Here is an 80,847-nt window from a genome sequence, read left to right as displayed (position 1 = left end):
TCCCACATTTGAAATAGATTCCAGTGTGGGAGCGAGCTTGCTCGCGAAGGTGGTTTTGAAAGGCTTACAGGTCTTTCAGAATGTCGGCCATGTCATCGGCGTGCTCTTCTTCCTGCGCGAGGATGTCTTCGAAGATGCGCCGAGTCGTCGGGTCTTTTTCGCCGATGTACTGAATGATCTCGCGGTAGCTGTCGATGGCGATCCGCTCGGCCACCAGGTCCTCATAGACCATTTCCTTCAAGGTGTTCCCGGCCACGTATTGGGCGTGGGACATTTTCGACAGCAGGTCCGGGTTGAACTCCGGCTCGCCGCCCAGTTGCACGATGCGCTCGGCCAGACGGTCGGCGTGTTGTGCTTCCTGGGTGGCGTGTTCGAGAAATTCGTCAGCGGCCACATTGGCTTTCAGACCGTTGGCCATGAAGTAGTGGCGCTTGTAGCGCAGCACGCAGACCAGTTCGGTGGCCAGCGATTCGTTGAGCAGGCGCAGCACCTCTTCACGGTTGGCACTGTAGCTTTCGGTTACCGCGCCGTTCTCGACGTGTTGCCGCGCACGTTCGCGCAGGGTTTTGACATCCGACAAGTGCAGGTCATCGCTCATTTCGATCTCCAGGAGGCTAATCCAATGGGCGCCACGCTCTACAGGCGTGATCGCTTACCCTGGTTGTGAGTCCTGCGCGATGCAAAAAGTTTTACGAGATTTGCGCCGTCCCCCCTTTAGGCGCTGCCGAAGGCTGCGATCTTGGCGTCAGTCCGGACAACACGGCCTCCTCCTGCAACCAGGCAAAAAACGCCCGCACCGGCGGATGGCGCTCCCGTCCCGGCACACACAGTGCGCTGTACCCGGCACCCTCAACCTGCACCTGCCCCTTGTACGGCACCAGCAACCCACTGGCGACGCTCTGCGAGACCAGAATATTGCTCGCAAGGACCAAGCCTTGCCCGGCAATTGCCGCTTGCAAGGCGTAGTGCTCTTCGTCGTATTCGCGCATTGCGGGATGCTGGTTCAGCCAGTTCTCACCTGCGCGGGCGCACCACGCTTCCCAGCCGTGGGCATACAGCTTCGAGTTGTGCCAGCGCACGCTGATCAGCGCCGGCGTGCGCCGGGCGGCCAGCGCCACCTGCTCCGGTGAGCCGTACACGCCGAACGACTCATCGAACAGGCACAAGCCGTAAAGATTGGGGTAGTCGTCAAGGCTGTAGCGCAGCACCAGATCGACGCTGGCGTCCTGATGCAAGTCGATGACTTCGCAGTGGGTATCGAGGCGCACGTTGATGTTCGGGTGCTGCGCATAAAAGCGCCCGAGGCGCGGTACCAGCCATAGCGCGGCGAAGGCGGCCGTGGTCGACAGCGTCAGGCTGCTGCCACTGCGTTGCGGGCGCAGGGTATCGACGCTTTGCGCCACTTCCAGCAGCGCGCCGTGCAGGCTGCGAAACAGCCGCTCGCCACCTTCGGTCAGGCGTACCTGACGCGGCAAACGTTCGAACAGTGCCACGCCGAGCCAGTCTTCCAGCGTACGGATCTGATGAGAGATTGCCGTGGGCGTGACCGACAGCTCTTCGGCGGCGGCCTTGAAACTCAGCAGGCGCGAAGCGGATTCGAAGGCGCGCAGGGCGGTCAGCGGTAACGAGGCGAACATTGAAAACTCCATGGATGAAATGAATTCATCCCGACTGATTTTTGCTCATTTGAATGAACGCGGTCACGCGCTTCAAGCTGCAAGCCACAAGCCGTTTGATTCTAGTCCGGAGCAAATACAGATGAGCAAAATTCTTGCAATACATGCCAGCCCACGGGGTGACCGTTCGCATTCACGGCGCCTCGCAGAAAGCTTTCTCAGCGCCTGGCAATTGCGCCATCCGCAGGCGCAGGTTACCCGCCGTGAAGTCGGGCGCACGCTGATCCCGCCAGTCAACGAAGCGTTTGTCGCTGCCGCGTTTCATCCTGAGCCCGAGGCGCGCCCACTGTCGATGCAGGCCGATCTGGCGCTCAGCGATCAATTGGTCGGCGAGTTGTTCGATCACGACCTGCTGCTGATTTCCACGCCGATGTACAACTTCAGCGTGCCCAGCGGCCTCAAGGCCTGGGTCGATCAGATCGTGCGCCTGGGCCTGACGTTCGACCACAGCCTCGACAACGGCGTGGCCCAGTACACCCCGCTGCTGCAGGGCAAGAAAGCGTTGATTGTCACCAGTCGCGGCGGGTTTGGTTTCGGCCCCGGCGGTGAACTGGAAGCACTGAACCACGCCGATCCGTGGTTGCGCACCGCGCTGGGCTTTATCGGCATCAACGACGTCACGGTGGTCGCGGCCGAGGGTGAAGAGTCGGCCGAGCGCACCTTCGCCGTGTCAGTGGCCGAGGCCGAGCAGCGTTTGCTCGACCTCGCCCGGGGGTTCTAGATGGCCTGGCTGTTCCTGCTGATCGCCGCCGGCTTCGAGGTGACTTTCGCCATGGGCATGAAGTACGCCGAAGGCTTCACCCGCCTGTGGCCGTCGCTGATCACGGTGCTCGCGGCGATTGGCGGGATTTACTTCCTGACCCTGGCCCTGCGCGAGTTGCCGGTGAGCATTGCCTACCCGATCTGGACGTCGATCGGCTCGCTGGGCACGGTGTTTCTCGGTTTTGCCCTGCTCGGCGAGAGCCTGACCCTGGTCAAACTGCTGTCAGTGGGGCTGATTGTGGCGGGGGTGGTGGGCCTGAAGTAGGCTGAGGGTCCAGTTGTCATCATCATGGAATCATGGAGGAGGCTTGGCGGGTGTCTTGCACGTCAGGCCTCCACTCACGACCACAAGGATGTTTGCCCATGTCACAAGGTACGGCGACACGTTATCCACTGGTGCTGGTGCCGGGCATGCTCGGGTTTATCCGGCTGCTGCTGTATCCGTACTGGTACGGGATCATCAAGGCGTTGCGCCGTGGCGGGGCCACAGTGATTGCGGTACAGGTGTCGCCGCTCAACTCCACCGAGGTGCGCGGCGAGCAACTGCTGGCGCGGATCGACGAGATTCTGCGCGAGACCGGCGCCGCCAGGGTCAATCTGTTCGGCCACAGCCAGGGCTCGTTGACCGCCCGTTATGCCGCCGCCAAACGGCCGGATCTGGTCGCTTCGGTCACGTCGGTGGCCGGGCCCAATCACGGTTCGGAACTGGCCGACTATCTGCAGCAACACTACCCGGCGAACACTGCCAAGGGTCGTCTGCTCGAAGCGCTGCTGCGTGTTGTCGGCTGGCTGATGGCATTGCTGGAAACCGGTTACCACGGGCCGAAACTGCCGGTGGACATTCACGCTTCGCATCAGTCGCTGACCAGCGAGGGCGTGGCGCTGTTCAATCAGCGTTATCCACAGGGCTTGCCCGAAACCTGGGGCGGGCACGGGCCGGAAGAGGTCAACGGCGTGCGTTATTACTCGTGGTCGGGCACATTGCAGCCGGGCAAGACTGACCGCGGTGGCAACCTGTTCGACGGCACCAACCGCAGCTGCCGGTTGTTCGCGAAAACCTTCGTGCGTGAGCCGGGGCAGTGTGACGGGATGGTCGGGCGCTACAGCTCGCACCTGGGCACGGTGATTGGCGACGACTATCCGCTGGATCACTTCGATATCGTCAACCAGTCGCTGGGGCTGGTGGGCAAGGGCGCGGATCCGGTGCGGTTGTTTGTCGAGCATGCGGCGCGGCTGAAGGCAGCCGGGCTTTAACCTGCTTTTGTGGCGAGGGAGCTTGCTCCCGCTGGACTGCGCAGCAGGCCCCGGCTTTTAAAAAAGGGGCCGCTTCGCGCCCCAGCGGGAGCAAGCTCCCTCGCCACAGGAATTTGTCAGGCAACGCTGATCCGGCGGCCCAACACGGTGGTCCAGCGTTCGGAAAGAATCACCCCACCCAACGTCAACACCCCACCCACCAGGTGATACATCGCCAGCTCTTCCTTCAACACCACCGCTGCAATCAGCGCGGTAATCAGCGGCAGCAGGTTAAAGAACAACGTGGTCCGGCTCGGCCCCAGACGCTGCACCGCCTGCATCCACGCCAGCGGCGCAAGCATTGACGCCAGCAGGCACGCATACAGCACCAGCGGAATGTTTTGCGCGGTGAAACCGGTTTTCGGTGAAGCGGCGTACAGCGGAAACAGCACCACAATCGCCACCAGCACCTGCAGGTACAGCAACACCAGCGGCGGCAAACGTAGCTGCCATTTTTTCAGCAGGGTGCTGTAGATCGCGTAGGCGAGGGTGGCGATCAGCATCATCGCGTCACCCAGATTTACCCCGTGCTGCAGCAAGGCGCCGAGGCTGCCGGACGACACCACCACCAGCACGCCGGCGAACGACAGCACCGCGCCGAACAGTGCGCCGGCGGTCAGGCGCTGACCGAGGCTGATGATCGCCATGGCCAGCGACATCAGCGGCATCAGCGACAGGATGATGCCCATGTTGGTCGCGCTGGTCAGGGTCGCGGCGAAGTAGGCCAGGCTTTGATAGACCGCCATGCCCAGCACACCGAGAACGAAGATCTTGCCCAGATTCGGGCGGATTTGCGGCCAGTGGACGATCACCGCTTTGAGCATGAACGGGGTGAACAGCAGGCCGGCGAGCAGCCAGCGGTAGAAACCGATCTCGGCGGGGAAGATCGCCCCGACCGCCAGTTTGTTGATCACGGTATTGCCGGCCCAGATTAAAATCGCCAGCAGGGGAAACGCGTATTGCATGAGTTAAAACCAGAACGTTGATGAACCGTGATTATCCCCTGTCTGGATGCAGCCCTATACTGCGAACCGGACAACCTGCCTCTGCAACCGGACAGCATGAACAGTAAACACATCGATCTGCTGGATTTCAGCGAATTGCCGTCAGCGGTGTACTTCCGCTACGCCGACTTCAACACCCATGAATACGCCGCGCCGCACCGCCATCCGTGGGGCACGCTGGAGTACGCGGCCCATGGCGTGCTGCACATGGACGTCGACGGCAGCCGCTTCATGTCGCCGCCGCAGTACGCGGTGTGGGTGCCGCCGCAGATCGAGCACAGTTTCTACAGCCATCAACCGGTCAACTACCGCGCGGTATGCCTCGATCCGAAGGTCTGCGCCAATTTGCCGGAGCGCGCCTGCACGCTGGCGATCAGCGACATCCTCAAGGCGATTCTCAAGGACTTCGCCGCCCGCGACGTGAAGATCCCCGAACTCGACGCCGACCAACGTCTGGCCCAGGTGCTGGTCGATCAACTGCAACAGGCGCCGGTCCATGAATGTTATCTGCCGTACGCGAGCCATCCCGGGTTGCTGGCGATTCTCGATGCATTGCAGGCCGATCCCGGCAATAACCAGCCGCTGGCGCACTGGGCGGCGCAGGTACACGTCAGCGAGCGCACGCTGGCCCGGCAGTTCGTGCGCGAGTTGGGCATGAGTTTCGGCGAATGGCGTCAGCGCCTGCGTTACCTGGCTGCCATCGAGGCACTGGAAAGCACGAAGAGCGTGCAGGAGATCGCCTTCGATCTCGGCTACAGCAGTGGCTCGGCCTTCATCGCCATGTTTGCCCGTCAGGCCGGTTGTACCCCGGAACAGTATCGGCGCAGCCACCTGGAAGGCAGGAAGGTGTAACAAGATTTGGCTACACTTCAGCGGAGGCCGCATCCATCGATGCGGCGACAAGGAGAAAACTCCATGAAGATGTTGCGTGTGCCTTTGTTGATGATCGGTCTGCTCCTGTGTTCCCAGGGTTTCGCCGCCACGGCGCAACAGAACAAAATGACCACCTGCAATGCCGACGCTACCGCCAAGAACCTCAAGGGCGATGAGCGCAAGACTTTCATGAGCACTTGCCTCAAGGCCGCTCCGGCCGCCAATGACGCCAAAGTGCTGACCCCGCAGCAGGAAAAAATGAAGACCTGCAACGCCGACGCGAAAACCAAGGCCCTGACCGGTGATGCGCGCAAGACCTTCATGAGTGATTGTCTGAAGAAAAAGTAAGCACTTGAGTCTTGTGGTGAGCGGGCTGGCCTCTTCGCGAGCAAGCTCGCTCCCACAGGAGTGCGCATTCCAATGTGGGAGCGAGCTTGCTCGCGAAGGGGCTATTGAGCGCGACAATAGCCCCTGCATATCCCTAGTGCTCTCCCCGGATCGCTGGCAGACTGCCAATCCTTTTACGCCGTTCGTTTTGAGGCTGTATGCCAACGTTTTCTGAGCGTCATGTTGTGTTTTGGGTCAGTTGCATCATTATTTTTGGCGGCTTGCTGCTGGCATTGCCGCTGCGCTTGTTGCCCAGCCTGCTGGCCGGTCTGCTGGTGTTCGAGCTGGTCAACATGCTCACCCCGCAACTGCAACGATTGATCGAAGGCCGGCGTGCGCGCTGGCTGGCGGTGGCGCTGCTGGGCACCTTGGTGGTCAGTGTGCTGGCGCTGATCTTTGCCGGTGCTATCAGTTTCCTGCTGCACGAAGCGGAAAACCCGGGCGCCTCGCTCGACAAATTCATGGGCGTGGTCGATCGCGCGCGCGGGCAACTGCCGCCGTTTCTCGATGCCTACCTGCCGGCCAGCGCTGCGGAGTTTCGCGTGGCCATCGGCGAATGGGCGAGCAAGCACCTGTCCGAGCTGCAACTGGTGGGCAAGGACGCGGCGCACATGTTTGTCACCCTGCTGATCGGCATGGTCCTCGGTGCAATCATTGCCCTGCAGCGGATACCGGATGTGACCAAGCGCAAGCCGCTGGCCGCCGCCCTGTTTGATCGCCTGCACCTGCTGGTGCAAGCCTTCCGCAACATTGTCTTCGCGCAGATCAAGATTTCCCTGCTGAACACCTTCTTCACCGCGATCTTCCTCGCGGTGATCCTGCCGCTGTTCGGCATCAAGCTGCCACTGACCAAGACCCTGATCGTCCTGACCTTCCTGCTCGGCCTGCTGCCGGTGATCGGCAACCTGATGTCGAACACGCTGATCACCATCGTCGGCCTGTCGCTGTCGATCTGGGTGGCGGTGGCGGCGCTGGGTTACCTGATTTTTATCCACAAGCTCGAATACTTCCTCAACGCGCGCATTGTCGGCGGGCAGATCAGTGCCAAGTCGTGGGAGTTGCTGCTGGCGATGCTGGTGTTCGAAGCCGCGTTCGGCCTGCCGGGGGTGGTGGCGGGGCCGATTTATTACGCGTACCTGAAGAGTGAGTTGAAGCTGGGCGGGATGGTTTGATTTGATAACTGTGTTGCCTTAGCTGACGCCATCGCTGGCGAGCCAGCTCCCACAGGATTGATACCGCTTTCGAAAGCGGCGCAGAACCTGTGGGAGCTGGCTTGCCAGCGATGGGCGCAACGCGGTCTTGGATCAGTTCATGGCGCCGTAACGCTTCATCGCCTCGATCGCCAGACCGCTGCCAATGCTGCCAAAGATATTCCCTTCCACATGTCGCGCATTCGGCAGCATCGCCGAGACGCTGTTGCGCAGCGCCGGAATGCCGCTGGAGCCGCCAGTGAAGAACACCGTATCGACCTGACCCACCGAGACGTTGGCATCGTTCAACAGCTGCGTGACGCTGCCGCGCACGCGCTCAAGCAGCGCGTCGATCGACGATTCGAACAGGGCGCGGCTCAGTTCCACGCTCAGGCCCGGCTCAATGCGGTCCAGGGGTACGTGGCGGCTGTCGGTGTGGGTCAGCTGAATCTTGGTTTCTTCCACTTCCATCGCCAGCCAGTGCCCGGCGCGCTGTTCGATCAGCTTGAACAGGCGATCAATGCCGCCAGTGTCTTCAATGTCGTAGCGCATGCTGCCCAGCGCCAGGGTGGATTTCTGCGAGTACACCGAGTTGATGGTGTGCCAGGTCGCCAGGTTCATGTGGTGACTGGTGGGCATGTAGGCGCCGCTCTTCATCCGGCTGCCGTAGCCGAACAACGGCATCAGGCCTTGCAGGCTCAGCTGTTTGTCGAAGTCGGTCCCGCCGATGTGCACGCCGCCGGTGGCGAGGATGTCATCGTGGCGGTTGTCCATGCCGCGACGCTCGGGCGACAGACGTACCAGCGAGAAGTCCGAGGTACCACCGCCGATGTCGACGATCAGCACCAGCTCTTCTTTTTCGATGGTCGACTCGTAGTCGAATGCTGCAGCGATCGGTTCGTACTGGAACGACACGTCCTTGAAACCAAGCTTGCGTGCCACTTCGACCAGGGTGTCTTCGGCTTCCTGGTCAGCCAGCGGGTCGTCATCGACGAAAAACACCGGGCGCCCCAGCACCACTTGTTCGAACTCGCGACCGGCGGCCGTTTCGGCGCGGCTCTTGAGCTGGCCGATGAACAGCCCCAACAGATCCTTGAACGGCATCGCCGTGCCGAGCACGCTGGTGTCGTGCTTGATCAGCTTGGAACCCAGCAGGCTCTTGAGCGAGCGCATCAGCCGGCCTTCGTAGCCTTCCAGGTACTCGTGCAGCGCCAGGCGACCGTACACCGGGCGGCGTTCTTCGATGTTGAAGAAGACCACCGACGGCAGGGTGATCTTGTCGTCTTCCAGCGCGATCATCGTTTCCATGCCGGGGCGCAGCCAGCCGACGGTGGAGTTGGAGGTGCCGAAGTCGATACCGCAGGCACGGGCTGGAGAGGCGTTGTTCATGTCTTTCGGGTTCCGGTCAAAAAACGGCCGCGCAGTGTATGTCAGTGCGCGGCAGATTCGAAGGCCGGTCATCTGCTATTTCACGACTAAGCTTCTTGAAAGTCGCAGCTTCGCCCCAAACTTGCTGGCATGGGCCGGCAGACATACCGGCGGTCGCAAGAACCGTCGTCCACTGCCGATAAACTTCTGCTGCGCCACCCGGTCACAAAGTTGAGATCGGTCAACCCGGCACGTGCGAATGAGCGCATGCTGGTCTCGGCGCGAAATCGATAACGGATGGTGATTCCTTCGATGGACTTCAAAGACTATTACAAGATACTCGGCGTGGAGCCGACAGCGGACGACAAGGCGATCAAGGCTGCCTATCGCAAGCTGGCGCGCAAATACCACCCCGATGTCAGCAAGGAAAAAGACGCCGAGGCCAAGTTCAAGGACGCCTCGGAAGCCTATGAAGCGCTGAAAAGCGCCGACAAGCGCGCCGAGTACGACGACCTGCGCCGTTATGGCCAGCATGGTCAGCCGTTCCAGGGCCCGCCGGGCTGGCAGAGCCGTGGTGGCTTTGGCGGCGGCGGTGGCGACACCGGCGACTTCTCGGACTTCTTCAGTTCGATCTTCGGCAATCGCGGCGCCGGTTTCGGTGGCGGCGAAGGTCGGCAACAACGCAGTGCAGGACGGCGGGGACAAGACGTGGAAATGGAACTGCCGATTTTCCTGGAAGAGACGCTGTCGAACGAGTCGAAGAAGGTCAGCTTTCAGGTCCCGCAGTACAACGCCAACGGTCAGCACGTCAGCAACACCAGCAAAAGCCTGAACGTGAAGATCCCCGCGGGTGTGACCGACGGCGAGCGCATCCGCCTCAAGGGGCAGGGCGCGCCGGGCATCGGTGGCGGCGCCAATGGCGATCTGTACCTGACCATTCGCTTTGCGCCGCACCCGAAATTCGATGTCGAAGGCGACAATTTGATCATCACCTTGCCATTGGCACCGTGGGAGCTGGCGCTGGGCACCGAGGTGGCCGTGCCGACCCTGACCGGCAAGATCAACCTCAAGGTTCCGGCCGGCAGCCAGAACGGCCAGCGCATGCGCGCCAAGGGCCATGGTCTGAAAAACAAGGCCGGTGAGCGCGGTTACCTGTTCGTGCAGCTCAAGGCTGTGATGCCGAAAACCTCGGACGACGAGGTCAAGGCGCTGTGGCAGGAACTGGCGAAGAAAGCCGCGTTCAACCCACGCGAGAACTTCTGAACCCGACGACGGAGTAGCCCATCATGAGCAGCCCCCTGATCGTTCAACTGGACATGGCAGAATTCTGTGAGGCGGCCGATCTGTCGGACGTCTACGTGATCGAAATCGTCGAACACGGCATCCTCGAACCTCAGGGCGCGCAGCCCCGGGAATGGCGGTTCACCGACTACGAGCTGAGCCTGGCCAAACGCGCCGCGAAGTTGCGGCGCGAGCTGGAGCTGGAGTGGGATGGGGTCGCGCTGGCCCTGAATCTGCTGGAGGAGGTGCACGAGTTGCGGGCGGAGAACCGGATGCTCAGGCAGCGATTGGGGCGGCTGGTGGTCGAATAGGTTTTCCGTGGTATTGGCCGGCCTCATCGCTGGCAAGCCAGCTCCCACAAGGAACTATGTCGTACACAAAGTTTGTATTCGACGCCGAACCTGTGGGAGCTGGCTTGCCAGCGATGAATTTACCGCAGATTTTCTTGCTTAAACCTTTCTCGGCAACACCACACTGAACAGCGTCCCGTCAGCCTCGCTCGAGCTGACGTCGATCGTCCCGCCATGGGCGCTCACCACTTCCTTGACGATGAACAAGCCCAACCCGAGGCTGGTCGACGGCTGCCCGAGTTCTTCGTCGGCGCTGCGCACCAGCGGGTCGAAAATCGTGCCGATTGCCTCTTCGGAAATCGGTGTGCCGTAGTTGTGCACCGACAGGTACACGTTGTCGCCCTCGCCACGCAGATCAAGGGTCACGTCGCGTTGGCTGGTGCCGTGCTGCAAGGCGTTGCCGATCAGGTTTTGCAGGAGCTGGTCGATTCGCCCGGCGTCCCACACCCCACGGGTGTCGCCGTGCACCGTGAGCTTCGGATCGGATAGCGGATTACCGGCGCAGGCTTCGGCAATCGCCGCTCGCGCCGCAACGGCCAGGTCCATCGCTGCCGGCTCGATCGGCAGGCTACGGCCGAGGCGACTGCGCACCAGCTCCAGCAGGTCGCTGACCATCGCCGCCATGTGCCGCGCACCGCGCTTGATGTGCAAGGCACAGGCCAGCGCATCGCCCTCGAGGCTGGATTTGCGCAGCAGCAGTTCGGTGGACATGCTCACCGCCTGTAGCGGCGCGCGCAGGTCATGGCCGAGAATGGCGAGGAAAATGTCCCGCGAGCGATTGACCTGCTCGGCGTAGGCCGCGGTGGATTCGGCGAGGGCTTCGTCGATGGCTTCGTTGAAGCGGATCATGTCCTGGAAATAGGTCATGTCCGGCGATTCAAGGCTGTTGACCCACAAGCGGATCACGCAGGCACGCAAATGGCGGAATTCACTGGTCATCTGCACCAGGTCAAAACCGACGGTGTGGCGCAGTTCGCCATGGCTGGCGCCGGCCTCGTCCAGGCTCGGGGTCTTTTCCGGGCCCTCGCCCTTGGCTTTGGCAGCCTGTTCGGCGGGGCTCTGTGGCTTGCTCATGTCACGGGCGGCGGCCCGCAGAATCTCGCTGGCGTGATCGCGCAGCGCAGTGGAATCCAGATGGTCGGCCGCCGGCGTGATGGTCGCGGCGAACTGCTCCCATTCATCGACGATAGGCTCGATGTTGGCCAAGATGAACTCGGAAAGACGCATGGGCAGTTCCTGAAAAAAGGCGGAGCGAATCGAATATTAGCCCCTTTGGCGGGAAATACACGACCGTTTGCACATAGGTTTTCCTGCCCCATGAAAAAGGCCCCCGGCCGGTGCGCAAGATGCGGGTCGGGGGCCTTTTGCCGTGTGTCAGAACAGGAAGTAACGCTGAGCCATCGGCAAGGTTTCCGCCGGTTCACACCACAGCAGCACACCGTCGGCCTTGACCTGATAGGTCTGCGGATCGACGTCGATGTTCGGCAGGTAATCGTTGTGGATCAGGTCGGTTTTCTGCACATCGCGGCAGCCTTTGACCACGGCGATTTTCTTCTTCAGGCCCAATGCCTCGGGCAGCCCGGCCTCCTGTGCGGCCTGGCTGATGAAGGTCAGGCTGGTGGCGTGCAGCGAGCCGCCGTAGCTGGCGAACATCGGGCGGTAGTGCACCGGTTGCGGGGTTGGGATCGACGCGTTGGCGTCGCCCATCAGGCTCGCAGCGATGGCGCCGCCCTTGAGGATCAGCGTCGGTTTCACGCCGAAAAACGCCGGACGCCAGAGCACCAGATCGGCCCACTTGCCGACCTCCACCGAGCCCACCTCATGGCTGATGCCGTGGGTGATCGCCGGGTTGATCGTGTATTTGGCGATGTAGCGCTTGGCGCGGAAGTTGTCGTTGCCTGCGCCGTCCTGGGGCAGCGGGCCGCGCTGCTTTTTCATCTTGTCGGCGGTCTGCCAGGTGCGCGTGATGACTTCGCCGACACGGCCCATGGCCTGGCTGTCGGAGCTGATCATCGAGAACGCACCGAGGTCGTGGAGGATGTCTTCGGCGGCAATCGTCTCGCGGCGGATACGGCTTTCGGCGAACGCCACGTCCTCGGCAATGCTTGGGTCGAGGTGGTGGCAGACCATCAGCATGTCGAGGTGTTCGTCGATGGTGTTGCGGGTGAACGGCCGGGTCGGGTTGGTCGAGCTCGGCAGCACGTTAGGGAAACCGCAGGCCTTGATGATGTCCGGCGCGTGGCCGCCACCGGCACCTTCGGTGTGATAGGTGTGGATGGTGCGGCCCTTGAACGCGCCCAAGGTGGTTTCGACGAAGCCGGATTCGTTGAGGGTGTCGGTGTGGATCGCCACTTGTACGTCGTACTGGTCGGCGACGCTCAAGCAATTGTCGATGCTCGCCGGGGTGGTGCCCCAGTCTTCGTGCAGTTTGAGGCCGATGGCCCCGGCCTTGACTTGCTCGATCAACGGCTCCGGCAGGCTGGCGTTGCCCTTGCCGGTGAGGCCGATGTTCATCGGGAACGCGTCGGCGGCCTGCAGCATCCGCGCCAGGTGCCACGGCCCGGAGGTGCAGGTGGTGGCGTTGGTGCCGGTCGCCGGCCCGGTGCCGCCGCCGATCATGGTGGTGACGCCGCTCATCAGCGCTTCTTCGATCTGCTGCGGGCAGATGAAGTGGATGTGCGTGTCGATGCCGCCGGCGGTGAGGATCATGCCTTCGCCGGCGATCACTTCGGTGCTGGCGCCGATGGCGATGGTCACGTTCGGTTGCACGTCCGGGTTACCGGCCTTGCCGATAGCAGCGATGCGCCCGTCCTTGAGACCGACGTCGGCTTTGACGATGCCCCAGTGGTCGATGATCAACGCATTGGTGATCAGCGTGTCGACCACTTCGGCAGCGAGCAACTGGCTCTGGCCCTGGCCGTCACGGATGACTTTGCCGCCGCCGAACTTCACTTCTTCGCCGTAGGTGGTGAAGTCTTTTTCGACTTCGATCCACAACTCGGTGTCCGCCAGGCGCACCTTGTCGCCGACGGTGGGACCGAACATGTCGGCGTAGGCTTGCCGGGAAATCTTCATTTCAATTCCTTGCAAAAATTTATTGTGGCGAGGGAGCTTGCTCCCGCTGGGCTGCGCAGCAGCCCCAAAACCTGCCAATGATTTCTTTCACACATACCGCGTTCCCCGGGTTGGCAAGTGCTACGCACTCGAGCGGGAGCAAGCTCCCTCGCCACAGGATTGTGCGCATGTCAGTCGAGATCACCCATCACCCGCCCGGCAAAGCCGAACACCCGCCGATGCCCGGCGTACTCCACCAGCTCGACCTCACGGCTTTGCCCCGGCTCGAAGCGCACGGCGGTGCCTGCGGGGATGTTCAGGCGCATGCCACGGCTGGCGGCGCGGTCAAAGGTCAGCGCATCGTTGGTTTCGAAAAAGTGATAGTGCGAACCGACCTGAATCGGTCGGTCGCCGCTGTTGGCGACTTTCAGGCTGAGGGTGCGGCGGCCGACATTCAGTTCGATGTCGCCGGGCTGGATCTGGTACTGGCCGGGAATCATGGCCGGGCTCCTTGCAGAATCTTGTAGTAGAGGGCAGTCGGGCGATAGGTACCGTGCGGGTCGCAGGCGTAATCGGGAATTTCACCGGCACGGGTGTAACCCAGGGCCTTGTAGAACTCTTCGGCGGGCGAGCCAGCCTCGGTGTCGAGGTAGAGCATGCCGCGCTTGTGTTTGGCCGCTTCGATCTCCAGCGCATTCATCAACTGCTGGCCGAGACCGCGTCGCCGTGCCTGTTCGCGCACCAGCAGCTTCTGCACTTCGGCGCGATTGAGGCCGTTGGCCTTCTGGCACAGGCCCAACTGCACGCTGGCCTGCACCTCTTCATCCTTGACCACCACCCAGAGCAACACGCTGCCCTTGTTCACGTGTTGCTGCACTTCATCGAAATAGGCGCGTGCCTGCGCGGCATCGAGATCGGCCATGAAGCCGACGCTGGCGCCATAACCCACGGCGTCGAGCAGCAGATCAATCAGGCCCTGACGATAGTGCGCAAAACTTTCCGCATTGACGCGTCGCAGTTGGGCGGGGTTCATCGCGTGTCACTCCTTGTTGGCGACCGGCGGCTGGGCGCCAGGATTGAGGGTCAGTTGCATGAAAGTCAGGTCGAGCCAGCGGCCGAACTTGGTGCCGACTTGCGGCATCTGTCCGGTGATGCTGAAACCGGCGCGTTCATGCAGACGAATGGAAGCGGCATTGCCACTTTCGATGGCGGCGACCATCACATGCTTGTCGCAGGCTTTGGCCCGCTCGATCAAAGCCGTCATCAGTTGCGGGCCAAGGCCATTGCCGCGCTGGTCGCTTCGGACGTAGACCGAGTGCTCGACGGTATGGCGGAAACCGTCGAACGGCCGCCAGTCGCCAAAGGAAGCGTAGCCGAGCACCACGTTGTCGGCGTCGACGATCACCAGAATCGGATAGGCCTGGGCCTGACGGGCGCTGAACCACGCCTGGCGGTTGCCGAGGTCGACCGCCGACTCGTTCCAGATCGCCGTGGTGTTGAGCACCGCGTCGTTGTAGATGTCACGGATCGCCGGCAGGTCGGCGTGCAGGGCATCGCGAATGGTGTAGGTCATGGCGAGTCCTCAAACGATCGGTTGGTGGACGGTGACCAGTTTGGTGCCGTCGGGGAACGTCGCTTCGACCTGGATCTCCGGGATCATTTCCGGAATGCCTTCCATCACTTGCTCGCGGCCCAACAGGGTGGTGCCGTAGTGCATCAGCTCGGCCACGGTCTGGCCGTCACGGGCGCCTTCGAGCAGGGCGGCCGAGATATAGGCCATGGCTTCCGGGTAGTTGAGCTTAACGCCACGGGCCAGTCGGCGTTCGGCGACGAGGCCGGCGGTGAAGATCAGCAACTTGTCTTTTTCGCGTGGGGTCAGGTCCATTGCGGGTATCCATCAGGGCAGTTTTGTGAGGTTCTTGCGGGCGTGGGGGCCAGTTAGAGCCATCCCTCACCCTAGCCCTCTCCCGGAGGGAGAGGGGACTGATCTCGGTCGTTTGTCGAGGCCGGTCCAGTCAGTCAATATTTTTCGAGAATGCAAATTTCCTTCCAGACAACCTGGTCAGGCTCCTTCTCCCTCCGGGAGAGGGCGGGGGGTGAGGGTGGCTTTTCAAGTGCTCCAGATTCTCGGTGATACCGCCTCGCGGCCGAGCAGGGCCGGGCGCAGCAGGCGCCACAGGTCGATCAGCCAGGCGCGGGCCAGCAGTGCCTCGCTCGCCAGGCAACGGGCAACCAAAAGCCCCGGCAACTGGGTCAGATCACCGCGCACTGCATGCCCCAGCGAGCGACACCGCTCCAGCAGTTCGGCGTCGATTTCACCGGTCACCAGCAGCGTCGCAAACACCGGATTGCCATCCAGACCGATCGGCGAATCGAGCAAGCCGTCATTGCCGGTGATGCGTTGACGCTCGTGCCAGAGCAATCGCCCGTCGCGGCGGATGTCCAGATGCGCTTGAAAGTGTCCGAGGTCGAAGCGCTCGCCACTGGCCGGTCGGCCCAGCGCCACCACGTCCCAGTAGAACAGCCGCGCATCGCCCTCCAGTTCGATCAAGGTGGTGAGTTCAGCCTGAGCGGCGCTGTAGACGATGGTTTCCTGCGGCAGCCACTCCAGCGTCGCGCCGGCCGCGACTTGCAGATCGAGCTGTTGATACGCCGGCCCTGCCGCGCGATACCACTTGGCGGCGCCGGGGCTGGTGATCTGCGCCCAGGCGTCTGCTTCGACGCGGGCGCTGATGTTCAGCCGGTCACCGCCGGCGATCCCGCCCGGCGGGTGGACGATGATGTGTTGGCAGACCTCGGGGCCTTCGGCGTACAGGTGCTTCTGCACCCGCAGCGGTCCCAGATGCCGGCGCTTGACCGGGCGCGTGCAGTCACCGAAGCGGGCGTAGGCCAGTTCCAGCTCGGCGTGCCAGCTCGGGGTAAACAGGGCAGTGGGAAGCGGTAAGTTCATGGTTTGTGATTATCGTTAGGAAGCTACAGATTAAATTGTTACCAGACCTCGTACACCCTCGGCCTCCATATTTTCACCGCGACCCTGCTGCACGATTTCGCCCCGGGACATCACCAGGTACTGATCGGCCAGCTCCGCAGCGAAATCGTAGAACTGCTCCACCAGCAAAATCGCCATGTCGCCTCGGGCCGCGAGCTTTTTGATCACCGCGCCGATCTCCTTGATCACCGAGGGCTGGATGCCTTCGGTGGGTTCGTCGAGGATCAGCAAACGCGGACGACTGGCCAGGGCGCGACCGATAGCCAGCTGCTGTTGCTGACCGCCGGACAGGTCACCGCCGCGGCGCTGCTTCATTTGTAGCAGCACCGGGAACAATTCGTAGATGAAACTTGGTACTTCTTTCGCTTCGCTGCCGGGAAACCGCGACAAACCCATCAGCAGATTCTCTTCCACCGTGAGCCGGCCGAAGATTTCCCGGCCCTGTGGCACATAGGCGATCCCGGCGTGCACGCGCTGGTGCGGCTTGAGCGTGGTGATCGGTTTGCCCTCCCAATTCACCACGCCTTCCTTGGCCGGCAACAGGCCCATCAGGCATTTGAGCAGGGTGGTCTTGCCCACGCCGTTGCGCCCGAGCAGGCAGGTGACTTCGCCGACTTTTACGTCGAATGAGAGGCCACGAAGGATGTGGCTACCGCCGTAGTACTGATGCAGCTTGTCGACTTGCAGCATGTTCAAATTCCTTCTGTTGCACACAGAACCCTGTGGGAGCTGGCTTGCCAGCGATGGCGGTGTGTCAATCAACTTCAATGTTGGATAGACCGCCTTCATCGCTGGCAAGCCAGCTCCCACAGGTTTTGTATTCGCAATCATCAGCGGCCGAGGTAGACCTCGATCACCCGCTCGTTTTCCTGCACCTGTTCCAGCGACCCTTCCGCCAGCACGCTGCCCTGATGCAGCACCGTCACATGGTCGGCAATCGAGCCGACGAAGCCCATGTCGTGCTCTACCACCATCAGCGAATGCTTGCCGGCCAGCGACTTGAACAGCTCGGCGGTGAATTCGGTTTCGGCATCGGTCATGCCCGCCACCGGTTCGTCGAGCAGCAGCAGTTGCGGGTCTTGCATCAGCAGCATGCCGATCTCCAGAAACTGCTTCTGCCCGTGTGACAGCAGGCCCGCCGGGCGATTGACCGAGGTAGTCAGGCGGATGGTCTCCAGCACTTCGCTGATGCGATCGCGCTGCTCACCGCTCAAGCGTGCGCGCAAACTGGCCCAGACCGACTTGTCGGTTTTCTGCGCCAGTTCCAGGTTCTCGAACACGCTGAGCGCTTCGAACACTGTGGGTTTCTGGAACTTGCGACCGATGCCGGCCTGGGCAATCTGTACTTCGCTCATCTGCGTCAGGTCGAGGGTTTCGCCGAACCAGGCTTTGCCGTGACTGGGGCGGGTCTTGCCGGTGATCACGTCCATCAGCGTGGTCTTGCCCGCGCCGTTGGGGCCGATGATGCAGCGTAGTTCGCCGACGCCGATGTACAGGTTCAGATTGTTCAGCGCGCGAAAGCCGTCGAAGCTGACGCTGATATCTTCCAGGGTCAGGATCGTGCCGTGGCGGGTGTCGAGGCCCGGGCCGACGCGTTGGCCGAGGCCGATCGAGTCGCGGCTGGTGCCTTCGTCCTTGTTCGGTTCTACTGGGAAAAACGCCGGTTCGAGCATGAATTCAGCACTCGCTGTGACTCTCATTGTTCACCTCGTTTCTTCAGCAGGCCGATCACACCTTTGGGCAAATACAACGTCACGACGATGAACAGCGCGCCGAGGAAGAACAGCCAGTATTCGGGGAACGCCACGGTGAACCAGCTCTTCATGCCGTTGACCACACCGGCGCCGAGCAGCGGCCCGATCAAGGTTCCGCGTCCGCCAAGGGCGACCCACACCGCCGCTTCGATCGAATTGGTCGGCGACATTTCGCTGGGGTTGATGATCCCCACCTGCGGCACGTACAACGCCCCGGCCAGACCGCACAGCACCGCGCTCAAGACCCAGACAAACAGCTTGAAACCGCGTGGGTCGTAGCCGCAGAACATCAGGCGGTTTTCCGCATCGCGCAGCGCGGTCAGCACCCGGCCGAACTTGCTCTGCGCCAGACGCCAGCCGATGAACAGACTCGCCACCAGCAACAGCACGGTGGCCAGAAACAGCACCGCGCGGGTGCCCGGTTCAGTGATGCCGAAGCCGAGAATCGTGCGGAAGTTGGTGAAGCCGTTGTTACCGCCGAAGCCGGTCTCGTTGCGGAAAAACAGGAGCATGCCGGCGAAAGTCAGGGCCTGGGTCATGATCGAGAAATACACGCCCTTGATCCGCGAGCGGAAGGCAAAGAAACCGAACACCAGCGCCAGCAGACCTGGCGCCAGCACCACCAGACACATCGACCAGATAAAACTGCTGGTGCCGCTCCAGTACCACGGCAATTCGGTCCACGACAGAAAGGTCATGAACGCCGGCAAGCCGTCACCGGCGGCCTGGCGCATCAGGTACATGCCCATCGCATAACCGCCGAGGGCGAAGAACAGCCCGTGGCCCAGCGACAGCAGCCCGGCGTAACCCCAGACCAGATCCAGCGCCAGCGCAACGATGGCGTAGCAGAGGATTTTGCCAACCAGCGTCAGGGTGTAGGCCGAGACGTGCAGCGCGCTGTCCGCTGGCAACAATGAGAGCAACGGCAGGGCGATCAACAGAGCGAGGATCACCGCGCCGATGGCGAGGGTGAGTTTCGGGCCGGCTTTTTGCGTGGCCGTGACAAGTAGAGGCTGATTCATCAGTCGATCACCCGTCCTTTCAGTGCGAAGAGGCCTTGCGGACGTTTCTGGATGAACAGAATGATCAGCGCGAGGATCAGGATCTTGCCGAGCACCGCACCGATCTGCGGTTCGAGAATCTTGTTGGCGATGCCCAGGCCGAACGCCGCCAGTACGCTGCCGGCGAGTTGGCCGACGCCACCGAGCACCACCACCAGGAACGAGTCGATGATGTAGCTCTGGCCGAGGTCCGGGCCGACGTTGCCGATCTGGCTCAGCGCCACGCCACCGAGGCCGGCGATGCCCGAGCCGAGGCCAAAGGCGAGCATGTCGACGCGCCCGGTGGGCACGCCGCAGCAGGCGGCCATGTTGCGGTTCTGCGTGACCGCTCGCACGTTGAGACCGAGGCGGGTCTTGTTCAGCAGCAGCCAGGTCAGCACCACCACGAACAAGGCGAAGGCGATGATCACGATGCGGTTGTACGGCAGCACCAGATTCGGCAGCACCTGAATGCCGCCGGACAGCCACGCCGGGTTCGCCACTTCAACGTTCTGCGCACCGAACAGCAGGCGCACCAACTGGATCAGCATCAGGCTGATGCCCCAAGTGGCGAGCAGGGTTTCCAGCGGTCGGCCGTAGAGATGACGAATCACCGTGCGCTCTAGCGCCATGCCGATTGCTGCGGTGACGAAGAACGCTACAGGCAACGCAATCAGTGGATAGAACTCGATCGCCTGTGGCGCGTAGCGCTGGAACAGCAACTGCACCACGTAGGTCGAGTAGGCGCCGAGCATCAGCATCTCGCCGTGGGCCATGTTGATCACCCCGAGCAGGCCGAAGGTGATCGCCAGACCGAGGGCCGCGAGCAGCAGAATCGAGCCGAGCGACATGCCGCTGAACGCTTGACCGAGTACTTCGCCGATCAGCAGTTTGCGCTTGACCTGCGCGAGGCTGGTTTCGGCGGCGGTACGTACACCGGCATCGCTTTCGACGCCGGGTTCGAGCAGTCCTTCCAAGCGGGTGCGGGCCAGCGGATCGCCGGTTTCGCCGAGCAGGCGCACGGCGGCCAGACGCACCGCCGGGTCGCTGTCCACCAGTTGCAGGTTGGCCAGCGCAAGGCTCAGGGCGGCGTGGACGCTTTCATCTTTTTCGCCAGCCAGTTGCTGGTCGAGGAATTTCAGCTGCGCGGGTTTCGCGCTTTTCTGCAATTGCTGCGCGGCAGTCAGACGGGTTTTGGCGTCGGCGGCGAGCAATTGGTGGCTGGCCAGAGCGGTGTCGATCAGACCCCGCAGGCGGTTATTCAGGCGCAGGGTTTTGGGCTGGCCGTCGATGATCAATTCGCCTTGTTGCAGGGCGTTGATCAGCTCGACACGCGCCGGCTCGGGCTGCGCGGCCCAGGCTTCCAGCAGTTTGGCCTGTTGCACCGGGTTGGCGGCGACGAAGTCTTCGGCGTCGTTGGCAAAGGCAGTCATCGGCAACAGCAGTGCCAGGGCCAGAAATAAGCGGTATATGGCAGTGGGCATTAGTGGTGTCCTGTTCAACCGCCCCTCACCCTAACCCTCTCCCGGAGGGAGAGGGGACTGACCGAGGTGTCAGGACGATGTGTTGCGACCTGCGAATTCGAGCCGAGCTCACACTTTGAAAAGCACGAAGATCGGCTCCCTTTCCCCCTCTACCCCTAGGGGGAGAGGGCTGGGGTGAGGGGGTAGATCTCAAGCCCGCCTCAAAGATTGAATCCGCCTCAGTTGCTCTTCACCGCATAATCCGGTTTCTTGTCGTTGCCATCGATAAACGGACTCCACGGCTGCGCACGGATCGGGCCTTCGGTCTGCCACACGACGTTGAACTGACCGTCGTTCTGGATCTCGCCGATCATCACTGGCTTGTGCAGGTGGTGATTGGTCTTGTCCATGGTCAGGGTGTAACCGGACGGCGCGGCGAAGGTCTGGCCAGCCAGTGCTTCGCGGACTTTGTCGACGTCGGTGGACTTGGCTTTCTCCGCCGCCTGCGCCCACATGTGGATGCCGACGTAAGTGGCTTCCATCGGGTCGTTGGTCACCGCTTTGTCGGCGCCCGGCAGGTTGTGTTTCTTGGCGTAAGCCTTCCAGTCAGCGACGAACTTTTTGTTCACCGGGTTCTCCACGGACTCGAAGTAGTTCCACGCCGCGAGGTTGCCCACCAGCGGTTTGGTGTCGATGCCGCGCAGTTCTTCTTCACCCACGGAGAACGCCACCACCGGTACGTCGGTCGCCTTCAGCCCCTGGTTGGCCAGCTCTTTATAGAACGGCACGTTGGAGTCGCCGTTGACCGTGGAGATCACAGCGGTCTTGCCGCCGGCGGAGAATTTCTTGATGTTGGCGACGATGGTTTGATAGTCGCTGTGACCGAACGGGGTGTAGACCTCTTCGATGTCCTTGTCGGCCACGCCTTTGGAGTGCAGGAACGAGCGCAGGATCTTGTTGGTGGTGCGCGGGTAGACGTAGTCGGTGCCGAGCAGGAAGAAGCGCTTGGCGCTGCCACCTTCTTCGCTCATCAGGTATTCAACGGCCGGGATGGCTTGCTGGTTCGGCGCGGCGCCGGTGTAAAACACGTTCGGCGACATCTCTTCGCCTTCGTATTGCACCGGATAGAACAGCAGGCCGTTGAGTTCTTCGAACACCGGCAGCACCGATTTGCGCGACACCGAGGTCCAGCAGCCGAACACCACCGCGACCTTGTCCTGAGTCAGCAACTGCCGGCCTTTCTCGGCGAACAGCGGCCAGTTCGACGCCGGGTCGACCACCACCGGTTCGAGCATCTTGCCGTTCACCCCGCCCTTGGCATTGATCTCGTCGATGGTCATCAGCGCCATGTCCTTGAGCGACGTTTCGGAAATCGCCATGGTCCCGGACAACGAATGCAGAATCCCCACCTTGATGGTCTCGGCGGCCTGGACAGTCCAGGTCATGCCCATCGCGGCAATGGATGCCGTGAGTGTGAAAGCCTTGATCAAACTGCGACGCTTCATTGTGCGATCTCCATGAACGTTAAAGTTTTTTATGGTTGGCAGATGCGGACGACTGAAGGGTGTTTTGCAAGGGCTGTGCCCGGTCGGGATCGGGCAGGAAAATGTCGGTTTAGAGCGGTTGCGCGTGGGCGGTGCGCACCATGAAGGGACGCGGAGAGAGCGTTGGTGCAGGCGGCCGCGCCAGATTGGGGCGCCCACAATTCCTGTAGGAGCTGCCGAAGGCTGCGATCTTTTGACTTTGATTTTCAATGATCAAAAGCAAGATCAAGAGATCGCAGCCTGCGGCAGCTCCTACAGTTTTTGATCGGTGTTGTGTCAGCGGCGGCGCATCAGGCCGATGAAGAACAGGCCGCCGATGGCCGCGGTGGCAACGCCGATGGGCAGGTCTTCCGGCGCGATCAGGGTTCGCGCGGCCACATCGACCCACACCAGAAACAGGCTGCCGAGCAGTACGCAGGCCGGCAGCAGACGGCGATGTTCGGCACCCACCAGACGCCGGGCAATGTGCGGCACCATCAGTCCGACAAAGCCGATCGAGCCACTGATCGACACCAGCACTCCGGTCATCAACGAGGCGATCACAAACACCCGCAAACGCACCGCCCGGGCATTCAGGCCGAGGGTCACGGCGGTCTGCTCGCCAGCCATCAGTGCGTTCAACGGGCGGGCCATGCCCAGCAGCAGACCGAGGCCGAGCAGCACGCTCAGCGCGGGTATCGCCAGCAGCTCCCAACGCGCCAGGCCAAGGCCGCCGAGCATCCAGAACATCACCGCCGAGCTGGCGCGATGGTCGCCCATGAACAACAGCAGGTTGGCGATCGCCATCATCACGAACGACACCGCCACGCCGCACAGCAGCAAGCGGTCGCTGTCGAGTCGACCCTGCCGATTGGCGATGCCCAATACCAGAAACATGCTCAGCAATGCACCCATGAAGGCGGCAATCGGCAAGGTCAACAGGCCAACGATTTCACCAATGTGCAGCACCACGATCACTGCGCCGAGGGTCGCACCGGAGGTGACGCCGAGCAGGTGCGGATCGGCCAGTGGATTACGCGTCACTGCTTGCAGCACCGCGCCGATCAACGCCAGCCCGGCACCGACCAACGCCCCGAGCAGCATGCGCGGCACGCGGATCAGCCAGACGATGTGCTCCTGCCCGGCGCTCCAGCTCACCTCGCCGAAACCGAAGGTCTTGTGCAGCAGAATCCGCCACACCACCTCCACTGGCACCCGCGCCGGACCAAAACCGAGCGAGACCACGCACGACACCAGCAACAGGGCACCGAGGGCGGTGAGCAAAAGGGCGTAGCGCCGGTCGATCATTCGCCGTGGAATCCTTTGGCCAGGGTTTCCACCGCCAGCACGTTATCGATGCCCGGTGTGGCCTGCACGTAAGGGATGACGATGAAACGCTGGTTCTTGATCGCGTCCACCGATTGCAGCGCCGGGTTGTTCAGCAGAAATTCGATCTTCTGCTCGGCAGTGATTTCGCTGTAGTCGACGATCACGATCACCTGCGGATTGCGTTCGACCACGGTCTCCCAGTTGACCCGGGTCCAGCTCGCGTCGACGTCATCGAGAATGTTGCGCCCACCCGCCGCGTCGATCAGCGCCTGCGGCATGCCGAGACGCCCGGAAGTCATGGCGCGGTCCTCGCCGCTGTCGTAGAGGAACACGCGCGGCTTGTCGGCGGGCAGGTCTCTGCGGATCTCGGCGACTTGATTCTGCATGTCGGCGATCAGTGCGTTGGCGCGATCCTGTACGTCGAAAATCTTCCCGAGATTGCGCAGGTCGTTGTAGGTGTCATCCAGCGTCGCCGCCGGGCGCTTCATCACGAAGGCGCAGGACTCGGTCAGCTCATACACGTTGATGCCCAGCGGTTGCAGGGTCTGCGGGGTGAGATCACCGCCGACGCGCATGCCGTAATCCCAGCCGGCGAAGAAAAAGTCGACGTTGGCGTTGAGCAGGGTTTCCACCGACGGATATTTCGCGGCCAGCTCCGGCAAGCCGTCGAGCAGCGACTGCATCTGGGGCGTCACCGACTTCCAGCCGCTGACGCCGCTGTAGCCGGCCATGCGCGGTTTGAGGCCGAGGGCGAGCATCATCTGAGTCATGTTGATGTCGTGGCTGACCGCGTGCTTCGGCGCCTCGTTGAAGGTCACTTCGCGGTTGCAGCTATGGACGGTCAGCGGGTATTTGGTGGCTTCGGCCAAGGCCTGGGCACTGCACAATAGAAGAGCGACGCAAAGCAGGGAACGCACAGTCATGGTCGGGTTATCCAGGTGATTCGCGGGTAGCCGTGGAGGGGGTGGGAGTCGATCAACGCCTCGACGCCGAACACGTCGCGCAGCAACTCGGTGGTCAGTACTTCTGGCGGCGTGCCGCTGGCGACGATCCGGCCGTGATTGATCACGTACAGCCGGTCGCAGAACGCGGCGGCCAGGTTCAGGTCGTGGATGCTGGCGAGGGTGCCGATCTGCAGACGTTTGACCAGTTGCAGCAGTTCGAGCTGATAACGCGGGTCGAGGTGGTTGGTCGGCTCGTCGAGGATCAACAGTTGCGGTTGCTGGGTCAGGGCGCGGGCAAGGATCACCCGCTGCTTCTCACCGCCGGACAGGGTGGCGAACGCGTGGTCTTCGAAGCCGTCGAGGCCGACGGATTTGAGCGCTTGCGTCGCCAGATTGCGATCTTCCAGCGTGTCGCCATCGAACAGGCCTTTGTGCGGCGTGCGACCCATGGCGACCACTTCTTCGACGGTCAGGCCAAAGGCATCGGGGAATTCCTGCAGAACCACGGCGATGCGTTGTGCGCACCAGCGCGAGGATTGCTTCCACACGTTGTGGTGATCGAGTCTGACCTCGCCGCTTTCCGGCTGACTGAAGCGATAGGCGCAGCGCAGCAGGCTGGTCTTGCCGCTGCCGTTGGGGCCGATCAGCCCGACAAACTCACCGGCGGCCACCTGCAACGAGGCATCACGCAGCTGGAACTGGTGATGGCAGTGGCCGTGGCCCAGAGGTGTCCAGGCAAGGTTGGCGAGGGTCAGTGAGGTCATGCTTTTACTCTGAAATATCGGGTGTTGCTGATGACGCCTTCGCGAGCAAGCCCGCTCCCACAGTGGATCGCATTTCAATGTGGGAGCGAGCTTGCTCGCGAAGGGGCCGGTGAATCAAAAGGTGTAATCCGCCGTGACGAAAAACGATCTCGGCTCGCCGAGGATCCATTGCTGGCCGTCATTGTATTGGCTTTGTGCGTACCGGCGGTCAAACAGATTGTTCAGCTGCAGGCCCAGCGTGGTGTTGCGCAAGGCTTGCCACGACAGCGTCGCATCGACCACGGTGTAACTGGGCAGCTCGTTGCGGTTGGCCATGTCGGCGTAGCGCGCGTCGACATAACGCACGCCGGCGCCAGCCTTCAGATCATCGCTGAGGTTTTTATTGAGCCACAGATTGGCAGTTTGACGCGGTACATCCACCGGACGATTGCCGTTGTACGACAGCGTCTGTCCGTTGACCACTTCGGAGAAGTCATCGTACTTGGCCTTGACGATGGCGGCGTTGGCCTGCAGTTGCCAGGCGTGCGGCAGTTGCAGGTCGAGGCTGGCTTCAAGACCGTTGGACGATTGCTGACCGACTTGCTGCTTGAGCGTCGGGTTACCCGGATCGTCGGTCAGCAGCTTCTTTTTGACGATGCGATAGGCCGCCAGGGTGAACTCGCCGCGTTGATCCCAGAACAACTGCTTCATGCCGACCTCGGTCTGGCGTGCCGTGGACAGGTCGTATTGCTGCTGACTCGGGCTCAGGGATATCAGGCCACCAATGCCGTCGGTGCTGGTCGCGACCTGAGCGTAAAACGAAGTCTCGGGCGTCAGGGCAAACACCAGTCCAGCCTTCCAGTTATTGCCGGTCAGGGTCTTGTCGCTCTGGCTGTCGTCGACCAGGTTGTTGCGATCCACCTGTACATAGTCACGGCGCACGCCGGTCACCAGCGACCAGCGCTCGCTGAGTTGTGTGCGGTTTTCGCCGAACACTGACATCTGTTTGGTGGTGCTGTCGAACTGGTCGCGGTACGGGTTGGCGCTTTCGAAATAGCCCGGTTGCGGGTGATACAGATCCAAGGGCTGACCGTTGGGCAACACATCGTTGAACGGCGAGTTGCTGTTGAGCTGGAAACGGATGCGGTTGTAATCGACGCCAGTCACGGTCTGGCTGTCGAGGCCGAACAGCGAGTGTTTGAAGGTGAAGGTCTGGCGGTCACCGACCTGTTCCTGTTGGTGGCCGATGCCGAAGTAGCCGCTGCGGCTGAGCTGTTGCGTGGCGGTGTCGAAGTTGTAGTTCTCGGCGTTCTGCCAGCGGCGCCGGGCCTTGAGGTAATACAGCTCGTTGCTGGCACTGACGGCATCGTTGATCTGCCAATCCGTGGTCAGGCGCGTCCACTGATCGTTGTAGTGCTGCTGGTCGTCGCGCACGTTGTAGTTCTTGTTGCGCAGGCTGTCTTTTAATTGGCCGTTGATCAACGGCGTGCCGAAGTCGTTCTGCGGGCGCTGATCGCCGTAATCGTGGGCGAGGGTGAAGGCCAGATCATCGCTTGCCTGCCAGCGCAGCGCAGCGCTGATGAAATCGCTTGATGAATCACCGCGATCAATCCAGCCGTTGCTGCGCAGGCGATTGAGATTGAGCCGATAGCTCAGGGTGTCGCTCAGCGAACCGCCGCTGTCGAATGCCTGCTGCTGACGGTCGTAGGAGCCGTAGCCGAGGCGCAAGTGGTTTTCGATGTCGCCCTCGAACGGTTTCTTCGCAATCACGTTGACCACCGCCCCGGTCGCGCCCTCGCCGTACAGCACCGAGGCCGGGCCGCGCAGCACGTCGACGCGCTGCACCGACCAGGTGTCGACCGGAAAGGTCACGGTGCCCATGCCGGTGTACATCCGGTTGCCGTCATACAACTGCATCACCGAACTCTGCCCGGTAAAACCGCGCGCCTGCAACGACGTGCCGCCATCGCCCGGGGTGCCGGTGCGGCTGATGCCGGTGCTGCGCGACACGGCGTCCTGCACGCTGCTGTCACCACGGGCGCGCACCTGTTCGCCGCTGAGGCTTTCGACGCTGGCCGGGGTTTCCAGGGCCGTCAGGTTCAGGCGCGAACCGGCGGAGGTCGGCGTGGTCAGGCTGACATTTTCTTCGTCAAGCGCAGGCGCGGTGATGGTGCCCGCGGGCAGCGTCAACGGCTGGCTGTCGGCGTTGGCGTTGTTCAGGGCGAACAGGCAGAGGCTGGACAAGAGGTACTTGTTCATCGGGGCGGTGAACCACTTCTTCAAAAGAAAGCCCGCAACTTTTGATCGCGGGCAGAGCGGCATATTTGCGTTATACAGTAACACTAAAATCTGCCGGAGTTTAAACCCCGGCAGTTTAAAGATCTGTCTGAAACGCGCATCTCGCCTGCTTCACGATGAAGTTGAGGCAGATTCAGCTTGGCGGCCCAGACGCGACAACAGCAGGCGATCCAGCAGCCAGACCAGCACCAGCGAAGCGCCCACTAGCGGAAAGATCACGGCCAGCACCAGTATGATCGCCACCCCGGTTTTCCATTTCGGCAGGTCATGGCGCAGCGGCGGCACGCCGAACTTGCCTTGCGGACGACGCTTCCACCAGATCACCACACCGCTGACGGCGCTGAGCAGAATCATCAGGCAGATCAGCAGCACGACGATCTGGTTGAAGGTGCCGAACATCTTGCCCTCATGCAGCATCACACCGATTTCCGTGGCCCGTGCCACCGCGCCGTACTGCTCGAAACGCACATCGGCGAGGACCTTGCCGGTGTACTGATCGACATGCAGGGTCGCATCGTTACGCGGGTCGTCGGCGAACACGGCAATGGTGAACACGCCGGTCGCGGTGGTCGGCAGGGTGATGCTGTAGCCGGGTTCGACCTTGCGCTCAATGGCGATGTTCTGCACGTCTTGCAGGCTGATCGCGGGCGCGGCGGGACCGTGTTGCATGCCGCCGTGGGCCATGTGCTCGGCATGGTCACCGGACATCGGCATCGGCGTGTTTTCCATCGCCCATGGCACGGTTTGGCGCGCGGCGTTATTGAGGCTGCCGGCCTCGACGTCGGAGGTCGGCACGTTGTTCCACATCGCGGCCGGGAACACGTTCCACACCTGCGCATATTGCTTGCCCCAGAAGCCGGTCCAGGTCATGCCGCTGAGCAGCATCACCAGCAACAATGCGGCGCCCCAGAATCCGGTAACCGCGTGCAGATCACGCCACAACACCCGACCGCGACTGTTCAGCCGTGGCCACAGAATCCCGGCGGCCTGCCCGCGCGGCCACCACAGAAAAACCCCCGATACCACCAGCACCACGCCCCAACCGGCGGCGAGTTCGATCAAGCGGTCACCGAGCGTGCCGATCATCAATTCGCCGTGAATGGCGCGGGCGACGGCTTGCAGATTTTTCTTCGCATCCTGCTCGCCGAGGATGTCGCCGTGGTACGGATCGATGAACACATTGAGTTCATGACCCTCATTCTTCACGACAAACTGAGCGCTGCGTTCGGCGTTGGCCGGCGGCAGGTATTGGCTGATCTGACCCTGTGGATAAGCGCTCTTGACCCGTTGCAGCAGGTCATCGGCCGGCACCGTGTGATGCCCGGCCGGGACGTTGAGCAGGCTGCTGTACATCAGTGAATCGAGTTGCGGTTTGAACAGGTAGACGATGCCGGTCAGGGCCAGCATCACCATGAATGGCGCGACGAATAATCCGGCATAGAAATGCCAGCGCCAGGCCAGGTTGTAGAAATTCGGTTTGGGCTTTTGCATCACGTTTGCTCCGCTTGGCTTGGATCTTTTAGTTGTTCTGCAACCCTTGTGGGAGCGAGCTTGCTCGCGAAGGCGTCGTATCAGGCTGCATCTATGCTGAACGTGCCGTCCCCTTCGCGAGCAAGCTCGCTCCCACAGGGTGGGATTTGACTGTCAGAAACTCATATCGACCTTGGTCCAGAGCGTGCGCCCCGGCTCGTTGATCGCTTGCGGGTCGTTGGCCGGGTAGCCGAAACCGGCGTTGCCCGCCAGGTTCAGGTGCTCGGCGTAAGCCTTGCCGAACAGGTTGTCGACGCCGGTGCTGACCTTCCAGTTCTTGTTGATCCGGTAGGCGCCGTTGAGCGAGAACACGCCAAAGCCGCCGCTCTTGTCGTAGTCCTTGCCGACCACGTTGCCTTTGTTCTGGTCGATGCGGTTTTGCGCCGCGACCACGCGCCACAGCGCCCCGGCGCTCCAGTTGTCTTCGCTGTAGGTCAGGCCGAAGCGGGCATCCAGTGGCGGCATTTGCGGCAGGGCCTTGCCATCGCTGCTGTTCTTGCCCCAGGCGTACGCCAGGGTCGCGTCGGCTTTCCAGTTATCGGTGAGTTTGTAGGCGGCGCCGAGTTCGCCACCCATGATCCGTGCGTCGATGTTTTCCGCGCGCGAAGTACTCATGCCCATCATCGTTGGCGTGTAGTCGAACAGGATGTAGTCGCGCACCACACCGACGTAGCCCGAGGCCCAGGCTTCGAGTTCGGCGGTCTTGTAGTTCACGCCAAAGTCGAACTGGGTGGTCTTCTCCGGCTTGATCGAGTCGAACGCATTCAGTGAACCGGCCGGGCCGGACTTCGGTGAAAACAGCTCCCAGTAATCCGGAAAGCGCTGCGCGTGACCGAGGCCGGCGTACAGCGTGGCCGGTGTGTCGGTCAGGTCATGCTCGTAGCGCACGAAACCGCTGGGCAGGGTGTCGGCGCGGGTCTCGTCGGCGGTCGGGTTGGGGCGGCTCATCATCCCCGAGCCAATACTCTGCCGGTAATCCTTGGCCGAGGCACGGTCGATTCGGGCGCCGGTGATCAGTCGGTCACGGTCGGCGGCGTACCAGGTCATTTCGCTGAACACGCCGTAGTTATGGAAATCGGCGTCCTTGGTGTACGGCTGATCCTTGTAGGTGTCGATGCCCATGCCGCTGCGTTGACGGTGTTCATTGGTCTGCGCATCGAGGCCGGTGATCAGCTGGATGTCGGCCCAGCGCCAGGTTGCCTTGATCCGCGCGCCGAGGGTCCGACGGTCGACGTTGGACGCCATGGGCCCGGCCATCATCCCGGTGCCGGACGGTGTGCGCAGGGTGTAGTTGTCCATCACGTGGTCGGCGTAGTTGTAGTAGACCTGTGCTTCGAGTTTCTCCAGCACGTCAGTGATGTTGGATTTTTCGAAGCGCAGGCCGAGGCTTTCGCGCAGGAACTGCGAACCGTCCATGCCGCGTCCGGCGTAGCGCGCTTCGCCATCGCCCTTGCCGGCGGTGAGTTCGATCAGGGTGTCTGCGTCCGGGGTCCAGCCGACGGCGATGTCACCGTTCCACTTGTCGTAGCGCGACGGCACGCTGTCGTTGTTGCCATCGCGGTAGTCGTCGGAGTGCGCGGTGTTGCCGATCACCCGCACGTAGCCCAATGGTCCGCCGGCAGCGGCGTCGACGACCTTGTCGAAGCGTCCGTTGGAGCCGGCCAGCACGCTGGCATTCACCCGCGTGCCGAGTTCGCCGAAGCTTTCCGGCTCACGGTCGAAGAGGATCGTGCCGGCCGATGCGCCCGGGCCCCAGAGTACGGTTTGCGGGCCTTTGATCACCGTGAGTTTGTCGTAGGTTTCCGGTGAGATGTAGGAGGTCGGCGCGTCCATCCGCCCCGGGCAGGCGCCGAGCAGCATGCTGCCGTTGGTGAGAATGTTCAGCCGCGAACCGAACATGCCGCGCAGCACCGGGTCGCCATTAGTGCCGCCGTTGCGCACCAGGGCGAAGCCGGGAATGGTCTTCAGGTAATCGCCGCCGTCGCTGGCCGGCACCGGTTGGCGCGGGTCCTTGGGGTTGGTGACGATGGTCAATGGCGAACTGGGGGCGATCGCGGTGATCACCGTCGGGCTCAGTTCTTCGTTGTGCCCGGCGTGGTCATCGGCCAGCACCAGCGGCGACAGCAGGACGCCGCAAAGGACGGCGGTAGCGTGCGAGAAACGAATCCGCGATTCGTTCAAGGCGAAAGACGCCTGAGCAGTGCTCAAACGTGGAACAACAGAAAACCTGGACATGACAATTTCCATCAAACAGTCGTAAACGACACGGCCGGCAGCCTGAAGCTGTCTTCTCAACCGTGTGCAATCAAAGGTGCGGTGTTTACGCTGTGACGGGCGGGGCGCGGGTGCGGGCGCCAGGGAAGACGGTCTGCCGGGCATGGCCCAGACGCGGGGAGGATGGGACGAAGGTGTTGACGTGGGCGATGCTGAATGTGGCGAACGTGCCGCCACCGGTCAGCGCCGGGCAATTGAACAGCAGGCTGCAATAACCACACTTTTCCCACAGGGCGTGGTGCGATGATTGCGGCGGACAGTGTTCGGCAGCCGGTTGTGCGCCGTGCGCGGCGTGATCCATACCCGGCATGGCCATGTCCATGCTCATCGGCATGGAACTCGAGGCGTGCTGATCCATCGGCATCGACTGAGAAATCAGCGGGCCGATGAAGATCATCAACATGGCGAACAGGGCGATCCAGCTACCGCAGGTCAGAGCCTGGCTCTGGCGATGCTTGCTGGACGCCCCGGCGCGTTGCGGGCGCACGGGCGTGGTCAGCCGGATCGGTTACTGGGCGTGATCGTGTGCCTTGGTTTCCGGTGGTTTCTTCTGCACCGCGACTTCGACGGTAACGTTGCCGGCCTTTTCGAAATGCAGGGTCAGCGGGAAGCGTTTGCCGTCGCTGAGCAGGTTGCGGTCTTTCGGGTTGAGCAGCATCACGTGATAGGCCATCGGCGCGAACGTCACTTTGCCGCCGGCCGGGATCACCACGTTGGGCACTTGCTGCATTTTCATCAGATCGCCCTGCATCACGTGCTCGTGCAACTGAGCCTCGTCAGTGATCGGCGAGTCGACGCTGAGCAGGCGGTCGTCGGTCTTGCCGGGGTTACTGACCACAAAATAAGCGGCGACGGTTGGCGCGTTGGGCGGCAACTCCTGCGACCACGGGTGCGCGATTTCCAGCTCGCCGGCCTTGTATTCGTGGGCATGGGCGAAGCACGCCGGCAGCAACAGCGCAGCGATGACGAAGAGTTTGTTCAACATGGCAGTTCTCCAGAACGATTTGATACGCAGGTCAATTGCGAGAACAAATCAAACCAGAGGCGAGGCGCGCGGATTAAGGCTCGGCCATTGCTGGCGCGGTGTCGGTGTTTGCAACGAGGGCGGCGCCACGCTGCGATTGCTTTCGTAACGGGCAAAATACAGCTGCGGCGCATGCCCCGGCAACGCCACCAGCGGCGCTGAACCCGAGCAGCACCAGCAATGCTGCATGTTGGAATGGCTGTCATTGGACGGGGCTTTCTGCTGCGGGGTGCCGATGTTGATCGCCACCATCTTCGTCCCGCTGCCAGTGCAGAAACTGCTCCACAGCAATTGTTCGGCCGGTGAATTGGCCGCCTGCGCCAGCGCCCCGGTCATCGGCATGGCGAGCATGTTGAACAGCACTGCAAAGCAGGCGATCCAGGCAAATGCTAGCCGGTGTCGGTTCATGGGACAGATCCGTTGGGTGGGCGATCAGGCGCGGGCTATTTAGCCTGATCAGGGCCGATAAGTAAAAAGGCGTCGTGCGGTTTGGTGTCGCAGATCAATGGAAATGAGTGTAGCGGTGGAAATGTGCAACGCCAGATCCGACGCCTTCGCGAGCAAGCCTGCTCCCACTGGGTTTCTGGCATACACAGACTATGCGGTTGCCGCCGACCACTGTGGGAGCGGGCTTGCCCGCGAAGGCGTATTCGGGATCTGCAACTGGCTAAAGCCGGGTGAAGGCGGCAAGGGCAGCGAAGACTTCAGCCGTCGTCACAAACTCCCGATCAACCCCCGGCAACACCGGCCGCTTCAACACCATCACCGGTACTCGCAACTCCCGCGCCACTTCCAGCTTCGGCTCGGTCGCGGTGCTGCCGCTGTTCTTGCTGATCAGGACATCGATCTGCCGGCGTTCGAACAGTGCGCGTTCGTCCTCAAGCAGAAATGGCCCACGGGCGCCGATCACTTCGCAGCGTTCGTTGCCGGGGTAGACGTCGAGGGCGCGCAGGGTCCAGAACTGGCTGGCAGGGATTTCATCGAGGTGTTGCAGCGGTTCGCGGCCGAGGGTAAACAGCGGGCGGCGGAACGGTTTGAGGGCTGCGGTCAGTTCGGCCCAGTCGCTGACTTCGCGCCAGTCATCGCCCGGTTGCGGCTGCCATGCAGGGCGGCGCAAGGCCCAGCAAGGGATGCCGCTCAGTTGCGCGGCGCGGGCAGCATTGTGGCTGATTTGCGCGGCGTAGGGGTGGGTCGCGTCGAGCAGCAGGTCGATGCCTTCGTCGCGAATGAACTGCGTCAGACCTTCGGCCCCGCCGTAGCCGCCGACGCGTACCTGGCAGGTCAGGTCGGTCGGCACCCGGCCCACGCCGGCGAGGCTGTAGATGTGTTCTGGCCCCAACGTACGGGCGATGGCCAGGGCTTCGGTGACGCCGCCCAGTAACAGAATGCGCTTCATGCAAAACCTCCGGCGTGGCCGACAATGCCGCCCTGGCGATCAATCGCAAACACTTCGACCTGAACCTGCGCCGGCACCACGCTGCGGGCGAAATTCAGCGCGTGGCGGCAGACCTCATCGCCGAGGGCAATGCCTGCCGCACTGGCCATCGCCAGGGCCTGCTGACTGGTGTTTGCTTCACGAATACTCTGTTGCAACGCCTGATCGGCGCCAATCACCGCCGCCCATTCGGCCAGTTGCGGCAGGTCGATGCTGGAATGGCGCGAGTGCAGATCCATGTGCCCGGCCGCCAGTTTGCTGATCTTGCCGAAGCCGCCGCACAGGCTGAGTTTATCCACAGGCACTTTGCGCAGATGCTTGAGCACCGCGCCGACAAAGTCGCCCATTTCGATCAAGGCGATTTCGGGCAAGTCGTAGACCCGGCGCATGGTGTCTTCGCTGGCGTTGCCGGTGCACGCAGCGATGTGCAGGTAACCATTGGTTTTGGCGACGTCGATGCCCTGATGGATCGAGGCGATGTACGCCGCACAGGAAAACGGCCGAACGATACCGCTGGTGCCGAGAATCGACAGACCGCCGAGAATGCCCAGCCGTGGATTCATGGTTTTCAGCGCCAGCGCTTCGCCGCCCTCGACATTGACCGTGACCTCGAAGCCGCCGCCATAACCGCGTTCGGCGGCGAGCAGGCTCAAGTGATCGCTGATCATCTTGCGCGGCACCGGGTTGATTGCCGGCTCACCGACGCCGAGCACCAGCCCCGGCCGGGTTACGGTGCCGACACCTGTGCCCGCGATGAAGCGAATCCCCGGCACGGCCAGCAGCCGCACGTGTGAATAGAGCAGCGCACCGTGGGTCACGTCGGGGTCGTCGCCGGCGTCCTTGATCGTTCCGGCCTCGGCGCCGTCGGCGGTCAAGCGGCAAAACTCCAGGCGCATCTGCACCTGCTTGCCCTTGGGCAGGACGATCTGCACCGCGTCCGCCGAGGTACCGTCGAGCAGCAGGCGCGCGGCGGCAAGGCTGGTGGCGGTGGCGCAGCTGCCAGTGGTCAGGCCGCTACGCAGCGGCGCGGGTTGTTCGGCGGTTTCGTCACGCATCGAGGGGTTTGACCAGATCGAGCAAGGTAATCGGCAGCGCCTGACGCCAAGTGTCGAACTCGCCCAGCGGTTGCGCCTGGGCCACGTGAATTCGGGTCAGTTCGCCGCCGTGGCGTTCGCGCCAGTGCATCAGAGTGACTTCGCTTTGCAGGGTCACGGCGTTGGCTACCAGTCGGCCACCGGGCTTGAGTTGTTCCCAGCAGGTTTCAAACACGCCTTCACGGGTCACGCCGCCCCCTATGAAGATCGCGTCGGGTCGCTCCAGCCCGGCGAGTGCCTGTGGTGCGCGGCCCCGCACCAAGTGCAGACCGGGTACGCCCAACGCGTCGCGGTTGTGTTCGATCAAGGCCTGTCGGCCTTCGTCCGCCTCGATGGCGATGGCACGGCAGCTGGGGTGCGCGCGCATCCATTCGATGCCGATCGAGCCGCAACCGCCGCCGACATCCCACAGCAGTTCGCCGGGGATCGGCGCAAGGCGGGCGAGGGTGATGGCGCGGACATCGCGTTTGGTCAGTTGCCCGTCGTGCTGGAATGCCGAGTCGGGCAGTCCGGCCAGACGCGACAGGCGCGGTGCCTGCGCATCGGCCAGGCATTCGATGGCGATCACATTCAGATCGGCAATCGCCGGGTCGTTCCAGTCATTGGCAGTGCTGTCGATGCGCCGCTCGGCGTCGCCGCCCAGGTGCTCCAGAACACTCAGGCGACTGCCGCCAAATCCGCGCTCGCGCAGCAGCGCCGCGACCGCCGCCGGACTTTGCCGGTCATTGCTCAGCAGCAACAGGCGTACGCCGCTGAACAGCTGTGCATTGAGTGCCGCCAAAGGTCGCGCGACCAGCGACAGTGTCACTACATCCTGCAACGGCCAGCCGAGTCGGGCGGCGGCCAGCGAACAGGAGGATGGCGCCGGCAGGATCAGCATCTCGGCACTCGGCACCTGCCGCGCAAGGCTGGCGCCGACGCCGTAGAACATCGGATCACCGCTGGCCAGCACGCACACGGCTTCGCCGCGCTGCTCCAATACCGGCGCGAGGGAAAACGGGCTTGGCCACAACGCGCGTTCACCGCGTATGCATACCGGCAGCAAATCCAGTTGCCGCTGGCCGCCGATGATCCGCGAGGCGCCCATCAGGGCGCGCCGGGCATTTTTGCCCAGGCCCTTGAAGCCGTCTTCACCGATTCCCACAACCGTCAGCCAGGGTGTCATGCCGTTCCTTTAATCCAGGGTAGATCTTCAAGGGCGGCATGATAACGCGGCGGCCGGCATCTGACGCGGGTCTGTCGTCGCGGTGGGCTGAAAGCCGCGCGGAAATGTGTTGTTGAGCAATATTGGATTTTTCAACTGCTGTTTTTGTTAGTTTGCTTCAGTTCAGTTTTTTAATAAGTCTGGCGCAATAGATCGATAAATAATCAATGCCAAGTTGGCAGGAGATGATATGGATATCAGTTCCAATACACGTTTAAGTCAGAATAACGCAGTGGCCGTTAACAATATGTTATTCACCGGCCTGGAAGGTCGGGCCGAGGCCGATAACAACTTTGTGAAGCACTGCATTTATCTCGCGCAGATCAAGGCGGACGGCGTTTATAACAGCAGTACTCAGCCTGCGCAGTGGTTCGATCATTTTGCCGGCATCCTCTGGTCGTTTGGCTGGAGTCTTGAGGAACAGCCAGTGGTGCTGGTCCAGACGGCGTTTTCCGGGAGTGTGCAGGAGGCATGGCGGCGATTGACTGCGCCGTTGCTCGCGCGTTCGCAACTGACCCAGGTTGAAGCGGGACTTGCAGCGCTGGAAAAAGATGCGGCGTTGTTGAAGCAGTTTTCAGCGCTCAGTGGCAAAACTTTCAACTCGCACATTTTGCCGGTCAGTCAGAACACCCATGACGAGCTGGTGGTGGTACTCAGCCATATCCGCTTTATCAAGTTGGTACTCAATACCAACTATCTGTTCTGGCAGGTTCATCAACCCATGTCACAACTGGACATTCGCGCCAGAAAGCTGCTGATCAAGCGCCGGGCCATGGATGCCAACCGGGCAAGTGTGGAGCAAGCCATTCGCGAGAATGCGTCCAGGTTTGAGGAATACCAACTCTGAAGCAGCGCCTGACAGCGGGAATTGCAGCCTGGGTGCAGTTTCCGACCGGCAGGCATTTTCATGCGCTCGGGCAAAGCAGGCATAATGGCGACCTTTCGCCCACCACAGCGCTGCCAGCCAGCCGGTCATCCCTTGAACGAACGCCCTCTGTCCACCGCTCTGCGCCCCTCGGCTTGTCCGGGGTTGCTGCGTATCGTCCAGGCGCTGGACGGCGGCATCTGCCGGATCAAGCTCAATGGCGGTTCGATCACTGCCGATCAGGCCGATGCGGTGGCCAATGCCGCCGAGCGTTTCGCCCGTGGGGAAATCGAGGCGACCAACCGCGCCAATCTGCAGATTCGCGGCATCGGTGAGCAGTCAGCGGTATTGACCGACAGCTTGCTGGCCGCCGGCCTCGGGCCGCAAACCGCAGCGGGTGACGATGTACGCAACCTGATGCTCAGCCCGAGCGCCGGTATCGATCGGCGGTTGCTATTCGATACCCGGCCTCTGGCCGAACAGATTCTGCTGACATTGCAGACGCATCCGCGCTTTCCCGAGTTGAGCGCCAAGTTTGCCGTGCAACTGGACGGTGGTGAGGCGATGGCGATGCTCGAACATCCGCATGATCTGTGGTTGTCGGCGTTTGAGTGTGACGGTGAAGTCTTGCTGGCGTTCGGTCTGGCCGGCTGTCCGACCGATCGGGCGGCCGGTGCCGTGACCGTGGAAAACGGCCATGCGTTGGTGGTCGCGGTGCTGGAGTTGTTCCTCGAGCGGGCTCGGCCGGAGCAGACGCGCATGCGCCATTTGCTTGATGAATGGCCGATGCCGGCCTTCCTCGAACAGTTGCGCGAACGGGTGGCGATCAAAGCCGTCGTTGCCCGACAGCGCACGCCGCTGGCGGAGGCTCTGCACATCGGTGTTCACCCGCAAAACGCTGCCGACCGGGTGTATGTCGGCGCGGTGCCGGCGCTTGGCCGTCTCGACCCGGTCATGCTGCGTGGCGCCGCCCGGCTGGCCCGCGAGTACGGTGATGGCAGCCTGCGTTTCACCCCGTGGCAAAGTCTGTTGCTGCCGAACGTGAAACCCTCTGACGCGGCGCAAGTCTTGCAAACACTGACGCAATTGCACTGGCTGACCGATGCCAGTGAGCCGCTGTCCAGGCTGATTGCCTGCACCGGTTCCAGCGGTTGCGGCAAAGGCCTGGCCGATACCAAACACGACGCCCGATGGCTGGCGACGCTGTTGCCTCAGGCGCAGAACGTGCACCTGTCCGGCTGCCCGCGCTCTTGCGCGGCGGCCCACCGCGCACCCGCCACATTGCTGGCGATCAGCCCCGGTCATTACGACCTCTATTTTCGCGATGCAGCGCTGCCGGGTTTCGGCACGCTGCACGCACGCAACCTTACTATTGAAGCGGCCGCGATCCTGCTCGACGCCCGCTCACGGAGCCCCCTTGATGCTTGATTACATCCGCGACGGTCAGGAGATCTATCGCAACTCCTTCGCGATCATTCGCAGCGAGGCCAATCTGGCACGCATCCCGGCCGATCTGGAAAAACTCGCGGTGCGGGTGATCCACGCCTGCGGAATGGTCGAGGCCATCGACGGTCTGCAATTCTCCGAGGGCGCCGGCAAGGCCGGGCGCGATGCGTTGGCGGCCGGTGCGCCGATCCTGTGCGATGCGCGGATGGTTTCCGAAGGCGTGACCCGTGCGCGTTTGCCGGCGAACAACCCAGTGATCTGCACCCTGCGCGACGACAGCGTGCCGGAGCTGGCCCGTGAGCTGGGCAACACCCGTTCGGCGGCGGCGCTGGAGTTGTGGCGTCCACACCTGGAAGGCAGCGTGGTGGTGATCGGCAACGCGCCGACCGCACTGTTTTATCTGCTGGAAATGCTCGACGCCGGCGCACCGAAACCGGCGCTGATCCTCGGCTTCCCAGTGGGCTTCGTCGGCGCCGCCGAATCGAAAGCGGCGCTGGCGGCTGACAGTCGCGGTGTACCGTTCGTGATCATGCAAGGCCGGCTCGGCGGCAGTGCCATGGCCGCCGCCGCAGTCAATGCCCTCGCCACGGAGGTCGAATGATGCAGGCAACAGGACGTCTGATCGGCCTTGGCGTGGGCCCCGGTGATCCGGAACTGATTACCGTGAAAGCCCTGCGTCTGCTGCGCGAGTCGCCAGTGGTGGCGTACTTCGTCGCCAAGGGTAAAAAAGGCAATGCGTTCGGCATCATCGAAGCGCACCTGCAGGACGCGCAGAACCTGCTGCCGCTGGTGTACCCGGTGACCACCGAAGTGCTGCCGGCGCCGCTGTCCTACGAGCAAGTGATCAGTGATTTTTACGACGCTGCCGCCGAAGAAGTCGCGGCGCATCTGGACGCCGGGCGCGACGTTGCAGTGATCTGCGAAGGCGATCCGTTCTTCTACGGCTCCTACATGTATCTGCATGACCGGTTGTCCACCCGCTATGAAGCCGAAGTGGTGCCGGGCGTGTGCTCGATGCTTGGCGGCGCCTCGGTACTCGGCGCGCCGCTGGTGTATCGCAACCAGAGCCTGTCGGTGCTCTCCGGTGTACTGCCGCACGAGGATCTGAAGCGGCGTCTGGCCGACGCCGATGCGGCGGTGATCATGAAGCTGGGGCGCAACTTTCCCAAAGTCCGAGCGGTACTCGAAGAGCTCGGTCTGGCTGAGCGGGCGCTGTACGTCGAACGCGCGACCATGGCCAATCAGAAGATCGTGCCGCTGGATCAGGTCGAGCCGATGTCCTCGCCGTACTTCTCGCTGATCATCGTACCGGGTGAACGGTGGCAAGGTTGATGACACAGTCCACTCTGGCCATTGTCATCCTCGGACAGAGCGCGCTGGCCACCGCGCGACGTATCCAGCAGGTGTATCCGACGGCGCAGATCCACGGCCTCGCCGGACGCGTCGAAGGCGCCGACCGCCGCTATCAGGAATTCGGTGCAACCCTGCGTGAGCTGTACCAGCAAGACACGCCGATCATTGCCCTGTGCGCGGCCGGCATCGTCATTCGCACCCTGGCGCCGCTGTTGCTGGAAAAAGGTGCTGAACCGGCGGTACTCGCCGTTGCCGAAGACGGCAGCGCCGTGGTGCCGCTGCTCGGTGGCCTCGGCGGGGTGAATGTCATGGCCCGGGAAATCGCTGGCGCATTGCAGGTCGCAGCGGCGATCACCACCAGTGGCGAATTGCGCTTCGGCACTTGCCTGCTCAATCCACCCAGCGGCTATGCGCTGGCGGATCTGGAACTGGGCAAGCGTTTCGTTTCCGACCTGCTGGCCGGGCACAGCGTGCGCATCGAAGGTGCGGCGCCGTGGCTGGATCAGGCGCAGTTGCCGCAAGACCCGCAGGCGCAGCGCTCGATTCATGTCGGCAGTGCCGAACGTATCGCGAACGCCAACGAGTTGCTGATCTATCCGCGCAGCGTCGCGGTGGCGGTGAGTGCGCAGTTGGAGGACCTGCCGAACGCTGTGCGCGCCGCGTTGCAGCAGGCCGGGGTTGCGCAGCAGGCGCTGGCTTGTCTGCTGGCGGCTGACACGGAAATGGCGTCGGCCAAGCTGCGTGAAGCCGCCATCGAGCTGGGTGTGCCGCTGCGCTTTGTCGCGGCGCACAACGACCTCGACGCGTTGGCGCGTCAGGCACTGCCGCAGGCCACGATCAGCCGTGCCAACGGCTTGGCGATTGCGCGCGCCGAACAGCCGCTGGACGTCGCGCAGATCGGTCGTCAGCGTGGACGCCTGGCGGTGATCGGCCTCGGCCCCGGCGCTGCCGAGCTGATGGTGCCAGCGGTCAAGGCGGAACTGGCACGGGCCACCGATGTGCTCGGTTATGAAACCTATGTGCGCATGGCCGGCCCGTTTCGCGCTGATCAGGTGCAGCACTGCACCGACAATCGCGAAGAAATGCAGCGCGCCCGCCACGCCTTCCGGCTGGCGGCCGAGGGGCGTTCGGTCATCGTGGTCTCGTCCGGCGACCCCGGCGTGTTCGCCATGGCCGCAGCGGTGCTTGAAGCATTGCACGAGTCGACCGATCCGGCCTGGCACAGCGTCGAGCTGGAAATCCTGCCGGGAGTGTCCGCCTCGCTCGCCACGGCTGCGCAAGCGGGTGCGCCGCTGGGTCATGATTTCTGCGTGATGTCGCTGTCGGATAACCTCAAACCGTGGTCGATCATCGAGAAGCGTCTGGATCTGGCGGCCGCCGCCGATCTGGCCCTGGCCTTCTACAATCCGATCTCCCGGGCGCGTCCGTGGCAACTGGGCCGTGCACTGGAAATCGTTGCGCAACATCGCACTGCGGCGACGCCGGTGGTGTTGGGGCGCGACATCGGTCGGCCGGGGCAGTCCCTGCGGGTCACCACACTGGGGCAACTGACCCCGGATCAGGTGGACATGCGCACCATGGTGCTGATTGGTTCTTCGACCACGTGCACATTCCCCAAGGCCGAAGGTGGCGAGTGGGTCTACACGCCGCGCTGGTACGGCGAAAAGCCGCAGTCATGAGCGCAGGCGAGGGGGCTTGCTCCCTCGCCGTGCCGGACATGGCGGGTAGATTGTTTCCGGATTTGCCGATGTCATATCTTTCAGCAGGGCGTGTGTGATTTGCTCCATTGCCGCGTGGGCTCTTTCTTGTGACTTACATTTTGTCGGACTTATCCTGAATCTTGATTGGCCGCAGTAAAAGTCGATGCGCAGTTGTGCCGCCGACTTTCGCAGTTTTTTTAATTTATTGATCAGGGTTGTCGCAATAACTTGTTGCGGTTACATGCGTTATCAGTTGTTTTTTAGTCGCCTGTTTTGACATGTATTGAAAGTTTTGAAGTTTGAGTGTGAATTTGCCATTCGTTAACTTCGCTGCCATTCAAGTGCCTGGGTGCACTGATGATGTCGGTCAGAATAACGGAGGAACTTTCATGCGCAATCAACGATTTAAAGATGCCAGTGGTTATGTCAGTTTTATCAATCTGTTCAAACAGGCTGATCTCGAGCAGGCCCTGTTGGTACACCGGGACAGTGACGTTTATCCGTCAGTGTGGCGCTATTACTTTGCATGTATCGGTTTGCTCAATTCTCCGCGACTGATTGAACCCCTGACATTGCTCAAGCATTCCCTGGCGCAGTTGATCGGCGAGCCGCGTGTGCGCCGTGACACTCTTGGCCAGTCTGAGCCGCCGAAAAACTCTTTATCGGGTATTTACAACAATATCCAGGCGTTTGAGACCCGTCTGCGAAACAGCGAGATTTACGCGAAGACCGCCGCCACTCCGGTTGTAAAAAATCTGCATTTTGTCTGGCTGGGCGGTGGTCTTGGCGCGATCCAGCGAGACTACCTCGACCTGTGGAAGCAGGTATTGAGCGGGCAGGGGTACAACCTCCATCTCTGGTATGACAGTGACGCGCTACTGGCCTGGCAAACCAATCAGTTGATCGTCGAGGCCGCCAAGGCTGACGCCATGCAACATGGCGGTACCGAGAGTATTACCGACAGCAGACTGGGGACGCTGTACGAAGAACGGGTCATCGTCCTCAAGCAGCAGATGTTCATGCACATCAACGAAGCGCTGGAACGAGGGGAATCGGCGGATGACGCACGGGTCGATTTGTTGACCCGCGCCTACGGCCAGGACGCGGTACAACTGGAAGCCTTGATCGAGCAGAACCGGCGCAGTCTGCTCGATCTGGCAGGCGATGATTTGCAGTTGCGTGACTTGCGTGACCTCGACGCACCGCTGCGACTGCAAGCCATCTATGAGCGCGAGACCCGGTTGCGCGGTAATCTGGCCGCCGCCTCCGACGTGGTGCGGGCCGAAGCCTTGTACGAGGAGGGCGGTCGCTACGTCGATGTCGATAACCTGCCGCCCCTGGTCAAAACCATGGGCGGGGTCGACATCAGTGCGTTCGGCGGCGACGCGCGCCTTGGCGTTCTGCAACTGCTGCTCGATCACAATCCGCACTGGATGCCGGGACGCCAGGCATTGCGCGACCGATACACCGATTATCTGGGCCGGATTCCCGACGAACACCGCGCTGCGCTGGAGGCTTTTGCCCGGCAGCAACCGGCACTGCACGAGGTGTTCCAGGCGCCGGCCGAGCTGCTTGTGCGCCCGCAGGACCTGCGCGCTGTTGCCGTGCAGAACACGTTGAGCAACTCGTTTCTGATGGCTCATGCGCAATCGCCGATGCTCAACAGCGTGATCGAGCGGTTCCGGTTCAACTATCAGGCCATTGACCAGACGGCTCGCCTCGCCGCCAAGCGAGGCGTCGCATTGAGCGATTTTGACGGCATGACAGAGCTGGCACGAGAAGTACTCGAGCAGGCATTTGGCCCTCTGGCCGAACTGTCGATGACCGAGGACGTGGCGGCCAACTTTCTGATGCTGGCCATCGCGGGCTACTTCAGTGACGGCATTCGCCCGCAGAGCGAGGGGACGATTTATCTGACCGGACCCGCCGCGATGCGCGATGGCATGGCCGATTACGCACGGCGCAATTTCGTCCCGCGCGAGGAGGAAACCTTGCGTGTGGAAGCGGCTATCGAGCCATTGTGGATGGTCAACGACAAGACCGAGGAAGAGCAGGACCACTCCTGGAAAGACAACGCCGTTGATGTCGAGCAGTGGGTGCTCGACGAGCAGCAGCGCTGGCACGAAGGACAGTACAGCGCGCGCTACCGCGGCGATGTAAAAGCATTGTTGACCCAGCAGAGCATAACGTTCGAGGAGGGCTGGCCGGTTATCGAGGGCCGGCCAGTGCTGTTGACGCAGGTGCTGCAACGGATGATCGACAGACTCGGTGAACCGTTCGTGGTCGCGATGCGCGACGGACATAACGGCCCATTATGGTTTCCTGACGGGCCGGGGCTCAGCTTCGATGATCGCCAGGCCATCAAGGCCCAGCCCGTCACTTTGCAGGCTCCGGCGTCGCTCAGCGATGCGCGGATTCAGGGGCTGGCGCTGGATGAGTTGCTAAGCGGCATTGCCGAGGGTTCGCTGCCGTTCTTTCAGATCAGTCCGTTGCAACGGGTGGTGTTGGGACAGATGCTCGGCGCACGCTCACTGGATAACTCAAGTCTCACGCAACTTGCCTCCGAGCTGGATAATCTGGCCAACAGCGTTGCCGAGTTAGGGGCGTCGGTGCGTTATGCGGCCATTGAACGCCATCTGTATCAGCAGCGAGCCCCGCAATTCATGGCTGGTCTCGCCAGTCATGTCGAGCAGCCGATGATGTCGTCAGACAGTGCGTTGACGCTGAAGCGAGCCGCGCTGTCGCAGGCGCACACGCTGTTTCAATGGGGGCGTCATGTTGCCCATATTCAGACCGTCGCCACCCGCGAGCATCGCGAGCAGGTGATCCTGCGGCTGGGTCAGGTGCTGGGGCAAATCGAGGCCAGTGACGTCAAACTGGTGCCGCAGGACCTGTTGCTCGAAGGGCCGGGCGATCCCGGTGGCCGCTGTTACCCGCTGGCGCTGATCATGAGTGCTGCTCTGGAGCAGGGCGTTGTCGCGTCGCGACGATTGCGCGAGCGGTTCTTTCTGGCCACTGCCGAGCCGCAGCAGCACGATTCAATGATGTTTCTGGAGGCGCTCGAAGAGTTGCGCGGCGTGCAATTGCACGACATCGGCAAGCCTTTGGGGCGGGTCGATCTGCAACAGCTCGGCACCACGCTGGAAGCGTTCGCCAGCCCGCGCACGCTGATGCTCAACTCGGACAACCACGCCATGCTGGTGGCGAAAACCTTCAAGGGTGGGCACGCCACCTATCACTTTTATGATCCCAATTTCGGCGTGTTCGAGTTCAGCCAGCCGGATCAGTTTCAGCTGGCACTGACTGACCTTTTCCAGAAACAGGGCATGGCGAAATACTATGCGGCCTATGGCGACAACGCGCGTCCGACCTTTGATCTGATCGAGCTGCAGGGGCAAAGGATATCGGCCCTGAATCTGTCCGGCGGATTTAGCGTCGGGCAATTGCTGGAGTCCGACAATGTGTTGCCGGAGCAGGCACAGCGGCCAATCCGTCGGCGCTTGAACAGTGCTCGCGGCCATTCGTTGGTCAGCAATCCGCACCTGGGGCGCAGCCTGCGCGATCTGGACAGTCATTGGTGGGGACAGCAGATTGCCCAGGCAACTGACGCTTTACAGCACTTGCATGCTTCGGCAAAACCGTTGGTGCCGTTGTTCGAAACCCTGGAGATGATGCCCACCGGCGAGTTCCGGATCAACCTGATCGATCCCGCGCAAACCGAGCATGTGGTACAGGTGGTCAGCAGCGATCATCGCCTGCTGCGCATCAGAAATTATCTGTCGGAGCAGTTTTCGACACTGGGCACCCGAGCCACGCCGCAGATGGTTGAGGCCGGTGCCGTTCACACCCTCAATACCGGCTTCACGATCCAGGCACTGATGAACGTCTTGCGTGGACGAGAGGGGGATGGCCGCACCTTGACCACCGCCGTCAGGTTGCATGCTTACGTCAATTACGCGCAATTGCTGCACGGCAATGTCACCGACGTCGCCGGTCTGCTCAGTCTGATCAAGACCGCACTCAATGAGGAGAAAGTCATTGCCCGTACCTGTGCGCCCGTGGTTGGCGAGGCGCTGGGACACGTCGCCAACGAAGGCGTGGGCGCGGTGCTGGGGCTGGCCAATGTCGGCTTCGACATCTACCAATTGGCGACGGCAGACAACGAGGTCGAGCGCGCGCAGTTCGGCACTCAGTTGGCCTTCGACGCCACCAGTCTGGCGTTGACCGCTGGTGGTCTGGGAGCCGCCACGGCGGGCGCGGCGACTGCAGCCGCTGTGCTCGGCGGCGCCGGGGTGGTGCTGGGCGGCTTGGCTGTGGGTGTGGCGGCACTGGCTCAGGGGTTCGCCAGGATCGCCGGGCAGGCGCAGGAGGTGGGGCTGTTTTTCGATGATCTGGAGCGGGCCTGTCGCGGTGTCGGTTATCGTTATGACGACGGGCTTGGGGCGTGGGTCGCTCACCCCTCGCTGGTGGTTCAGAGCCTGGACTTCAATCGCGCGATGATGATACTCGACAGCCCGAAGGTGTATCGGCTGCGCGACCATTTCGGGGTGCCGGGTATCAACCCGGATGATCAACAAGCGCTCGATCTGCGGCGTGAGCTGGGGCTGCCAGGCTACATCCGCTTCGATCCGCCGAGCACGCAACTGGTCGTCCTGCCGTGTACACCGACCACTTACTACGGTTACGAATACAAGGCGCTGCCGTTCTCGACGCTGCGTCATGACACCGGTTTCGATACGGCCCGCAAGCTGGAGAAAAAGGATGCGGCAGGCCAGTGGCAGTTCCTGTTTTCGTTCTACTCTTTTCCCACGCACTACATCATCAACCGTCTGATACCGTCGTATCGCTCAACCGTGATCGAGGTGCGGCTGGATGCCCGCGAACGTGCGCTGGCAGTCCCCATGACGCCGCCGGTCTGGCACGACAAGTTGTCGTATCGCATCGAAGGAGCGGGCGGCGCCTGTTCACTGATTCTCAATCGTGGGGTCGATGTCCAGTTGCAGTCTCCCAGCCTGCAGCTGTGTCGCTGGAAGCTGGTCGCCACCTGGGCCAGCGAAAGGGATGTGCGGATTGACGCCGCCGGGGTTCTTGCGGTGGGTGGTGTGAAGGTGACGTTCACCGGCAGAGGACGGCATGAAGTCACGCTGCAACTGACCGGGCGACAAACGTTCAAGGTCAACCGCGGTGACGCACGACTGGACATTCTCGAGCAGGACGCGCCAGCCGGGGAGCATGAGCAGTCGCTGCTTACGCATTACCAGAGGCTGGCCCGGGAGCATCGGCTGGTGATGCCTTACACGCCGGTTCATCACTTTCCGATTCCTTTCGAGCCCGAGGGACAACCGCGCTACACCACGGCCTGGTACGACGCTGCCAAGGATCGTTTTCTGTACATTCGCAGTGAAGAGGTACTCGCGGCCGATGAAATGCTGCTGGCGGCGGTGGTCGACGATTCTGCGTTTTTCTATGAGACGCACAACTACGATATCTGGCAGGTCGATGCCGTCAGCGGTTTACTCAAATGCCGTTACCGGCTGCTGGTGATGAAGGGGCAGAGCAGCGTGCGGCGTATCGATGTCGATGCCCAAGGGGTGATTCACATCGAGCAACAATGTCAGGGGGCCGATCAGCAAGTCACGCAGTTCAATTACCTGATCCGTGAGGGCCAGCTGCAGCTGGTTGCGGTGAGCCGAGAGATGGACCGTGACTTGGGCCAGCGAGTGTTCGCCAATCCGACCCTGACACATTGGTCGGCGGTGCTGGGTCACTATTTCCCGTTATCGCCGGTGCCCGAACGCGCAGGCGTCACCACCGTCGACTGGCAACCGGCCGCCTACGTGTCGGTGTGCTGGAAGTTCAATCCGGACAAGCGCGATCTGGTCTGGATTCGCAGCCGGGACCTGTTGTGCATTCATCCGTTTGCCTCTGGGCGTCACCGCGGTTGGGCCGATTCGATCAAGCATCTAGATGATCTGGTGCTGCTGCCGGTCAACGACGAGCACGCGCTGTTTTTCATCTACGACCGGCTGGCGCAAAAACTGTGCAGGGTGCAACGCAGCGCGCCCGCAGGCAGCGAGCGTTGGCCGGCGCAATGGACGCATCAATGGCTTCAGCCTGACGGACTGAATGACGTGGTGCCGGTACAGGACGGGTATCTGGCCCTGACCGATGACGGCTTGTTCTTCAATCTGACCGCCGAGGGTGAAGTGCAGCTGGGTGGCTTGAGTGAGCGCTGGCTCAAGGGACGGGCCCAGTGGTGGCAAGCATTGGAAGCGCTGGCAGCGAAGTACCCGATCGACAGTTTTGCCATTCTGGGTGTGCGCAACGCCACCGGTGATCGCAACCTGTGTGCCTGGTACGTGGATAACCGCGTGCTGCTGTGCGACCCGGGGCACGACCGGGAAATGCGCCTGCTCGGTGTGACCCCGGACAATCGGGCGGTCTGGCTGTTGGACGTCGGCAGCGGTGAGATCTTGAGTCAGCTGTTCTTTGACAGTCGACAGCTCGCAGCAGCCTTCGGCGGTGGCGCACAGTTACTGGCGGGCGAGCTGTTGCCGGCACCGCAGGCCGAGTGGGACGACTGGCGGTTCAGCACCGTGAGCAATGATGGCTCCGGTCTGCGCGGGACGTCAGCCGATGGCGTGTCTCTCGAGCTGCGATATCAGGAACCTGAACGAATCATTGGCGTCGATCATCAGTGGGCAAGCGAACACGCGGAGCATTTGCCAGAGGCTCTGCAGGCATTGCTGGAGACTGCCGAGCATGCTCCCTACATCGCCGTGGAGTCCGACGCGGGCAAACTGCAATGGTTCGACGTGGCGAATGCCCGATTGATCCGGATCGCGGGCCAGAACCTGCCGCATGATTGCGAATTGCTCGGCACGCGCCATCGGCATGTGCTGTTGCACGAGCGCGCGGCACATTGCGTGTTCGTCTACCCCGATCACCAGAGCATTGGCCCTTTCGAATATATGCGGCGCGAGGCCGAGGTGTTGGTGGTTGAGGGCCAGAAACAGGTCGACGACCTCTTGCCACTGATCGCTGATGACGTGAGTTGTCTGGTATTGCGCGTGGGGCAGGGCGGTGTGACGTATCACCTGTCGAGGGCCAGCTGGTTGCGGCTGGAATCGGTCATCGTCGATTGTCGACCGCCACTGGGCGAGGCTCCGGTGATTCCCGGCAAGCTGGTCTGGGCGCTGGACGCTCCGCAAAAACTGCAACTGTCGTTTGTCGACGAGCACTTGCTGATCGTCGACCCGGATCGCCAGCACAGCCTGATCCTGCGGGATGTGTGCTCGGCGGATCCGGCGATGCGCGGCGATGTCTTCCTCGGCTTCGAGGGCAAGCGTTCCTATGCGGTATCGAGTCTGGTGCAGAGGTTGCGTGAAGTCACTGAGGCCGATGATGCCGACGGCAGTGCAACGCTTGCGCAGTTGCTGGGAGCCGTGCCGGCCTGACACGGAGGGGAAACTGACCAGGCCTGCGCAGATTACTGCGCGGGCCTTTTTACTGATTCTGTCTCGTCCTGAATAAGGTTTGCACCGGCTGACTTAACCTCAGGAAACCAGATAGCCCTTCACCCCGGTAAAGATGATCTGCGCCGCCAGTGCGCAAACAAACAGGCCCATCAACCGACTGACGATCTGCAAACCTTGGTCGCCGAGAATCCGCTCGATGTGATTGGACAGGTACAGCACCACGCCGACGGTGAAGCTGGCAAGGGTGATACTCATGATTGCGGTCAGCTTGTCGTCCCAGTGCGGTTGGCTGACGCCCATCACCAGCAGGGCGCCGATGGTGCCCGGGCCGACGGTCAGCGGGATGGTCAGCGGAACGATCGTCACGTCCTGCTGCACGTTGTCACTCTGCACGACCGGCTTGCCCTGGGCCATGCCCAACGCCGAGATGAACAACACGCTGCCGGCACCGATGCGGAATGCGTCCGCCGTGATCCCGAACACATCGAAAATCACCCGCCCGAACAGGTACAGCAAGACGCTGGATACCAGCGTGGCAATCGCCACTTTCCAGGCCAGGCGCCGCTGCTCCTTGCGCGAGTAGCCACGCGTCAGGCTGATGAAGCAGGACAACACGAAGAATGGGCTGTAGAGCACCAGCATCTTCAGGTAAACGCTGAATAACACGTGGAGCATGGTGTTGGCTCGCGGCGGCAGATGGACAGAGCGGAGTCTATCAGCCGGTTTAATTTTTGGGGGGATGGCGAAAACAAATATCCCCGGAGCAACTATGCAAGTTGTAGTTTGAAGTGGGCGTTTTTGGGGTTTGTTATTAGCAAGTTACATGTTCTGGTTTGTGGTTTTTTATTGTTCTGTTTATTGTTCTTTCGCGGGTTCAAGGGGAGCTCGTTTTAATTAATAAGGATTTGATAATGAATATTCATGATGTTGAAGATTGCTCCATTGCTGAGTGTGTCCACCGCTTGCAGAGTTATGAACTGGACGGCGCGGCTATTCGTCCTCGCGGTCTTTCGCTGCCGGCAATCGAAGAGCCGGGCAAGGGTTCCGTCGTCGGTGAAGGCATTCTGTCCTTTACCGGAAACTTGAGTGAACAGAATCGCGAAGATGTGCAACACGCGTTCCTGTTCGCCACGCTGGTCGCCAACAAGAAGTATCCGTACGAATATCAGGGCAAGGAATGGTACTACCTGTTTCTGCAAGTGATGACCGATGCCGGCTGGCTGCCAACGAGCAAGTACTACAACGACATGAACATCGGCGGTAATACCGTACGGATGGATCAACTGGTGCTGGAGATCCTCGGCAGCGTCGTGGCCGGGCTTGCTGTGCCGGGCTCGGCTTCGGTGTTGATGCTGAAAGTCGCAGGCGACGCCATTACCGCCCTGAAAAAGCGTGAAACCGCGCTGACGCTGTACGAGCGCAACATGCTTGAACATGGTGTCGGCGGTATGGCGGCGGGCACGTGTACCGAAATCAATGGCGAAGTCACCATGGCCCTGGGGACAGTGCGTTTCATCCGCAAAAACACGGCCAAACAAGTGTTGTTCATGGATTGGGATTCGCGCGAAGTGAAACTCTATCGGGGTGATTCGGTATTCCGCAAAGTGCCTTCGATTGTCGAGCAAACCCGCGATACCATCCGCGTCAAACTGGGTTTGAACGCAAAAACCAAGATCGAGGATTACGAGATCTGACTGAGTGTTATTGATAGGGCGGCCGTTATCGGTCCGCCCTTTTTCCATTGAGGTTTGATAATGGCTCGGTTATACACGTTGTTGGCAGTAGGGCATGCTGTTTTGGCGTTGCCGGAATCTGAACGCCGCACGGATTACGATGATCTCGTTCAATCAGGTCTGTTGGCGCAACTGGTCGCTAATAAAAAAATCGAAGACGCGAAAGTTGAAAGTTGGTACGACGCTTACATCGCTGTGCTGGATGACTTCTGGGTGCGAAGCGTGAAGTTGCGCGAGGATTTCTCTGTCGCTCAGGCAGATACGGGTTCGGCGCTGGAGTGGGCCACGACAGTGTTGGCCAATAACGCTGGCAACGATCCGGCACTTGGCGGGCTGATGGCATATGCGGCGCGAATCACTGACGGTGTTTCGGCAGTGCAGACGTTGCCCGAGCCACCTGGCGAAGCGCTCATGCAAACGCCGAGGCCTGCGCTTCAGGCGGTGCGCCTGCTGACCATTGCAGCGCAGAGTCCGACATCGATCAGCAGCCTTTATCTTGAGTTCAAGACGCGACAGACGCTGGCTGCCAATCCGTGGTCGCAGCGTTTCGCGAGCGCTGAAGTCGAAGGTCCGGTGTGTGTGCGTTATGCGCGAGCGACGCTGTCACAAACGCTCTACGCACTATCGCGTCAGGCCGTGGCGCGAAAGCTTGGAGATCGACTGGCGCAGAACGTGGCGCCATTGGCTGAGGCAATCGATCTCGGTGTCTGAGGCGGATTGCCCGGGGGCTGCAAGCGCTTTCGGGCGATGAACGGCAATCGTCAGAAAGTCGAGGCCGTACGGTTCTGCTGATCACGCTGGGCCACCCAGTGTTCGATCAGCTCGCGCAGTTGCGACAACTCCACCGGTTTGGCCATGTGCCCGTCCATCCCGGCCTGACGCGCACGTTCCTTGTGTTCGGCGAGGATGTGCGCGGTCAGCGCGACGATCGGCGTGCGTATACGCTGATTGCTGACCTCCCACGCCCGTAGCTGCTGGGTCGCCGAGAAGCCATCGAGGATCGGCATTTCGCAGTCCATCAGCACCAGATCATAACGCTGGGCCTTCATCGCCTGCAGGGCCTCTTCGCCGTTGCTGGCGGTGTCCGGTTGCAGGTTAAGTTTGCCGAGCATGCCGCGAATCACTTTGGTCGAAATCGTGTTGTCTTCGGCGACCAGAATGCGGAAATCGCTCGGCACCTTGGCCGCCGTAGCGGGAGTGACCACTTGCGGCTGGAACACTACCTGACCTTTATTGCGCTGGTTCAACTCGTCGGCCAGCGTGGTCTTGAGCGTGTAGCCGGCCACCGGTTTGGCGAGGATGCGTTTGATCCCGGAGTTGCGCGCGATGATCTTGCTCGGCGCGTTGCTGATGCCGGTGAGCATGATCAGCAGGATATCGTGGTTCAGACTCGGGTCTTCCTTGATCTTGGCCGCCAGTTGCATGCCGGTCATGCCGGGCATGTTCTGGTCCAGCAGCACCACATCAAAGTAGTCACGCAGATGCGCCTTGGTGCGCAGCAGCGCCAAGGCTTCCTTGCCCGAGGGCACCGCGCTGACGTTCAGGCCCCAGGCGCTGCATTGCTGCACCAGCACCTTGCGGCAGGTGTCGTTGTCGTCCACCACCAGCACGCGCGCACCTTGCAGCGGGCCGTCGAGGTCGGAGGTCGGGTGTTCGAGACGGTCCGGGTCCAGTGGCAGGGTCAGCCACAAAGTGCTGCCCTGATTGGCGCCGCTCTTGATCCCGAACTCACCGTGCATCAGGCGGATCAGTTGCCGGGCGATCACCAGCCCAAGGTTGCCACCCAAACGGTTGGCCGAAAGGAAGTGTTTGCTGTGCAGCTCAGCGTGCAGCAGCGCCTCACGCTCTTCTGCCTCCATCGGCTGGCCACTGTCCTGCACGGCGATGCGCAGGCGCGGCTTGACGCTGCGCTCGTCGAGGGCGACGACGATCAGCACTTCGCCTTCGTCGGTTTTTTTCAGGGCATTTTCCAGCAGGCTCAGCAGGGTCTGGCGCAAGCGGGTCGGGTCGCCGCTGATCACGCGCGGTACCTGTGGCTGGATGAAACTGATCAGCTCGACGTTTTGCTGTTCGGCCTTGGCCCGGTAGATGCTCAGGCAGTCGTCGATCAAAGCATTGAGGTCGAACTGCACATCGTCCAGTTCGATCTGCCCGGATTCGAGCTTGGAGATGTCGAGGATCTCGTTGATCAATGTCAGCAGTTCGTTGCCGGCACTGTGGATGGTTTGCACGTAATCGCGTTGCTTGACCGACAGTGGCGTACCCAGCAGCAGTTCGGTCATGCCCAGCACGCCGTTCATCGGGGTGCGGATTTCGTGGCTGATCTTGGCGAGGAACTCGGCTTTGGCATTGATCTCGGCATTGCTCGCGGCAAGGTCGCGACTGATGCTGAAACGGCTTTCGGTGATGCTGCGCTGGCGTTCACCCAAGGCGATGCTCATCAGCAGGCCACTGATGCAGATGAAGCCCATCAGGGTCATGATCAGGCCCTGCGGCGCCACCAGGGTCAGCCCCAGCAGTGCCGGGAGTATGATCAGCGTGCCGATGTTGAACACCACCATCCCGGCCACGAACAGCCGCGCCGGACGGTAGCCCTTCTGCCAGTGATAGAAGCCGACCAGCAACATGCTCAGGCCGGCCAGCGCCACCAGCGCGTAGGTGATGATGTTCAGCGGCAGGGTGTTGACGAACAACAGCAGCAGGCTGCAGATCACGATGAACAGAATGTCGCCCAGCAACAGTTTGTTCAGCGGGTGCGGGCCCAGCGGGGCGAAGAAGCGCAGGGCGAACATCAACCCGGCGGGGGCGGTCAGCAGCAGCGCCAGATAAGCGCCCGGCGTCTGGATCGCGTGCCAGTTCGGCAGCCACGGGCCGGCGAGGTTGAGCAGCAGCAACAGACTCAGGCCCAGCAGGCCTTCGCAGATCGCCAGCCACAGGCTGCTGCGCGAGCGCGAGTAGGCGTAGCGCACGAGGTTGTGCAGCAGCAACATGCCGAGGCAACCGAACAGCAGGCCGAAAATCAGCGTCTGGTTCTGATTGGCGGCACTCATCACCGCCGATTGCAGAGTGATGTGCGGGCGCAGCTGATGGTCGGAGACCATGCGCAGATAGATGTCGAGTGGCTTGTCGCTTTGCGGCAGCGGTAGCAGGAAGTCGCTGCTGGGCAGTGGCCGCTCGGCCTGCGGCTGGTGGGTGCCGGAGAGGCGTTGCTCGATCAGCTTGTCGCCGTCCAGCACGTACAGACTGAGACTGGACAGGTCGGGCGCAAAGATACGCAGCACTTGCTCGTGCTTGCCCGGCGCCAGTTTGAAGCGCAGCCAGAGTGCGCCATCGGGCTCGGCCGCCGTGAGGCGATCAAGTTCGATGGGACTGAATTGATTGGTGTAGCGAGCCGAGCGGATATCGCTCAGTTGCAGATTGCCCTGATCGTCAAGCAATACCGACCAGCCACTGCCTTGCGCGGCCAGCGCCGGAAGCATGCAGAGCAAGGTCAGCAGCGTGACGGTGAAGCTTATGGCAATCCTGAGCCAGCGCACGGCGAAATCCCTTCGTAGGTTGATGCCAGAATATAACGATGCGCAGCGGCGGAACAGCCCGGCGAGGGACTGCATCCCGCGCCGGACCTGAAGGACAGCTTATTCCTGGGTTTCGCCACGTTCACGGGCAATGGCGCGGTAGCCAATGTCCTTGCGGTAGAAGCAACCTTCCCAGTCGATGGCGGCGGCCAGCTTGTAGGCTTGCTGCTGCGCTTCGCTGACGCTGGCGCCCATGGCGGTGGCGCAGAGTACGCGACCACCGGCCGTCACCACGTTGCCATCCTTGAGCGCCGTACCGGCGTGGAAGACTTTGCCTTCCAGGCTTGCGGCTGCGTCCAGACCGTTGATCGCTGCACCCTTGGCGTAGTCGCCCGGGTAGCCGCCGGCGGCCAGCACGATGCCGACGCTCGGACGTGGATCCCACTGCGCTTCAACCTTGTCCAGTGCCTGCGCCAGGGCGGCTTCGACCAGCAGCACCAGGCTCGACTGCAGGCGCAGCATCACCGGTTGGGTCTCCGGGTCACCGAAGCGGCAGTTGAACTCGATGACTTTCGGGTTGCCGGCCTTGTCGATCATCAGACCGGCGTACAGGAAACCGGTGTAGACGTTGCCTTCTTCGGCCATGCCGCGCACGGTCGGCCAGATCACCTGGTCCATCACGCGCTGGTGCACATCGGCGGTGACCACCGGGGCTGGGGAGTAGGCGCCCATGCCGCCAGTATTCGGGCCGCTGTCGCCGTCGCCAACACGTTTGTGGTCTTGGCTGGTGGCCATCGGCAGCACGTTCTTGCCGTCGACCATGACGATGAACGAGGCTTCCTCACCGTCGAGGAATTCTTCGATCACCACGCGCGAACCGGCATCGCCGAACGCATTGCCGGCGAGCATGTCGCGCACGGCGTCTTCGGCTTCGGCCAGGGTCATGGCCACGATCACACCTTTACCGGCGGCCAGGCCATCGGCCTTGATCACGATCGGTGCGCCTTTTTCCCGCAGGTAAGCCAGGGCCGGCTCGATCTCGGTGAAATTCTGGTAGTCGGCGGTCGGAATCTTGTGCCGGGCCAGGAAATCCTTGGTGAAGGCTTTCGAGCCTTCCAGCTGCGCAGCGCCGGCGGTCGGACCGAAGCAGTCCAGGCCACGGGAGCGGAACAGATCGACCACGCCAGCGACCAGCGGTACTTCCGGGCCGACGATGGTCAGGGAAACGTTTTTCTCGGCGAAGTCGGCCAGTTGCTCAAGGGCCAGCACGTCGATGGCGACGTTTTCGCACTTGGCTTCAATCGCGGTACCGGCGTTGCCCGGCGCGACGAAAACCTTCTGTACGCGCGGATCCTGAGCCACTTTCCAGGCCAGGGCGTGTTCACGGCCACCGCTGCCAATGATCAAAACATTCATTTCAAAAACCTCGGATGACGCTAATTCTGTTGAGCACCGCAGGGGCGCTTTTCTGTGGGAGCTGACTTGCCAGCGATGCAGGCGACTCGGTTCATCAGTCAGACCGAGGGGATGCTATCGCTGGCAAGCCAGCTCCCACATTTGAATCGATGTATCAGTGACGGAAGTGGCGCATGCCCGTAAAGACCATGGCGATGCCAGCCTCGTCGGCTGCAGCGATCACCTCAGCATCACGCATCGAGCCGCCTGGCTGGATCACTGCCGTGATGCCAACCTTGGCCGCGTTGTCCAGACCGTCGCGGAACGGGAAGAACGCGTCCGATGCCATCACCGAACCCGCCACTTGCAGACCGGCGTGCTCAGCCTTGATCGCGGCGATACGCGCGGAGTTTACGCGGCTCATCTGGCCAGCGCCGACACCGATGGTCTGACGGTTCTTGGCGTAGACGATGGCGTTGGACTTGACGTACTTGGCGACTTTCCAGGCGAAGATCAGGTCGTGGATTTCCTGTTCGGTCGGGGCGCGCTTGGTTACCACTTTCAGGTCGTCGGCGCCGATCATGCCGATGTCGCGGCTCTGCACCAGCAGGCCACCGTTGACGCGCTTGTAGTCCCAGGCCGGAGCGCGATCCGCCGACCACTCGCCGCAGGCCAGCAGACGCACGTTGGCTTTGGCGGCGACGATGGCGCGGGCTTCTGCGCTGACGCTTGGGGCAATGATCACTTCCACGAACTGACGCTCGACGATCGCCTTGGCGGTCTCGGCATCCAGCTCACGGTTGAAGGCGATGATGCCGCCGAAGGCCGACTCGGTGTCGGTGGCGTAGGCCAGTTCGTAGGCCTGACGGATACCGCCCTCGGCGTCCGGGCTCACGGCCACGCCGCACGGGTTGGCGTGCTTGACGATCACGCAGGCCGGCTTGACGAAGCTCTTCACGCATTCCAGCGCGGCGTCGGTGTCGGCCACGTTGTTGTACGACAGCTCTTTGCCTTGCAGTTGGGTCGCGGTGGCGATACCGACTTCGGCAGGCTTGGCTTCCACGTAGAACGCCGCGCTCTGGTGCGGGTTCTCGCCGTAGCGCATTTCCTGAGCCTTGATGAACTGGCTGTTGAAGGTGCGCGGGAACTCGCTGCGGCCTTCGGTGCTCAGGGTTTCGGCAGCCTGATTCACGGTGCCCATGTAGTTGGCGATCATGCCGTCGTAGGCGGCGGTGTGTTCAAAGGCCTTGAGCATCAGGTCGAAACGCTGAGCGTAGGTCAGGCCGCCGGCCTTGAGGTTTTGCAGAACGTTGGCGTAATCGCTGGCATTCACCACGATCGCCACGTCTTTATGGTTTTTCGCCGCCGAACGGACCATGGTCGGGCCGCCGATGTCGATGTTCTCGATAGCGGTCGGCAAGTCGCAGCCTGGCTTGCTGATGGTGGCTTCGAACGGGTACAGGTTGACCGCAACCAGGTCGATCGGCTTGATGCCGTGCTCGCTCATGATCGCGTCGTCGATACCGCGACGACCGAGGATCCCACCGTGGATTTTCGGGTGCAGGGTTTTCACCCGACCGTCCATCATTTCCGCGAAACCGGTGTAATCCGCGACTTCCACTGCGGCAACACCGTTGTCGCGCAGCAGCTTGAACGTCCCGCCGGTGGAGAGGATCTCGACGCCGAGGGCTTCAAGCTCCCTGGCGAACTCGAGGATCCCGGTCTTGTCGGAAACGCTGATCAAGGCGCGGCGGATCGGCAGGCGGGTAGTCTGGTCGGTCATCTCAATTTCCATCAAAAGCAAAGGAAGTCAGCAAAAAAGGCGACCGGTTTTACGCGGGCGCCTTTCTGGTTTGATTGAATGCTTACAGCAGATCGTACTGCTTGAGTTTCTTGCGCAATGTGCCGCGGTTGAGTCCCAGCAGCTCACTGGCCTTGGTCTGGTTGCCCTTGACGTAGTTCATCACGCTTTCGAGCAGGGGAGCCTCGACTTCGGAGAGCACCAGGTTGTACACATCCGTGACGGACGCGCCCTCAAGGTGGGCGAAATAATTGTGCAGCGCCTTCTCGACACTCCCGCGAAGGGTCTGACCTTCTTCGCTTGGGGTATTGAGGTGCTGTTTCAAATTCACGTTGTCGCTCACGGGTGCTGTTCCACTCACTAAAGTCTCGGTCATCATCGTCATGCGGCCACCCCTTCTTCGTCCCCTGTCAGGCTCTTGTAACGCTCGGCGAAGAACTCCCGAACGTTGGCGCATTGTGTTTCCGTACCATCCAAACGATTGAAGTGGGCGCGAAACTCCCTGGCGCCCGGCAAGGTTGCGAGATACCAGCCCACATGCTTGCGGGCAATGCGCACGCCCATCACATCCCCATAGAAGGCGTGAAGGGCGGCCAGATGCTCCAGCAGGATGCGTTCCACTTCGCTCAGCTCCGGCGCCGGCAATTTCTCGCCGGTACGCAGGAAGTGTTCGATCTCGCGAAAAATCCATGGCCGCCCCTGGGCAGCCCGGCCTATCAGCAGGCCATCGGCACCGGTCGCGTCAAGCACGTAGCGGGCCTTTTCCGGCGAATCGATATCGCCATTGGCAAACACCGGGATCGACACCGCCTGCTTGATCGCGGCAATCGTGTCGTACTCGGCTTCGCCGGTGTACAGATCGGCGCGCGTGCGGCCATGCACGGCCAGCGCGGTGATCCCGGCCTGCTCGGCGATCTTCGCCACGGTCAGGCCGTTCTTGTTGTCGCGATCCCATCCGGTGCGGATCTTCAGGGTCACCGGCACATCCACTGCAGCGACGACGGCCTGCAGGATCTCGGTGACCAGTGCTTCATCCTTCAACAACGCGGAGCCGGCGGCCTTGTTGCAGACCTTCTTTGCCGGGCAACCCATGTTGATATCAATAATCTGTGCGCCCAGTTCGACGTTGGCCCTGGCCGCATCCGCGAGCATCTGCGCGTCGCCACCGGCAATCTGTACCGAGCGTGGCTCGGGATCGCCTTCGTGGATCATGCGCATGCGCGACTTGCGGGTGTTCCACAGGCTCATGTCACTGGTGACCATTTCCGAGACTACAAGCCCTGCGCCCAAACGCTTGCACAGCTGACGAAAGGGCTGGTCGGTGACGCCCGCCATCGGGGCGAGAATCAAACCGTTCTGCAATGTATATGGGCCGATGCGTACCGCCGACATAGGACTTCCCTGAAGTGGGGCCGGATCATGAGAGTTCGAAAAAGGGTTGGCATGATACCCGCTCTCGATGACTGGATAAAGGCTGAATTGAACAAAATCTGAACAGTTATTCTGTTATTACCAGCGGTTTGGTGGCCGCGGAGGAAGTCAGAAAACTGCCGTCAAACCTGAAGCGATGAAGCGGCTCACTCGGGGGAGTGGAAACTCAGGCTGTAATTCACCGCTTTGGGGCCTGGATCGAGGATATCCAGTGCGATGTGGATCGGCGTCTGTGGCGGCATTTCCACCATGCCCTCAAGGTCGCCGTTGAGGTATTCGCCGGGTTTGAAGCGACGACTGGCAATCAGGTGACCGTTGAGATCGGCGAAGCGCAACTCCAGCAGCGGGAACGGCTGGGAAAATGTTGCGCGGTTATAAATGATCGCGTCGACCACCAGCGCTCCACTGAATTCCGGATGGCTGCGCACCACCAGGTTGCTGCTTTTGATTTTGCCGATGTCGACCTTGGACGGCACCGTGCAACCGATCTGCGGACAGAACTGCTGGAACCACGGGCGGTACTGATCCTGGCGCGCCAGTTCGTCGAAATGATAGGCGATGTACTGAGCGGCCAGACCAGCGGCAGCCAATAGCACCAGCAAACTCCAGAGCAGGCGCCGGCCCCAGGGCGAACGGCGCTTCTGCCAGTCCAGTTGCAGCGGGTCGTCGGTCAGATCCTGCAGCACTTCGGCGCGTACGCCGGGTTCGGCACGTTCACGTTTTTTGCGCAGCGGTTCGACCGATGGCAACTCTTCATCGTCCGGCTCGACGCTGGCCGACAGGCGTTCGCGGCGAGCATTCGGATCGATCGGATCGTGCAGGCGCAGTTGCGGGATCGGCGGCTCGTCATCCAGATCCACCGGCTCCAGCGACAACGAAGGCTCGGTGCGCGCGGTTTTCAGCGGTTCGGCTTCGACGATCTCGGGTTCGATTTCATCTTCGGGCTCGGGCAGGCGTTCATCGTCGCGTGCGCTGAACAAGCTGTCGCGCCACACCGTTTCATCGGCTTCAGGGCTGTCGCGGCGCGCGCTCAGGGACTCTTCGCGCTGGCGACCGAATTCGGTGGTCGGCTGGATTTCCCGTTGTTCGAGGCGGGCCAGTTCTTCGTCCAGATCGAGGCTGTCCAGATCCAGCTCGCTGGCGCTCCATTGCTTTTGGCTGATGGCGCGCGGCACGGGCGGTTCGTCGTTGACGGGCGCTTCGACCACTGGCGGCGGTTCGCTGACCACAGGCTGAGACGGTGCTGGCTGGACAATGGCCGGCGCCACCGGCGTAACCGCTTCCTTGCCGGCGTGTTGTTCCAGCAGCTGTTTGGCCGCATTGAACACTTGCAGGCAGGAGCCACAGCGAACCACCCCGCGGGCCACGCTCAACTGAGCATGGCTGACGCGGAAGCTGGTTTGGCAATGCGGGCACTGGGTGACGAAGCTGTCGGTCATGCGGCGATCCGGTTTATGCAGGCGGCCATTCTAGCGCCGACGGCCGGTGATGCGCACCCAGCCATCACGATTGGCGATCGGGTCCAGATCGAAGTCCTGCGCATAGGCTGCAGCGACCTCTTCGCCTTGTTCGGCGAGGATCCCGGACAACGCCAGACGCCCGCCGGACTTGACCAGGCCGGACAACTGCGGCGCCAGGGAAACCAGCGGGCCGGCCAGAATGTTGGCCACCAGCACGTCGGCTTTGACCTGCGGCAGATCTTCCGGCAGGTACAGCGGGAACAGCTCGTCGGCAATATTGTTGCGCCCGGCGTTGTCGCGCGAGGCTTCCAGCGCCTGCACGTCGATGTCGGTGCCGACCGCTTCTTTGGCGCCGAGCAGCAGGGCGGCGATCGCCAGAATCCCCGAGCCGCAGCCGAAGTCCAGCACGTTGCAGTCTTTCAGGTCCTGACCGTCGAGCCATTCCAGGCACAGGGCGGTGGTCGGGTGGGTGCCGGTGCCGAATGCCAGGCCCGGATCCAGCAGCAGGTTGACCGCATCAGGCTCGGGCGCGGCGTGCCAGCTCGGCACGATCCACAGGCGCTGGCCGAAACGCATTGGCTGGAAACCGTCCATCCAGCTGCGTTCCCAATCCTGGTCTTCGATGACTTCGCTGTGATGTTCAGGCAGCGGACTGCCGGTCAGCAGTTCCAGATGCGCCAGCACCGGCGCAGGCTCGGTGCCGCCCTCGAACAGGGCCAGCAGATGTGTGTGCGCCCACAGCGGGGTGGTGTTGAGTTCCGGCTCGAAGATCGGCTGATCTTCGGCGTCCATGAAGGTCACCGAAACGGCGCCGACTTCAAGGAAAGCGTCTTCGTAGGTTTCGGCTTGTTCCGGGCTGATGGCGAGACGTACTTGCAGCCAAGGCATGGCGGGCACCTTTGAAAAAATATGATTGCAGCCTAGCGGCCAGCGAGAAGCGCGCAAGTTTACGCGAGCGCGCCAAAGAAGACGAACTTGGTTGAAAAGCAAAAGATCGCAGCCTTCGGCAGCTCCTACATTTCGAATGCATTCTCCTGTAGGAGCTGCCGAAGGCTGCGATCTTTTGACTTTGCTCCAGAAACAACAAAGCCGCCCGAAGGCGGCCTTGTCTGGTGCGGGCTGAAGCTTAGTGCTTGTCGCCAGCCAGCTTGTGCTCGAGGTAGTGAATGTTCACGCCCCCTTTGCAGAAGCCTTCGTCGCGGGTCAGATCACGGTGCAGCGGGATGTTGGTCTTGATCCCGTCCACCACGATTTCGTCCAGGGCATTGCGCATGCGCGCCATGGCTTCGTCGCGGGTGGCGCCGTAAGTGATCAGCTTGCCGATCAGCGAGTCGTAGTTCGGCGGAACCGCATAACCGCTGTACAGGTGCGAATCGACGCGAACGCCGTTGCCGCCTGGAGCGTGGAAATGCTTGACCGTGCCCGGGCTCGGCATGAAGGTTTTCGGGTCTTCGGCGTTGATCCGGCACTCCAGCGAGTGACCGCGGATCACCACGTCATCCTGAGTGAACGACAGCTTGTTGCCAGCGGCGATGCTGAGCATCTCCTTGACGATGTCGATACCGGTGACCATTTCCGAAACCGGGTGCTCCACCTGAACACGGGTGTTCATTTCGATGAAGTAGAAACGACCGTTCTCGTACAGGAACTCGAACGTGCCGGCGCCACGGTAGCCGATGTCGATGCACGCCTTGACGCAGCGCGCCAGCACTTCCTGACGCGCCTGCTCGTCGATGCCCGGTGCCGGCGCTTCTTCAAGTACCTTCTGGTGACGACGTTGCAGCGAGCAATCGCGGTCGCCCAGATGGATGGCGTGACCCTGGCCGTCGGACAGCACCTGAACTTCGACGTGACGCGGGTTGGTCAGGAATTTTTCCAGATAGACCATCGGGTTGCCGAACGCCGCGCCAGCTTCGGAGCGGGTCAGTTTCGCCGAGGCGATCAGGTCTTCTTCCTTGTGCACCACACGCATGCCGCGACCACCACCGCCGCCAGCGGCCTTGATGATCACCGGATAGCCGACTTCGCGACCGATGCGCAGCGCCGTTTCTTCGTCTTCCGGCAGCGGGCCGTCGGAACCTGGAACGGTCGGCACGCCGGCTTCGATCATCGCGTGCTTGGCCGACACCTTGTCGCCCATCAGACGAATGGTTTCGGCTTTCGGGCCGATGAAGGCGAAGCCGGAGTTCTCGACCTGCTCGGCGAAATCGGCGTTTTCCGCGAGGAAACCGTAGCCTGGGTGAATGGCGGTGGCGCCAGTCACTTCAGCGGCAGCGATGATGGCCGGGATGTGCAGGTAGGACTGAGCGGCAGAAGCCGGGCCGATGCAGACGGATTCGTCTGCCAGACCCAGGTGCATCAGCTCTTTGTCGGCCTTGGAGTAAACGGCGACGGTCTTGATGCCCATCTCTTTGCAGGCACGCAGAATCCGCAGGGCGATCTCACCGCGGTTAGCGATCAGAACTTTTTCCAACTTCGCAGTCATCAAAGGCTCTCCGCAGTTCAAACGATGGTGAACAGCGGTTGGTCGTACTCAACCGGCTGGCCGTCTTCGACGAGGATGGATTCGATCACACCGCTGGTTTCAGCTTCGATGTGGTTCATCATCTTCATGGCTTCGACGATGCACAGGGTGTCGCCTTTCTTCACGGTCTGGCCGACTTCAACGAAGGCTGGCGAGGTTGGCGAAGATTTGCGGTAGAAGGTGCCTACCATTGGCGAGCGGGCCACGGTGCCGTTCAGTGCAGGAGCAGCAGCGGCGGCCGGAGCGGCAGCAGCCACTGGAGCAGCAGCGGCGGCAGGTGCAGCGGCCGGAGCCTGCATCGGTGCCGGAGCGTAATACTGCTGAGCCGGAGTCTTGCTGTGACGGCTGATGCGTACGGACTCTTCGCCTTCCTTGATCTCGAGCTCGTCGATGCCGGACTCTTCCAGCAATTCGATCAGTTTCTTAACTTTACGGATATCCATGAATCATCAACTCCCAAGGGTCGGTCAGGGGCGTTTAACGCTTGTGGTTCAAGTCGTTGCCTGTGTTTCAAGCTGCTCTAGTGCGGCCTCCAGGGCCAGTCGGTAACCGCTGGCGCCAAGGCCGCAGATCACTCCCACCGCTACATCGGAGAAGTAAGAGTGATGGCGGAAAGGTTCGCGCTTGTGCACGTTGGACAAATGCACTTCGATGAATGGGATGCTCACTCCCAGCAGCGCGTCACGTAATGCGACACTTGTGTGCGTAAATGCTGCTGGGTTGATCAGAATGAAATCCACACCTTCACCGCGAGCGGCGTGGATGCGATCGATCAATTCGTACTCGGCGTTGCTCTGCAGATACAGCAGATGATGGCCGGCTTCACGGGCGCGGCGCTCCAGATCCTGATTGATCTGCGCCAGGGTCGTTGAACCGTAAGTGCCGGGTTCGCGGGTGCCGAGCAGGTTCAGGTTGGGGCCGTGCAGCACCAGTAGCGTTGCCATCTGCATGTTCCTTGTTATGAATGAGCAGTCGTCAGAACCCGGCGACTATGCCGCAAAGGCTTTGTGACTGTCCAGTTCTCTGCAATAGCCAGCACGATGACCGATGTTTGCGCGAAATTTGTGACTGAGTGATTTGATCCGGTCATTCGCTCTGTAGGAGCTGCCGAAGGCTGCGATCTTTTGATCTTGTTTCTAAAAAATCAAAAGATCGCAGCCTTCGGCAGCTCCTACAGGGATCGTGATCAGACGCGGAAGGCCTGCACGGCGGTATGCAGTTGCCCGCCCAATAGCAGCAGGTTCTCGCCTTGTTCGCGACCTTCGCCGATGCGCAGCAGGTTATCGCCGCCCAATTGATGGATCCGCTCGCTGTGGTCGCGGATCTCGCTGACCGCGCCGCTTTGCTGGGCGGTGATCTCGGCGATGCGGATCGCCGTGTCGGAAATGGTCTGGATCGCGCCGACGATTTTATCCAGCGCGCCGTCCGCCGCTTGTGCCTGATTGGCTGTGGCTTCGGCATGTTCGACCTGCGCGCGCATGCCTTCCACCGATTGTCGAGCGGCGGCTTGCAGGCCCGCGATCAGCGTCTGGATTTCCGCCGTCGCGCCGGCCGTGCGTTGTGCCAGTGAGCGCACTTCCTCGGCCACCACTGCAAAGCCACGGCCCATTTCCCCGGCCCGCGCCGCTTCGATGGCCGCGTTCAGGGCCAGCAGGTTGGTCTGGTCGGCGATCGAGCGGATCACCGTCAGCACGCCACCAATGGTCGCCGACTCTTCGGCCAGGTGCTCGATCATCTGTGCATTGCCCTGCACCTCGCCGACCAGCGCGTGCAGGCCGGTGAGGCTTTGGCCGATCACGGTTTGCCCGTGCTCCACGGCCAGTCCGGCATGGCGACTGGCATCGGCAGCCTGCCGTGCATCGCCGGCGACCTGCTGAATCGTCGCTTCCAGCTCACCCAGTGAATCGCGGATCAGCGCGGTGTCGCCGGCCTGATGCTCGGCACCGGAGTGCAGGTTGTTGCTCAGTTCGGCCAGGGTGCGGCTGCTGTCGGCGACCTGTTCGGCGTTGCCGCGAATCGTCCCGACCAGATCCACCAGATACGCGCGCAAGCGGTTGAGCGAAGCCTCGATGTCATGCAGTTCGCGGTTGGTGTTGCCCAAGTGAATGTCGTTGCTGAAGTCGCCTTCGGCCCAGGTCGACAGCGCCGGAGCAAGGTTGGTCAGGGTGCGCGCCAGGCGCCGCTGCAAAGTGTCGATCAGCAGCGCGATCAGCAGAATCAGGCCGATCATCACGCCCTGCATCAGGCGCACTTCGCCCTGAATCTGTCCGTGCTGGGCGCGCACCACCGGCTCAAGTCCAGCGATCGCCTGTTGCACGGCGGCGATTTTCAGGTGAGTCGCGGTGCTCAGTTCGGTGCGTTTCTGGATCTGCTCGCGGGTGCGTGCCAGTTCCGCCGGGTAGCGGCCGAGCAGGCTGTTCAATTCACGCTTGAGGCCGATGCCGGCGTCTTCGGCGGCGGATTTTTCGGTGCTTTCGATGCCCATCATCGCGGCGAAATCATCACTGCCGGATTCATTTCTGGCGACCACGCCGAGCAGGGGCAGGGCGTCAATGGCCTGAGCCTGGGCGCGGATGTTGTCGACTTCGCGCTCGACGTCGGCCGCCAGTTCACTGCGGCCGCTGCTGACCAGTTTGTCGCGGGCCAGCGACAGCTTGCCCAAGTGCTGCGAAGCGACAAGCAGCGGTGTCAGATACGTAGCGTTGCCATTGGCGTAGGTGCTGAGTTGATCGAGACTGGCGCTCAGTTCGCGTTCGGCCTGCAACAACAACGCCTGCGGATCACCGGCCAGTTTGCCGGCGGCGAGCAGGTCGGTTTTGCTGAATGCTTCCAGGCTCGACAGGCTCGGGCGCAGGGTCTCGGCCAGCGCCGGCGGCAGTTCACCGAGCTCTTTCTGCAAACCGTCGATGGCCTGGCTGGCGCTGCTCAGTCGCAGGGCGTCGCCGCTGGAGAGGTAGTCCTCGACATTGCGCGCCACGTCATTCTGAAATTGCTGCGACAGGCCGAGGTAGCGCTCCATCAACAGATACGGACGCTCCAGGGCTTTTTGCGACCACCACAGCGTCGCGCCGAGGGCCACGCAGACGGCGACCAGCAGCAGGGTGTTGAGATTGGTGAGCAACTTCAGGCGCATGACGGCTACCAACGGCAGAAATGGTAAGCGCCTGAATTTATTGCGGTTCTGTTACAGGGTTATGACCGAATCGGTGGATTCCGATGAAAAGGTGGCACTTTGCTTTGAGTCGCGCGCGGTCTGCACTCGATTGCGTCCGGCACCCTTGGCGCGGTACAGCGCTTCGTCGGCCTGGCTGGCCATCATCAGGCTGTCGGAGTCTTCGTGCATTTCCACCACGCCGGCGCTGAAGGTGCACCACAAATCCTGCGGCTGCGCCGGATAGTGGATTTCGGCAAAGCGCTGGCGGATCTCGTCGAGCACTTTGTGCGCGGCTTCTATATCAGTGTCGGGCATGACAATGGCGAACTCTTCGCCGCCGTAACGGCCGATGAAGTCGGTCTTGCGCAAGCGTTGCTTGAGGAACAGCGCCAGGCTCTTGATCACTCGGTCGCCCATCGGGTGACCGTGGCTGTCGTTGACCCGTTTGAAGTGGTCGATGTCGAGCATGGCAAAGCTCAGCGGCTTGTTCTCGCGCCGGGCGCGGAACGAGCAGTCTTCGAGCAATTGCAGGATGTGCGTGTGGTTGTACAGGCCGGTGAGGCTGTCGCGGACCATGCGTGCCTTGAGATTGCGCGCACGGGCGGCGCGGTTGCGCACCGTCGTAATCAGATGTCGCGGCTTAATCGGTTTGGTCAGGAAGTCGTCGCCGCCCTCGCTCATCGCGTCGAGCTGCTTGTCCAGATCGTCCTCGGCCGACAAGTAGATGATCGGTACGCTGACGTAGCGGTCGTTGTGGCGAATCACCTTGGCCAGTTCGGTGCCGGTGCAGGCCGGCATGTACATGTCGAGGATGATCAGGTCCGGCTGGAAATCCGCCAGTTCGGCCATCGCCTGGATCGGTTCGATCAGGGTACGCGTGACGATTCCGGCGCTGTTGAGCAGGCGTTCGGTGTGCAAGGCCTGGGCGCGGGAGTCGTCGATGATCAGCACTTTATAAGGTTCGTACTGGGCGACGCAGGTCAGGACTTCGATCTTTTCCAGCAGGCTCGACGCTTCGAGGGTGCCGGTGAGAAATTCCTGGCCGCCGGCGCGCACGGCGGCGAGGCGCGTCGGGGTGTCGGTTTCGTGCAGGCTGAAAAACAGCAGCGGCAGCGGTTCTTCCAGGCCAACCTGAGCTTCGGCAGCCAGTTGCAGGCCGACGCCTGCGCCGCTGAAGTCCACGTCCATGACGATCGCGGCGGGCAAGCGCTCGACCATCGAGGAGCGAAATGCGGCGACACTGTCCAGCGCCTGTGCGGTCAGTCCGAAAAACTCCAACTGCTTGGCCAGCCGCTCGGCGCGGTCGTGATCCTGCAGCATCACGTAGATCGGCTTGCGCAGCGGCGGCAGGAAGGTCTGGTCGAGTTGATCGCCATGGCGCAGACCGGTGCGGGACAGGCGCTGCATCAAACGATTGAGGTCAGTGATCAGGCCGCTGCTCAGGCGGCCTCGATTGGCATCCACGGCCTCCAGCGACTGGCTGATGTGATGAGCCAGTTGCGTGTGCTCGGGCTGCTCGAAGCGCTCGGCAAAACGCAGCAGGCGCAAGTTCGCTTCGCTCAGTTCGGCGAGGTCGGCGGTGGACCACTCACTGCGTTGCAGGCGCTGCCATATCTCAAGAATCTGACGTGCCTGATGAATTACCCGCTGGGCAAAGTGGTGCTTGAGGCGCTCACGGCTGGGGTCTTCTGGCTCGGTCATATCCTGACTACTAGTTAGGGCGCATGCTGAGATCGACTGGTGGCTCTATGCTAGCACCTCTTTTCCCTTATATGAGTGTCGTGCGTCAATAATCTGCGGTGCTGCACAATTCAGTTTCTGACCGAGCGGTTTTGTTTTTGACTTGCTCGTCGGTCAAGCCCTCGTATTACGGGCTCTTTGGGATTTTTCCTGTCGTTCGCGAAGGAGTGTCCCACCGCTTTGAAGTCATTGTCTTTCAGAGTCTTCTGATTTTTCTTCGACCCCTTTCACAGGGTTTACAGACGGGTAGGGTTAAGGGATTCCCTTAGATGCCTTCGCCACCATGACCCAATGTTTCAACCCGCATCCCAGCGATGGATTACGCCTGAACCACACCACCGCGCCCGTCGCCGAGTGTGAGTGCAAGGAAGAGTGGCTGTACGGCGAAAAGATGCTGGTTACCGAGGTTCCGGTACTGACGTGTCAGTGCCTCTGGCGTGCCTGTCAGCAGGAGGCCGAGAAAGTTGTCGCACCTGAGGGCGTTCTGATCGCCGATCCCGTTGCACGCAACCGGGCGATCAACGCCGCCTATGCCCGCTTGTGGCGACACGATCCGCGGTTCCAGTGGGCGGGTCTGGCGGCCTTCGCTTCCAAGCAGGTGGGTTGTGGGCTGCTCCATGCCGCAGACAGTATCGAACGTATTCGTGAAGAACATGAGGCGCGGCAGCGGGTGCGGGATGCTCGCCGCGAGTCCGGATTGCTGACTCCTGCAAAAATGCCTGAGCAAGCCGATGCGTTGCGCGAGTACGACGAAGCCCGGGCGCGCAATCCTGTGTCGTCGCTGGATTTCCATGGCCCCGGTGCAGCGTTGTCAGTGGCGCAGCAACAGTTCCAGCATGTGTACGACATGATGGCGATGGGCAATACCACGCTGTTTCTGGATGTACATCCGTTGCACCGGTTTTATGCGGTGCGTGGGTTGGCGGAGTTGAAGAAGTGTCTTGGTGAGCGGAAAAAAATATATGGGCACCCCACGTTTCCGGTCCTTTGGCCGGTGGGGCAGGAAACACTTGAGTTTGGAAAGCGCTCTACAGAAATTCTGGATGCTTTTGAAGCGATCGAGGCAGGGAATATTGCCGAAAGTGTGGAGCATCTGGCTTGGCATGAGCAACGAAACATTCTTCAGCCAACTATCTACGAAAACCTTCATCTGGTGGCGCTGCTGCGGGGCAATCATTTTTCTTACGTAACGGATTTTCCCTCAGGCGTTGCCCAGGCCATCGAGTTGACCCTCACCAGTCAATGCCAGCGAGTCGATGATGGCCGCACCATCGGTTTCGATACTAATCCTCTAGCGGATTTATCCGATATCGATCAACGAATGGCGTTCGTGCTTCGGGCGGCGGCTCGTTTTGACCAGATGCTCAATAACGACGATAGACATGCGCTAGCACAATCCATCCATGAAATTGCCACCATGGAGGGGAGTTAACTTGCACTTCTTTCTGTTCAGCAGGCGCTGTTGGGGGGCGTTGGTGCTTTGTACTGTTCTAGCGATAGCCGCCGCACGTCTACTGACGCAGCCATTGTGGGATGACCCCGTGATTACCGTGAAAATGGGGGGAACATATGAATACATGGAAGCGCACTCGACAGCCGGATTCAAGGCGTGGGGTCGCGGCCGAGGCGGCGTTTCGGGTGGGATCCCGAAGACTGACGCCCGCCTGCGCTTTATTGATCCGCAGTACGGATTCAAAACACCTCTTGCGCGTTTTTTTACGCTGACTTTCGTTGGCAATCTGGTCATCGACATCCGCATGTCCCCGCAAATCGAGCCTTTACTCATCGACGATGCGATGAAAGTTGTAGTCGATCTGCAGGCACAGTGGTGTGCAAAGGGCTGGAAACCGATGGGTACGCGGCGCGATCCGACTATGGCGGATACCCCGCAGTGGCGTGCATACGTCCGACAAGGCGTGCTCTCGGGCACGTCCTATTGGCAGGCTGGCGACAAGTACCAGGCAATGCTGTCACTGGCACGATTTCGAGACTCCAGGCATCCGGATCAGGAGCGCTACCTCATCACCCTTGAGGTCGCCGAACCCTGGATACCTTTCGAAGAAATCGAAAAGCTCCCCGACGAACCCGACCATTTCCCCCCGCCCCAACCACAAAAAGGAGCAACCCCATGCCCAGCCCAGCCTTCATGACCATTCACGGCAGCCGTCAGGGGCTGATCAGTGCCGGGGCCTTCACCGAGGAGTCGGTGGGCAACATCTATCAGAAGGGGCGTGAGGACAAAATCATGGTTCAGGCCCTGAGCCACGGCATTTTCCTTCCCAAGGGGCAGGGCGCGGGGAGGCGGATGCACAAGCCGCTGATCATCACCAAGGCACTCGACAAGGCATCGCCCCTGATCGAGGTGGCGATGTGTTCCGGTGAGCTGCTCAGCCAGTGTCGCGTGGAGTTCTATCGCACCTCCGCCCAGGGCGTGCAGGAGCACTTCTACACTATCGAACTGGAGGATGCGCTGATCGTCGGTGCCGAGGTGCTGATGCCGCATTGTCTGGATTCGGCGGTGTCGCACTTCACTCAACTGGAAAAAGTCCATTTCAGCTACCAGCGCATTTATTGGCGACACGAGGTGAGCCGCACGATGGGCTCCGACGAGTGGCAAGGCGCGGCGCAGGGATGAGGCTGGTTCATCATGCTGAGTTGACCAGCGCCGAGCGTCAGCATGTTTACCCCGTGGATCAGGCGCTGGAACGCGTCTGTCAGGTATTGCTGGAGCGCCGCCGGCTTGAAGGGCTCGATGAGCTGCGGGCCAGCTTGCTGATCAATCTGGACAGCGAAGTGCTGGGGCAGATTGAGTGTGGCGACTGGTTGTTGCTCAAGTCACAAGCCGAATTCGGCCAGTGGCCGGTTGCGGCGTCGGTCTTCGATCAGACTGTGCTCGAGATGATGAACAATCCCCCCGCGCAGCCCGTCCGAACCCCGCGAATTTTTCGTCTGGTCGACAGCATGACCGGTGAGCCGCTGGCGCAGCAGCCTTATCTCGTAACGGTTGACGGCGTTGTCAGCCAGCGCAAGACCGACGCTGAGGGCATCGCCCATCTGTTCGCAGCTGACGCCGTCCGGCCGATTTCAATGAAAATTTTCAGCGTCTGAAGGGCGCGTCTATCCTTTCGCTCACCGACCGCGCGCGGTTTTTTGTTCCATGACCCGATCACGGGTGCCCGGCCTTGGCACGTTGTTGTATGGTTGTGGTCGAACCGTTGAACCCAAGTGATTGAAAGGATATCGCCATGCTGGACTGGAAGAACCGCGCGGGCAGCGCGCCTGAACGTGCCGCTGAACCGAAGTCGGCCACCCGCAGCTACGTGGGCGGGCTGCTGTTCAGCCGCGCGCTGGCCACGCTGATCGGCATTTATCTGCTGGTCACCATTGGCCTGGGCTGGTACTGGAGCCAGGAGCCCGCGCTGTTCCCGGTGGCACAAAATGCCCAGGCGGCTGCCGAGAAAGAAGGCAAGCAAATGGTGGTCGGCTACACCACGGTCGAAACCCTCAAGACCGTTGCCGGCACTCTGCTGAACAAGCCGGGTGGCTACATTTCCAACGACCGCTTCCCGCCAGGCCTGTGGATGGACAACACGCCGAGCTGGGAATACGGCGTGCTGGTGCAGGTGCGTGACCTGACCCGGGCCCTGCGTAAAGACTTCGCCCGTTCGCAGTCGCAGTCGGCTGAAGACGCCGATCTGGCAAAAGCCGAACCGCGTTTCAACTTCGACAACAAGAGCTGGATCCTGCCGTCGAGCGAATCGGAGTATCAGGAAGGCATCAACTCCCTGAGCCGTTATCAGGCGCGTCTGTCTGATCCAACGCAGAAAAACGCCTTGTTCTACGCCCGCGCCGACAACCTGAACAACTGGCTGGGCGATGTCGGCACTCGCCTGGGTTCGCTGTCGCAACGTCTGTCCGCCAGTGTTGGCCGGGTGAAGCTCAACACCGCACTGAAAACCGAAGTGCCGGCGGTGGGCGAAGTGCCGCAGGTTGACGAGGAAGTGGTCGAGACTCCGTGGATGCAGATCGACAACGTGTTCTATGAAGCACGCGGTCAGGCCTGGGCGCTGTCGCACCTGCTGCGCGCCATCGAAGTGGACTTCGCCGATGTGCTGGCGAAGAAGAATGCCACGGTCAGCGTGCGCCAGATCATTCGTGAGCTGGAAGCCTCGCAGGAGCCGGTCTGGAGCCCGATGATTCTCAACGGCAGCGGCTTCGGCGTGTTGGCCAACCACTCGCTGGTCATGGCCAACTACATCTCCCGGGCCAACGCCGCCGTGATCGATCTGCGTCAACTGCTCAATCAGGGCTGAGTCATGGACGAGAGCGCCAAAGAGGCGGCCCATCGCGCCGCCTCCGATGCTGAACAGATCGCCTGGGTCGACGAGCAGGACAACCTGCTCGGCGCCCTGGTGCGGGCCGATCTGCGTGAGCGTGGGCTGATCGGTCGCGGCACTTACATCATGCTGTTCAACAGTGCCGGTGAGCTCTGCGTGCATCGGCGCACCTTGAGCAAGGCGATCTATCCCGGTTACTGGGACGTGGCGGCCGGTGGCATGGTCCAGGCCGATGAGACCTACGCCGAATCGGCGGCCCGCGAGCTGGAAGAGGAATTGGGGGTGAGCGGGGTGGAACTGACCGCCCACGATCATTTCTTCTTCGAGGACACCGGCAATCGCCTGTGGTGCTCGGCGTTTTCCGCGGTGTGGGACGGCCCGCTGAAACTGCAGCCGGAAGAAGTGCTGGAAGCACGCTTCCTTCCGGTCGAACAGGTGCTGCTGGAAATCGAGCAAAAGCCTTACTGCCCGGACTCTCTGGCCGCGTTGAAGCGCTATCTGAAGGCGCAGCAAAGCGACGGCGCAAAGAACACATAAATTGGCGCCGATTGGCTCTTAGCAATTGCGCTTTTTGCCGTTACACTGCGCGACCTTTTCAAGCTGCACCGACCTGCTTTTGTTCAAGCGTACGGTGCAGTAGCGCTGCCCCTGCCTGAGTGGGGCTTCGCGGTCGATGACCTTGCCCAAGGTCGCGATCAGTCTTTGTCCTCCCAAGAGGATTGCCGGTGGCCAAAAAAGCCGCATCCTTCGCCGCCCTTGGTGGCCTGGTATTTTCCACCGACGCAGGTCGTCATTGCCCGGAATGCAGCAAACCGGTGGACGCCTGTATCTGCAAACAAACCGTAATCCCGGCCGGGGACGGCATTGCCCGCGTGCGTCGCGAGAGCAAGGGCCGTGGCGGCAAGACGGTGACCACCATCACCGGCGTGCCACTGGCCGAAGACGCCCTCAAGGAGCTGGCGACAACGTTGAAGAAACGTTGCGGCACCGGTGGGGCGTTGAAGGACGGGGTCATCGAAATCCAGGGCGATCATGTCGAGCTACTCTTGGCAGAGCTGATCAAGCACGGTTTCAAAGCGAAGAAGTCCGGCGGCTAGCAGCCTCTGTGAAAACCACCCGCGGCTTGATCCGGTCCTGAAATGTTCAGTGCCGGCGTCGTCTCCATGGTTTTCACAGAGCCTGTTCATACCGGTTTCTAAACTACACGCGGTCAGCGCGGTCTACCGCCGCGCTGACGAACCGTCATTTTCATTCTTTAGACTGCGCCGGCCTGCGATCAGGCGACGCACTATGACTTCTTTATAGGGGACTTCGATGTCCGTACGACGCACACGCAAAGACGATGGCAGCCAATGGACAGTTGCGGACAGCCGCAGTGTTTACGGGATTCGCCATTGGGGGGCCGGGTATTTCGCGATCAATGACGCCGGTCGCGTCGAAGTTCGTCCGAACGGCCCGAGCAGTTCGCCTATCGACCTGTTCGAACAAGTCGACCAACTGCGCAAGAGCGGCTTGTCCCTGCCGTTGCTGGTACGTTTCCCCGACATCCTGCAAGACCGCGTCCGTCAGCTGACCGGTGCTTTCGACTCGAACATCGAGCGCCTGGAATACCAGAGCAAGTACACCGCGCTGTACCCGATCAAGGTCAACCAGCAGGAAGCGGTGATCGAGAACATCATCGCCACCCAGAACGTTTCCATCGGTCTGGAAGCCGGCTCCAAGCCTGAGCTGCTGGCGGTGCTGGCGCTGGCGCCGAAGGGCGGCACCATCGTCTGCAACGGTTACAAGGACCGCGAGTTCATCCGTCTGGCGCTGATGGGCCAGAAACTCGGCCACAACGTGTTCATCGTGATCGAGAAAGAATCCGAAGTCGGCCTGGTGATCGAAGAAGCGGCCTCGCTCAAGGTCAAGCCACAGGTCGGCCTGCGCGTGCGCCTGTCGTCGCTGGCGTCGTCGAAGTGGGCGGACACCGGTGGCGAGAAATCCAAGTTCGGTCTGTCGGCGGCGCAACTGCTGTCGGTGGTCGAGCGCTTCCGCGCCGCGGGCCTGGATCAGGGCATTCGCCTGCTGCACTTCCACATGGGTTCGCAGATCGCCAACCTGGCAGACTACCAGCACGGTTTCAAGGAAGCCATCCGTTACTACGGCGAGCTGCGCAACCTTGGCCTGCCGGTCGATCACATCGATGTCGGCGGCGGTCTGGGTGTCGACTACGACGGTACCCACTCGCGCAATGCCAGTTCGATCAACTACGACATGGACGACTACGCCGGTGTCGTGGTCGGCATGCTCAAGGAATTCTGCGACGCGCAGAGCCTGCCGCATCCGCACATCTTCTCCGAAAGCGGCCGCTCGCTGACCGCACACCACGCGATGCTGGTGGTGCAAGTGACTGACGTCGAGAAGCACAACGACGACGTGCCACAGATCGAAAACAAGGAAGCACTGCCGGAAACCGTGCAGTGGCTGGTTGACCTGCTCGGCCCGACCGACATCGAAATGGTCACCGAGACCTACTGGCGCGCGACGCACTACATGAGCGACGTGGCCTCGCAGTACGCCGACGGCAAACTGACCCTGGCTGAAAAAGCCCTGGCCGAGCAGTGCTACTTCGCGGTGTGCCGTCGCCTGCACAACTCGTTGAAAGCCCGTCAGCGTTCGCACCGTCAGGTGCTCGACGAACTCAACGACAAGCTGGCCGACAAGTACATCTGCAACTTCTCGGTGTTCCAGAGCCTGCCGGACACCTGGGCGATTGATCAGGTGCTGCCGATCATCCCGCTGCATCGTCTGGACGAAGAGCCGCTGCGTCGTGCCGTGCTGCAAGACCTGACCTGCGACTCCGATGGCAAGATCAACCAGTACGTCGACGAGCAGAGCATCGAGACCAGCCTGCCGGTACACGGTCTGAACGAAGGTGAAGACTATCTGCTGGGGGTGTTCCTGGTCGGCGCTTATCAGGAAATCCTCGGCGACATGCACAACCTGTTCGGTGACACCGACTCGGTGAACATCTATCAGAACGCCGATGGCAGCGTGTACCACGCCGGTATCGAGACCCACGACACCATCGAAGACATGCTGCGCTACGTGCACTTGTCGCCGGAAGAACTGATGACCCACTACCGTGACAAGTGCGCCAGTGCCCGCATCAGTGCCAGCGAACGCACGCAGTTCCTCGATGCCTTGCGTCTGGGTCTGACCCGCTCCTCCTACCTGTCTTCCTGAGACAGATGCTGTTGCACCGGGTTGTCTGAAATTTCCACGAAAGCGGTGGAAAATTCGGATGACCCGGTGGGACATCTCCCAAATTTCCCGCGAAATAACTGCTTGCCACAGCCGGTGAAGTGATCCCGTCTGCTTTTCGCGTAGGTCATTTCCTAAGTTGTACTTCAGCTCTCTACTCAGCCATGTCTCTCGGCGAGAATCCCCGGCCGCCCCTCCTGTAGAGATCCGCCCATGTTCGAATCTGTCAACGAGCCGTCGTTTCGTCTCGATGTAACGGGGCTGCCCGACCCCTTCGAGGTGCTGGCCTTTACCGGCAGTGAGGGCATCAGCGAACCTTTTGCGTTTGACATCGACCTGTTGATCGATGACCCGCAACTGGACCTGGCCGGTCTGCTGTACCGCTCGGCGTTCCTGCATTTCGGCCCCAGGCACAATGGCCTGGGCGGGCAACTGCAGAGCGTCGTGCAGCATGAGCACGCGGCGGGGGTGCGGTTGTGCCGAGTGACGCTGGGACCGAAGTTGAGTTGTCTGGCGCTGCGTTTCAGTCAGCGCATTTTCAGCAGCCAGTGTGTGCCGCAGATCCTCGCACAGGTCCTCAAGGAGCACGGTATCGCTGGCGCGCAACGGCGTTTTGATTTGCACGGCGAATACCCGGTACGCACGTTTTGCACCCAATACCGCGAGTCGGACCTGCAGTTCGTGCAGCGGCTGTGCGCGCAGGCGCGAATTGACTACTACTTCGAGCATCGGCCTGACGGGCACTGTCTGGTCTTCGTTGATGATCCCGCAAGGTTTCCGCTGGCTGGCGGGGCATCTGTGGACAATGACGCGAACTCGCCGAGCGTCCGGCGCTGGCAGATGCAGGTGGATGCCAGCGATGTGCAGGCGCGTTTGGCTCGGCCCGGCAAAGCACACGGCCATAGTGATCTGCCAACCTTGCGCAGTGCGCGGTGGCTGGCACTGAGCGAACATCCGTTTGCCGAGTGCAACCGCCGCTGGCTGCTGAACCGGATCGAGCATCGTGCTGATCCGGCCAGCGAACCGCCGTACAGCAACCGGATTCTTGCCTCGGCCCAGGCGCCTCTTGCCCCGCCGACGAGCCCTGCTACACCACCGCGCATGCACAGTCTGCAACGGGCCTGGGTGGTGACCGTCGCTGAGCCTCAACCTGACGAATGGCGGTCGGTAGCGGTGCAGTTTGACTGGCTCTATCAGGGTGAAGGCGCTGCTGCCAGCCACTGCTGGCTGCCCCTTTCTGCGACGTTGAGCGAGACGGCGCCGGCAGCGTTGGACGAGGGCGTCGAGGTGGTGGTGAGTTTTCTTGAGGGCGATCCGGATCAGCCGGTGATCAGTGGTGTGTTGCAGGAACCGGCCCTGATCGAAGACTACCCGGAGCCTCCGGTGCTGCCGGACGTTCTGTCGAGCGCAGGTCTGGCGCGGTGGCTGATGTCCGCCGAACCGCTGTTGCTGTTGTGTCTGGTGCCCGGCGGTGGCAGTTATAACCACTGCACGGCGGCAATCTGCAGTTGCCGGCTGGTCGCGTCGCTGGGACAGGGCGGCGCCACTTGAGCGGCGTGCCATTCACCCCGCAGACACAGTGGCTGCTGCTCGATGGCGCCGATGCGCAACAGGCGCGGACGACGTTGCGTCAGGGGTTCGCCGCAGTCCATTGCACGCGGCTGTTCGAGGGCACCGAATTTCGGGCGGTAAGCGAGCTCGGACCGCTGCTGGTCGACCTGCACGAGTGCCCGGCACTGGCGGCGCTGTGTCACCGTGATCCGCAGACCTGGCGTGGTCTGCTGATCGCAAGCGATGCCTCGTTGCAGGTTCTTCTGAGTCACTTGCGACGAATGCTGACCGTCTCGTTCGGGCTCAATCATCGCGCCTTGCTCGGTTACTACAACCGGCAGACAGCCAGTTACTTCTTCGATGCCTGTGATGCCGCCGACCTGAGCCGCTGGCTCGGGCCGATCCAACTGCTGCGCTGGTTCGGTGGTACCTGGGCTGACCTCGCGATTGGCAGTGAAGGCTGGCAGCAACTGCGCAATCCGCAATGGGTGGTCGAGCCGCTGAGCGTCGACGAAAGCCTGACCCGGCGCCAGCGCGAACGCTTGCAAAACTGTCTGCTGGAACAACACATCTGGCGCTGGTGCCAATCCATGGGAACCGACTATGCGCGGATGGCCTCCCATGTGCAGGAGGGCCTGAGCCTGGGTTTCAGCGACCGCGCGGTGCTGGATGGCTGGTTATGGCTACGCTTGCAGCATCCCCGGGCGCAACTGCCGGACGTGCCGGACGGGCTGAGCCAGCAGGCACGGCTCGACCATGTGCGGCGGCACTGGCAGAACGATCAATCTTGAGGTGTGGCACCCATGACAAATCCGCTGTGGCAACGGTTTGGTTCAATTCTCGGCGGGTGCCTGCTGCTGATGCTGTCGGGGTGTTCGCCGGTCAAGGTGCTCAATGCGCTGACACCCGATGACACGTTCCAGCGAACGGCGGGCATTGCCTACGGCGAAGATCCACGGCAGAAGCTCGACGTCTACGTGCCTCGCCAGCCACTGGAGGGCGCACCGGTGGTGGTGTTTTTCTACGGCGGCAGCTGGAACAGCGGTGATCGTGGCGATTACGCCTTTGTCGGCGAGGCGCTGGCGTCGCGAGGGATCGTCGCGGTGCTGGCGGACTATCGGCTGTACCCGCAAGTGCGCTATCCGCTGTTTCTTGAAGACTCGGCGCGGGCAGTGGCCTGGACCCGGGCGCATATCCGCGAGTTCTCCGGCAACCCGCAACGCCTGTTCCTGATGGGCCACAGTTCCGGGGCCTACAATGCGGCGATGCTGGCGCTCGACCCTGCGCTGCTCGGTGCGGTGGGCATGTCGTCGAAAGACCTCAGCGGCTGGATCGGCCTGGCCGGGCCGTACGATTTTCTGCCGATCAAGAATGCCGCTGTGCGCCCGGTATTCTTCTGGCCTGACTCACCGCCGCAATCGCAGCCGATCAACCATGTCCGGCAGGGTGAGCCTCCGGCGCTGCTGATCGCTGCGACCAAAGATAATCTGGTCAACCCGACGCGCAACACCGCCGGTCTCGCGCGCAAACTGCGCGAGGCCGGTGTGCCGGTGCAGGATCTGTACTATTCGCGCCCCAGTCATGTGACGCTGGTGGCGAGCCTGTCGCGGCCGCTTCGGCGCCTGGCGCCGGTGCTTGAGCAGGTCGTCGCGTTCGTCAAACACACGCCGGTTCAGTGAGCGGCGCCGCTGAACCAGCCGTCGTCGCGGCGCAGCCACAGGGCAAATACACCGAGGGTCAGGCTGCGCAAGACCATGAACAGCAGGAACGTTATCCACAGCCCGTGATTGCCCAACCCTTGCAGCGCCCAGGCAAACGGCAGCAGCAGGGCGACGGTCAGCAGCATGCCATTGCGCATTTCTCGGGCGCGGGTGGCGCCGATGAACAGGCCGTCGAGCAAATAGCTCCAGACCGCAATCAGCGGCAACACCGCCAGATACGGCAGATAGATGAACGCGGTGTCGCGCACGCTCTGGATATCGGTCTGCATTTCGATGAACAAATGCCCGGCCAGCAGAAACAGCGCGGCAAATCCGAGGCTGGCCAACAACGACCAGCCGCCGGCCACCACCAATGAGCGGCGCAGGGCGAGGCGATCGCGGGCGCCGATCGCGTGCCCGCACAAGGCTTCGACCGCATGCGCCAGACCGTCCAGCGCATGGGCGGTCAGCAGCAGGCCGTTGAGCAGCAGGGCATTGGCCGCCACCGTGGCATCGCCCAAACGCGCGCCTTGCACGGTGATCAGGAAGAACACCGATTGCAGCGCCAGGCTGCGGACGAAAATGTCGCGGTTGACCGCCAGCAACGGGCGCCAGCTCTGCCACACCTTCAACGCTGCCCAGGCGATGTGCCCGGGATAGGCGCGCAAGGCGCCACGGGTCAGCCACAGGCCAAGCAGGGCACCGCTCCACTCGGCAATCACCGAAGCCCGGGCCGAGCCGACCACCCCCCATTCCAGGCCAATCACGAACCACAGGTTCAAAGCGATGTTGATCAGGTTGGTGCTCAGCAGAATCGCCAGCGGCGCCCGGGCGTTCTGAGTGCCGAGGAACCAGCCGACCAGGGCGTAACTGGCCAGCGCTGCGGGCAGCCCGAATAACCGGGTGTGGAAGAATTCGCGGGTCAGTTGATCAAGCTCCGCCGACGGCTGCATGAAGTGCAGGGCCACACCGCTCAACGGCACGCCGAGCGTGCCGAGCACGATCGCCAGTCCCAGCGCCAGCAGCAAACCCTGCAACAGAATCTGCCGCAACGCCGCGCCATCGCTGCGCCCGGCGGCCTGGGCGGCAAACCCGGTGGTGCCCATGCGCAGAAAGCCCATGGCCCAGGCGAGAAAGGTGTAGAGGCTGGCGCCGACCGCCACTGCGCCCAACTGATGGGCGTGGGGCAGGTGGCCGATGACGGTGCTGTCGACCAGCGCCACCAGCGGCACGGAAATATTCGAAAGAATCATCGGCGCGGCGAGCGCCCAGACCTTGCGGTGAGTCGGACGGTCGCGCCAGTCGGCAATCAGGTTGGACATGCGGGCTCCTTGGGGGAGCGGGGATTGTAGCGATTCTTGCGATCTATTGTGGGAGCGAGCCTGCTCGCGAAAACGGTGTGTCATTCAGAGCCGTTTTGGCTGATCTGACGCCTTCGCGAGCAGGCTCGCTCCCACGAGGGTTAATGGATGATCCAGCTCAACAGCCACAACCCCAACAGCAACCAGATGATCCCGGCAATGATCGACGCATTCATGAACGCGCGAATCGCCGACCACAGCAGCATCAGGCCGACGATCAGCGCGAGGATGCTGATGATCGAGGTGTCCATGCCCAGTGTCTTGGCCAGGCCATCGACAAAATTGCCGCCAGCGTTGCTCAGTATGTTGAACAGGCCGCTGAGCCCATCGACGATGAAGCGGATGATCGAACCGAGTGCCTGGCCGAGCCATTCGAAAAAGCTTTCTACCTGCATGTGTGCATCCTGATGAAAGAGCTGAGCCTTGGGCCACAACGCGGGTGGCCGAGTTCCCTGACAGGAGTATGGCCCAATGCTGCGCCGAACGGAAAATCTGTAGGAGCTGCCGCAGGCTGCGATCTTTGGCTGTTGATTTTCAGGGGCAAGATCAAAAGATCGCAGCCTGCGGCAGCTCCTACGTGGGCCTTGCCTTCAACGCGTATCCCCCCGAAGCTATACGCCTTCAGGAGAGCCCGATGAACCTTGTTGAACTGACCGAACGCCTGCACGCCATTCGTGACCGTAATGACTGGCGGCAATTTCACAGCCCGAAAAACCTCGCCATGGCCGCCAGCGTGGAAATGTCCGAGCTGGTGGAGATTTTCCAGTGGCTGACCGAAGACCAGTCGCGCCAGTTGCCGGCGGACAAACTGGCGCATGCCGGGCAGGAAGTCGGTGACATCGTCCTGTATCTGTTGCTGCTGTGCAGCGAGTTGGGGCTGGACATGAATGAAGTGGTGCGCAGCAAGCTCGCCGACAGCGAACGGCGGTTCAGCTGATGAGCGACCGGCATTTCGATCAGTTGGCGACCCGGTTCGCCGAAAAAATCTACGGCGGCGCCAAAGGCGCGATTCGCCTCGCGGTGTTGCAGGCCGACCTGGCCGAAGCGTTGCCGGACCGGCCATTGCGCGTGCTGGACATCGGTGGCGGGCTGGGCCACATGTCGCTGTGGCTGGCCGAGCGTGGCCATCAAGTGACCTTCACCGAACCGGCCGAACCGATGCTCGAAGGGGCTCG

General features: G+C 61.7%; 72 protein-coding genes (1 of these 72 running past the window's edge). 29 read left to right on the top strand and 43 right to left on the bottom strand.

The window, feature by feature from the left end:
• Positions 1–64 precede the first annotated feature (64 nt).
• Positions 65–598: a bacterioferritin gene (locus B1722_RS23375; RefSeq protein WP_003221186.1), complete on the bottom strand. Its 534-nt coding sequence runs from the start codon at positions 596–598 to the stop codon at positions 65–67.
• A gap of 91 nt (positions 599–689) precedes the next feature.
• Positions 690–1,649 (bottom strand): LysR substrate-binding domain-containing protein, encoded by a 960-nt coding sequence (locus tag B1722_RS23370; protein WP_161794897.1) that lies wholly within the window; start codon positions 1,647–1,649, stop codon positions 690–692.
• 109 nt (positions 1,650–1,758) lie between these two features.
• Between B1722_RS23370 and B1722_RS23365 the strand changes: the two genes are divergently transcribed.
• From B1722_RS23365 to B1722_RS23355, 3 genes are all read left to right on the top strand, one after another.
• The gene (locus B1722_RS23365; RefSeq protein ID WP_086794514.1) at positions 1,759–2,397 is read left to right on the top strand and encodes an FMN-dependent NADH-azoreductase; all 639 of its coding nucleotides are present in this window, start codon (positions 1,759–1,761) and stop codon (positions 2,395–2,397) included.
• The gene (locus B1722_RS23360) at positions 2,398–2,703 is read left to right on the top strand and encodes a multidrug efflux SMR transporter (RefSeq protein ID WP_086794512.1); all 306 of its coding nucleotides are present in this window, start codon (positions 2,398–2,400) and stop codon (positions 2,701–2,703) included.
• A gap of 98 nt (positions 2,704–2,801) precedes the next feature.
• On the top strand, positions 2,802–3,692 hold the full coding sequence (locus B1722_RS23355; protein WP_086794510.1) for a triacylglycerol lipase: 891 nt from the start codon (positions 2,802–2,804) through the stop codon (positions 3,690–3,692).
• A gap of 116 nt (positions 3,693–3,808) precedes the next feature.
• Here the strand turns inward: B1722_RS23355 and B1722_RS23350 are convergent, their stop codons facing one another.
• Complete coding sequence (locus B1722_RS23350) at positions 3,809–4,696, bottom strand: DMT family transporter (RefSeq protein WP_041065576.1); 888 nt, start codon at positions 4,694–4,696, stop codon at positions 3,809–3,811.
• A gap of 96 nt (positions 4,697–4,792) precedes the next feature.
• On the opposite strand from B1722_RS23350, the gene B1722_RS23345 reads away from it, so the two are divergent.
• From B1722_RS23345 to B1722_RS23335, 3 genes are all read left to right on the top strand, one after another.
• On the top strand, positions 4,793–5,587 hold the full coding sequence (locus B1722_RS23345; protein ID WP_041065900.1) for a helix-turn-helix transcriptional regulator: 795 nt from the start codon (positions 4,793–4,795) through the stop codon (positions 5,585–5,587).
• Between the two features lie 63 nt (positions 5,588–5,650).
• A complete protein-coding gene (locus B1722_RS23340; protein ID WP_041065573.1) occupies positions 5,651–5,956 on the top strand; it encodes a PsiF family protein in 306 nt (101 codons plus the stop codon).
• Positions 5,957–6,153: 197 nt separating this feature from the next.
• Positions 6,154–7,167 carry an AI-2E family transporter gene (locus tag B1722_RS23335; RefSeq protein WP_086794508.1) on the top strand — a complete coding sequence of 338 codons (1,014 nt, stop codon included), beginning with the start codon at positions 6,154–6,156 and terminating at the stop codon, positions 7,165–7,167.
• A 132-nt stretch (positions 7,168–7,299) separates the two neighbouring features.
• On the opposite strand, the gene B1722_RS23330 is transcribed toward B1722_RS23335, so the two are convergent.
• Positions 7,300–8,574, bottom strand: coding sequence for an Hsp70 family protein (locus B1722_RS23330; protein ID WP_047291015.1), 1,275 nt, complete (start codon positions 8,572–8,574; stop codon positions 7,300–7,302).
• Positions 8,575–8,865: 291 nt separating this feature from the next.
• On the opposite strand from B1722_RS23330, the gene B1722_RS23325 reads away from it, so the two are divergent.
• Positions 8,866–9,816, top strand: a complete 951-nt coding sequence (locus B1722_RS23325; protein WP_086794516.1) for a DnaJ C-terminal domain-containing protein — start codon at positions 8,866–8,868, stop codon at positions 9,814–9,816.
• Between the two features lie 23 nt (positions 9,817–9,839).
• Positions 9,840–10,145, top strand: coding sequence for a chaperone modulator CbpM (locus tag B1722_RS23320; RefSeq protein ID WP_047600625.1), 306 nt, complete (start codon positions 9,840–9,842; stop codon positions 10,143–10,145).
• A 138-nt stretch (positions 10,146–10,283) separates the two neighbouring features.
• Here B1722_RS23320 and B1722_RS23315 read toward each other — a convergent pair whose 3' ends face one another.
• The 24 genes from B1722_RS23315 to cbiE form a co-directional block, all read right to left on the bottom strand.
• The gene (locus B1722_RS23315) at positions 10,284–11,411 is read right to left on the bottom strand and encodes a sensor histidine kinase (protein ID WP_086794506.1); all 1,128 of its coding nucleotides are present in this window, start codon (positions 11,409–11,411) and stop codon (positions 10,284–10,286) included.
• 147 nt (positions 11,412–11,558) lie between these two features.
• Entirely contained in the window at positions 11,559–13,259 is a 1,701-nt protein-coding gene (ureC, locus tag B1722_RS23310) for an urease subunit alpha (protein ID WP_041065563.1), read from the bottom strand.
• Between the two features lie 170 nt (positions 13,260–13,429).
• Positions 13,430–13,738, bottom strand: coding sequence for an urease subunit beta (locus B1722_RS23305; RefSeq protein ID WP_007966984.1), 309 nt, complete (start codon positions 13,736–13,738; stop codon positions 13,430–13,432).
• On the bottom strand, positions 13,735–14,271 hold the full coding sequence (locus B1722_RS23300) for a GNAT family N-acetyltransferase (RefSeq protein ID WP_041065556.1): 537 nt from the start codon (positions 14,269–14,271) through the stop codon (positions 13,735–13,737). The genes B1722_RS23305 and B1722_RS23300 overlap by 4 nt, the downstream gene beginning before the upstream one ends.
• Positions 14,272–14,277: 6 nt before the next feature.
• The gene (locus B1722_RS23295) at positions 14,278–14,811 is read right to left on the bottom strand and encodes a GNAT family N-acetyltransferase (RefSeq protein WP_041065554.1); all 534 of its coding nucleotides are present in this window, start codon (positions 14,809–14,811) and stop codon (positions 14,278–14,280) included.
• A 9-nt stretch (positions 14,812–14,820) separates the two neighbouring features.
• Positions 14,821–15,123 (bottom strand): urease subunit gamma, encoded by a 303-nt coding sequence (ureA, locus tag B1722_RS23290; protein WP_041065549.1) that lies wholly within the window; start codon positions 15,121–15,123, stop codon positions 14,821–14,823.
• A gap of 225 nt (positions 15,124–15,348) precedes the next feature.
• Positions 15,349–16,188, bottom strand: a complete 840-nt coding sequence (locus B1722_RS23285) for an urease accessory protein UreD (protein ID WP_086794504.1) — start codon at positions 16,186–16,188, stop codon at positions 15,349–15,351.
• Positions 16,189–16,218: 30 nt separating this feature from the next.
• The gene (gene urtE / locus B1722_RS23280) at positions 16,219–16,917 is read right to left on the bottom strand and encodes an urea ABC transporter ATP-binding subunit UrtE (RefSeq protein WP_086794502.1); all 699 of its coding nucleotides are present in this window, start codon (positions 16,915–16,917) and stop codon (positions 16,219–16,221) included.
• Positions 16,918–17,057: 140 nt separating this feature from the next.
• Positions 17,058–17,927 (bottom strand): urea ABC transporter ATP-binding protein UrtD, encoded by an 870-nt coding sequence (urtD, locus tag B1722_RS23275; RefSeq protein ID WP_086794501.1) that lies wholly within the window; start codon positions 17,925–17,927, stop codon positions 17,058–17,060.
• Positions 17,924–19,003 carry an urea ABC transporter permease subunit UrtC gene (urtC, locus tag B1722_RS23270; protein WP_041068203.1) on the bottom strand — a complete coding sequence of 360 codons (1,080 nt, stop codon included), beginning with the start codon at positions 19,001–19,003 and terminating at the stop codon, positions 17,924–17,926. Before urtC ends, urtD begins: the two co-directional genes overlap by 4 nt.
• Positions 19,003–20,505, bottom strand: a complete 1,503-nt coding sequence (gene urtB, locus B1722_RS23265; RefSeq protein ID WP_086794499.1) for an urea ABC transporter permease subunit UrtB — start codon at positions 20,503–20,505, stop codon at positions 19,003–19,005. The genes urtC and urtB overlap by 1 nt, the downstream gene beginning before the upstream one ends.
• Before the next feature lie 218 nt (positions 20,506–20,723).
• On the bottom strand, positions 20,724–21,989 hold the full coding sequence (gene urtA, locus B1722_RS23260; protein WP_027613564.1) for an urea ABC transporter substrate-binding protein: 1,266 nt from the start codon (positions 21,987–21,989) through the stop codon (positions 20,724–20,726).
• 315 nt (positions 21,990–22,304) lie between these two features.
• Positions 22,305–23,315 (bottom strand): iron ABC transporter permease, encoded by a 1,011-nt coding sequence (locus B1722_RS23255; RefSeq protein ID WP_041068196.1) that lies wholly within the window; start codon positions 23,313–23,315, stop codon positions 22,305–22,307.
• Entirely contained in the window at positions 23,312–24,259 is a 948-nt protein-coding gene (locus B1722_RS23250) for an ABC transporter substrate-binding protein (protein WP_086794497.1), read from the bottom strand. The genes B1722_RS23255 and B1722_RS23250 overlap by 4 nt, the downstream gene beginning before the upstream one ends.
• Positions 24,256–25,044, bottom strand: coding sequence for an ABC transporter ATP-binding protein (locus B1722_RS23245; protein ID WP_086794495.1), 789 nt, complete (start codon positions 25,042–25,044; stop codon positions 24,256–24,258). The genes B1722_RS23250 and B1722_RS23245 overlap by 4 nt, the downstream gene beginning before the upstream one ends.
• A gap of 114 nt (positions 25,045–25,158) precedes the next feature.
• Complete coding sequence (locus tag B1722_RS23240) at positions 25,159–27,282, bottom strand: TonB-dependent siderophore receptor (protein WP_086794493.1); 2,124 nt, start codon at positions 27,280–27,282, stop codon at positions 25,159–25,161.
• 150 nt (positions 27,283–27,432) lie between these two features.
• Positions 27,433–28,812 carry a PepSY domain-containing protein gene (locus B1722_RS23235; protein ID WP_086794491.1) on the bottom strand — a complete coding sequence of 460 codons (1,380 nt, stop codon included), beginning with the start codon at positions 28,810–28,812 and terminating at the stop codon, positions 27,433–27,435.
• A 153-nt stretch (positions 28,813–28,965) separates the two neighbouring features.
• Positions 28,966–31,086: a TonB-dependent copper receptor gene (locus B1722_RS23230; RefSeq protein ID WP_086794489.1), complete on the bottom strand. Its 2,121-nt coding sequence runs from the start codon at positions 31,084–31,086 to the stop codon at positions 28,966–28,968.
• An 85-nt stretch (positions 31,087–31,171) separates the two neighbouring features.
• The gene (locus B1722_RS23225) at positions 31,172–31,612 is read right to left on the bottom strand and encodes a DUF2946 domain-containing protein (RefSeq protein ID WP_086794486.1); all 441 of its coding nucleotides are present in this window, start codon (positions 31,610–31,612) and stop codon (positions 31,172–31,174) included.
• 21 nt (positions 31,613–31,633) lie between these two features.
• Positions 31,634–32,110 carry a copper chaperone PCu(A)C gene (locus B1722_RS23220; RefSeq protein ID WP_041068182.1) on the bottom strand — a complete coding sequence of 159 codons (477 nt, stop codon included), beginning with the start codon at positions 32,108–32,110 and terminating at the stop codon, positions 31,634–31,636.
• A 48-nt stretch (positions 32,111–32,158) separates the two neighbouring features.
• A complete protein-coding gene (locus tag B1722_RS23215; RefSeq protein ID WP_041068180.1) occupies positions 32,159–32,557 on the bottom strand; it encodes a DUF2946 domain-containing protein in 399 nt (132 codons plus the stop codon).
• A 259-nt stretch (positions 32,558–32,816) separates the two neighbouring features.
• The gene (locus B1722_RS23210) at positions 32,817–33,545 is read right to left on the bottom strand and encodes a cobalt-precorrin-6A reductase (protein WP_086794484.1); all 729 of its coding nucleotides are present in this window, start codon (positions 33,543–33,545) and stop codon (positions 32,817–32,819) included.
• Positions 33,542–34,639, bottom strand: a complete 1,098-nt coding sequence (locus B1722_RS23205) for a cobalt-precorrin-5B (C(1))-methyltransferase (RefSeq protein WP_041068176.1) — start codon at positions 34,637–34,639, stop codon at positions 33,542–33,544. The genes B1722_RS23210 and B1722_RS23205 overlap by 4 nt, the downstream gene beginning before the upstream one ends.
• Positions 34,632–35,843 carry a precorrin-6y C5,15-methyltransferase (decarboxylating) subunit CbiE gene (cbiE, locus tag B1722_RS23200; protein ID WP_086794482.1) on the bottom strand — a complete coding sequence of 404 codons (1,212 nt, stop codon included), beginning with the start codon at positions 35,841–35,843 and terminating at the stop codon, positions 34,632–34,634. The genes B1722_RS23205 and cbiE overlap by 8 nt, the downstream gene beginning before the upstream one ends.
• 229 nt (positions 35,844–36,072) lie before the next feature.
• Between cbiE and B1722_RS23195 the strand changes: the two genes are divergently transcribed.
• The 6 genes from B1722_RS23195 (at position 36,073) to B1722_RS23170 (ending at position 48,703) form a co-directional block, all read left to right on the top strand.
• Positions 36,073–36,729, top strand: coding sequence for a hypothetical protein (locus tag B1722_RS23195; RefSeq protein ID WP_041068172.1), 657 nt, complete (start codon positions 36,073–36,075; stop codon positions 36,727–36,729).
• Between the two features lie 147 nt (positions 36,730–36,876).
• Complete coding sequence (cobG, locus tag B1722_RS23190; protein ID WP_371851399.1) at positions 36,877–38,175, top strand: precorrin-3B synthase; 1,299 nt, start codon at positions 36,877–36,879, stop codon at positions 38,173–38,175.
• Entirely contained in the window at positions 38,168–38,794 is a 627-nt protein-coding gene (locus B1722_RS23185; protein ID WP_041068168.1) for a precorrin-8X methylmutase, read from the top strand. Before cobG ends, B1722_RS23185 begins: the two co-directional genes overlap by 8 nt.
• Positions 38,791–39,525 carry a precorrin-2 C(20)-methyltransferase gene (locus B1722_RS23180; protein ID WP_371260372.1) on the top strand — a complete coding sequence of 245 codons (735 nt, stop codon included), beginning with the start codon at positions 38,791–38,793 and terminating at the stop codon, positions 39,523–39,525. Before B1722_RS23185 ends, B1722_RS23180 begins: the two co-directional genes overlap by 4 nt.
• Positions 39,525–41,225 (top strand): precorrin-3B C(17)-methyltransferase, encoded by a 1,701-nt coding sequence (cobJ, locus tag B1722_RS23175; RefSeq protein WP_086794478.1) that lies wholly within the window; start codon positions 39,525–39,527, stop codon positions 41,223–41,225. Before B1722_RS23180 ends, cobJ begins: the two co-directional genes overlap by 1 nt.
• Before the next feature lie 410 nt (positions 41,226–41,635).
• Positions 41,636–48,703, top strand: a complete 7,068-nt coding sequence (locus B1722_RS23170; protein ID WP_086794476.1) for a TcdA/TcdB pore-forming domain-containing protein — start codon at positions 41,636–41,638, stop codon at positions 48,701–48,703.
• A 99-nt stretch (positions 48,704–48,802) separates the two neighbouring features.
• Here the strand turns inward: B1722_RS23170 and B1722_RS23165 are convergent, their stop codons facing one another.
• A complete protein-coding gene (locus B1722_RS23165; RefSeq protein WP_003221263.1) occupies positions 48,803–49,399 on the bottom strand; it encodes a MarC family protein in 597 nt (198 codons plus the stop codon).
• A 236-nt stretch (positions 49,400–49,635) separates the two neighbouring features.
• On the opposite strand from B1722_RS23165, the gene B1722_RS23160 reads away from it, so the two are divergent.
• Positions 49,636–50,418 carry a hypothetical protein gene (locus B1722_RS23160; RefSeq protein WP_086794474.1) on the top strand — a complete coding sequence of 261 codons (783 nt, stop codon included), beginning with the start codon at positions 49,636–49,638 and terminating at the stop codon, positions 50,416–50,418.
• 102 nt (positions 50,419–50,520) lie between these two features.
• Complete coding sequence (locus B1722_RS23155; protein WP_140396042.1) at positions 50,521–51,168, top strand: hypothetical protein; 648 nt, start codon at positions 50,521–50,523, stop codon at positions 51,166–51,168.
• A gap of 50 nt (positions 51,169–51,218) precedes the next feature.
• On the opposite strand, the gene B1722_RS23150 is transcribed toward B1722_RS23155, so the two are convergent.
• The 12 genes from B1722_RS23150 to gcbA form a co-directional block, all read right to left on the bottom strand.
• Positions 51,219–53,993, bottom strand: a complete 2,775-nt coding sequence (locus tag B1722_RS23150; RefSeq protein WP_086794471.1) for a hybrid sensor histidine kinase/response regulator — start codon at positions 53,991–53,993, stop codon at positions 51,219–51,221.
• A 99-nt stretch (positions 53,994–54,092) separates the two neighbouring features.
• Positions 54,093–55,388 carry a phosphoribosylamine--glycine ligase gene (gene purD, locus B1722_RS23145; protein WP_047291052.1) on the bottom strand — a complete coding sequence of 432 codons (1,296 nt, stop codon included), beginning with the start codon at positions 55,386–55,388 and terminating at the stop codon, positions 54,093–54,095.
• Between the two features lie 154 nt (positions 55,389–55,542).
• Positions 55,543–57,150, bottom strand: coding sequence for a bifunctional phosphoribosylaminoimidazolecarboxamide formyltransferase/IMP cyclohydrolase (gene purH / locus B1722_RS23140; protein WP_041068154.1), 1,608 nt, complete (start codon positions 57,148–57,150; stop codon positions 55,543–55,545).
• A gap of 82 nt (positions 57,151–57,232) precedes the next feature.
• Positions 57,233–57,553 (bottom strand): DNA-binding transcriptional regulator Fis, encoded by a 321-nt coding sequence (fis, locus tag B1722_RS23135; protein WP_003221275.1) that lies wholly within the window; start codon positions 57,551–57,553, stop codon positions 57,233–57,235.
• On the bottom strand, positions 57,550–58,560 hold the full coding sequence (gene dusB / locus B1722_RS23130; RefSeq protein ID WP_007961945.1) for a tRNA dihydrouridine synthase DusB: 1,011 nt from the start codon (positions 58,558–58,560) through the stop codon (positions 57,550–57,552). Before dusB ends, fis begins: the two co-directional genes overlap by 4 nt.
• Positions 58,561–58,745: 185 nt before the next feature.
• Positions 58,746–60,038 carry a DUF3426 domain-containing protein gene (locus tag B1722_RS23125; RefSeq protein WP_086794469.1) on the bottom strand — a complete coding sequence of 431 codons (1,293 nt, stop codon included), beginning with the start codon at positions 60,036–60,038 and terminating at the stop codon, positions 58,746–58,748.
• Between the two features lie 30 nt (positions 60,039–60,068).
• Positions 60,069–60,947 (bottom strand): 50S ribosomal protein L11 methyltransferase, encoded by an 879-nt coding sequence (gene prmA, locus B1722_RS23120; protein ID WP_041068147.1) that lies wholly within the window; start codon positions 60,945–60,947, stop codon positions 60,069–60,071.
• A 238-nt stretch (positions 60,948–61,185) separates the two neighbouring features.
• Positions 61,186–62,544 carry an acetyl-CoA carboxylase biotin carboxylase subunit gene (accC, locus tag B1722_RS23115; protein WP_041068145.1) on the bottom strand — a complete coding sequence of 453 codons (1,359 nt, stop codon included), beginning with the start codon at positions 62,542–62,544 and terminating at the stop codon, positions 61,186–61,188.
• 17 nt (positions 62,545–62,561) lie between these two features.
• Complete coding sequence (accB, locus tag B1722_RS23110; protein WP_024164417.1) at positions 62,562–63,026, bottom strand: acetyl-CoA carboxylase biotin carboxyl carrier protein; 465 nt, start codon at positions 63,024–63,026, stop codon at positions 62,562–62,564.
• A 48-nt stretch (positions 63,027–63,074) separates the two neighbouring features.
• Positions 63,075–63,527, bottom strand: coding sequence for a type II 3-dehydroquinate dehydratase (aroQ, locus tag B1722_RS23105; protein WP_007914604.1), 453 nt, complete (start codon positions 63,525–63,527; stop codon positions 63,075–63,077).
• A gap of 242 nt (positions 63,528–63,769) precedes the next feature.
• Positions 63,770–64,813, bottom strand: a complete 1,044-nt coding sequence (locus B1722_RS30185) for a methyl-accepting chemotaxis protein (protein ID WP_371260374.1) — start codon at positions 64,811–64,813, stop codon at positions 63,770–63,772.
• Positions 64,814–65,767: 954 nt separating this feature from the next.
• Positions 65,768–67,438, bottom strand: a complete 1,671-nt coding sequence (gcbA, locus tag B1722_RS23095; protein ID WP_041068095.1) for a diguanylate cyclase GcbA — start codon at positions 67,436–67,438, stop codon at positions 65,768–65,770.
• Positions 67,439–67,760: 322 nt separating this feature from the next.
• Between gcbA and B1722_RS23090 the strand changes: the two genes are divergently transcribed.
• From B1722_RS23090 to B1722_RS23040, 11 genes are all read left to right on the top strand, one after another.
• On the top strand, positions 67,761–68,909 hold the full coding sequence (locus B1722_RS23090) for a DUF2515 family protein (protein WP_086794465.1): 1,149 nt from the start codon (positions 67,761–67,763) through the stop codon (positions 68,907–68,909).
• 109 nt (positions 68,910–69,018) lie between these two features.
• Positions 69,019–69,627, top strand: a complete 609-nt coding sequence (locus tag B1722_RS23085) for a hypothetical protein (protein ID WP_368040865.1) — start codon at positions 69,019–69,021, stop codon at positions 69,625–69,627.
• Positions 69,606–70,112 carry an Hcp family type VI secretion system effector gene (locus tag B1722_RS23080; protein WP_041068089.1) on the top strand — a complete coding sequence of 169 codons (507 nt, stop codon included), beginning with the start codon at positions 69,606–69,608 and terminating at the stop codon, positions 70,110–70,112. Before B1722_RS23085 ends, B1722_RS23080 begins: the two co-directional genes overlap by 22 nt.
• A 53-nt stretch (positions 70,113–70,165) precedes the next feature.
• Positions 70,166–70,585, top strand: coding sequence for a hypothetical protein (locus tag B1722_RS23075; protein WP_368040866.1), 420 nt, complete (start codon positions 70,166–70,168; stop codon positions 70,583–70,585).
• A 137-nt stretch (positions 70,586–70,722) separates the two neighbouring features.
• Positions 70,723–71,790 carry a DUF2333 family protein gene (locus B1722_RS23070; RefSeq protein WP_007963034.1) on the top strand — a complete coding sequence of 356 codons (1,068 nt, stop codon included), beginning with the start codon at positions 70,723–70,725 and terminating at the stop codon, positions 71,788–71,790.
• Positions 71,791–71,793: 3 nt separating this feature from the next.
• The gene (locus B1722_RS23065) at positions 71,794–72,351 is read left to right on the top strand and encodes an NUDIX hydrolase (protein ID WP_086794463.1); all 558 of its coding nucleotides are present in this window, start codon (positions 71,794–71,796) and stop codon (positions 72,349–72,351) included.
• A gap of 188 nt (positions 72,352–72,539) precedes the next feature.
• Positions 72,540–72,911 (top strand): translation initiation factor Sui1, encoded by a 372-nt coding sequence (locus B1722_RS23060; protein ID WP_041068080.1) that lies wholly within the window; start codon positions 72,540–72,542, stop codon positions 72,909–72,911.
• A 217-nt stretch (positions 72,912–73,128) separates the two neighbouring features.
• A complete protein-coding gene (speA, locus tag B1722_RS23055) occupies positions 73,129–75,042 on the top strand; it encodes an arginine decarboxylase (protein WP_007963030.1) in 1,914 nt (637 codons plus the stop codon).
• Positions 75,043–75,273: 231 nt separating this feature from the next.
• Entirely contained in the window at positions 75,274–76,611 is a 1,338-nt protein-coding gene (locus B1722_RS23050; RefSeq protein ID WP_086794461.1) for a type VI secretion system Vgr family protein, read from the top strand.
• Positions 76,608–77,402, top strand: coding sequence for a DUF4123 domain-containing protein (locus tag B1722_RS23045; protein ID WP_086794459.1), 795 nt, complete (start codon positions 76,608–76,610; stop codon positions 77,400–77,402). Before B1722_RS23050 ends, B1722_RS23045 begins: the two co-directional genes overlap by 4 nt.
• Positions 77,403–77,414: 12 nt before the next feature.
• On the top strand, positions 77,415–78,290 hold the full coding sequence (locus tag B1722_RS23040) for an alpha/beta hydrolase (RefSeq protein WP_086794457.1): 876 nt from the start codon (positions 77,415–77,417) through the stop codon (positions 78,288–78,290).
• Here B1722_RS23040 and B1722_RS23035 read toward each other — a convergent pair.
• Together B1722_RS23035 and B1722_RS23030 are read right to left on the bottom strand one after the other, a co-directional pair.
• Positions 78,284–79,633, bottom strand: coding sequence for an MATE family efflux transporter (locus tag B1722_RS23035; RefSeq protein ID WP_086794456.1), 1,350 nt, complete (start codon positions 79,631–79,633; stop codon positions 78,284–78,286). The two genes, B1722_RS23040 and B1722_RS23035, sit on opposite strands and share 7 nt — an antisense overlap.
• A 140-nt stretch (positions 79,634–79,773) precedes the next feature.
• Positions 79,774–80,067 carry a hypothetical protein gene (locus B1722_RS23030; RefSeq protein WP_007963021.1) on the bottom strand — a complete coding sequence of 98 codons (294 nt, stop codon included), beginning with the start codon at positions 80,065–80,067 and terminating at the stop codon, positions 79,774–79,776.
• Between the two features lie 239 nt (positions 80,068–80,306).
• On the opposite strand from B1722_RS23030, the gene B1722_RS23025 reads away from it, so the two are divergent.
• Positions 80,307–80,609 carry a MazG-like family protein gene (locus B1722_RS23025; protein WP_007951009.1) on the top strand — a complete coding sequence of 101 codons (303 nt, stop codon included), beginning with the start codon at positions 80,307–80,309 and terminating at the stop codon, positions 80,607–80,609.
• Positions 80,609–80,847, top strand: the start of a protein-coding gene (locus B1722_RS23020) for a methyltransferase (protein ID WP_041068058.1). Its footprint extends 511 nt past the window's final position; only the first 239 of its 750 coding nucleotides appear in the window; the start codon lies at positions 80,609–80,611; its stop codon lies off the right edge, out of view. Before B1722_RS23025 ends, B1722_RS23020 begins: the two co-directional genes overlap by 1 nt.

The organism is Pseudomonas sp. SCPG-7 (genome assembly GCF_002156405.1).
GTDB classification, from domain to species: domain Bacteria; phylum Pseudomonadota; class Gammaproteobacteria; order Pseudomonadales; family Pseudomonadaceae; genus Aquipseudomonas; species Aquipseudomonas parakoreensis.
This window is presented reverse-complemented; position numbering and strand designations above follow the sequence as displayed.

Coding starts and splice junctions, on each gene's coding strand:
- B1722_RS23375 (WP_003221186.1), bottom strand. CDS start 598: ATGAGCGATGACCTGCACTTGTCGGATGTCAAAACCCTGCGCGAACGT.
- B1722_RS23370 (WP_161794897.1), bottom strand. CDS start 1,649: ATGGAGTTTTCAATGTTCGCCTCGTTACCGCTGACCGCCCTGCGCGCC.
- B1722_RS23365 (WP_086794514.1), top strand. CDS start 1,759: ATGAGCAAAATTCTTGCAATACATGCCAGCCCACGGGGTGACCGTTCG.
- B1722_RS23360 (WP_086794512.1), top strand. CDS start 2,398: ATGGCCTGGCTGTTCCTGCTGATCGCCGCCGGCTTCGAGGTGACTTTC.
- B1722_RS23355 (WP_086794510.1), top strand. CDS start 2,802: ATGTCACAAGGTACGGCGACACGTTATCCACTGGTGCTGGTGCCGGGC.
- B1722_RS23350 (WP_041065576.1), bottom strand. CDS start 4,696: ATGCAATACGCGTTTCCCCTGCTGGCGATTTTAATCTGGGCCGGCAAT.
- B1722_RS23345 (WP_041065900.1), top strand. CDS start 4,793: ATGAACAGTAAACACATCGATCTGCTGGATTTCAGCGAATTGCCGTCA.
- B1722_RS23340 (WP_041065573.1), top strand. CDS start 5,651: ATGAAGATGTTGCGTGTGCCTTTGTTGATGATCGGTCTGCTCCTGTGT.
- B1722_RS23335 (WP_086794508.1), top strand. CDS start 6,154: ATGCCAACGTTTTCTGAGCGTCATGTTGTGTTTTGGGTCAGTTGCATC.
- B1722_RS23330 (WP_047291015.1), bottom strand. CDS start 8,574: ATGAACAACGCCTCTCCAGCCCGTGCCTGCGGTATCGACTTCGGCACC.
- B1722_RS23325 (WP_086794516.1), top strand. CDS start 8,866: ATGGACTTCAAAGACTATTACAAGATACTCGGCGTGGAGCCGACAGCG.
- B1722_RS23320 (WP_047600625.1), top strand. CDS start 9,840: ATGAGCAGCCCCCTGATCGTTCAACTGGACATGGCAGAATTCTGTGAG.
- B1722_RS23315 (WP_086794506.1), bottom strand. CDS start 11,411: ATGCGTCTTTCCGAGTTCATCTTGGCCAACATCGAGCCTATCGTCGAT.
- ureC (WP_041065563.1), bottom strand. CDS start 13,259: ATGAAGATTTCCCGGCAAGCCTACGCCGACATGTTCGGTCCCACCGTC.
- B1722_RS23305 (WP_007966984.1), bottom strand. CDS start 13,738: ATGATTCCCGGCCAGTACCAGATCCAGCCCGGCGACATCGAACTGAAT.
- B1722_RS23300 (WP_041065556.1), bottom strand. CDS start 14,271: ATGAACCCCGCCCAACTGCGACGCGTCAATGCGGAAAGTTTTGCGCAC.
- B1722_RS23295 (WP_041065554.1), bottom strand. CDS start 14,811: ATGACCTACACCATTCGCGATGCCCTGCACGCCGACCTGCCGGCGATC.
- ureA (WP_041065549.1), bottom strand. CDS start 15,123: ATGGACCTGACCCCACGCGAAAAAGACAAGTTGCTGATCTTCACCGCC.
- B1722_RS23285 (WP_086794504.1), bottom strand. CDS start 16,188: ATGAACTTACCGCTTCCCACTGCCCTGTTTACCCCGAGCTGGCACGCC.
- urtE (WP_086794502.1), bottom strand. CDS start 16,917: ATGCTGCAAGTCGACAAGCTGCATCAGTACTACGGCGGTAGCCACATC.
- urtD (WP_086794501.1), bottom strand. CDS start 17,927: ATGAGAGTCACAGCGAGTGCTGAATTCATGCTCGAACCGGCGTTTTTC.
- urtC (WP_041068203.1), bottom strand. CDS start 19,003: ATGAATCAGCCTCTACTTGTCACGGCCACGCAAAAAGCCGGCCCGAAA.
- urtB (WP_086794499.1), bottom strand. CDS start 20,505: ATGCCCACTGCCATATACCGCTTATTTCTGGCCCTGGCACTGCTGTTG.
- urtA (WP_027613564.1), bottom strand. CDS start 21,989: ATGAAGCGTCGCAGTTTGATCAAGGCTTTCACACTCACGGCATCCATT.
- B1722_RS23255 (WP_041068196.1), bottom strand. CDS start 23,315: ATGATCGACCGGCGCTACGCCCTTTTGCTCACCGCCCTCGGTGCCCTG.
- B1722_RS23250 (WP_086794497.1), bottom strand. CDS start 24,259: ATGACTGTGCGTTCCCTGCTTTGCGTCGCTCTTCTATTGTGCAGTGCC.
- B1722_RS23245 (WP_086794495.1), bottom strand. CDS start 25,044: ATGACCTCACTGACCCTCGCCAACCTTGCCTGGACACCTCTGGGCCAC.
- B1722_RS23240 (WP_086794493.1), bottom strand. CDS start 27,282: ATGAACAAGTACCTCTTGTCCAGCCTCTGCCTGTTCGCCCTGAACAAC.
- B1722_RS23235 (WP_086794491.1), bottom strand. CDS start 28,812: ATGCAAAAGCCCAAACCGAATTTCTACAACCTGGCCTGGCGCTGGCAT.
- B1722_RS23230 (WP_086794489.1), bottom strand. CDS start 31,086: ATGTCCAGGTTTTCTGTTGTTCCACGTTTGAGCACTGCTCAGGCGTCT.
- B1722_RS23220 (WP_041068182.1), bottom strand. CDS start 32,110: ATGTTGAACAAACTCTTCGTCATCGCTGCGCTGTTGCTGCCGGCGTGC.
- B1722_RS23215 (WP_041068180.1), bottom strand. CDS start 32,557: ATGAACCGACACCGGCTAGCATTTGCCTGGATCGCCTGCTTTGCAGTG.
- B1722_RS23210 (WP_086794484.1), bottom strand. CDS start 33,545: ATGAAGCGCATTCTGTTACTGGGCGGCGTCACCGAAGCCCTGGCCATC.
- B1722_RS23205 (WP_041068176.1), bottom strand. CDS start 34,639: ATGCGTGACGAAACCGCCGAACAACCCGCGCCGCTGCGTAGCGGCCTG.
- cbiE (WP_086794482.1), bottom strand. CDS start 35,843: ATGACACCCTGGCTGACGGTTGTGGGAATCGGTGAAGACGGCTTCAAG.
- B1722_RS23195 (WP_041068172.1), top strand. CDS start 36,073: ATGGATATCAGTTCCAATACACGTTTAAGTCAGAATAACGCAGTGGCC.
- B1722_RS23185 (WP_041068168.1), top strand. CDS start 38,168: ATGCTTGATTACATCCGCGACGGTCAGGAGATCTATCGCAACTCCTTC.
- B1722_RS23180 (WP_371260372.1), top strand. CDS start 38,791: ATGATGCAGGCAACAGGACGTCTGATCGGCCTTGGCGTGGGCCCCGGT.
- cobJ (WP_086794478.1), top strand. CDS start 39,525: ATGACACAGTCCACTCTGGCCATTGTCATCCTCGGACAGAGCGCGCTG.
- B1722_RS23170 (WP_086794476.1), top strand. CDS start 41,636: ATGCGCAATCAACGATTTAAAGATGCCAGTGGTTATGTCAGTTTTATC.
- B1722_RS23165 (WP_003221263.1), bottom strand. CDS start 49,399: ATGCTCCACGTGTTATTCAGCGTTTACCTGAAGATGCTGGTGCTCTAC.
- B1722_RS23160 (WP_086794474.1), top strand. CDS start 49,636: ATGAATATTCATGATGTTGAAGATTGCTCCATTGCTGAGTGTGTCCAC.
- purD (WP_047291052.1), bottom strand. CDS start 55,388: ATGAATGTTTTGATCATTGGCAGCGGTGGCCGTGAACACGCCCTGGCC.
- purH (WP_041068154.1), bottom strand. CDS start 57,150: ATGACCGACCAGACTACCCGCCTGCCGATCCGCCGCGCCTTGATCAGC.
- fis (WP_003221275.1), bottom strand. CDS start 57,553: ATGACGATGATGACCGAGACTTTAGTGAGTGGAACAGCACCCGTGAGC.
- dusB (WP_007961945.1), bottom strand. CDS start 58,560: ATGTCGGCGGTACGCATCGGCCCATATACATTGCAGAACGGTTTGATT.
- B1722_RS23125 (WP_086794469.1), bottom strand. CDS start 60,038: ATGACCGACAGCTTCGTCACCCAGTGCCCGCATTGCCAAACCAGCTTC.
- prmA (WP_041068147.1), bottom strand. CDS start 60,947: ATGCCTTGGCTGCAAGTACGTCTCGCCATCAGCCCGGAACAAGCCGAA.
- accC (WP_041068145.1), bottom strand. CDS start 62,544: ATGACTGCGAAGTTGGAAAAAGTTCTGATCGCTAACCGCGGTGAGATC.
- accB (WP_024164417.1), bottom strand. CDS start 63,026: ATGGATATCCGTAAAGTTAAGAAACTGATCGAATTGCTGGAAGAGTCC.
- aroQ (WP_007914604.1), bottom strand. CDS start 63,527: ATGGCAACGCTACTGGTGCTGCACGGCCCCAACCTGAACCTGCTCGGC.
- B1722_RS30185 (WP_371260374.1), bottom strand. CDS start 64,813: ATGATCGGCCTGATTCTGCTGATCGCGCTGCTGATCGACACTTTGCAG.
- gcbA (WP_041068095.1), bottom strand. CDS start 67,438: ATGACCGAGCCAGAAGACCCCAGCCGTGAGCGCCTCAAGCACCACTTT.
- B1722_RS23090 (WP_086794465.1), top strand. CDS start 67,761: ATGACCCAATGTTTCAACCCGCATCCCAGCGATGGATTACGCCTGAAC.
- B1722_RS23080 (WP_041068089.1), top strand. CDS start 69,606: ATGCCCAGCCCAGCCTTCATGACCATTCACGGCAGCCGTCAGGGGCTG.
- B1722_RS23070 (WP_007963034.1), top strand. CDS start 70,723: ATGCTGGACTGGAAGAACCGCGCGGGCAGCGCGCCTGAACGTGCCGCT.
- B1722_RS23065 (WP_086794463.1), top strand. CDS start 71,794: ATGGACGAGAGCGCCAAAGAGGCGGCCCATCGCGCCGCCTCCGATGCT.
- speA (WP_007963030.1), top strand. CDS start 73,129: ATGTCCGTACGACGCACACGCAAAGACGATGGCAGCCAATGGACAGTT.
- B1722_RS23050 (WP_086794461.1), top strand. CDS start 75,274: ATGTTCGAATCTGTCAACGAGCCGTCGTTTCGTCTCGATGTAACGGGG.
- B1722_RS23040 (WP_086794457.1), top strand. CDS start 77,415: ATGACAAATCCGCTGTGGCAACGGTTTGGTTCAATTCTCGGCGGGTGC.
- B1722_RS23035 (WP_086794456.1), bottom strand. CDS start 79,633: ATGTCCAACCTGATTGCCGACTGGCGCGACCGTCCGACTCACCGCAAG.
- B1722_RS23030 (WP_007963021.1), bottom strand. CDS start 80,067: ATGCAGGTAGAAAGCTTTTTCGAATGGCTCGGCCAGGCACTCGGTTCG.
- B1722_RS23025 (WP_007951009.1), top strand. CDS start 80,307: ATGAACCTTGTTGAACTGACCGAACGCCTGCACGCCATTCGTGACCGT.